84 protein-coding genes, 1 tRNA gene and 1 pseudogene (1 of these 86 cut by a window edge) are annotated in these 98,808 nt (G+C 46.5%); 49 read left to right on the top strand and 37 right to left on the bottom strand.

Annotation, left to right across the window (positions count from 1 at the left end):
• The 3 genes from ACFW2W_RS05460 to menB all read left to right on the top strand — a co-directional run.
• Positions 1-1,263 carry the 3' portion of an isochorismate synthase MenF gene (locus ACFW2W_RS05460; protein WP_378174377.1) on the top strand. Its footprint begins 177 nt before the window's first position, so 1,263 of the gene's 1,440 nt are visible here — the last part of the coding sequence; the start codon falls outside the window, past its left edge; it ends in the stop codon at positions 1,261-1,263.
• Positions 1,264-1,334: 71 nt separating this feature from the next.
• Positions 1,335-3,119 carry a 2-succinyl-5-enolpyruvyl-6-hydroxy-3-cyclohexene-1-carboxylic-acid synthase gene (gene menD, locus ACFW2W_RS05465; protein WP_378174380.1) on the top strand — a complete coding sequence of 595 codons (1,785 nt, stop codon included), beginning with the start codon at positions 1,335-1,337 and terminating at the stop codon, positions 3,117-3,119.
• Between the two features lie 385 nt (positions 3,120-3,504).
• Complete coding sequence (gene menB, locus ACFW2W_RS05470) at positions 3,505-4,338, top strand: 1,4-dihydroxy-2-naphthoyl-CoA synthase (RefSeq protein WP_378174383.1); 834 nt, start codon at positions 3,505-3,507, stop codon at positions 4,336-4,338.
• 208 nt (positions 4,339-4,546) lie between these two features.
• Here the strand turns inward: menB and ACFW2W_RS05475 are convergent, their stop codons facing one another.
• Positions 4,547-4,861, bottom strand: a complete 315-nt coding sequence (locus tag ACFW2W_RS05475; RefSeq protein ID WP_378174386.1) for a hypothetical protein — start codon at positions 4,859-4,861, stop codon at positions 4,547-4,549.
• Positions 4,862-5,642: 781 nt separating this feature from the next.
• A complete protein-coding gene (locus tag ACFW2W_RS05480; protein ID WP_378174389.1) occupies positions 5,643-6,212 on the bottom strand; it encodes a DUF721 domain-containing protein in 570 nt (189 codons plus the stop codon).
• 158 nt (positions 6,213-6,370) lie between these two features.
• On the opposite strand from ACFW2W_RS05480, the gene ACFW2W_RS05485 reads away from it, so the two are divergent.
• From ACFW2W_RS05485 to ACFW2W_RS05535, 11 genes are all read left to right on the top strand, one after another.
• Positions 6,371-7,723 carry a hypothetical protein gene (locus ACFW2W_RS05485; RefSeq protein WP_378174392.1) on the top strand — a complete coding sequence of 451 codons (1,353 nt, stop codon included), beginning with the start codon at positions 6,371-6,373 and terminating at the stop codon, positions 7,721-7,723.
• 164 nt (positions 7,724-7,887) lie between these two features.
• Positions 7,888-8,643, top strand: coding sequence for a PspA/IM30 family protein (locus tag ACFW2W_RS05490; protein ID WP_378174395.1), 756 nt, complete (start codon positions 7,888-7,890; stop codon positions 8,641-8,643).
• Positions 8,644-8,887: 244 nt separating this feature from the next.
• Positions 8,888-9,658, top strand: coding sequence for a PspA/IM30 family protein (locus tag ACFW2W_RS05495; RefSeq protein WP_378174398.1), 771 nt, complete (start codon positions 8,888-8,890; stop codon positions 9,656-9,658).
• 479 nt (positions 9,659-10,137) lie between these two features.
• Positions 10,138-10,461, top strand: a complete 324-nt coding sequence (locus ACFW2W_RS05500; protein WP_378174401.1) for a thioredoxin family protein — start codon at positions 10,138-10,140, stop codon at positions 10,459-10,461.
• 105 nt (positions 10,462-10,566) lie between these two features.
• Positions 10,567-11,736 (top strand): LL-diaminopimelate aminotransferase, encoded by a 1,170-nt coding sequence (locus ACFW2W_RS05505; RefSeq protein WP_378174404.1) that lies wholly within the window; start codon positions 10,567-10,569, stop codon positions 11,734-11,736.
• Between the two features lie 922 nt (positions 11,737-12,658).
• Positions 12,659-13,804, top strand: coding sequence for an NF038130 family PEP-CTERM protein (locus tag ACFW2W_RS05510; RefSeq protein ID WP_378174407.1), 1,146 nt, complete (start codon positions 12,659-12,661; stop codon positions 13,802-13,804).
• A gap of 249 nt (positions 13,805-14,053) precedes the next feature.
• A complete protein-coding gene (locus ACFW2W_RS05515) occupies positions 14,054-14,782 on the top strand; it encodes a PEP-CTERM sorting domain-containing protein (protein WP_378174410.1) in 729 nt (242 codons plus the stop codon).
• Between the two features lie 424 nt (positions 14,783-15,206).
• Positions 15,207-15,674: a response regulator gene (locus ACFW2W_RS05520; RefSeq protein ID WP_378174413.1), complete on the top strand. Its 468-nt coding sequence runs from the start codon at positions 15,207-15,209 to the stop codon at positions 15,672-15,674.
• Positions 15,675-16,347: 673 nt separating this feature from the next.
• Complete coding sequence (uvrC, locus tag ACFW2W_RS05525) at positions 16,348-18,309, top strand: excinuclease ABC subunit UvrC (RefSeq protein WP_378174416.1); 1,962 nt, start codon at positions 16,348-16,350, stop codon at positions 18,307-18,309.
• Positions 18,310-18,487: 178 nt separating this feature from the next.
• Positions 18,488-19,747, top strand: a complete 1,260-nt coding sequence (locus tag ACFW2W_RS05530; RefSeq protein WP_378174419.1) for a hypothetical protein — start codon at positions 18,488-18,490, stop codon at positions 19,745-19,747.
• Complete coding sequence (locus tag ACFW2W_RS05535) at positions 19,744-21,180, top strand: GUN4 domain-containing protein (protein ID WP_378174422.1); 1,437 nt, start codon at positions 19,744-19,746, stop codon at positions 21,178-21,180. Before ACFW2W_RS05530 ends, ACFW2W_RS05535 begins: the two co-directional genes overlap by 4 nt.
• Before the next feature lie 46 nt (positions 21,181-21,226).
• On the opposite strand, the gene sds is transcribed toward ACFW2W_RS05535, so the two are convergent.
• From sds to ACFW2W_RS05565, 6 genes are all read right to left on the bottom strand, one after another.
• Positions 21,227-22,198, bottom strand: coding sequence for a solanesyl diphosphate synthase (sds, locus tag ACFW2W_RS05540; RefSeq protein WP_378174425.1), 972 nt, complete (start codon positions 22,196-22,198; stop codon positions 21,227-21,229).
• A 620-nt stretch (positions 22,199-22,818) separates the two neighbouring features.
• Complete coding sequence (locus ACFW2W_RS05545; protein ID WP_378174428.1) at positions 22,819-22,971, bottom strand: hypothetical protein; 153 nt, start codon at positions 22,969-22,971, stop codon at positions 22,819-22,821.
• Positions 22,972-23,030: 59 nt separating this feature from the next.
• Positions 23,031-23,888 (bottom strand): glutamate racemase, encoded by an 858-nt coding sequence (gene murI, locus ACFW2W_RS05550; protein WP_378174431.1) that lies wholly within the window; start codon positions 23,886-23,888, stop codon positions 23,031-23,033.
• A gap of 31 nt (positions 23,889-23,919) precedes the next feature.
• The gene (locus tag ACFW2W_RS05555) at positions 23,920-25,857 is read right to left on the bottom strand and encodes an N-acetylmuramoyl-L-alanine amidase (protein ID WP_378174434.1); all 1,938 of its coding nucleotides are present in this window, start codon (positions 25,855-25,857) and stop codon (positions 23,920-23,922) included.
• Positions 25,858-26,328: 471 nt separating this feature from the next.
• Positions 26,329-27,738: a cation:proton antiporter gene (locus ACFW2W_RS05560; RefSeq protein WP_378174437.1), complete on the bottom strand. Its 1,410-nt coding sequence runs from the start codon at positions 27,736-27,738 to the stop codon at positions 26,329-26,331.
• A 90-nt stretch (positions 27,739-27,828) separates the two neighbouring features.
• Positions 27,829-27,966, bottom strand: coding sequence for a hypothetical protein (locus ACFW2W_RS05565; protein ID WP_378174440.1), 138 nt, complete (start codon positions 27,964-27,966; stop codon positions 27,829-27,831).
• 115 nt (positions 27,967-28,081) lie between these two features.
• Between ACFW2W_RS05565 and ACFW2W_RS05570 the strand changes: the two genes are divergently transcribed.
• The gene (locus ACFW2W_RS05570) at positions 28,082-28,837 is read left to right on the top strand and encodes an SIMPL domain-containing protein (protein ID WP_378174443.1); all 756 of its coding nucleotides are present in this window, start codon (positions 28,082-28,084) and stop codon (positions 28,835-28,837) included.
• 466 nt (positions 28,838-29,303) lie between these two features.
• Here the strand turns inward: ACFW2W_RS05570 and ACFW2W_RS05575 are convergent, their stop codons facing one another.
• Entirely contained in the window at positions 29,304-30,443 is a 1,140-nt protein-coding gene (locus ACFW2W_RS05575; protein WP_378174446.1) for a hypothetical protein, read from the bottom strand.
• 126 nt (positions 30,444-30,569) lie between these two features.
• Here ACFW2W_RS05575 and ACFW2W_RS05580 point away from each other — a divergent pair, with 126 nt between their 5' ends.
• The gene (locus ACFW2W_RS05580) at positions 30,570-30,770 is read left to right on the top strand and encodes a hypothetical protein (RefSeq protein WP_378174449.1); all 201 of its coding nucleotides are present in this window, start codon (positions 30,570-30,572) and stop codon (positions 30,768-30,770) included.
• A gap of 117 nt (positions 30,771-30,887) precedes the next feature.
• Here ACFW2W_RS05580 and ACFW2W_RS05585 read toward each other — a convergent pair whose 3' ends face one another.
• Positions 30,888-31,475, bottom strand: a complete 588-nt coding sequence (locus ACFW2W_RS05585; protein WP_378174452.1) for a Uma2 family endonuclease — start codon at positions 31,473-31,475, stop codon at positions 30,888-30,890.
• Positions 31,476-31,700: 225 nt separating this feature from the next.
• Positions 31,701-32,882, bottom strand: a complete 1,182-nt coding sequence (locus ACFW2W_RS05590) for an RtcB family protein (protein WP_378174455.1) — start codon at positions 32,880-32,882, stop codon at positions 31,701-31,703.
• Positions 32,883-33,135: 253 nt separating this feature from the next.
• On the opposite strand from ACFW2W_RS05590, the gene ACFW2W_RS05595 reads away from it, so the two are divergent.
• From ACFW2W_RS05595 to ACFW2W_RS05610, 4 genes are all read left to right on the top strand, one after another.
• Positions 33,136-34,041 carry a class I SAM-dependent methyltransferase gene (locus ACFW2W_RS05595; protein WP_378174458.1) on the top strand — a complete coding sequence of 302 codons (906 nt, stop codon included), beginning with the start codon at positions 33,136-33,138 and terminating at the stop codon, positions 34,039-34,041.
• Complete coding sequence (locus ACFW2W_RS05600) at positions 34,038-34,760, top strand: HAD family hydrolase (RefSeq protein WP_378174461.1); 723 nt, start codon at positions 34,038-34,040, stop codon at positions 34,758-34,760. The genes ACFW2W_RS05595 and ACFW2W_RS05600 overlap by 4 nt, the downstream gene beginning before the upstream one ends.
• Before the next feature lie 104 nt (positions 34,761-34,864).
• Positions 34,865-34,937, top strand: a tRNA-Ala gene (locus ACFW2W_RS05605).
• Positions 34,938-35,484: 547 nt separating this feature from the next.
• A complete protein-coding gene (locus tag ACFW2W_RS05610) occupies positions 35,485-35,718 on the top strand; it encodes a hypothetical protein (protein WP_378174639.1) in 234 nt (77 codons plus the stop codon).
• A gap of 66 nt (positions 35,719-35,784) precedes the next feature.
• Here the strand turns inward: ACFW2W_RS05610 and ACFW2W_RS05615 are convergent, their stop codons facing one another.
• Both ACFW2W_RS05615 and ribD read right to left on the bottom strand, forming a co-directional pair.
• Positions 35,785-36,435 (bottom strand): hypothetical protein, encoded by a 651-nt coding sequence (locus tag ACFW2W_RS05615; RefSeq protein ID WP_378174464.1) that lies wholly within the window; start codon positions 36,433-36,435, stop codon positions 35,785-35,787.
• A gap of 46 nt (positions 36,436-36,481) precedes the next feature.
• On the bottom strand, positions 36,482-37,633 hold the full coding sequence (ribD, locus tag ACFW2W_RS05620; protein ID WP_378174467.1) for a bifunctional diaminohydroxyphosphoribosylaminopyrimidine deaminase/5-amino-6-(5-phosphoribosylamino)uracil reductase RibD: 1,152 nt from the start codon (positions 37,631-37,633) through the stop codon (positions 36,482-36,484).
• A 151-nt stretch (positions 37,634-37,784) separates the two neighbouring features.
• On the opposite strand from ribD, the gene ACFW2W_RS05625 reads away from it, so the two are divergent.
• Together ACFW2W_RS05625 and ACFW2W_RS05630 are read left to right on the top strand one after the other, a co-directional pair.
• Positions 37,785-38,999: an RNA-guided endonuclease InsQ/TnpB family protein gene (locus ACFW2W_RS05625; RefSeq protein WP_378174470.1), complete on the top strand. Its 1,215-nt coding sequence runs from the start codon at positions 37,785-37,787 to the stop codon at positions 38,997-38,999.
• A gap of 407 nt (positions 39,000-39,406) precedes the next feature.
• Positions 39,407-40,219 (top strand): HAD family hydrolase, encoded by an 813-nt coding sequence (locus tag ACFW2W_RS05630; RefSeq protein ID WP_378174473.1) that lies wholly within the window; start codon positions 39,407-39,409, stop codon positions 40,217-40,219.
• Positions 40,220-40,266: 47 nt separating this feature from the next.
• Here ACFW2W_RS05630 and mreD read toward each other — a convergent pair whose 3' ends face one another.
• The 3 genes from mreD to ACFW2W_RS05645 form a co-directional block, all read right to left on the bottom strand.
• On the bottom strand, positions 40,267-40,818 hold the full coding sequence (mreD, locus tag ACFW2W_RS05635; protein ID WP_378174476.1) for a rod shape-determining protein MreD: 552 nt from the start codon (positions 40,816-40,818) through the stop codon (positions 40,267-40,269).
• 98 nt (positions 40,819-40,916) lie between these two features.
• Positions 40,917-41,651 carry a rod shape-determining protein MreC gene (gene mreC / locus ACFW2W_RS05640; protein WP_378174479.1) on the bottom strand — a complete coding sequence of 245 codons (735 nt, stop codon included), beginning with the start codon at positions 41,649-41,651 and terminating at the stop codon, positions 40,917-40,919.
• A gap of 119 nt (positions 41,652-41,770) precedes the next feature.
• Positions 41,771-42,778, bottom strand: coding sequence for a rod shape-determining protein (locus tag ACFW2W_RS05645; RefSeq protein ID WP_378174482.1), 1,008 nt, complete (start codon positions 42,776-42,778; stop codon positions 41,771-41,773).
• 296 nt (positions 42,779-43,074) lie between these two features.
• On the opposite strand from ACFW2W_RS05645, the gene ACFW2W_RS05650 reads away from it, so the two are divergent.
• Positions 43,075-43,434, top strand: a complete 360-nt coding sequence (locus ACFW2W_RS05650) for a single-stranded DNA-binding protein (RefSeq protein ID WP_378174485.1) — start codon at positions 43,075-43,077, stop codon at positions 43,432-43,434.
• Between the two features lie 115 nt (positions 43,435-43,549).
• Here the strand turns inward: ACFW2W_RS05650 and ACFW2W_RS05655 are convergent, their stop codons facing one another.
• The 11 genes from ACFW2W_RS05655 to ACFW2W_RS05705 form a co-directional block, all read right to left on the bottom strand.
• Positions 43,550-44,173: a hypothetical protein gene (locus ACFW2W_RS05655; RefSeq protein ID WP_378174488.1), complete on the bottom strand. Its 624-nt coding sequence runs from the start codon at positions 44,171-44,173 to the stop codon at positions 43,550-43,552.
• A gap of 292 nt (positions 44,174-44,465) precedes the next feature.
• Positions 44,466-45,185: a TVP38/TMEM64 family protein gene (locus ACFW2W_RS05660; RefSeq protein ID WP_378174491.1), complete on the bottom strand. Its 720-nt coding sequence runs from the start codon at positions 45,183-45,185 to the stop codon at positions 44,466-44,468.
• A gap of 85 nt (positions 45,186-45,270) precedes the next feature.
• Positions 45,271-46,272: an arsenosugar biosynthesis radical SAM (seleno)protein ArsS gene (gene arsS / locus ACFW2W_RS05665; protein ID WP_378174494.1), complete on the bottom strand. Its 1,002-nt coding sequence runs from the start codon at positions 46,270-46,272 to the stop codon at positions 45,271-45,273.
• Positions 46,273-46,516: 244 nt separating this feature from the next.
• The gene (locus tag ACFW2W_RS05670) at positions 46,517-46,684 is read right to left on the bottom strand and encodes a hypothetical protein (protein WP_378174497.1); all 168 of its coding nucleotides are present in this window, start codon (positions 46,682-46,684) and stop codon (positions 46,517-46,519) included.
• Between the two features lie 348 nt (positions 46,685-47,032).
• Entirely contained in the window at positions 47,033-47,659 is a 627-nt protein-coding gene (arsH, locus tag ACFW2W_RS05675; RefSeq protein ID WP_378174500.1) for an arsenical resistance protein ArsH, read from the bottom strand.
• Between the two features lie 15 nt (positions 47,660-47,674).
• The gene (gene arsC / locus ACFW2W_RS05680; RefSeq protein WP_378174503.1) at positions 47,675-48,070 is read right to left on the bottom strand and encodes an arsenate reductase, glutathione/glutaredoxin type; all 396 of its coding nucleotides are present in this window, start codon (positions 48,068-48,070) and stop codon (positions 47,675-47,677) included.
• Between the two features lie 13 nt (positions 48,071-48,083).
• The gene (locus ACFW2W_RS05685; protein ID WP_378174506.1) at positions 48,084-48,794 is read right to left on the bottom strand and encodes an MIP/aquaporin family protein; all 711 of its coding nucleotides are present in this window, start codon (positions 48,792-48,794) and stop codon (positions 48,084-48,086) included.
• 81 nt (positions 48,795-48,875) lie between these two features.
• Positions 48,876-49,922, bottom strand: a complete 1,047-nt coding sequence (locus ACFW2W_RS05690) for a PstS family phosphate ABC transporter substrate-binding protein (RefSeq protein ID WP_378174509.1) — start codon at positions 49,920-49,922, stop codon at positions 48,876-48,878.
• 117 nt (positions 49,923-50,039) lie between these two features.
• A complete protein-coding gene (locus tag ACFW2W_RS05695) occupies positions 50,040-50,369 on the bottom strand; it encodes an ArsR/SmtB family transcription factor (RefSeq protein WP_378174512.1) in 330 nt (109 codons plus the stop codon).
• 59 nt (positions 50,370-50,428) lie between these two features.
• Positions 50,429-51,397 (bottom strand): arsenosugar biosynthesis arsenite methyltransferase ArsM, encoded by a 969-nt coding sequence (gene arsM / locus ACFW2W_RS05700; RefSeq protein ID WP_378174515.1) that lies wholly within the window; start codon positions 51,395-51,397, stop codon positions 50,429-50,431.
• A gap of 189 nt (positions 51,398-51,586) precedes the next feature.
• Positions 51,587-52,993 (bottom strand): RNA-guided endonuclease InsQ/TnpB family protein, encoded by a 1,407-nt coding sequence (locus tag ACFW2W_RS05705; protein ID WP_378174518.1) that lies wholly within the window; start codon positions 52,991-52,993, stop codon positions 51,587-51,589.
• Positions 52,994-53,060: 67 nt separating this feature from the next.
• On the opposite strand from ACFW2W_RS05705, the pseudogene tnpA reads away from it, so the two are divergent.
• The 4 genes and pseudogenes from tnpA (at position 53,061) to ACFW2W_RS05725 (ending at position 56,619) form a co-directional block, all read left to right on the top strand.
• Positions 53,061-53,475 (top strand): annotated as a pseudogene (tnpA, locus tag ACFW2W_RS05710) (IS200/IS605 family transposase).
• Positions 53,476-53,581: 106 nt separating this feature from the next.
• On the top strand, positions 53,582-53,917 hold the full coding sequence (locus ACFW2W_RS05715; RefSeq protein WP_378174642.1) for a ferredoxin: 336 nt from the start codon (positions 53,582-53,584) through the stop codon (positions 53,915-53,917).
• 210 nt (positions 53,918-54,127) lie between these two features.
• Positions 54,128-55,102, top strand: a complete 975-nt coding sequence (locus ACFW2W_RS05720; protein ID WP_378174645.1) for a M48 family metallopeptidase — start codon at positions 54,128-54,130, stop codon at positions 55,100-55,102.
• Between the two features lie 155 nt (positions 55,103-55,257).
• On the top strand, positions 55,258-56,619 hold the full coding sequence (locus tag ACFW2W_RS05725) for a hypothetical protein (RefSeq protein ID WP_378174521.1): 1,362 nt from the start codon (positions 55,258-55,260) through the stop codon (positions 56,617-56,619).
• A 2-nt stretch (positions 56,620-56,621) separates the two neighbouring features.
• Here the strand turns inward: ACFW2W_RS05725 and ACFW2W_RS05730 are convergent, their stop codons facing one another.
• Together ACFW2W_RS05730 and ACFW2W_RS05735 are read right to left on the bottom strand one after the other, a co-directional pair.
• Complete coding sequence (locus ACFW2W_RS05730) at positions 56,622-57,623, bottom strand: lysylphosphatidylglycerol synthase domain-containing protein (protein WP_378174524.1); 1,002 nt, start codon at positions 57,621-57,623, stop codon at positions 56,622-56,624.
• Positions 57,624-57,806: 183 nt separating this feature from the next.
• Positions 57,807-58,067 (bottom strand): hypothetical protein, encoded by a 261-nt coding sequence (locus ACFW2W_RS05735; protein WP_378174527.1) that lies wholly within the window; start codon positions 58,065-58,067, stop codon positions 57,807-57,809.
• 240 nt (positions 58,068-58,307) lie between these two features.
• On the opposite strand from ACFW2W_RS05735, the gene ACFW2W_RS05740 reads away from it, so the two are divergent.
• The 11 genes from ACFW2W_RS05740 to ACFW2W_RS05790 all read left to right on the top strand — a co-directional run bounded on the left by ACFW2W_RS05740 (position 58,308) and on the right by ACFW2W_RS05790 (position 77,310).
• Entirely contained in the window at positions 58,308-58,865 is a 558-nt protein-coding gene (locus ACFW2W_RS05740) for a DUF6658 family protein (protein WP_378174530.1), read from the top strand.
• 107 nt (positions 58,866-58,972) lie between these two features.
• Positions 58,973-59,605 carry a DUF6658 family protein gene (locus ACFW2W_RS05745; RefSeq protein ID WP_378174533.1) on the top strand — a complete coding sequence of 211 codons (633 nt, stop codon included), beginning with the start codon at positions 58,973-58,975 and terminating at the stop codon, positions 59,603-59,605.
• Positions 59,606-59,928: 323 nt separating this feature from the next.
• A complete protein-coding gene (locus ACFW2W_RS05750) occupies positions 59,929-60,945 on the top strand; it encodes a HetZ-related protein 2 (protein WP_378174536.1) in 1,017 nt (338 codons plus the stop codon).
• Positions 60,946-61,107: 162 nt separating this feature from the next.
• Positions 61,108-62,487: a hypothetical protein gene (locus tag ACFW2W_RS05755; RefSeq protein WP_378174539.1), complete on the top strand. Its 1,380-nt coding sequence runs from the start codon at positions 61,108-61,110 to the stop codon at positions 62,485-62,487.
• The gene (locus ACFW2W_RS05760) at positions 62,484-63,836 is read left to right on the top strand and encodes a DUF1822 family protein (RefSeq protein WP_378174542.1); all 1,353 of its coding nucleotides are present in this window, start codon (positions 62,484-62,486) and stop codon (positions 63,834-63,836) included. Before ACFW2W_RS05755 ends, ACFW2W_RS05760 begins: the two co-directional genes overlap by 4 nt.
• A 71-nt stretch (positions 63,837-63,907) precedes the next feature.
• The gene (locus ACFW2W_RS05765; protein WP_378174545.1) at positions 63,908-66,373 is read left to right on the top strand and encodes a CHASE2 domain-containing protein; all 2,466 of its coding nucleotides are present in this window, start codon (positions 63,908-63,910) and stop codon (positions 66,371-66,373) included.
• Entirely contained in the window at positions 66,366-67,121 is a 756-nt protein-coding gene (locus tag ACFW2W_RS05770) for a hypothetical protein (RefSeq protein ID WP_378174548.1), read from the top strand. Before ACFW2W_RS05765 ends, ACFW2W_RS05770 begins: the two co-directional genes overlap by 8 nt.
• A 102-nt stretch (positions 67,122-67,223) precedes the next feature.
• Positions 67,224-70,643 (top strand): tetratricopeptide repeat protein, encoded by a 3,420-nt coding sequence (locus ACFW2W_RS05775; RefSeq protein WP_378174551.1) that lies wholly within the window; start codon positions 67,224-67,226, stop codon positions 70,641-70,643.
• A gap of 113 nt (positions 70,644-70,756) precedes the next feature.
• Positions 70,757-72,946, top strand: coding sequence for a caspase family protein (locus ACFW2W_RS05780; RefSeq protein WP_378174555.1), 2,190 nt, complete (start codon positions 70,757-70,759; stop codon positions 72,944-72,946).
• Between the two features lie 211 nt (positions 72,947-73,157).
• On the top strand, positions 73,158-75,812 hold the full coding sequence (locus ACFW2W_RS05785) for a tetratricopeptide repeat protein (RefSeq protein WP_378174558.1): 2,655 nt from the start codon (positions 73,158-73,160) through the stop codon (positions 75,810-75,812).
• Between the two features lie 34 nt (positions 75,813-75,846).
• On the top strand, positions 75,847-77,310 hold the full coding sequence (locus ACFW2W_RS05790) for a serine/threonine protein kinase (RefSeq protein WP_378174561.1): 1,464 nt from the start codon (positions 75,847-75,849) through the stop codon (positions 77,308-77,310).
• A 146-nt stretch (positions 77,311-77,456) separates the two neighbouring features.
• On the opposite strand, the gene ACFW2W_RS05795 is transcribed toward ACFW2W_RS05790, so the two are convergent.
• The 5 genes from ACFW2W_RS05795 to ACFW2W_RS05815 form a co-directional block, all read right to left on the bottom strand.
• On the bottom strand, positions 77,457-79,985 hold the full coding sequence (locus ACFW2W_RS05795) for a sigma 54-interacting transcriptional regulator (RefSeq protein ID WP_378174564.1): 2,529 nt from the start codon (positions 79,983-79,985) through the stop codon (positions 77,457-77,459).
• Between the two features lie 191 nt (positions 79,986-80,176).
• Positions 80,177-80,848 (bottom strand): GNAT family N-acetyltransferase, encoded by a 672-nt coding sequence (locus ACFW2W_RS05800; RefSeq protein ID WP_378174567.1) that lies wholly within the window; start codon positions 80,846-80,848, stop codon positions 80,177-80,179.
• A gap of 21 nt (positions 80,849-80,869) precedes the next feature.
• The gene (locus ACFW2W_RS05805; RefSeq protein WP_378174570.1) at positions 80,870-81,694 is read right to left on the bottom strand and encodes a PD-(D/E)XK nuclease family protein; all 825 of its coding nucleotides are present in this window, start codon (positions 81,692-81,694) and stop codon (positions 80,870-80,872) included.
• A gap of 218 nt (positions 81,695-81,912) precedes the next feature.
• A complete protein-coding gene (locus ACFW2W_RS05810; RefSeq protein WP_378174573.1) occupies positions 81,913-82,494 on the bottom strand; it encodes a PAP/fibrillin family protein in 582 nt (193 codons plus the stop codon).
• A 32-nt stretch (positions 82,495-82,526) separates the two neighbouring features.
• Positions 82,527-82,664 carry a hypothetical protein gene (locus tag ACFW2W_RS05815; protein ID WP_378174576.1) on the bottom strand — a complete coding sequence of 46 codons (138 nt, stop codon included), beginning with the start codon at positions 82,662-82,664 and terminating at the stop codon, positions 82,527-82,529.
• A gap of 35 nt (positions 82,665-82,699) precedes the next feature.
• Between ACFW2W_RS05815 and ACFW2W_RS05820 the strand changes: the two genes are divergently transcribed.
• The 5 genes from ACFW2W_RS05820 (at position 82,700) to ACFW2W_RS05840 (ending at position 87,843) form a co-directional block, all read left to right on the top strand.
• Entirely contained in the window at positions 82,700-82,939 is a 240-nt protein-coding gene (locus tag ACFW2W_RS05820; protein WP_378174579.1) for a DUF3134 domain-containing protein, read from the top strand.
• Between the two features lie 90 nt (positions 82,940-83,029).
• A complete protein-coding gene (gene mraY, locus ACFW2W_RS05825) occupies positions 83,030-84,142 on the top strand; it encodes a phospho-N-acetylmuramoyl-pentapeptide-transferase (protein WP_378174648.1) in 1,113 nt (370 codons plus the stop codon).
• Between the two features lie 92 nt (positions 84,143-84,234).
• The gene (locus ACFW2W_RS05830; RefSeq protein WP_378174582.1) at positions 84,235-84,939 is read left to right on the top strand and encodes a murein L,D-transpeptidase family protein; all 705 of its coding nucleotides are present in this window, start codon (positions 84,235-84,237) and stop codon (positions 84,937-84,939) included.
• Between the two features lie 421 nt (positions 84,940-85,360).
• Positions 85,361-86,044 carry a response regulator gene (locus ACFW2W_RS05835; RefSeq protein ID WP_378174585.1) on the top strand — a complete coding sequence of 228 codons (684 nt, stop codon included), beginning with the start codon at positions 85,361-85,363 and terminating at the stop codon, positions 86,042-86,044.
• Positions 86,045-86,859: 815 nt separating this feature from the next.
• Positions 86,860-87,843: an alpha/beta hydrolase gene (locus ACFW2W_RS05840; protein WP_378174588.1), complete on the top strand. Its 984-nt coding sequence runs from the start codon at positions 86,860-86,862 to the stop codon at positions 87,841-87,843.
• 82 nt (positions 87,844-87,925) lie between these two features.
• Here the strand turns inward: ACFW2W_RS05840 and ACFW2W_RS05845 are convergent, their stop codons facing one another.
• Positions 87,926-88,633, bottom strand: a complete 708-nt coding sequence (locus ACFW2W_RS05845; protein ID WP_378174651.1) for a PHP domain-containing protein — start codon at positions 88,631-88,633, stop codon at positions 87,926-87,928.
• Between the two features lie 96 nt (positions 88,634-88,729).
• Here ACFW2W_RS05845 and ACFW2W_RS05850 point away from each other — a divergent pair, with 96 nt between their 5' ends.
• Complete coding sequence (locus ACFW2W_RS05850) at positions 88,730-89,458, top strand: ATP-binding cassette domain-containing protein (protein ID WP_378174591.1); 729 nt, start codon at positions 88,730-88,732, stop codon at positions 89,456-89,458.
• Positions 89,459-89,531: 73 nt separating this feature from the next.
• Here ACFW2W_RS05850 and ACFW2W_RS05855 read toward each other — a convergent pair whose 3' ends face one another.
• Positions 89,532-90,725 (bottom strand): HetZ-related protein, encoded by a 1,194-nt coding sequence (locus tag ACFW2W_RS05855; RefSeq protein WP_378174594.1) that lies wholly within the window; start codon positions 90,723-90,725, stop codon positions 89,532-89,534.
• A 487-nt stretch (positions 90,726-91,212) separates the two neighbouring features.
• The gene (locus tag ACFW2W_RS05860) at positions 91,213-91,866 is read right to left on the bottom strand and encodes an L-threonylcarbamoyladenylate synthase (RefSeq protein ID WP_378174597.1); all 654 of its coding nucleotides are present in this window, start codon (positions 91,864-91,866) and stop codon (positions 91,213-91,215) included.
• A gap of 74 nt (positions 91,867-91,940) precedes the next feature.
• Between ACFW2W_RS05860 and larC the strand changes: the two genes are divergently transcribed.
• The 5 genes from larC to ACFW2W_RS05885 all read left to right on the top strand — a co-directional run bounded on the left by larC (position 91,941) and on the right by ACFW2W_RS05885 (position 98,585).
• Positions 91,941-93,287 carry a nickel pincer cofactor biosynthesis protein LarC gene (larC, locus tag ACFW2W_RS05865; RefSeq protein WP_378174600.1) on the top strand — a complete coding sequence of 449 codons (1,347 nt, stop codon included), beginning with the start codon at positions 91,941-91,943 and terminating at the stop codon, positions 93,285-93,287.
• Between the two features lie 198 nt (positions 93,288-93,485).
• Entirely contained in the window at positions 93,486-94,346 is an 861-nt protein-coding gene (blaOXA, locus tag ACFW2W_RS05870; RefSeq protein WP_378174603.1) for a class D beta-lactamase, read from the top strand.
• Positions 94,347-94,585: 239 nt separating this feature from the next.
• Positions 94,586-95,734, top strand: a complete 1,149-nt coding sequence (locus tag ACFW2W_RS05875; protein ID WP_378174606.1) for an alanine--glyoxylate aminotransferase family protein — start codon at positions 94,586-94,588, stop codon at positions 95,732-95,734.
• 373 nt (positions 95,735-96,107) lie between these two features.
• Complete coding sequence (locus tag ACFW2W_RS05880; RefSeq protein WP_378174609.1) at positions 96,108-96,818, top strand: hypothetical protein; 711 nt, start codon at positions 96,108-96,110, stop codon at positions 96,816-96,818.
• Between the two features lie 9 nt (positions 96,819-96,827).
• Positions 96,828-98,585, top strand: a complete 1,758-nt coding sequence (locus tag ACFW2W_RS05885) for a zinc ribbon domain-containing protein (protein WP_378174612.1) — start codon at positions 96,828-96,830, stop codon at positions 98,583-98,585.
• The last annotated feature ends 223 nt before the right edge of the window (positions 98,586-98,808 follow it).

Consider the following 98,808-nt stretch of genomic DNA (forward strand, 5'->3'; position numbering starts at 1 on the left):
CAATTACACTTTTACTTTGAAAAACCAGCACAAGGAGAAGCGATCGCTGCCATCGACACCGCAGCTGCGCTAAAACTAGAAAGCCCCAATCGGTTTTACAAATCCCAGGAGTTTATTCAATCTTGCCTTGCCAATACCACGAGTATTGGTGAACTTAATTTACCTTTTTCGGGCGCTCATTTTTTCTGCGCTTTTACATTTTTTAATAAAAACCTAGAATCGGATTCTCCTTTTCCATCTGCCACCGTATTCTTACCCCGATGGCAAATCGCTCTAAAAAATCAGACTGCGGTAGTAGTCGCAAATATTCCTATTGATTCGGAGATAAATGTTCAAGATTTAACCGAAAGCTTATGGCGTACATTTCAGGCAATAAGAGTTACTGGTTTGGAAAGGTTTCATAGTGCATCTTTTCTAGATATAGCAATTGATGCCAGAAAACTATTTAAAAAACAAGATGTTGCAGATGTAAACCATTTTAAATCATCCGTGGTCAAGGCTTTATCATCAATTCAGGCAGAAAAAATTCATAAAATTGTTTTGGCTCACGCCCTTGATGTTATTTCCCCGATTCCTTTCCAGTTAATTCCCTCAGTCAATCATTTACGAACTCGCCATCCTGATTGCAATATTTTTTCCACCAGTAACGGCAAGGGACAAAGTTTTATCGGTGCCAGTCCCGAACGTTTAATTAGTATTCATAACCATGAATTAGTAACTGATGCTCTGGCAGGTTCAGCACCCAGAGGGAAAATTTCTAGTGAAGATGGCGAATTAGCGAATCGGTTACTAACAAGTGAAAAAGAAAGACGCGAACATCGAGTAGTTATTGATTTTATTCGCGATCGTCTCTCCCAGCTAGGTTTAAATCCTCAAATATTGTCCCAGCCGCAGCTATTGAAACTCTTAAATATTCAGCATTTATGGACACCCATTCAGGCGAAAGTACCGGCAGGCGTTCAGCCCTTAGAAATTCTGGCTGAACTCCATCCGACACCAGCAGTTGCTGGTGTCCCCAGCGAGAGTGCCCAGAAAGAAATTCGCCGCTATGAAACCTTCAACAGGTCATTATATGCCGCGCCCCTCGGTTGGGTAGATCACCGAGGAAACAGTGAATTTGTTGTGGGAATCCGCTCAGCACTCATAGATGGCTGTCGTGCCAGACTCTATGCTGGTGCCGGTATCGTTGCTGGTTCCGATCCAGACAAAGAATTAGCAGAAATTCAACTTAAACTCCAAGCACTTCTAAAAGCCTTAGTCTAGCCGAAACCTCTCTCTTCTCTCTCTCTTTCTTCCTTTGCGTCCTTAGCGTCTTTGCGGTTCATTATTCTTAAATGCCCGTTGATTTTCGTAACACCAACTCCCTCTGGGCTTCAATCCTAACCGAAACATTAAAACGACTAGGATTAACCACAGCTATTATTTGCCCTGGTTCCCGTTCAACACCCCTTACGGTTGCTTTCGCTCAAACTGATGAGATAGAAGCCATTCCTGTTTTAGATGAACGATCCGCTGCATTTTTCGCTTTAGGTATTGCGAAAAAATCAGGATTGCCAGTGGCGTTAGTTTGCACTTCTGGAACTGCCGGGGCGAATTTTTACCCAGCCGTAATTGAAGCCAGGGAAAGCCGAATCCCGCTTTTATTATTAACAGCCGATCGCCCCCCAGAATTGCGAGATTGTCATTCTGGACAGACGATCGATCAGGTGAAATTATTTGGCAATTATCCCAACTGGCAAGCCGAGTTAGCGTTGCCTTCTCTAGATATGGGAATGCTAGGTTATCTACGGCAAACTGCGATCTATGCGTGGGAGCAATGCGCTGGGAGCGCTACCGCTTCGCTACCACTTTTTCCGACTCCAGGTCCCGTTCATCTTAACATCCCCTTCCGCGACCCTCTCGCCCCAATTCCAGACGGTGCTGTAGAGACGGGAAATAGTGCGTCTCTACTAGAAGAAGATTTCTTTGCAAATTGTCAGCCATCAGTAGCAACTTTCAACCTGCAACCTACCACTTTCAACACCATACACGAGTGGCGGCAATGCGACAAAGGAATTATTATCGCTGGGACTGCACAACCCAAATTACCGGAAGAGTATGCGATCGCGATCGCGCACCTCTCCAAATCTTTAAAATGGCCTGTATTAGCTGAGGCGCTATCTCCATTAAGAAACTATCACCAACTGAACCCTTATTTAATTTCCACCTATGACTTAATCCTGCGTAATCAGCAGTTGGCACAAAAGTTGATACCAAAAATTGCCCTCCAAATAGGTGAATTACCCACCAGTAAAGAACTGCGAAACTGGCTGGAATCAACACAGCCTAGACGATGGGTAATTGACCCCAGCCACCACAATTTAGATCCATTGCACGGCAAGACAACGCACCTGCGAATCTCTGTAGAACAGCTATCTCAAACCTACCCAAATGAACTTGTAGAGACGCAAGCGATCGCGTCTTATCTCAACAGTTGGTGTGAAGCCGAATCAAAGGTGAGGAAAGCCATCGATCAAACAATGGCAAAAATGAACGTACTTTTTGAAGGAAAAGCCGCTTGGTTACTTTCTCAGACACTGCCACCCGGCACCCCACTATTTATTGCCAATAGTATGCCGGTGCGAGATGTAGAGTTTTTCTGGGCACCCAACAATTCTCGAATTCAGCCCTTTTTTAACCGGGGCGCGAATGGCATTGATGGCACCTTATCGACTGCTTTGGGAATCGCCCATCGCCATCAAAGCACTGTGATGCTGACGGGTGACTTAGCTTTATTGCACGATACTAACGGCTTTTTACTGAGAAATAAATTTATAGGGCATTTGACAATAATTTTGATTAACAACAATGGCGGCGGCATCTTTGAAATGTTGCCGATTTCCAAATTTAACCCGCCCTTTGAAGAATTTTTTGCCACACCGCAGGATATAAATTTTGCTCAGCTTTGTGCCACTTACAATGTAGAGCATGAATTGATGACTTCTTGGGAACATCTGAGGCAACGATTAAATCCATTGCCATCTCAGGGAATCCGGGTTTTGGAGTTGCCAACCAATCGCAAGGCAGATGCCAAGTGGCGTCAGGAGAATTTAGGAAAATTGGCAGTCGATATCCTATAAAATCCGTTAATTGTTGCGAATTATAAGCTATATAGCAGTCCTATTTGATTAGTAAAGAATAACGAACCGCAGAGGACGCAGAGAGCGCAGAGAAAGAAAAGAGATTTTAAAATTCACTTAGGATTGCTATATGTTGCAAAGATCGCATATCCTAATCGATCTGCTTTCGGATTGGTTAAAGCGTTATCTGACGATAGCGCATTAAAACTCTCAGATTCGACTTCACAATTACTCTCGGTCTGTGCTATAAGATACCTTTTCTGATTCCTACCGTCATCATGACCCAGCGATCGCTCAAGCCTGCCGTCTTTTGAGGTTCTACCTAGTTACCGTAATTTCAGACACTGCGTTAAAATTCTCAAGCCGAAATACTGCACAACTATCTATGCAAATCAACTGGCAAACCGCCAAAACCTACGAAGACATTCTCTATCACAAAGGCGACGGCATCGCCAAAATCACTATCAATCGTCCGCACAAACGCAACGCTTTCCGTCCCAAAACCGTCTTTGAACTTTACAACGCCTTCTGCGATGCTCGTGAAGATACCAGCATTGGCGTCGTATTATTTACTGGCGCTGGCCCTCACACCGATGGCAAATACGCCTTCTGTTCTGGTGGCGATCAAAGCGTGCGGGGGCAAGCTGGGTATGTAGACGATGACGGTATCCCCCGCCTGAACGTCCTAGATTTACAACGCCTAATTCGTTCCATGCCCAAAGTCGTCATTGCGCTTGTGGCAGGTTACGCCATCGGTGGCGGACACGTCCTGCACCTGATTTGCGACCTCACCATCGCCGCAGATAATGCTATTTTTGGGCAAACTGGCCCTAAAGTCGGCAGCTTCGACGGTGGATTTGGTGCCAGCTATCTCGCCCGGATTGTGGGGCAAAAAAAGGCGCGAGAAATTTGGTTTCTCTGTCGCCAGTACACCGCACAGCAAGCACTAGAAATGGGCTTAGTGAACTGCGTCGTGCCTGTAGAGCAGCTGGAACAAGAAGGCATCGAGTGGGCTAATGAGATTTTAGAAAAAAGCCCGATTGCCATCCGGTGTCTAAAAGCTGCTTTAAACGCCGATTGCGACGGACAAGCTGGTTTGCAAGAACTCGCCGGTAACGCCACCTTGCTTTATTACATGACTGAGGAAGGAGCCGAAGGCAAGCAGGCATTTTTGGAAAAACGTCCACCCGATTTCCGTCAATACCCTTGGCTGCCTTAGTCGTTCGCAAATGGAAAAACCCGGTTTCTGAGAGAAAACGGGTTTGAAGATTCATCTTTTGTAAAAAAATATCTCACAAGGCTCTTAAATCAAAAATCGCACCTTGCCTTAAATAAGGTGCGATTCTAAAGCAAATCTTTATTTTTTTAAAGGTTTAAGCAAGTTGCCTTGATAAACGGCAAGGTAAGCTTCCTACCCTTTATTTTATTCATACGAGCAGTGCTTCTTCTACTGGCTGTTGGGCAGTAGAGAGATTCTCTTCATGGGAGGCAGATTCTTGAGAAGAGTTCAGCGAACATTTGAATGACAGCGCCTCCGGTGTTTTCACCGTTTCATCCTGCCAGCGCATCATTACTTCGAGATGTTCCCAAGAAGGAGCAAATGCTGGAAGTGCTAAAGAACAGGCTCCCCAGCCGCCTCGAACGGGCACGCCGAGTTGCTGACAAAGACCACCACGACGCCCTTCCGGCTTGTAATACCGACAATACCGGCAGGCAGAAGTTACAGTATTTAAGGTCTTCATGGAGTCCTCTTTAGGGGAATTTTTATCTATGCTTTATATTAAAATTCCCGATTAACGGTTGTAGAGTTGGGAATCTTGTAATCTATATTCCCCGTCTATGTTCTAGCGATACCCCAGTAGAAATACTGATTTAGATTTTCTTTAGCTTTTTGTAATAGATAGATACATGAAGCATTAAAAACAGACACATCTATCTATAGTATACAATCTCATGAACAATGCTATTTTTTAACAAAACCCTATGGGGATCAAGATAAATATTACAGGTATCCGTTCCAGAAAAAAATAAATTTAGCTCCTTAATTCAGTTTTTTATCTCTTGATTTAAAGGAAAAACTTTGCATTTCTCGACTAAATCGAGATTTTTGCTCCGAAAATCCTCTGAGTCAGCCTTAGTAGGGCAATCAAAATCATTACATTCTCTGTAAGTATTTCGGAAGTAAGCACGTCAGAGTACGGACGAAGCAATCGGGAAATAGATTGATGCCATAAATCCAGGGCATTGCCACAGAAGCTCCGCCCTAGAAGACTTCCGTACAGAAGGCTACGCAGGAGTCTAAGTTACAAGATGTAACGGAGAGGAAACAGGCATCTGTTACATACGCTACAAAACAACTTTAGATTCCGATTTTGATGAGGAGCTAAGTAGATACACCTAAATAAATTCAAGCGATGCAGATGATTCGTGGGGTTTGAGGGGGTGCCACCACACAAAGCAAGCATTTCTCGCAACCTACTACCAATCCCTGTTTCGGCTTAATTGCACCGAATCTACTCAAAGTTAGCCTTTCCATTGCCTGACAACACACAGGGCACACACAGCCCAGCGCTGGAGTTCTCCTGGAGGGGTGGGACACTGGCACTGGGGACAAAGCGGTGAATGTTGCGATCGCTCCCGCACTCCCTCCGCCCAACGTTGAAAAGCTTGGTGGGGTTCTTTCAGTTCCACCTTCTGGCTCAACGACGGTGAAGATGTCGCCTCAACAACTCGACTGGGATGCTCTTGCCACGCCACAGATTGTTCCTGTGCATACCAGGAACGACTAGAACCAGACTTCTTCTGCCACTGAGCCGTCGAAAAGCGAATATCAACCAAATTGCTACCTAGATGAGCATTCAACTTTTGCAAGATCCGCTGACGCTCAAAAGTCAGAGTTTGTGCCCAAGCAGCGCTAGAGGTGGCAACCGACAAAACGCCCCTCGATATGGAAATCGGTCGCGTCTGAGCTTGCACCGCCACTCCCACCACCGAAGACCAACACTTGAGCAACTGTTGAAATTCTTGGCTAGCCTGCCACGCCGCCTGATTTTCGATAGCCCCTAAGATATGATTAAGAGATTTAAAAGACATCCTACAAATCCCCAGCTAAATGGCAGAACGATCGGTCTTCATGCTCGATCGTACCCAAAACCAAGACAGCAGATTCGGGTTACGGTTGCCTTGAAGCAGAAAACAGCGTGTAATAAAGAGATCCGTCAGCTTCCCAAGATTCGTCAGTAGCTAAAGCTATGAGTCAAGGTCATTCGGTTGAATCTTCTACTCGCTCCTCCCCCGCCCAGCCCATCAACCCAGCCTTGCAGGCGGCTCTGGGCAGCCTCGACGTGCAGCTAGAAGAAGAATTATCACGATACCGACGCGAACGAGGGGGACGTGGGGCGTCGCCTGCCCCCCGCATGAATCACGATCGGGTTCGCCACAAACCCATCGACTTAATTTCCGTGAGTGCTACGGGCGGCAGGAATCAATCAGCCGCCCCAGCGCAGCCGCCCTCCGCCCCACCGCCACCGCCGCCAGCCAGCGTTCCACCACAGGCAGAAAATCTGGAAGGCAAGGGAGTTGAGACAACCATTCAGAATGAAACATGGTATACACCGCCCGCACCCGCGTCATCTTTTGACTTATCGGCTCCCTCGGCGGAACTAGCGACCGTCGCCATGCCGCCCCACGAGCCAGCTTGGCATCCAGAACCAGCCGCAAATCCACCGGAGTTTGTCAATCCAACTTCAACGCACGTCCCTCCAAATGACTATCTGGAATCTTCCGAACAACTTCTGCGAAGTTTGGTAGAAGAAGAGGCGTCAACTCCTCGGCGCTCAGAACGCAGTTTTCTGGATAGCCTGCTGACTCCCCTAGGGGTTGGTTCCTTGTTGTTATTGCTATTTTCAACTGCCACCTTGGGCTATCTGGTGACTAATCCTGGCAGCCTCAGTTATCTGGGTTTAGATCGCTTCGGGGAGTCAGGCACGCCCACCGTTGCTCAAAGTCCAACTCCGGCAACAACTCCAACCACCAATGCCCCAGCAGCCGGATCTGAGCCTAGCGGCCCAAACCTGGCAACTGACGAATTTGTGGACGTAAATTTGGATACCCTGAGTACCTTGCCATCTTCCAGTCCAGCTCCGAGATCCAATGTGGCAGGCTTACCTAAAACCCAAGTAGCGGTGCCAACAATTGCCCCGCTACCCAGTTCATCTACCCCCGGAAACTCCTCGCCTGGGCTGCCCTTAGCAAGGCAATCTGGCTCGGTGCCGCTCCCAGGGCTGCCGCCAGCCGCGACAGTGCCAGTTAAACCCGCTAGTCCTCTGCCAGGATTGCCGCAACGGCTCCCCTCTGTACAACCGAGTTTGAAACCCTCCCCGACGGCAACTCCCGCGCCGAATCCGCAGGGCTTCTATTATGTGTTTGTAAAATACGATGGCGAAAGCTCCTTGCAACAGGCGCGAAAGATTGTTCCCGATGCCTATTTATCACCAGAAGGCACCCAAATTTATCTCGGTGCGTTCAAGAAAGAGTCTCAAGCTCAAACATTGGTGAAAGAGCTTCAGAAACAGGGGATTTCGGCGGCGGTCGATCAGCCTTAAGCTGGAGGTGGTTGAGTTGGAAAGTAACCTAGCATTCTGTTAACGTTGCTACGGGGACTGCGATGCCCGTTGAGGGCGACTGCTTTTCGGGGTTCGTTGCCATCTTCACGATCGAGTGACCCCGCCTTTCCACTAAACCCGTGCGTTGTGAATGGAGAACTGACATGGGATTGATCGACCGCATCTTGCGAGTAATTCGAGCCAACATCAACAGTCTGATTGGACAAGCGGAAGATCCAGAAAAAATCCTGGAAGAAGCGGTCATGGAAATGCAGGAGAATTTGATTCAACTGCGGCAGGCGGTGGCTCAAGCGATCGCTACCCAAAAACGGACTGAGCGACAATGCAGCCAAGCCCAGTCTACCTCCCAAGAATGGTATAATCGCGCCCAACTGGCACTGCAAAAAGGTGACGAAAATTTAGCCCGCCAAGCCCTCACCAAGCGCAAATCCTATCAGGAAACCGCAGAGGCAATGCAGGCGCAGATCGATCAGCACAATCAAGTCGTCGGCAGGCTCAAGCAAGATATGCGATCGCTAGAAAGCAAAATCTCTGAAGCCAAGACGAAAAAAGATATGTACATCGTTCGCGCTCGCTCGGCTCAAGCATCTGCGAAAATTAACGAGATGCTAGGCGGTGTTAATACTGCCAGTTCCCTGACCGCCTTCGAGCGCATGGAAGAGAAAGTCTTGCAACTAGAAGCACAGTCAGAAGCGATCGCTGAACTGGGAAGCGATGACCTGCAAAAGCAATTTCTCTCCCTGGAAGATGCTGGGGATATTGATACCGAATTAGCCACCATGAAAGCTCAGCTGAGCCAAGGCACCGAAGCACCGCAACTGCCGTCTAGTCAGCAGGCACTTGACCCTAGCCAAGATGCCGAATTACAAAAAATCCGATCCCAACTGGAAAGTTCTTGATCTGGAAACTACCGCTTTGGACTAGAAGTTTCTAGACTAGGAAGAAATGTGTTGGGTCTTTAACGATTCCTGAAGGTTGCCCAAGTCACTCTTGCCTAGCGCCCTAGACTAGAAATGGGGTTTGGGACAATTGCCGACTACTGCACCGATGGAAAATCTGACCTCCTAAATTGAACTTGCTCAAGGCTACTCTCAGAGCCTGGAAATACCTACATTAGTACACGCCAAGAGGATAAACAGCGTCATGGGATTATTCGATCGCATTAGCCGAGTCGTCAGAGCCAATCTTAACGATGTGGTCAGCAAGGCTGAAGACCCAGAAAAAATTCTGGAACAGTCCATCATCGATATGCAGGAAGACCTGGTGCAGTTGCGTCAGGCTGTTGCCAGAGCCATTGCCAACCAAAAACGGACTCAGCAACAATACAACCAAGCCCTAACCGAAGCAAACAACTGGCAACAACGCGCCCAGTTGGCTCTGCAAAAAGGCGATGAAAATCTCGCTAAAGAAGCGCTGATACGCAAGAAGACCTACGCTGACACTGCCGCTACCCTAAAACCTAGCTTGGATCAGCAAACCACTCAGGTGGAAACCCTCAAGCGCAACTTGATTGCAGTGGAAAGTAAAATTTCCGAAGCCAAGACCAAGAAAGATATGCTTAAGGCACGGGCACAAAGTGCCAAGGCTCAGGAGCAGCTTCAAGGCGCTGTGGGTCGTTTGAATACCAGCGGCTCAATGGCAGCCTTTGAGCGGATGGAAGAAAAAGTCTTGGAACTAGAAGCTCGTTCTACAGCGGCAGCCGAGCTGACTGGCAATGATTTAGAAAACCAATTTGCCCGATTAGAATCCGGCAACGATGTTGATGACGAATTGGCAGCAATGAAAGCGCAATTAACTGGTTCTTCCACTACGCAAGCCCAACTACCGGCAGCAAACCCAACCACTCCCTCTAAATCTAATTCCGCAGTTGACAGCGAATTAGAAGACCTGAAAAAGCAATTGGATAACCTGTAGGCTCCTGCACTTTTCGATAACTTATCTACGAATCAAAGCTTTGATAGACCGCTCTGCATCCATCTGACACTCGTTGGCGATGAGATTTAGAGGGTCTATCTTGCCATAATTCGCTGACTTAGTTTCAATGACTTTAATTAAGCTAAAAGCCTCAGTTGAAGATTTTATGATAATTTTTCGCTTGCTGGCGTGCGTTTGAGTAATTAAACATAAGCTAATTCAAAAAATAGACTTCAAACTACTTGAAATAAGAAAATACAGATACAACTGTCCGGATTACAGCTCTGAATAAAGCTTTTGTACTCATCAAGTCCGATCGCAAATTTCCTTGATGAACCACCATTCCCAACGAACCGTCTGAGGTACTGTATTACAATCAGAAAGGCGTAAACCTTGGTTGCTTTCCTGCCTACTCGCAACGGTTTTGAATACTGTGTTGAGTGGGTTAAGCAATGATATAAATGTCAATCGGGGGTGACATGAGCAGCACAATCTCAATTAATGATGCAGACTTTGAAACAGAAGTATTGAAAGCGACTCAGCCAGTATTAGTGTACTTCTGGGCGTCTTGGTGCGGCCCTTGCCGTCTCGTAGCGCCAGCCGTGCAAGCCGCTGCGGAAACTTATGGCGATCGCCTCAAGGTCGTGAAGATGGAAGTCGATCCCAATCCCGACACCGTAGCCAAATACAAAGTGGAAGGCGTTCCAGCTCTGAAGCTGTTTAAGGACACTCAGATTATTGAATCTTATGAGGGAGCGATTGGGAAGCAGAAATTAATGAGTATTCTGGAAACTCACCTGTAAACAGTCAGTAGTCATTAGTCATTCGTCATCGATCGGTGAGAGACAAAAAACACCGGACAACAGACTAAGGACTAGCGACTAAGGACTAAGGACTAAAGACTAAATATGCAGTTCGCCAAGCGTTTACAACCCCTGCAAACCAATGTGTTTGCCGATATGGATCGGGCAAAGGCAAAAGCCAGGACAGCGGGACAAAACATCATCGATCTGTCGCTGGGTTCTTCCGATTTACCAACGTCGGATCGGGTTATCGACGCGATCGCCCAATCTTTATCTGACCCCAAAACCCACGGCTACTTGCTGTTTCACGGCACTCAAGCTTTTCGCCAAGCTGCCGCTCGCTGGTACACTCAGAAATACGGGATTCCGGTTGACCCGGAAACCGAGGTGCTGTCCCTGATTGGTTCCCAGGAAGGCACCGCTCATTTACCCTTGGCGGTACTGAATCCAGGGGATTTTGCCTTACTGCTTGACCCTGGTTATCCATCCCATGCTGGGGGAGTTTACCTAGCCAGCGGTCAAATTTACCCGATGCCAATACGGGCAGAAAATGGGTTTTTGCCCGTGTTTGAGGAGATACCATTGCCGGTTTTGGCTCAGTCACGGATGATGATATTGAGCTATCCTCACAACCCCACAACCGCGATCGCGCCCTTATCTTTTTTCCAGACAGCGGTTGATTTTTGCCAGCGTCATCATCTAGTGCTGGTTCACGATTTTCCCTACGCCGATCTGGTATTTGAAGACGTTGCAGTTCCCTCAATTTTACAAGCCGACCCCGAAAAAAGCGTCTCGATTGAGTTTTTTACTTTATCTAAGTCTTACAACATGGGCGGCTTTCGCATCGGCTACGCGATTGGGAATGCAAATCTGATCCGCGCCTTGCGCCAGGTGAAAGCGGCAGTTGATTTCAACCAATACCAAGGAATTTTGAATGGAGCGATCGCTGCCCTGAGTGGCTCTCAAGAGGGCGTTAAGGCGGCAGTTGAAACTTTTCGCCAACGCCGGGATGCCTTTGTCAAAGCGCTTCACAGAATTGGCTGGGAGGTTCCCACCCCATCTGCCACCATGTATGTTTGGGCTAAATTGCCAGAACCGTGGGCACAAAACTCCATCGGCTTTTGCACCCATCTGGTAGAAACCACTGGCGTTGCTGCCTCACCCGGTGCCGGTTTTGGTAAATCTGGAGAAGGATATGTACGGTTTGCGCTGGTACACGATCCAGGTGTATTGGAAATGGCGGTTGAAAAGATATCCCCGGTAATGCATCAGTGAAAATACCGGCGATCGCTGCCTAAAATGGCTCTAAGTCTTAACTTGTACCTGACCAGATTAGGACTTACGCAGAGATCCCCCTTGCATCCCCCGATAAATTGGGGGACTTTTCCGGTTCCCCCCTTTTTAAGGGGGGCTAGGGGGGATCAAGGTTTGAAGGTTTCAGTGCGTAAGTCCTAAAGATATTAACGCCTGCTCCTCAGGGCCAAGTAAATGGTCAAATTAAATGCACAACAGCTGATTAGCTTCGCCTCAAAAAGAGAGCGGAGCTATTTTTTTGAAGCATTCAACATAACCGTAAATCTACAGTCAGTTCATTGAATTCTCCGTAAATTTCTCAAAATAATAAACAACTGGAAGCGCAAAACCCAGTTAGAAGCAGTAAGTATTTAGGAATTTAAGGCAGCCTAGATTCAAATAGATGGTTTGTCGTCAGTCGTCAGCCGGATCAGAAAGCGGTGGCAACTAACGGACAGAGGTAAGCGATCGCCTCTGTAACAACTAAAGACTGGCAATGCCACTAAAGGTTAGGCAGCTTCTAAATGCCGAATAGCTTAGGACTCCTAGAAACTACTCTTGACAGAATTTTTATTTTAGATGTCCTTCCTAAATTTAGGCTTATGTCTGCTATTCCCCTGTATTCTTACGGTCAGTATACGGAAAAATAAAATTGTTTTTTGCATTCAAGCTTTACTCAAATTTTACTAAAAATCATCAAAACTTTACCGATTGAAACTGGTTATTTGACTATATTAAATACAGACAGGTAAATAACCAGACCAAGCTAAAAAGACAGGCTATTTATCATTGCCCCTGCCTATTTAGAACTGTTAAACCCGATCTAAAACTGACCGCGCCCTAGCTACTGTGCGCGTTATCAAGCAAAACTCATCTAGACAGAAAACTTGTGGAGACACACAAAATGACAGGTACTATCAAGAAAATTTTGCTCAGCGCTTCAGTGTTGGCAAGCCTCAGTGCGATCGCTAGCGCCCCAGCATCCGCTGCATCCATCAAAAATGCTACCGTTACTGGAGCTGCACCCTATCTAACCTACGATGCCGACGCTACAAACACGTTCCAGGTAAACAATACCCCCGGCACTTGGGTTAATGAGCAAAAAGTTCTAGGCGGAAATAGCGCTAACCCAACTGGAAACATCGAGCTATTTTCCAATAGTGAAACCCTCAGCAACTCCGCATACGCAAGCTACACTGGCGTCACCAGTTTACAAGGCACCATCGGCGGCAAGAGCATTACCCTCAGCAGTCTCACCTCATCTGACTGGAATACCGATGTTGGTGGCACAACTTTGGCTCAGAAATGGTTGAATGATTTAATCGTTGCCAACAATCTCAGCCCCTTGCTTGGAGCAAATACCCAAACTGAGCTTTTAACTGCTTTTGTAGCCGGTGGGGGACTTCAGAGATTTAGCGACCCGAATCTCTCCTACGTCAACCAGGACAATGATGGTACTATCCGCGTTGGGTTAGCTGGTCACTTGAATGGGGCATCTTTAATTCAACAGTCACTTCAACCTGCTCAAGTTCAGATGCAAAGTGCCTACAATACACTTAAATCAAATCGCACTCAGATGCAATCGGCACTGAGTACGGCGCAAATCAGCCTCAATACACTCAAGAATCAATTCCAGGCTGCCTCCTCCGCTCAAAAGCCAGGGATTTTGGCTAAAATCACCACAGTGACAGGTCAAATCAACGCATTGACAGGTCAAATCGCCTTGGTTGACGGACAAATCACAACCCTCTCAGCTAAATTAGATCCCCTGACCGCCTTTATCGCTAAAACGGATCTAGTCATCCAAGCCAGTGAAATCGTTAAGGTTGCCTATAACGGTAGTCCAGCTCAATACCTTTACAACTTTAATGCCACAAACTCTGGACTGGTGGAAAAAGGCGATGGCAAATCTCACACGGGCAACTATGAAGTCACGCTCAAAGGCGAAGTTCCTCCTTCAGAATCAGTTCCCGAACCCTCAGCCATGCTGGGTCTGCTCGGTGTAGGTAGTTTCTTTGCCGTCAAGCGTAAGATGCTGAAAAAAGCCTAAATTCTGTAGTCACTGCTTCATAAAAAACTAGCAGTGTTAATAGTTTGCTAAAGATTGTAAATTTATCGGCACCGTCCAGAGAAAGAGGCGGGCCGATTTTTTCTTTATATAAACATCACAGTAAATTTACGGTAACTTAACCAAATTTACCGTAAATACCACTAAATTATAACAGTTGCAGTAAAAAATAGACAGACATACTGAGGGTGCCAAGAAGTTCAGTACCACCACAAGCGCGAAACCGAAAATATGCCTGACAGTCCGGTTGCGGTGGCTGTACGAAAGCAAAATCCTAGAACTGATAGAGACACCAAAATGTTAGAAAATGTAAAGTTATCAATCGCTATTGCGGGGGCAGCAGTTGTCACTTTGGGCACAATTGGTATGGCTCCTGTTGAGGCAGCCCAATTGACAAAACTCGATTACGTTGGCGAGGTTAGTGGCACTGTTAATTCCTTTTTCGGCGGAATACCTTTCACCGTGGATGTAGACAAGAGCTACATTATCGATAATCTCAGCGGTAGGCTTCAAGATGAAGGAGATTCAGAACTAACCATCGATCATCCTTTCAGTTATTTAGGAGATTATTTTGGTAGCTACTTCAGTAATTATGGTTTCATCAACTCTTTTAGCGGTTTTGGCTCCATCTTCAAGGGTTTAAGCTATAGTCAAACCGATCTTCTTTCTACCTTTAATTTCTCTTACAACAAGATTACCGATATCTTGACTGTAAAAGACTATGAGTTCGATAAGATTAAAGTGTGCTTGAGTGGTACGTGTAATATCTCTGGTGGAGGTTCTGCATTGGGTACTGTTGCGGGAGTTCTACCTGTACCTGTACCTGTTAACGTATCTGTGAATTTCAAGGTTTCCCAGACGGCAACGCCCCTCGACGTACCCGAACCCTCCGCATTGTTGGGTTTAATTGGTTTGGGTGGTTTCTTTGCCGCTAAGCGCAAGTTGCAAAAAGCAGCATAAATTTTGCACCTTCCACAGTCTTAGCCTAAAACAGTCTTAGCCTAAAAAAGTAGGGAGCTATCTGCTCCCTTTTTTTGTTGTAATTTAAGCGTTGCTTGCAAGTCCGGAATGCCCTGAAAGACTATCCAAATCTCGGATGTGTAGGCTCTCAGTTCACGTTCCCCAGCCCTGGTGCAGTTTGCCCTAGTTACTCTCCCTTGAAGGCTAAAGCCGTACGGCATGAACGCGCCTACGCTTACGCTCTACCATTCCCTACGATTTTTCAAGGGTTTCAGGAGTTTTGGATAGTCTTTCAGATAAGTATCCTGCTAATACCCCAGCACGTCTATTTTTAAGTTCGTCTAAACCTGGACTGCGATCTATTGTTAACCGGATGACTTATTAATAAAGTTATAGCTACACTGAGTGGCAATAGATTCGGTTAATGCTCATATCACTTTTAACTATCTTCCAAGGCGGATCTTACAGGATCGGTGAGACTGAACGCTCAAAATCCAACCCGAATTCAGACTTCCGTGCTGAAGCACCTGCTAAGCGAATTTTGCTCGTTGAGGATAACCAAACGAATAGACAGCTGCTAAGTGACTATCTTGGTTATCTGGGATACCAGGTTCTCTCTCTAGCAGAGGGGTCTGGTTTTTTTCAGGCGATGGCTGACTTTCAGCCTCACTTAGTTTTGCTAGACTTAAAGTTACCAGATATTGATGGCTATACCCTACTCCAGCAAATCCAAGAAGGGTCAGACTGGCTCCACATTCCCGTGATAGTCGTTTCCGCCTATGCTTTTCAAGCTGATGAAGAGCGTGCCCTGAGTTTGGGGGCACGTCGGTTCTTTGTAAAACCTGTAAATCTAGTTTCCTTGGGACAAGCAATTGCAGAAGAAATTCGTTAACGCCTTACTAAACTTCTAGGAATTGAATTAACAGTTATTCACTTTTATTTTCGTTAATATATATTTCCACTGTGTGGCTTAGACGTTGCACAGAAGAACTTATTTCCATAACTTGAGATTCTACTTGTGCCAATAACAAAATCACTGTCTGGAGTTGGTTGAGCGTATCATCCATAGCGTTCCGATATTGATTTTCAAACTCTTCCAAATTCATGATTTTAACCAGGTGGGAGGTGACTTAGAAAAAAGTTTTGCTGTAGCAGCATTTTAAAACCAATTTCAAACTAAAAGCTGAAAAATTAACATAATTCGTTATAACTTCATTTAACCTAGTAATGACTTCAAGAAAGCTTAACTAAAATCCGGAAAAAAGTTCAGGTTTAAAAAGAATAAAATGATCCGAATTTTTACTGATTCGTGAATCGAATAAAAATGTTAACTACGAACTTGCACTGATATTTTGAATTAAAAAAAATGTTTATTACGAGATTTTACGAGCTAGCAACCACGTTACTCAGGACTGACGCAAATATCACCACATAGTAAGGGCAACCACAGGGGGATTGAACCCGAAAAAACGCTATATGTATAAGCTTTGCGTAAGTCCTGTTACTGTTTGTTCAAGGGCGTGACCTAAAAATTAACAACTGCTGCTGTCAAGGAGTGTATTAGGATGACAGATCCGCAAACGCTAAGAAATGGGAACGAGTTATCTCCCGCCACAACTCAAGCTGGTTATATCTCGTCTGAAGGAGCGATCGCATCTACAAAAATCCTGCCGCTCCTCAAAGAGCCAGAACGCCTGGAAAGCCGTCTGAAAGAGATTCCACCAGAACCAGGGGTCTATTTTATGAAGGATGTTAGCGATCGCATCCTCTACATTGGCAAGTCGAAAAAATTGCGATCGCGAGTTCGCTCTTATTTCCGCGACTCCCAGAAATTAAGCGACCGCATTATGATGATGGTGCGGCAAATCGCAGAGATTGAATTCATCGTCACCGACACCGAAGCCGAAGCACTGGCGCTAGAAGCCAATCTAGTTAAGCAGCATCAACCCTACTTCAACGTGCTGCTCAAAGATGATAAGAAGTATCCCTACGTCCTGGTTACTTGGTCGGAAGAATATCCCCGCATTTTCATTACTCGCAACCGGCGTCTGGGGAAAGAGAAAGATAAATATTACGGCCCTTTTGTCGATGCAGGTTTGTTGCGAACCACTTTACGAATCGCAAAACGGCTGTTTCCCATCCGTCAGCGTCCGCAACCTTTATTTAAAGACCGTCCTTGTCTAAACTACGATTTAGGGCGGTGTCCAGGCGTATGTCAAAAGTTGATTTCACCCGAAGAATACCGCAAGACAATCCAAAAGATCGCGATGGTTTTCCAAGGACGAGCCGGGGAACTGATTGATATTTTGACGGCGAATATGGAAAAGGCAGCCGAAGAGCTAAACTTTGAGGCAGCAGCTCGGATGCGCGACCAAATTGCCGGGTTAAAGTCTTTGAGTGCAGATCAAAAAGTGTCTCTGCCAGATGATACCGTTTCGCGGGATGCGATCGCTCTCGCTGCTGACGCCCAACACGCCTGCATTCAATTGTTCCAGATGCGTGCGGGAAAACTGGTTGGTCGTTTAGGCTTTGTTGCGGAAGCGCAATCGGGAACGCCGGGAGCCATTTTGCAGCGGGTATTAGAGGAACATTACGCAAATGCCGACTCCGTAGAAATCCCTACGGAAATTCTAGTGCAGCATGAGTTGCCAGAAGGAGAAATGCTCACAGAATTTTTAACTGAACGGAAAGGACGAAAAGTAACGCTACTTGCTCCCCAGCGGCAAACCAAGGCAGAATTGATTGAGATGGTGGAGCGCAACGCCCAGTATGAACTAGCACGGATGCAACGATTGGGCGATCGCAACGAGCAAGCGATGCAGGATTTAGCCACCATTGTTGACCTACCCGACTTACCCCACCGGATTGAAGGCTACGACATCTCCCACATTCAGGGAGCGAATGCTGTGGCGTCTCAGGTAGTCTTCATCGACGCTATACCGGCAAAGCAGCACTATCGCCACTATAAAATAAAAAATCCCACCGTTACTGCCGGTCACTCGGACGACTTTGCCAGTCTTGCGGAAGTTATCCAGCGACGTTTCCGCAAGTATGCCGAAGATCCCCAATTGCAGCGATTCGGAAATCCCGATTGGCCCGATTTAGTAATGATTGACGGCGGTAAAGGTCAGCTTTCATCGGTTGTCGCCGTCTTGCAAGAGATGAATTTAATGGAAGACTTGCGAGTTGTTAGTCTTGCCAAGCAGCGAGAGGAGATTTTCTTACCGGGTGAGTCTTCACCCTTACAGACAGATGCAGAACAACCAGGAGTGCAGTTGTTGCGACGACTGCGGGATGAGGCGCACCGATTTGCAGTCAGTTTCCACCGTCAGCAGCGCAGCGATAAACTGAGGCGATCGCGTTTAGATGAAATCCCAGGATTGGGCTTTCAGCGACAGAAACAACTCTTAGCCCATTTTCGATCCATTGATTATATCCGCGAAGCGACTCCAAAGCAGCTGGCTGAGGCTCCTGGTGTTGGCCCTAAGTTAGCCCAGGAAATCTACAATTATTTTCATCCAGCTTGACCGAAGCCAAAAGCGATTCACCCTGACTTCTATAGCAATGACTTGTGGAATTATCCACCTCTCCTCCTCTCTTACTTCGCGTCCTTGGCGTCCTTGGCGGTTCGTTAAAAAAACATCTTACAAATCAAACAGGATTCCTATAGACAAAATTTAAACCACAGAGGACACAGACAAAGAGGTGAAAACCCCTATCTTAATCAGTCTGTTGATAGTTCTAACGCCCTTAAAAACGCTAGCTGACGAATCACACCCACGTCTATTTCTGAATCAAAGGCGGATCGAACAAATCCGATCGGCAATTCAGGTGCCGCGATCGCATCATCAGCAAGCGTTCAATGCCCTGAAAGCGCGGGTAAACCAGAACAACTGGCACATTTATGATGGCAACCCAAATGACGGCAACTGGAACTATGCCCGTTCGTATCTGGCACGAGAAGCAGCACTGCTGTACTTATTGACAAATGAAAATAAGTATGCACAAATAGCCTACGAAGCCCTCCACCTCATCCACCAAGATCCAGACCCAGATAACCGCCTGCCGGAAGCGCAATATGGGCTATCTAGGGCGACGGTGGGACAAAATTTGGCGATCGCCTATGATTGGGCGTATCGCGGTTGGACGCCACAGCAGCGAGATTACATTAAAGACAAAATTAACATCGCCCTCGATGCTTGGGAGAATTTCCGCCACCCCAACCTCAGTAATCCAGCGATGGCTTCTAACTGGGTGGCAGTCTGTCGGGGTGGGGAACTGGTGATGATGCTGGCAGTGTACGAGGAAGGCAACCGCGCCAACCGATACACTCAGCTCAAACAGTGGCTGAAAACTCACCTAATCAACGCTTACGGTCAGTTGGGTTTAAGTCAGGAAGGGATTGGCTATGACAGTTATGCAGGGATTTTCCTAGTTCCAGCCGTCTATGCCCTCCAGAGTGTTGGGGATGCTGACCTTGACGCCGATTTTGCGGCGCGACATTTCTGGAAATTGGTCATGTACGCCGGTGCATTTATGATAAATGAATCGGGCGATCGCCGCTTTCTTCAATCCGGCGTATCCGGCGCAGGCATCGGTGACGAAGGATGGGCGAGTCTATTACTCAGTTCAGTACCCCCACGCTACTTACCCTTCTACCGCTACTTTTACGATCGACACATGGGGATAGATGCCCCAGGCATTCCAGCAGAGAAATTTGACAAAAACCAGGGAGCAACGATCTGGTCGCTAATATATTACCCAAAAAGCGCCCCTTCCTTTAACCCAACAAGTGTGTTTGCCTCATCTGTGGGGGATGACAAAATCCAGAGGCGACGTGAGAGAAGTCGGCAAGACATTTCCCAAACAATAGCCAGCCGCCAGTTGTCGCAGCCACTTCCCCTTTGCCACGCTTCTAGGAAGAACTACGATAGACTCAACCTGCTGAATCCTGCCTGGGTATGATCTACTGTCTCAATCCCAATTGCCGCGAAGGTCTGAATCCTGACGATTATAAATTTTGCCAAAGTTGTGGCTCTCATCTACTTCTGAGAAACCGCTACCGTATCCTCAAACCGATTGGCGGTGGCGGCTTTGGCAGAACCTATCAGGCAGCAGATACTGACTGTATGGATGCGCCCTGCGTGGTGAAGCAATTTTTACCATCCTCAGAGATTCAAGCCAATCCGAAGGCACTGGAAAAAGCAACGGCAATGTTTAACCAGGAGGCAGTGCGGTTGCTTCAACTGGGAGAACATCCCCAAATTCCCAGACTGCTTGCTTACTTTGAAGAAGATAAGCGCCTGTATCTGGTACAAGAGTTGATTGCGGGACTAACTTTACGTCAAGAATTGGCAACTCAGGGAGCTTTTAGCGAACAAAAGATTAGACAGTTTTTGGCTGAGTTACTGCCAATTCTCAAATTTATTCACGAACGTGGGGTGATTCACCGGGATATCAAGCTAGAGAATATTATGCGTCGTCACCGAAATGGCAAATTAGTCCTGATTGATTTCGGCGTCTCCAAACTGGTGACAGAAACGACGATGGGGAAAGTGGGGACGACGGTCGGTACGGTAGGATATACGCCGATGGAACAAATGCACGGTCACGCCTACCCCGCTAGCGATCTCTACAGTTTGGGAGTCACTTGCGTTTGTCTGTTGACCCAATCTCTTCCTAAATTAGACGGTTCTGATGGTCTTTATGAACCGCTAGAGTGTCGCTGGATGTGGCGAGAGTGTCTGCCAGAAGGCACAACCATTAGTCAAGAGTTAGGGCAAATCTTGGATAAATTGCTTCAGCCTTTACCGAAGGATCGCTATAAAGCTGCTTCGGAGGTGCTGCAAGCCTTCAACTCTACACTTCCTAGACCTTCTGATGTCAGTGTCACGATACCCACGATGACTTCCTCTCCCGTTCGTCTCAGGACATTGGGGATAAATTACAGCAAACTGCGGGATTTACTTGCCGCCAGGAACTGGAAAGAAGCAGATGAGGAAACAAGAATGCTGCTGCTGCAAATTTCCCATCGAGAACCAGAAGGCTGGCTGAGAGTCGAAGATTTTCAAAAGTTTCCCTGCCAACACCTCGGATCGATCGATCGACTCTGGGTAAAGTACAGCGACGGACGCTTTGGCTTTAGTGTCCAGAAGCGCATTTGGGAAGGGGTTGGCGGAAAACCTGACTTTGACTATGCCACTTGGTGTCGTTTTGGCGACCAAGTTGGTTGGCGTGTCAAAGGCAATTGGTTAAACTACTCGGCTCTCACTTTCTCGGAAAATTCTGCCCCATCGGGTCATCTTCCGGCTGGGGGATTAGAAGATACTGGATTGGGTCGCTGGGATTTGGTGTGTTCTTCTCTGGCGGCGAGACTAGCCAAGTGTAAAATTTGCTAATGGCTAATTGCTTGTTGGCTGTTGATTCATTCTTCAATCTTTCTCCTTAATAAAGACGACTCAACACATAATCAGCCATGTCAATTAGCGCTTGACGGCACTCTGAGGGCGGTAAATCTGCCAATTGTTGAACGGCGAGTTGGGCATGATGTGCGGCTAATTCGCGCGATCGCTCAATGCCCTGACTTTCTTCAATCAAGGCGATCGCTGCTTCTAAATCCCCCGCCTCTGTAAACTCCCGCTCAATCAGCGCCTCTAGGTAAGGTTTTTCTTCTAAGGCAAATAACACCGGTGCCGTCAGATTGCCACTTTTTAGATCCGATCCCGCTGGCTTACCCAAAGCTTCTGTCGAACCCGTGAAGTCAAAAATATCATCCACAATCTGGAAAGCCAAGCCGAGATGACGTCCGTAGCGATATAAATTTTCTGCCGCCTCCTCCGAGACATCACTGAGTAATCCAGCCGCCTTAGCACTGTTAGCAATTAAGGAGGCAGTTTTGTAGTAACTCTTCTCTAAGTAAGCTTCGAGGGACAAACTGGCATCAAAGCGATTCAACCCTTGCTGAATTTCTCCTTCTGCCATATCCATAATCACTTCTGAGAGCAGTTTCACTACCTCTAAATTATCCAAATTTGCCAAATACCAAGAAGATTGGGCAAATAAGAAGTCTCCCGCCAACACAGCGATGCGATTGCCAAACCGGCTATGAACCGTTGCAATGCCGCGTCTTACCTCGGATTCATCCACCACATCGTCGTGTACCAGACTAGCGGTGTGAATCATTTCCGTAATTTCTGCGAGACGTCGGTGACGTGGGGTAATGTCTTGATCCAGCATGGTTGCCCGCGATATCAGCAGGACGATAGCGGGTCTAACGCGCTTTCCTCCTGCCCCAAATAAGTGTTCTGCCGCCGCATACAGGATGGGGTGACGGGCACCAACCAGCTTTTTCAAATTCTCCGTCAGAACACGTAGGTCTGATTCAACAGGGGCAAAGAGGGAGGTCACTGAGGTCATGGATCAGCCGACTCCGGCTTAATAGTTACGAAATTTTACATTCCTGTCATTTATTTTAAGCTAATGCTCCCCCACAGGGAAGTTTTGTTCCTTAGAAGATGCCCCCGCAGCCTTTTTTTGAAATTGTATCGACTTGTAAAGTATCTAAAAAAATCGCCCCTAACCCCAAGGGATCTTGTGTTACTCTAATATGTAAGGATTTGAAAAGCTTAATAGACTCACTGAGCCAAAAAATTACAGAAAACACTTACGTGTTGGTAATAAATTGGTAAAGGATGGCAGATTTTTGGTAGGCGGTAGCATTTCCGGCTTCCTGCATCTTTTTCTAGCGCTAGTGCCCTAGGAAAAATAGCCATCTGAAAATAAAGGACTTTCAACAGGCACTGTAGATTAGCTTGCTATCTACGGGATTGCTGAGAAAAGCCCCAGATTATTTTTATCAATTTTCTGGGGTTTCAGTTAAATCAAGAATTTTGGGGGCGATCGCGACCTCCAGAATTCCTATGGGCAGCCATATTCTCAAGCCTTGACTTGGGGGCGTTGTCTTAGGATCGTATAAAAATTTACATTCCGCTACTTGTGCTTGTGCGACACTATGACGTATAATGAAATGCCTCTGATTATTCCAATTTTAGCCACTGGTTATTTGTTAACCGTTTACCTGCTGTTGATTCTGGCGCAGCGAACTGTGAAAGGTGCGGGTAGGACGAAGTCCGTACCCTAGCGATCGCGACAGAATTATTAGCAGTTTGCGGCACGCTCACCTCATCCATTCGCGATTAGCAGCCAAATTTGAGATTTTGGATTGAAGATCCCATTCTTCAATTGACTGCTACTCGCTTAGCTCAAGCGGTATTTGCCGATGTAGCACTGTCGGTAAATAAACCTTTTCTACAGCAGGCGTACACCCCAGCCATTGTACTGACAGTTGTGCAAACTGTTCGGGACAACCGCTGACGGCAAATCGAGTGGCTAGAGGTGGGCGGGTGTTTCTCAGTCCTAGTAAATCCAGCTCTTGAGCAGCCGCAGCCGCTACATGAACTGCCGGATCGCATAGATTCACCGACCGGGGCAGAATTGTCCTGAGGACGGGTGCTAAGTGGGGATAGTGGGTACAGCCGTAAACAAGCGTGTCAATGCGATGGTGCAGCAACGGTGCCAGGTACTCCCGCGCCACTTCCTGGGTGTAAGGGTCATGGATGCGGTTTTGCTCAATCATCGGCACAAACTCTGGGCAGCCCACTTGCCAAACTTGGGCAGTGGCGTCAACTTCTAAAATCGCGCGACGATAAGCGTTGCTAGCGGCAGTGGCTGGGGTGGCGATGACCCCAATCCGGTTGCCTAGCTCAACAGCAGCACGGGCACCGGGCAAGATAACTCCTAAAATCGGCAGAGGAAACTCAGACCGCACTGCCTCCAAAGCCAGGGCAGAACTGGTGTTGCAAGCCATGATTACCATTTTGACGCCCTGCTGCATCATCCAGATGAGAATTTCGCGCACAAAGTGCAAAATTTCTGCCTGAGAGCGAGTGCCGTAGGGCAGTCGAGCCGTATCGCCAAAGTAAAGAATCGATTCGGATGGCAGCTGCCGGTAGAGTTCCCTCAAGACCGTCAGCCCGCCGACTCCGCTATCAAAAATCCCAATTCTGGCTCGTTGAAGAGCCTCATTTATTTTTTGTTCCTGATTCATGATTAATCAACCACTCCCCACAAACCGACATTTAGAGACTTTGTTGAATGTACTGTAGAATCCCGCGAGCGATCGCTCTTGCCATCTGGCTCTGGTAATCCGGCGAAGCCAACTTAACAGACTCTTGTGGGCTGGTAAGAAAACCAACTTCCACTAAAACAGAGGGCATCGAACTCTTCCTCAGTACATAAAATCTCGCCTGCCGCACTTTTCGATCTCGGATATCAACGTTCTGCAAAATACTACTGTGAATTGTTTGAGCTAAACGCCCCCCACTAGAGTAATAGTAAGTCTCCAGCCCTTGCACATCGGGACGCCCATCAATTGCATTGGCATGGATACTGACAAATAAATCAGCGTTGGCTCGCTCAGCCATTGTGACTCGCGGTTGCAGGTCTACGAAATAGTCATCATTTCGCGTCAATACCGCCTGGATGCCCTGTTGCTCTAGCAATGCCGCTACCTGCCGTGCAATCGGCAAGATCACATCTACCTCCCGCAGACCCCTATAACCGATGGCTCCAGGGTCTTTACCACCATGTCCGGGGTCTACAACCACAACCAATCGTCCAACACGGGGGCGGGGGGATGGCGAAGGCGGATTATTATTCTCAGGCAACGGCACGCGAACAGAACCCGTGGGGGGAACAACCGATCCAAAGCGACTTCGTTGCAGTTGCAGCGCTAAAAGTTGGTCGCTCACCTGATTGAGTTCCCCAACCTGCACCCCTGAGGCTGGTTGCACCAGAATTACGACAGTACGCGAATCTTGCTGCTGCAAACGCACCCGCCGCACCGAAGTGGTGGCATCCAGTTGGGGTCCCCTAACTCGGTCAGCCAACTGAGCGGAAGGAATGGTAATGCGATAAACTCCCTCTTTTGCATCCCATCTGCCGGTGTACTTTACAGACGCATCCGCCCGAATTAATAACTGGGTTCCGGAAGAAGCGAGTTCCACCGATTGAATCGTTGCTAACTGATTATTAGGACGGTTGGTGGGGACGGGTCGGCTGGGTGGAGTCAAAGGCGGTGTGGACTCCCCCGTAACGGGAGAGGGTTGATTTCCAGCCAGTGGCGGACTTTCAATGTCGCCAGCACTCGTACCCTTCGGCAAGAGTACAATGCCACCAAAATCGCTGACACTTGCCAGCCAGTCCGGACCTTCTCTCCTCACGTTCATGGTGACGCGAACGATTGAGGGTGAAGTATCGACTTGGGACAATAAGATGCGACTGACGCCATAGCGATTCACCGTCGAAGAAGGCGATGCAAGACTGCGTGAAAGGGTAGCGCCTTGCAGGTCAAAAGTAATGTTTTTGCGATCGCTACTCCGCTTCACCTTAATAATCTGCAGGCGACCCCCATTCGTCCGCAGGAAAAACCCATCCCGCGTTACCTGCACATCTTCGATTTGAGCAAGCGACCCAACCGCTACGTTTGGGGGTGTCTGACGAATCGGCGGGCGACTCAGCACTCTTGGCGGCGAAGGATTCCTAGGAGCCTCATTGGGAAGAGGCTGCAAAGGGGGCGGCGAATTTCCCAAATCTGGATCTCTGGGGGAAGAATTTGGCACCCGCGCTACTCGTTCGGGCTTTGGTAATTGCACCGACCACTGGCTGGGGGAAGCTCCTCGAACTAGCACTTGCTCTGGATCGAGGGTGTAACCAGGGTCTAATTCAATTACCATCCGAGTAATATTGCCCTCAAACTGTCCTACTCGCAGAGAACGCAGCGCTCCAGCCAATTGCTGAGTCACCGTTGGGCGTCCCAAGCTGGTACCGGGCAGATCGATTACCAGACGTGTCGGGTTGGCAAGCAGTTGCGCTCGCGGTTGAACTCCATCATCCGTCCTAAAGTCCAGTCGGTTCTGATTGGCATCAAAACGCCAATACACCAGTCTCGCCGCATTAGCGGGAAGTGAAACGAGAAAAATGCTCAAAAAACTGGGTAATAGCCAGTAAAATCTCACTATCGTTGCTCCTGAAAAAGGCAAAGACCGTAATCGTCGGTCTGTACGCTGTAGACCTGTTTCGGATGTTTTCGGTTCACATCCGGTGCATTGGGGTAAACAAAGTAAACGATTTTAGACTGGGTTGAACAATATCACGACTTTGGTAGCAATGCAGAATAATCGACTAGGCATGACTTTTTTCGCTGGAAAAAGCCAATTGCCATCGGGAAGATGCCTGGTGTGTGGAGTCTCTCAAAGCGAGATTTTTGCTTGCCAGGGTTGGGCAATGATGACGTTTTGATGCTGCCTATCCCCAAGTCGCGCAAGTCAACACTTTTCTCAAAGCGAGAGAAACCTTTTGAATCCTATAACCAACCCCAAGGGACGTAGATAAAGTAACTTAAGTTTCACAAAAACCGTTCGCTGTTAGTTTTTTGTCAGTAGGTAGTCGGTGTTGATTGTATACCACTACCCACTACCCACTAATGACTAATCGCTTTCCTTAGCAGGAACCGATGCAGGTTCCTGAAACACAAACCGTAATAACGGAGGTGCTAAAAAAGTTGTCAAGATGACCATCATAATAATCGCGGCTTCTGTGGCTTCAGACAAAGCACCGCTGGCAGAACCAACACCGGCAAAAACCAGCCCAACTTCGCCTCGTGGAATCATCCCGACGCCAATCGCTAATCGGTTGAGCTGAGGTTGACCAAATACTGCTAGACCAGTAACAACCTTTCCGACAATTGCCACGACAATCAGGAAAATAGCCATGAGCAACCCTTCCCGGTTACTGGGAACCGCTGGATTGAGAACTCCCAGGTCGGTTTTAGCACCAACCGTCACAAAGAAAATCGGCACCAACAGATCGGCAATGGGCACCACCTGCTTTTGCAGTTCTTTACGCTTATCCGTCTCGTCTAAGACTAAGCCAGCGGCAAAAGCTCCCAAAATAGCTTCTAGGTGGATGGCGGCTCCCACATAGGCCATCAAGAATGCGAAGATGAAAGCGGGTATTACTAGCCCGCCGCGTGTCTTGAGCAGATCGGCGATCGCTACAAAGGATTGGTTAAAAACCTTACCCAGCAGAATTGCACCTAATAGAAAACTACTGGCGCTAACGATCAGATAAATGACGTTGCTGACATCCACTTCACCTGTTTTTGCCAAACTTGCCACCACTGCCAAGACGATGATACCCAGAACATCGTCTATGACAGCAGCGCCCAGAATAATCTGACCTTCTTTAGAAGTGAGACGCCCCAGTTCTGAGAGAACCTTGGAAGTAATCCCAATACTGGTTGCAGTCAAAGCAGCCCCCGCAAAAATCGCTGGAATCGCTGGCACGCCAAACAAGAGCATCAGCCCCGCAGTGCCAGCTACAAAGGGCACCACTACCCCCACTACGGCGACAACGACTGCCTGGATACCGACTGCCATCAGTTCCTTTAAATTCGATTCCAGACCAATTTCAAATAGCAGTACGATCACACCCAGTTCCGCCAAAACGGACATAACTTCGCTCTGGGTTTGAAACACCTCACCAATTGTGTCGAGACTTAAGCCAGAGGTGCCTTGCAGGAAGGTCATCAGTACAGAATCAGAAGCCGAGGAGCCGCTTTCTGGAAATACCAGCAGATGCAGGGCAGAAATACCCACCACCACACCGCCGACCAGTTCGCCTAATACAGGCGGGAAGCCCATCCAGTTTGATAACTCCGCCCCGATTTTGCTGGCGAAGTAAATGATGACTAAACTCAGCAATACCGCTGCTAAGACCAGTGGGCCTTTTTCTGCTTCTGGTGTTGCTGCTGCTAGCACAGGAATGGTTTTGCTCCAAAGTGAGAACGAGAAAGTTGGACTTAGTAAACTAAGCCAGTGAGTTGCATCTATCGCCATGAGTTCTGCACAAAATCATTCTTTTCAATGTACAAGCTTCTTTACAAAAGCAAGCTTTTATCTGGATATTCAACGAGAGTGAAAGACCTGTCAAGATGATGACTTGAGAGGGATGCGGTCAATTTCTAACTCGCGATCGCGCAGTTGAATCCAGTCGCTTCCACTCAAGTATAAATACTTACCATACCCTAGAGGGCTGGCGATCGGGCGATAGCACTTGCATTGCAACTAGCACTATCGCCTAAGTTGCCAAAACGGTAACTGCTGAGATTTTTTAGCTGCGGTAGTGGCAGATTAGGAACATTCCACCGGCAAAATTAAAAGCAGCTGGTGCAGTTCTAGTATGAAAACACACGAGCCAATGAATCGAACTCCATCTTTCGCAAGTTCCTGGTATCAGCGTCAGGCAATATCTTTCGCCGTGGGTCTTTTAAGTTTAATCATGACTAATCCAGCGATCGCCCAAGAGAAAATGCTGCGAACTATTACTGTGACTGGCAGGGGAGAAGAATCGATTGCGACAACGTTAACGCTGGTGCGGCTGGGGGTTGAGGTTCAGGGTAAAGTGGCTGCGGATGTGCAACAGGAAGCAGCACGCCGATCGACCGCAGTGGTGGAGTTGCTAAAATCTCGCAATGTGGAAAAATTACAAACCACTGGCATTAGCCTCAACCCGGTTTACAGCTATGAAAATAACGTCCAACGCCTGACTGGGTATACTGCCACCAACGTCGTTAGCTTTCGGATTGATACCCAAAAAGTCGGAACGCTTCTGGATGAAGCGGTGAAAGCTGGGGCGACACGGATTGACGGCATTAGTTTTATTGCTGCTGATAGTGCGATCGCTACCGCTCAAAAGCAAGCCCTGCGCGAAGCGACTCAAGATGCCCAAGAGCAAGCTGATGCTGTTTTGGGTGCCCTAAATCTCACCCGCCGGGAAGTTGTGAACATTCAAGTCAATGGTGCTTCTGCGCCGCCGCCACCCCCAATGCCCTTAGCTGACATGGCTTTGCGATCTGGGAAGGTAGAGGCGTCTACACCCGTGATTGGTGGCGAACAACAGGTAGAGGCATCGGTGACTCTACAAATTAGCTATTAGGAATGTTGGGTGGGCTTTTGCCCACCTGATGTCATTGTTTTTCATAAGAGGGACTAATCCCTCTGAGGAATTTGAGAACAGATTTTATAACAACTTGCGATCGCGCATGAACGACAACGCCTTGATGCTGGTGGCGTCCCGCAAACCTCTGAGTATTTAAGGGAGTAAGTATCACTTTGTCTATGCTTGTTTTTCAACCTGGTTCACGTTCTCAAGCTGGGCGAACTGAACCCTTATTAGCCACGAGCGCCCCACAGACAAGCTTGCTAATTTAAAGGCGATCGCTCCTCACCGACAACCTCCCAACTGCGTCCTCACAGAAGGACTGAGGTCTAACGACACACTTGAGTCGATGCAGATAGCCTCTCAACTCTAACCAATAACTCTTGTTCGTTCGGCTGCAACGCCTTGTTAGGCTGCTGGCTGCATAATTGCACAATTGGTTATGAAACTGAATAGCTTCGCCTCATGTAATCGTGCGCTCAAACATCGCTTGAAGCACGTCCTTTCGCTCAAGAGTTTTCCCGTTGAGGACTACAACACTGAACGTATCGTCAACAATGCGTTTTGATCCATCGTTGACATGAACATGAATCCCTTTTTCCTGCGGGCGATCTGCTGACCACACGATTGCTGAAGTAGATGCCCAGATTTCATAATCACAACCTGAGTATTTATCTAGATCCAGCTTCAGCGTTCTGTCTGGCTCCTTATACTGCGTGTTCTTTGCAAATTGGTCATACAAAGGTTTAAGAGGCGTTGACACAATATGCCCCTTACTCCAAGTGCTATCACAACCGCAATTGCCACAGAAATGTTTCCGATGAGGCTTCCGTGCAAAATCACCTAGATCCAGGTGAGGGTATCCACACTGGGAGCAGTTGATGCAAGTCATCTCTCGATCTTCTTCTACGGCACACACGAACTCAAAAGCAGCCGGCGGCGTGATATTGACGCGGGTAATCTCAGCATTGGCAAACAGTCCTAAATCTTCATGGTAAAGCAACGAAATAGCATCAAAGTCATCGTCTATCGACTTCTTTCCTTGCGCCTTGGGACGTAAATGAACATGAATTTTTGGAGCGCGCGACTCTATCGGCTGGGTAGACAGGGCTGTTGGAAGTGAACACCATATTCCCACCTCAGCATAGTCAGTTACATTGATTTCCAGTGGAGACAGAGTGTAGTTCATTGGCTGGGAGTGATTTGCACAAAGCATTACTCCTGACTTGTCAGATGATTCGTGGTCGGCTTTTGTCCCCCAGTGCGTTTGATGAGTCCTACACCACCATCGGTCAGCACCATGCCGAAATTTTCCAGCAGGGACAAAATCGCAAGGTAAGAAGGCATCGTCTCCCGCCTGTGCGGGGAAACTCCCAAGAATAGATTTAGAAAAAACAGCAATATTTCCGAGGGTGCGACCGGATGCCCAACAAATCGCGTTAGCCTGGTTCCAAGCGTTCTGACCTTCCGGCTTTAAGGGCTGTTCTTCCCCAACCTTGCTGATATAGCGTTTTTTAGCTGAAGCGCCATCAGGATATTCCCATTCACATTTCCATAGCTCAACTGTATTAGTAGAGTGATTGACTTTGCGCTCAATGAACATAGGATCGGTAGTGTGCAAAATTGATACTCAATCTATTTTGACACTCCCACAAGGGTAACTCTAATCAAGGGAGACACCAGTACCGCAAAAGCTACTGCACGGGATGTTGAGACGGTTATTCCCACTGTGCTGGAGCGAGGCGGGGAGTATTTTTGGGGATTGTGGAGAAGTTTGAAAGATAGCGATCGCTACTTTCTGTGGTGTCTAATTTCTAGGGAAACTCCCACAGACCAAAATCCCAAGATTGTCCGAAAACTGGTAAAAAAAGAAGTGTTGCATCAACTCTTGCGATCGCATCCTCTTGCCTTTAGTGCAAAAATTTATTGAACAGGTGGTAGAAGAAGAATAGGTGAGCGTTTCAGCAAGTTCTTCAGGATACTTTTATAGATGAAAAGTACCATTAGCGATCGCTTCCTTTTTCTGCCATCAAACCTTACATATACTTCAAGATGCCTCTGTCTCAGTAGATTCAAATCTAACTTGTCGATATACAGCATCTACGCTTAGAGAAAGTCCCACACTAGAGAGAGTGAATGTATCTCCAGACTCGTAGGGATAAAGCACCCACAAACCCTCCTCATTGCGCCTAAAGCACTCCACCCCTATCTGTTCTGACTGAATCAGCACATACTCCTGTAAAGTTTCCATCTGACGGTATCGAGCAAATTTACCCCCCCGATCAAAAGCCTCTGTAGAAGGCGAAAGGACTTCTACAATTAGGCAAGGATACTGAACAAACTGATTAGAGTTTTGATCTCTAGAGTCGCAAGTCACCACCACATCAGGGTAATGATAGGGGCCATTTGCAGAGGCTTGCACCTTGACATCTGCAATATAGACTTCGCAGCCTCCCTCTTGTAAATGACTATCTAGAGACGTGTAGATGTTGCCAGCGATGCGGTTGTGGGGTTTCGTCCCCCCCGTCATGGCAAAGACTTCCCCATCAATGTACTCGTAGCGGATTTCTTGAGTAGGTTCCCATTCCAGATACTCTTGGGGGGTCATCTGGTTAAATTGTCGAATAGCAATCATAGTTTCTATCACTTCCCCATAAAAGCTTGGTTGATGAGGCGAGAAGCATTAACTCAATCTTTATCAAATTATATTTTAGAATATATCAATAAAAAATATCATCTTTATTAATCTGTTCAAAATCATTAAACTAAATTTTAATTTAATTAACTCTGCGTACCTCTGCGTTAACATGGCACGTACCTTTGCGTTAAAAAAAGGTGGGCATTGCCCACCCCACATAAATTAGCCCTTAATACAGACAACCTGCTTCAGCGTCGCCACAACTTCAACCAAATCCGCTTGATTAGCCATGACTTGCTCGATCGGTTTATAAGCGCCAGGAATTTCATCCAAAACGCCCTCATCCTTGCGGCACTCTACACCATTTGTTTGCTGAATCAAATCGTCCAACGTGTAGACATTTTTTGCCTTATTTCGAGACATCAAACGTCCAGCACCGTGACTGCAAGAACAGTAACTTTCAGCATTCCCTTTCCCTTTTACAATGAATGATTTTGCTCCCATTGAACCGGGAATAATGCCATAATCTTCTTGACGCGCCCGCACTGCACCTTTACGAGTGACATACACATTTTCGCCAAAATGCACTTCTTTTTCGGCGTAGTTGTGGTGACAGTTGACTGACAGCAGCGGCTTAGTCTGCTTACCACCAGCGAGATGCTTTTCCACAATCCGCTTAAAACGCGCCATCATCACGTCGCGGTTGAAACGGGCGTAGTCTTGCGCCCACTGTAAATCGTGCCAGTAGGCGGTAAATTCTGACGTACCAGCGACAAAGTAAGCTAAGTCTGGATCGGGTAAGCGATCGCTTGCTAGTTTCGCGAGTTCTTTAGCCGTGCCAATATGGTTTTGTGCCAGCATATTGCCAATGTTGCGCGAACCAGAGTGCAGCATTAACCAGACAGCGTTCTCGGTATCCAGACAAACTTCAATAAAATGATTCCCGCCACCCAGAGAACCCATCTGTTTCATGGCTTTACTTTCCAGGTGCTTCACCCCTGAATGCAATTCCTTGAAATCTCGCCAACCCTGCCAGTTAAGAACGGCTGTTTCAACATCTTTGTTTTCATTGAAACCAACCGGAATCGCTGCTTCTAAATCCAGACGAATTTGCTTTAGCTTGCCCTCCAATTTTTCGGCGGTAAATGGTGTTTTAATCGCCATCATCCCGCAACCAATATCCACACCGACAGCAGCTGGCATAATTGCTTCTTTAGTCGCCACTACAGAACCCACCAAGGCACCTTTGCCAAGGTGAACGTCTGGCATCAGCGCTACGTGTTTGAATACAAATGGCAGGGAGGCAACATTCTTTGCCATCTTGGTTTCAGCGGAACCGAGGGCATGATTTGCCCAAGATAGCACCGGCACTGAGGTTGAAATTTCTAGCTTTTCGTATGGCATAAACGTTTGCCGCTGATATTTGATATTAAAGATCCGTGACGCTGCAAGCCTACTCCCGGTCGCGATCGCAATCTGCGCTGAGGTAGTCCTGCTGATAATACTTTTGTATTACTTTTATAATACATGAGGGAAGGCGGGTTTGTCATCTCCCAAAGACACCCGCAGGAAGAGTTTCTGAGTTATAAATAGCATTAAGATTCGTAAAGAGGAGAATGCCTCCTCAGGTAATCTACAACAACGCAGATAAAATCCTATGGCGGTTGGCAAGAACTCAATCTACGAGCGCTTCTTAGCACCTGTGGTTCGGCTGTTGATTGATGAAGAGAAGCTGCGGAGTTTCTATGAGAGTGTGGATTGGGAGCAAGAAGGCGATCGCTTCCGTAACCCCAATCTTTCCTATCCCTCCTACTACAGTAGCCAAAACTTCCACGGCATTGAGCGCGGTTATCTCAACTCCGGTGCGGCGGTTTCCTACGACCCGATTACCCAATACGCTTTACCTCCCAACGAAACTTGGGTACGCCAAAGCTTGATTGATGCTATTCAAGGGCAACCGCGACGGATTTTAGACTTAGGCTGCGGTACCGGCTCGACAACGCTGATGTTAAAGCAAGCTTTCCCACAGGCGGAAGTCATTGGTCTAGACTTGTCGCCTTATATGCTAGTGATGGCTGACTACAAAGCCAAAAAAGCACCGCTAAACATCCAATTTTTGCACGGAAATGCCGAAGAAACTGGGTTTCCCGATGCGTCCTTTGACCTGGTAACAGCTTCTCTGTTGTTTCACGAGACACCACCCGCAGTATCTCGCGCCATTTTGCGGGAAAGCTTCCGCCTGCTGACATCTGGGGGAGAGGTGTTGATTCTCGATGGCAATCAGAAAACGATTCGCCAAGTAGATTGGCTAAGTGATATTTTTGAGGAGCCGTACATCAGAGCTTACGCCGGTGATAGCGTAGATGCCTGGATGGGAACGGCAGGATTTGAAGCGGTGCAAACTCAGGATGTGTTGTGGATACACCAAGTCACTAGAGGCATCAAACCCATCCCAGTTCAAAACTCTGACTCGGTATCAGCATCCCGTACAGCGACCAGTAGCACGGCAGATGATGAGGATTTGGAGGGCTTTGGTGCCCCAGCTTTTGGCACAACGGCATGACTTTGAAGGCAGTTCTGTTTGATTTTAACGGTGTGATTATTAACGATGAGGCAATTCACCGGGAACTAATTGATGAAGTTCTAATTTCAGAGAATCTGCGGTCTAAACCAGCAGATTACCGACAATTTTGTTTAGGCAGGAGCGATCGCGCTTGTCTGAATCAGCTGCTAAAAAATCGCGGCAGATTTGTCACCGAAAACTATTTAACTGAATTGGTAAACCGCAAGGCGCAAGCCTACCAGCAGCGCTTGGAGGCACTGGAAAAGTTGCCTGTTTATCCAGGCTTGGAAGACTTAATTAACCGATTGCGGATGCGAGAGCTAAAACTAGCTGTAGTCAGTGGCTCGATCCGTTCTGAGGTAGAACTGGTATTAACTCGCGCCGGAGTGGCTGAGTTCTTTAGCGTCATTGTTGCCGATGACGACATCACCGCCAGTAAGCCAGAACCGGATCGATATCTTCTGGCGGTGGAACGCCTCAATCAGCAATATCTCCATCTCAATCTACAGCCATCGGAGTGTCTGGCGATTGAAGATACCCCAGCAGGAATTCAAGCCGCAAAGTTTGCCGGGGTGCCAGTAATGGGAGTGGCGCATACTTACCCGTTTCATATGCTGCAACGCTGGGCTAACTGGGCTGTCGATGAGCTTTGCGACTTAGAATTAGAGCGGGTGGAACAAGTTTATTCTCGAAGTACACCCCAGCCCATGATGGGATAAACAACTGACTCTGTAGGGATAACAGGATAGTCAGTTGTTTCTGGCTGGATGCTAGAATATTGAAGTTGAACAGCTCATAGCTTATGGCTATTAGCTCGCAGCTTGGGGAATTAGCTCAGTTGGTAGAGCGCTGCGATCGCACCGCAGAGGTCAGGGATTCGAGTTCCCTATTCTCCATTAGAAAGAGTTTATAAAACCTTTTAGCCTCTACAAGGCAATTTAATCAGACTTCATCAGGACTTACGCAAAGCTTATACATATAGCGTTTTTTCGGGTTCAATCTCCCTGTGGTTGCCCACACTATGTGGTGATATTTGCGTAAGTCCTGTTCATGTTATGCACTAGCTTAATGATGTTTGTCGTGCTTTACAGCAGATTCTGATAGGAGCGCCTATTGAGCCTAAATTTTTTTATGAAGGTTAGGGTGGGGTTCCAGAGGTTTTTACAAGGCTTGAGAGGCTCCCACCCATCGCTAACAGGGAACCGGATTTAACTTTCTACCTTAGTCCCTGTCAAGTTATTGTTCGCTTTGTTAAGTATTTGGTAACTCTTATTGCAACTTGTGCGATCGCAATTTTGGTATTACCAGATCAGTTATCGTGGAAAACTAAAGGAATAATTAAATAGAGGCCGTGTGCCGTACCCACTTGCTCCCACCACCCGCACAACACTTGTTCCCAGCCAATTCGGCACTCAGAACAGCTATCCGCTAATAGGAGGTTTTATGACTCCCACAATGCTGCGTCAGCTTTGGTCTTTAATTGAAACTACTCAGGCGAATCTGTTATTGAAGTTAGATGATGCCAGCTTAGTACAGTGGCTGCTGAAGCAACTGAAACAACAGCGATCGCTCAATTCCGATGAAACAAATATTATGACTGACTATCTGCACTCAAAGCTATCCCTGATCCGGGATCTCGCTCAGGAGCGTCAGTCTGTCTGGCAAGAAACCCATTAACAGTAAAGACGCGATGTAGATCGCGTCTTTACTTGCTAAAATGCCGATCGCGCACGCAGCCAAGAGCTACTTGGGTGCCAAAGGACGCTCTGGGAAAGACTGCGGCTCCGGTGGAGGTGCCGCCGGTGTATTAGCCTGTGAAGAATTTGCCAGCGTCGCCGACACTAGGGCATAGCCCAAATAAGCCGGTAAACTTATCGCTATTACTGCGGCGATCGCTGCCACCCAGGTACGCCGCGTCAACACAGGACCGTAATGGCAGCGATAGGGGTCATAAGCCAGAGATTCTGATGGAATCATGTCCCGCATGGCAGTAGGTCGCTTGAACCGCACCCGCCGGTCATCCATTTTTTCTAACAAAATCCAGCCGGATTGTGCCTCTTCTTCACACAGCTTTTGAAAAACCGTGGGATTGCGAAATAAATCGCCTTTAGCTCGCACAATTTTAAATTCCCAGCCCATCAGTCGCGGATCTTTGAACGTCTGTGCAGAGGAACCATTAGAAGGCGGCTCTGCTAGTGCTAGGTCTTGTTTAGATTCATAACGAGTCAAAGTTTCTTCCTCTTCCTCATATTGCTGACCTGTACTCACCTGCTGCCAGCGCATCCATCCGCTTACCATCACTGCCTCCAAACCAAAACTTCCAACCAACAGGCTCCACACAATCACTTCGAGCATATTTTGATAGCTATCAGCTTTGCGAATGACGAATGGCAATTGACAATTAGCTATTCGCCATTAACCAATGACCAATAACCACTGACTATTGACTACTGACCGCTAAGGGTAAATAACCTTCAACCAGGCAATCTGAGCCGACAGTTCGCCAACGGACGCGCTCTAGAGTGAGTGCCTCTGTCATGCTTGCGAACCCCAAATCCCCCACGGGCGAAGGAGCCGACCTGCCGCCGACAATTTTGGGAGCAATGAAGGCCAGAATTTTTTGTACTGTCCCTTCGGCGATCGCGCTTGCTGCTAACGTGCCGCCACATTCCCACAGCACGCCCGATAATCCCCGCTCATATAAGTACGCCATTGCCTTCGTCGGTGTCAGTGGAGTCAGCTCCACTACCATCACACCCTTTTTCAGCAACATCTGCTGAAAATCCGGATTAGCCCCCACCTCTGTTAACACTAAAGTCGGAGCCTCCGCCGTCTCCCACACATGAGCCTCTACGGGCAAATGTAGCGTGCGACTCATGACTACGCGCAAGGGATTGTGTACCTCTGTCTGATGGCTGGTCAAGTGGGGGTTATCCAGACGCACGGTGTTGCCGCCCACGATCACAGCATCGCACGCCACCCGCATTCGATGTACCTCATTGCGGGCGTCGGTGCTGGTAATCCAGGCGCTGTGTCCTGTCGTTGTGGCAATTTTGCCATCCAAAGTCATGGCGTATTTTAAAATGCCAAACGGACGCCGGTAGAGAACGCGATGGATAAAAGCCTCATTCAGCTGCCGACAGGCGTCTTCTTCCACACCCACCACAACTTCTATCCCCGCTGCTCGTAACCGCTCAATCCCTCCCCCCGACACGCGCGGATCGGGGTCTACCATGCCCACCACCACCTTGCTCACGCCTGCTGCTACCAATGCTTCCGAACAGGGAGGCGTCCGTCCGTAGTGGTTACAAGGTTCCAGATTTACATAAATTGTGGCTCCTTTGGCTCGTTCACCGGCGTCCCGCAGCGCAAAGACTTCTGCATGGGGATGACCGGCACCGGGATGAAACCCTTCCCCCACAATCTGCCCATCCTGGACAATGACAGAACCCACTAGGGGATTGGGAGCGGTTTGTCCCAAGGCGTGACGGGCTAGTTCTATACACCGCTGCATCATCGCGCGGTCGAAGGAGGTAAAAGGGGACTCCGGTTGGGGTGCATCCGATTGGGTGTCTACGGAAAAGTTGTCCATGAGTTTGCTGTCCTGGCTACCAAATTCTTCGCCCCAGTACCCCTAAATTTTATTGATGGGGGTGTAGCGGCAGGCAATTTCAATCGCCATCTATAAAACGTCCTTGCCAAAGGTATGCCTGAGTATAGAATGCCTTCAGGAGGGAGCAAGTGTGTTTAATCTGACTTACGAATTTAAGCTAAAGCCAACACGCGAACAAGTTTCATTATTTGACGAATGGCTAGAAATTAACCGCCGCGTCTACAATTATGCACTTGGTGAAAGGAAGGATTGGTACAAATCCCGTAGTTGTCAGATTAACGCTTGTTCCCTTCGCCATGAGTACATGATCAGGGCCAATACACCGCGCCCAACTTACGCAAGTCAATGCAAGTCCTTGACGGCTGCGAAGAATGAGCATCCAAACCTCAAGGTTGTTAACGCTCAAGTATTGCAGCAAACTCTTAAGAGAGTCGAGAATGCATTTGTGGCAATGTGGGAGCAGAACCACGGTTTTCCACGGTTTAAAAAACCGGGAAGAATGCGTTCGTTCGTGTTTCCCCAACTGAACAAGGAACCACTCAAACAAGGGCAAATTAACCTGCCTAAGATTGGGTGGGTTAAATTTCGGCAGTCGCAAAGCATTCCTGATGGCGGGGCAGTAAAGCAAGCCCGGATTGTTAAGCGCGTATCTGGTTGGTACGTCATGCTAACAGTACAGTGGAATGTGTCTGTAGCGCCGATACTGCCTCATGGAGAAGCATTAGGGATTGATGTAGGCTTAACGAGTTTCGTAGCTACTTCCAACGGTCTTTTAGTCAAACGATCCAGGTTTTTTGTAGATGCCGAATGCCAGCTTAAATTCCTGCAACAGCGCGTCTCTAGGAAACGTATTGGCTCAAACAATTGGCGAAAAGCACTTCAGAAAGTAGCTAAAGTGCATGAATACGTTTCCAATTGCCGCAAGGATTTCCATCGAAAACTATCCCATCAACTATGTGATGGCGCTGGAATGGTTTTCGTTGAAGATTTGAATTTGATTGGACTGTCTCGCGGAATGTTGGGCAAACACTGTCTTGATGCAGGGTTTGGTCAGTTTTTTAACATCCTTGAGCAGACTTGCTTGAAAAGGGGTGTGTACTTTCAAAAAGTAGATGCTCGTAAAACAAGTCAGATTTGTCCTAATTGTGGGACACAGACAGGCAAAAAAGAGCTATCGGAGCGTACTCATGTATGTGAGAGTTGCGGCTATAAGACTGATAGAGATGTCGCAGCCGCTCAAGTAGTCGCAATACGTGGACTTGCAGCCGTGGGGCACACGGTGAAGATGCTTTCTGAGGGTAAATTCATTGGAATCCCTGAGATGAAAGAATCCCCCGGCTTTTAGCCGTGGGGAGTGTCAAACCTGAGTGTAATGAATTAGGGCACAGCCTAGCCTACTTTAGCAGGAGCAGGCTTAGGGAGGGATGTTAGGGGGATTTCCCAGCACAAAAGAAAGAGTATAGAATGTTTACCCGTGAAGAGCGGAATATTGTGGCATCAGCTTAGCCAATAGGCACCCTTAAATGGCACTTAGCTTTGAGGAGTAATTAGTAAAGGGAACCAATCACCAATCACCAATTCGCGATTACCCGCCTTCAAAAGTTATCCTGATTTTCACGACTATACTTACGCGATCGCTACATATCCCTATAAATAGGTCTAATATATTTTGACGGCTAAATCCCATGACAACTTATGTTACACCTGTTAATGTAAATAAACGTATCAAAAAGCCCGGATTCGTAACTTCCTATGAACTGCTGCCCCGCCGCCTCAACTTTGCAACCACCTCAGCCCTACTGGCGTCAAGCCGCTGCCCCGCATTCCCAAAAACTGACAGTGTTTTGCGACTTTGACGGCCCGCTTGTGGACGTTTCCCACCGCTACTACTGTACCTATCAGCTTGGACTCGCTGATACTCAGGAGATATACCAGGAGCGAGGAGAAATCCTGCATCTTCAGGTATTGACTAAAGAGCAGTTCTGGCAAATGAAGCAAGATCGCGTCCCGGATGTGGAAATTGCTATGCGATCGGGCTTGCAGGGGGAGCAAATTAATGTGTTTTTGCAGCGCGTAGTCAGCATCGTCAATCAACCGGCGCTGTTACAAAAAGACAAGATGCAGCCGGGAGTCAACTGGGCGCTGGCATTGCTACATTCTCAGGGCATCAAGCTGGTGTTAGTGACGTTGCGATGTCAATCCCAAGCTGTGCAAATCTTGCAAAATCACGGTTTGGCTCGTTTATTTAGTGGCATTTACGGAACTCAAGACAGCGATGCCGCCTATCAAAACTACGCTGAAGTGAAAACGCAACTTCTCACCAAAGCGATCGCCGAACATTGTTCGCCTAGTTGGCAAGCCGATGATTGTTGGATGGTTGGCGATACCGAAGCAGACATCTTAGCAGGACAAGCGCTTTCGATTCCTACCATCGCGCTGACTTGTGGCATTCGCAGCAGCCAAAGATTGCGACAGTTCCAACCAACACGCATTCATAGCGATTTACTTTCTGTTGCTCATTACCTGCTGGGAGTGAGTCAGCAGTCATGGGTCAATCATCAATAGTCTTTACTCAATTGTCAGAAGAATGAGTATTGACAATTGAGTAAACACTAATTGGAAGACTGCCCTAACAGGTTTATCCGCTGCCACCAGCGATTTAGAGGATAGTAAACAATGGGTGCCCAAAGGCTGCTCAGGATGGCACTGGAGAGGGCAATACGCTGGTGATATGTCCAAATTGCTGCCAGATTGCGATCGCCCTGTAGCGTGAACTGAATTGCACTCACCGTCTCCGCCACAACCGCCATTCCAAAAACAATTAACGCCACCGAAATAAAATCTTCCTCAATATACCGCTGCTTTTGAATCCGAGCAGTCAAAATTCCTACCAATGCTAAGCTGAGGGTATGACTGGGATCGGGGGATGTCATCCCATCTTGGATTAGTCCCAACACCAACCCGGCGATCGCACCCTGCAAGACTGTTCGCTTCAAACTCCAGGCGACCACCCAAATTAACAACCAGTTGGGGCCAATTCCCAACAATTCCATTCCCGGTAAGCGCGTCGGCAAAACCAATAAGCATAGCAGGACAGAACCAATGGTTACTGCCCAGTTAAGCATTTGACGAGGCCAAGGTGACAAGTCAGATACATTGATCATGGGTCATGGCTCATGGGTCATCAGTGATTAGTTTTTAGTCCATCGTCTGTTGCTAATGACTAATCGCCATTTACTAATAACAGCTAACCGTTCATTCCTCATTTCGGGTACGCAACCACCCATTCCAAGGAACTCATCGGTGCTGTCAACTCAATCACAGCTTCAGGAGCTGGGGTTTTGTCCAAATTTACAGATTCTATTCGTCCTAACGGCAATCCTGACGGAAAAAGTTTACTGACAGATGATGTTGCCACGACATCGCCCCGACGGACATCAGGAACTTTATCAAAAAACTGCATCACCGCTCGGTTAGAACCTTGTCCGCGAAGATAGCCCATATAACGGCTGCGGCTAATTGCAACCCCCACTCGGCTGCTGGGATCGCTGATCAGCAAGACCCGGCTGCTATGGGGCGTCACACTGGTGACGCGACCTACCAAGCCACCCGTACCCATCACGATGAAGTCTACCTGGATACCATCTTGACTTCCTCGACCGAGGATTATCTGTTGCCACCAATGATCGGCGCTACGTCCCACAATTGGAGCGACTATCCCTGGCTGTTTTTTCTGTTTAACATAACCCAACAGCTCTTGTAACTTCTGATTTTGGCTTTCGAGTTCAACTAACCGCTCCTGTAGTTCCAGGACGCGGGCATTCTCGATACGCTCTTGTGACGTGGGTTCCATTTGAAAAGGACGGGTGAGCAACTGGTAAGTCTCATAAAGAGCAGCTCCCTGAGTCTCCCGGATCGCCCAGGCACTTCCAATTGTTAGCCCAGCCAATATAACTTGTATTCCGTGCCGAACCCACCAGCGACGCAGTGTAAACATTTAGCTATCAGCGATTCGTCTTTAGTCCTTTAGTTTTTAGTTTTTAGCCCCTAGCCTTAGCCTTTAGTTCATCGTCTACTGCCAATGACTAACGACTAATGACTAACGACTAATGACTGCTACATATGGCGCGATCGCCCGCTGAACACCCGCTCTAGCTGTTTGAAATTCTCCAGCACACGACCTGTTCCTAGCACCACGCACGAGAGCGGATCTGCCGCTACGTGGGTGACAATCCCGGTTTCGTGGCTGATGAGCGTGTCCAGCCCCTTTAACAAAGCCCCACCGCCAGCCAGCATGATACCTCTATCAATAATATCGGCTGCGAGTTCGGGAGGGGTGCGCTCTAAGGTTCGCTTCACCGCATCCACAATCACCGAAAGGGGTTCAGACATACTTTCACGAATTTCCGGCCCCTTGATGGTGACAGTTCGCGGCAAGCCAGAGAGCAGGTGTAAGCCCCGCACTTCCATGATGGCTTCTTCATCAAAACTGGTGGGGTAGGCAGAACCAATCTGAATCTTGATTTCTTCAGAGGTGCGTTCCCCAATCACCAAGTTATGGACTTTTTTCATGTACTGCATGATGGCTTCCGAAAGCTCGTCGCCAGCCACGCGCACCGATTCACTTAAAACCGTTCCTTGTAAAGAAAGCACGGCAACTTCTGTGGTGCCGCCACCAATATCAATGATCATGTTGCCCGTAGGCTCAGCCACTGGTAGCCCAGCCCCAATGGCGGCAGCGACCGGTTCATCTATCAAGTACACATCCCTGGCACCTGCCTGAGATGCTGCTTCCATAACGGCTCGTCGTTCTACGCCAGTGACACCCGAAGGAATGCCAATGACAACACGAGGTGAAACCAAAGCTCTTCCCTCGTGTACTCGCCGAATAAAATGCTTAAGCATCAGCTCAGCGACATCGAAGTCTGCAATGACACCATCGCGCAGGGGGCGCAGTGCCACCACATTGCCGGGAGTTCTCCCCAACATTTTTTTGGCATCTTCGCCCACGGCTAGCGGGGTTCTTGTGTCCATATCCATAGCAACCACAGAGGGTTCTTGGAGAACAATGCCTTTGCCGGATACATAAACCAGGGTGTTAGCAGTGCCCAGGTCGATACCCATGTCCCGGGATAAGGAAAAGCGACTGAAAAGACCCACTCGTTTCTACGCCCCCAAAATGAAATGCTGTTGTGTGTGATGGAATTCTAACGGAAATGGAACCGAGGTGGATTCTATTACGTTTTCTATCCAGAGTCTAGTCAGGTAGACGAATTTATCCGGTGAAAGCGCCTAGATCCCATTTCCAAGCATCATTCTGGTAGTTGAAGAGCAAATCAGGATAAAGTTAACTTGAGCCTACCATCTAAATTCGCTAAAGTATAGTCACTGTAATCAGTACATTTGTACTAATCAATTTTATGAGCCTGAATGTTGTGAACTTGGTAGGTCGTGTGGGTACAGAGCCTGATGTCAAGTATTTCGAGTCAGGTAAAATTAAGTGCAATCTGACGCTGGCAGTGGATCGTCGAACTCGCAATAGCGACCAGCCTGACTGGTTTAATCTGGAACTGTGGGGGAAGACAGCGGAAGTGGCTGCGAACTATGTGAGAAAGGGCAGTTTGATAGGGGTACAAGGCTCCTTGAAAATAGAGACTTGGAGCGATAATAAGGCATCCAACCGATCTAAACCCGTTATTAAGGTGGATCGCCTGGATTTACTGGGTTCCAAACAGGATACAGACCCCAATGCAGTGAATGGCTACAACGACAGCGAGTGATTTTTAAGTAGTTGTTAGCGCTAAGCCATCAGCCATCAGCTTTCCCCATAAAACTGATGGCTAATTATTGTATTTTGGCGGAAAAAACGAAGAATCCCAAATCTTTAAATACAGTCTACCTTTTGGTGATTTGCATTGAGCCGCTGCTAGACGAGTTCAGATCGCCAAAGCCAGGGATATTAGCAATCAGATTTTTGCCGTCCATCGTGACGCTACCCGATACGTCCGCAGTCCGATAAGAGCCAACATAGCGAGAGTGCGACATACCGCCCATCCACTGATAGTGGGAACTGCTGTGACCCCGGAATGTTTCGCCTGTCCCCGTCCAATTTAGCGCCACATCAACAGTTTTCGCAGTCGTTGAGTCGGGATTCTCTGATGAATATTCGTCAACTTTGAAGGTGCCTTTCAAACTAGCTGAGCTGAGCTGGTTATTGGCGGTAAAGGTGACATTTGGAGCGTAACCGTAACCATAGGAATACTTGCCGGTACACCAATTCGAGTTCCAATAAGAGACGTTGGCTCCCTTCTCGGAAGTCGGCGCTCCTGGTGCGCTGCGGCTGACGCTATCGGCAGCCCAAACACTCACTCCGCTTGAGCTACAGTCATCAGATTGGTAAAAAGAGGCAGAAGCGTTTTGCCCTTTGACCTGGAATTTCTCTGTAGTGGCAGCCATTGCTGGAAGACTAAAGCTCAAAATAGTTAATAAAGCGCCAGAAATAGAAATTGCCCGTTTCATGAGTTTACCTTCTCCGTACTGCTATTTACGTAATCTTGCTAACTCTTTAGAACTGATTGGAGCTAATTAGGTTCCCAGCTAAGCAATTTTCCTAAGTTGTGCAAGAAGTTATCAGTTGATCTCATACGGAATCAGTTACCAAAGTTTTACATGGGCCTTATCCGTGCAGCGTCCGGCAGCAGTGACGCTGCGATCGCTTCGTTCTTGGCATCAGCGGACTGCGAGTATCCCGCACAGCCGGTGAAAACAAAAATTAGGGGAAATAAAACCAAGAATTTGTTGAATTTATTCATCAGTTAATTTGTTGTGTCTTTTTACAAGCCAAAATAGGCAATATAGAGAGGAGGGTTAAAAAACTGAGCGCTAGTAGCAAGGGCAAGCGATCGCCTCCCTGCAAAGCTTGCTCACCCGTAACCCCCAGCCAGGTGTAAGCTAGCGTCCCCGGAATAATTCCGATGAACGTGCCAACTGAATAAGGCACCCAGCTGATAGGCGTGAGTCCTAATAAGAAATTCACCACCGTGAAGGGGGAGATTGGCGCAAAGCGGATTGCCAGCACAAAAGTCAGAGGCTGACGGGTCACGGCTTGATTAAACCGCATCAACGCTTGATGTTTACCAAATCGGCGTTCCGTCCAGTCGCGCAGCAGGTAGCGAGACGCCAAAAATGCGCCAATTGCCCCCAGCGTTGCGCCGATGACCGACCAAAGGCTTCCCCAGACCAAACCGAAAACGGCACCAGCCGCAACGGGAAACATGATTCCAGGGACGCCGATGGCGCTGGACAGGGCAAAAACCAGGATAAACAGGCAGACTGCCCAGCCGCCGAATCTTTCCAACTGGCTAATCAGGAAAGATTTATCCAACAAAAGTTTCAATGGGCCAAAGATACAGAGCAGGATACAGATCGAGAGGGCGATCGCTATCCAAAAGCGCGGACTTTTGAGCGCTCTGACCCACTGACTGTAACGTTTCGGCATCAGGCAAGCACTTTGGCTGGTCTTACTTCTCATGTGATTAAATCCGGGCAAAATAAAGCTCTTTTGGTAACAAACTTTGTCTTTGCTGAGAACGGGGAAAATCCCATTTTTCCTGATTTCAAATCAGGGCACCCCCACAACTAGAACCACATCCAGCAGTGCAACCATAGCAGTAAGATGCAGTTTGTACCTCTTCAATCATGTCTAAGCTGCCAGCTTCCAAAATCTTGGTAACTGTCAGCTTTTCACCATTGCGGGCTTTAGCGGATAAATTTTCCATCTGGTTAAAGTCGCAATCATAGACATTGCCCAGATAGTCAATTGAAAGTTCATCCCGGCACATTAAATGTTCAAGGGTGCTGCCATTAAAATTTGACTCTAAGAAGTGTAAATAAGGCTTGATTAATTTCTTGTGTTCTAAATGAAACTTAGTCCGCCCAATTGGTAAATTTGTAATTGTGAATAAACTGTTGAAAACAATGCCAAAATGCTCTTTTAGATAAGCTTTGTAATCTTGTTCTAGATTGACCTGATTGGGGGTTAAGGAAAACTTTTCTGTTGACGGAACTGGAGGGTTGTATACCAGATCGAGTATTAAGTTAGGGTCAAAACCATAACCTTGCTGATTCAAAAATTGCAGCGCCCGAATTGAGTCGTTATAGACCCCAGAACCGCGCATTTTATCAACATTGTCTTCCAAATAGCATGGCAAGGAAGCAACAATTCTCGTTTGGTGTTTGGCACAGTATTCTGGAAGATACTCAAACCCCTTTTCAAAATAGATGGTGAGGTTAGACCGCACAATTACTTGTTTACCTGCATCCCGTGCCGCCTCTACTAGGGGTTTAAAACCATAGTTCATTTCCGGGGCACCCCCAGTCAGGTCAACAATCTTGATTTGGGGAAATCTATAGATTAGTTCAATCAGCTGATTACAAACTTCTGGGGTCAGTTCTTCAGTTCGTTTTGGCCCCGCTTCTACATGGCAGTGAGTACAGGTAAGGTTGCAGCGCTTCCCCAAATTGATTTGTAAAACGCTAATTTTACTTTTAGTTAAAGGAACACCAATTTTTTCTTTAAAGGGTGTTACGGTTGAACGAGTTGATTCAAGATTAATCATGGGGTAGTCCTAAACAGGGAAATATGGTTATCAAAGGTCGCGTTGGTCATAACAATGTCAGCAGTAAAAAATTCCCTGCCTAAACGGTTGTTTACCTCATCTTGTAGAACACGGAGAAAGCATAAACGGCACGCGAAAAATTAGGTACTGTAACGGCGGCAGACATTTTATGGAGAACCTTCTAATAAATTAGTACGCAGACAATTCAAAATTGGATTGAGCGAGTCCAATTGCCGCTAATCTCCTAAAAGGAAGTGACAAAAAGACTGTTTTGTGGTAATAAATTTTCAAGTACAACTTCAAGCGTCGTTGCTGTCGCAGTAGATGCTAGCATGAGTGCCAAGCCTAGCGCGATCGCGATCGCAATAATTTTTTTGTTCTGAAGTACAGCAATACTCTGATAACTCATCATCCTATCTTAATCATTGGCTGTAGCTCAGTACATTGACCCTCGGCAAGATGCGTCGGCTCTTAGCGTTGCCCAAAAGATAGAAGTATGTAACTTGATATTCTTGCTTTACTAAAATCACAACGTTCAGGTATCGAGCTTAGATATTATTAAAGCTTGGAAATCTGAGTATCAGTTGAGAACAAGCTGAGAAGTAGTATAAGCTGTTGTGTATTGCAATTGAAAATTTCCAAAAAACCCCCTCATTCCTTTGCTTCATCGTGGAATGAGGGGGTTCTCCTTCCCGGTGAATGGGGAGGGATCGGGTGCAGGTTCAGACTGTAATTGATGTTTTTAAAAAGCCAGATGTCGTTATAACCCCGGCTGAGTAGCTGCTTTTTCCTTGCGTTCGCTGTAGCGATCTGTCAGGTAGTCTACTTGATCTCGGAGTAGCAGCGTAAACTTGTAAAGTTCTTCCATTACGTCGATAACGCGATCGCGGTAAGCGGAATCCTTCATCGTCCCGTCTTCGTTAAACTCATTGTACGCTTTAGCAACCGACGACTGATTGGGGATGGTAAACATCCGCATCCAGCGTCCCAAGATTCGCATGGTATTGACGGCGTTAAAAGACTGAGAACCGCCGCTGACCTGCATGACTGCCAAAGTTCTGCCTTGAGTCGGTCTCACTGCCCCTAATGTTAAAGGAATCCAGTCAATTTGGTTTTTCAGAATGCCAGTAATATTCCCGTGCATCTCTGGACTAGACCAAGCTTGACCCTCAGACCATAAGCTTAAATTCCGCAATTCTTGAACCTTCGGATGGTCAGCTTCTACGCTACCGTGAATCGGCAATTCACGCGGGTCAAAAAATTTGGTTTCTGCACCAAAACCTTCGATGATTCTGGCGGATTCTTCTGCTAATAAACGGCTGTAAGAACGCTCTCTTAAAGAGCCATACAAAAACAAAATTCTGGGCGGATGATCGAAAGTTGTCATAGAAATCAGCAACATCTAGCTAAGGGATGAAATTAGCTTTTCCACCCGTTCTTTGACTTGATCTCGAACGCGGCGAAAGGTGTCTATAGATTCTCCTTCTGGATCGTCGAGTTGCCAATCTTGAAAAATTTCTCGCAGCACCCATTCTTGTGGCAAGTTAACTCCACAGCCGCACAGAGAAATTACCGCATCGTAGTCTTCGGGATTAAAATTGCTTAAAGCCTTAGAGTTTTGATCGCTAATATCAATACCAATTTCATCCATGACTTGAATCGTGATGGGATCTATTTGACTCGCCTCTAATCCGGAACTGGTGACAGAAATTTTACCTTTTCCAAGTGTTTTCGCAAATCCCTCTGCCATGTGCGATCGCCGGGAATTTTTCTTGCACACAAACATCACTTGTTTCATCAGGTTTTCTCCCTTACTTGATATCCCGAAATCCGTTGGAAAGTTGGCTGTAGATCAACACGGCTAATTGCGCTCCTAAAATTGGTGCAATCCAATAAACCCAGTGGTGCTGCCAAATGCCGCCCACTAAAGCGGGGCCAAATGACCTTACGGGATTCATACTGGCTCCAGTAATTGGCCCCATAAACGCCGCCTCTAGCCCCACTGTCAAGCCAATCGCTAACCCCGCAAAGCCAATCGGGGCGCGGCGATCGAGACCGGAACCAAAAATCACAAACATTAAAATAAAGGTGAGAACCGTTTCTAGCACCAGGGATTGCAGCCAATTCCCTTCTAGTGGCACAGTTGCACCCAAATTGGCAACGCGCCCTAAAGCCATCAAGAGTAAAGCTGAGGCGGCAATTGCCCCCATAGACTGCGCCAAAATGTAGGGCAATACTTGGCGTTTCGGAAAAAAGCCGCTTGTCCAAAAAGCCAGCGTTACTGCTGGGTTAAAGTGAGCGCCGCTAATGTGTCCCAAGGAGTAAATTAAAGCGGCGACGACTGCGCCAAACACAAAGCTGATGCCGAGATGAGTCACCGCGCCATCGCTAATTTGGTTGACCATCACGGCACCCGTACCGGCAAACACCAGGATGAATGTACCCACTCCCTCAGCGATCGCTTGTTGCTTGCACGATTGGAAAACTGAGTCCCAACGCGCCATCCGCAAAACTGATTTCATGCCCATCCTCAGCACTCAATAAAGCGATTGTTTGCCAAAAAATTCCTCGTTCAAACAGTTTCTCAGGGTGGGCATTGAACGCTAAAAGGTCGCCTGTTTGCGTAACAACTCGCCAATCGTCAGATTTAACTGAGCCTCCCCACCAAAGACGGTTCCGACCTTGCCTCGATTGAAGTGAACCCAAGCTAGGTGATAACCTTCCCCTGGTAAAGGTACATAGCCCACCTTACTGACTAAGGTCGGTGCATTCTTCAGGTAAAACTCTACAAAGTCATGAACTGCTTGGTTGTTTTGGGCAGACTTGGCGTTCACGTAAATGAAGAGAGGTCGGGAAAGCGGTTGATAATCAGCATTTTCCACAGTCTGGCGCGAAGGCAAGACGGGTTGTTTGCCGTTGTCAACGGCTAGAGCTTTCAACTGACCTGGGTTGGCTTCGTAATAAGCAAGACCAAAGTAACCCAAAGCATTCGGGTCTTTGCTCACTCCCTGAACCAGGACGTTATCATCCTCACTGGCTGTATAGTCGCTGCGGCTAGCCTTGACGGTACCTACCGTTGCTTCGGTGAAGTAGTCAAAGGTGCCAGATTCTTTATCTGCACCATAAAGGTTTAGCGGTCGGTCGGGCCACTCAGCACGAATTTGGTTCCAGCGGGTGATTTTCCCTTGGGCACCTGGTTCCCACATCTTTTTCAATTCCGCCACGGTGATGTCTTTTGCCCAATTATTTTGGGTATTCACGACGACGGTAAGGGCATCAAAGGCGACGGGAAGTTCGATATATCTGACGCCTGCTTTGTTGCAGGCTTCCATCTCATCGGTCAGGATCGGTCGAGAGGCGTTGCTAATATCTGTTTCTCCAGTACAGAACTTTTTAAATCCACCGCCAGTTCCGGAGATGCTAACCGTGATATCGGCGTTTTTGTTTTTGTTGTTGTTTTTGTTGGCTTGGTTTGCTTGAAATTCCGCAGCGATCGCATTCGTAATCGGATAAACGGTACTAGAACCATCCACCTTAACTTGCGGCGGCGGTTGCTGCGCTTGACTAGACGAGTTGAGGGGCGCTGTGCAACTGGTCGTCAACGCGAGAACACCCAGCGCGATCGCCCACCGAAAAGTTATTGCCTTCATCAAACTCACCCCCAATGACATTGCGGAAGGAGTACAATTCCATCATTTCAAAAAAACTTGATTTGTCAAGTAGCGATGGAATAGGATAAGTAGATGAAAGATCAAAAAATTGATAGTTTAAGGCACGTCTTTGCAGGGAAGCGCTGATAAGAGCGGACTGAAGCGACGGTACTCTGCCAAATACTGCTCCAAAACAACAAATTGGGGCAGATTCAGGCTGTAGTAAATCCAGCGTCCTTCCTGTCGGGAGCAAACTAAGGCGGCTTCTTTGAGGGTTTTTAGGTGAAAGGAAAGTTTAGACTGAGTGACCCCCAACTGTTCGCAGAGTTCGCAGACGCATTGCTCTTGTTCGCGGAGCAGTTCCAATACTTGAATCCGCAGGGGGTCAGACAGGGCATGAAAACCAGAAGAAACGGAAGGAGGTGCGATCGCGGGTAGTTTAGCCATCAAGTTTTATGGAAAAATCTCTTCAGCTATCCTATCCAAGCACCAAGCAAATCCGTCAATTAACAGCAACCGCCGCCCGTATAGTACCAGCTTGAATCAGTAATCAGGATGTCTTTTGGCATGAATGCACCAAGCTTAAGCGCCGTCTTATCGCACACTGCTGCTGGTAAACCCCGCTGGAGGATATGCCCATTCGAGTCATCAAAAAACTCTTCGGTGCCGCTGTAAATCGCCGTTTTGCCAGTAAAAATACAGGCACCATCTTCAGGAATTTGCACTTTAAAAGAAACAGAATCCAAACTTTCTAATAGCAAAGGTTCCTGCAACCCGTAGCTAGCGCAATCTAGCAGTCGGTAAGGACGCCGCGCTCGAATTTCTACCTGCCCAAATCCAGCATCAATGAGGTGCTGAGTATATTGCTCGTAAGTTAAAGCACCCGACAGACACATCGCCCGTAACCGTTCATCCTGCCGCAGATGGGGTGGGATGGGACGAGTGGCAATCGGGTCGCTCATCAGTAGGCGACCCCCTGGTTTTAATACCCGGAAGGCTTCTTGAAGCGCCCTATGCAGGTCGGCGGGTTCAAAGATATTAAATAGACAATTCTGCGCCACCACATCTACAGAGGCATCTGGCACCGGCAGGGCGAAGGCATCGCCTTCCCGAATCTCCACGAAACTGGGGTCAAACCAGGAATTTTCTTGGGCAGCGATCGCTAAGTTACGAGTTGCTGCCTCGCGCATCGCCGCCACTGGATCGACAGCAATCACCCCACTCGGACGGCGAGAAAAATAAGCAAATTGCAGCGCTTCTAAACCACCGCCAACACCGACATACAGCACCGTCGGGTCATTAGCAAGTTCAGCGGCATGGACGGTGGTACCGCAACCGTAGTTCATCTCCTGCATCTGAGGCGAAATTTTCAGTCCTGGCAGTTGCAGGGGACTGCTTTGGACACAACAAAGTCCGACTTGTGGCGTCTGTGCCACTTCACTATAAAACTCAGCAGCGGTTTCGAGATAGCTCACTCAAATATTCTCCTAGGTTGGCGTTGCGACTTTCTAGCAAATTGCTAAAAATACTCTGATTCCAATCTATAAGGCTATCAAATCCCCGATAGATGAGTATTGCCTGAGAAAGGACTCTCCCCGGCACTGCCAACTTTTCCCCTGGTCTGCTGAGGCGAAGTTAACATAGAGCATTGACATCTCCCCCTTTTAGAAAAAGGGGGATTCTAAACTGATGTTGCGAAGTGCGGCTAGAAGCCGCACTTCGCAACGTTTACGATATGATTTATTAACCCTTGTAAACAAATCATATCGTTGTGGCACTGTCAAAGATGCCCTACCCACCTCGGCTAAGTTTAACTTTAGCTGTGTGGCTACTTTTCTCATGATGTTGGCGCTACCATTGCAATCTGCATTGATAATGAAGCCATCACGACTTTTGTACATTCCGCGCTTTACCCTTCTTCCTGACGGTTTCCATCCGTTGGGTTTTTCACCATGTTTGTGGAGGCTGTCGCCATCAAGGTAAGATGCTTTTGAAGTATACGCCTCCTCTGTAATCGTCAAAACAATTCCGTACTCTCTTGCAAGTTGTTTTAATCTCTCAATCAGACGACCCGTAGGGATTACAACAAAATTCTGGTTCCCGCGTTTGCCCATATTGGAACCATTCTTCTGCCCATCGTTCCAACCAATAACAATATTTCCAATGCCATCATTAAGACATCGATTAACAATGAATCGTGCTGCTTTATTAATGGCATCACGCATTTGGTTATTGCGCTTAAGCTGCACTCGGTCAAGATTGGAATCCCAGTAGAACTCTGATTTTCCTTGCTTGTACTTAGCAATCAAGCGACAATAACCTTGGTTCATTGCCTTTAGCTTACGACCATCAATAATCAAACTTTTACCACAAGTTGAAACTCCTGTTAACCAATTTGTTCCACCGTGGTCAAAGCTCCAAGCTTGGGTGTAATCCAGGTTTGGATTACACCCAATTGGTTGTTTGCCGTCATCAATAACCCAATCAACCCAGAATTCTCCGTAATTAGGTCGTATCGTGACTTCTTTTACCCAATCAGGATTAATAAAATCAGGTAATTGCAAGGTTATTTCAGTCAGCAGGTGTGGTTTAGTTTCCTTGCTAATTGATGGATAAAAACAATCGTTTTTATAGGTCAAAGCTTGTCTTGGAAATGTGACAGCAGCAAGTCCACCACGTTTTCTGTACTTGGGTAACGATGGTCTATCAACGTCACCACGGTAATAAGCTTTGACCAAACCGTTGTAACTAGATATCGCCTCTCCTACTGATTTCAACGTTTGCTGTGCAGACTGGGCTGCCATTGCTTTGTAATGAGGATTGTCCTTGAGAATTTTGTCTAATTCCGGGTAAGTACTATTACACCGATAAGTTTTCCATCCGTAGTGCAGTTCATCTCCACGCCAATAAGTAGAAAAAGCGTCATTAGACTCTTGCAACATCTCGTAATGGCTTTGTTTAGCTGCGTAAATCGCGCAATTAATTAAGCTGTTAGCTTGTTCACACTGGTCAACCCAAAACAACTTCTCTTCGTCTGTAAACCTTGCTTTAACTGGTACTGTTCTGTACAACTTGCATCACCTTTTGTTGTTTATTATAATTGCTACTACATATAAAAAAAAGAAAATCTGTAAAAATATGGCTAAAATTTCAGGAAAAGATTATGAGTACAGGCGTACCGAGAATTCCGTATCTTCCATTAATTATCATTTTGTGTTTGTACCTAAGCGTCGTAGACCTGTGTTGGTCAAAGACGTGGCAAAACGTCTCCAAGAAATTATTTTTGATTTGGTAACAGAGCATAACTGGAAGTTAATCGCCTTAGAGATAATGCCAGACCATGTACATTTATTTTTGAACACTCCCACCGATGAAGCGCCATCTCAAATTGCTAAATGGGTCAAAGGTCGAGCATCGCATCATTTAAGAAAAGAATTTCCAGAATTAAAAAAACTACCCGATGAAGTGGACACCGACCTATTTTGTAGCGTCAACAGGTCAAGTCAGTACTGAGGTAGTTAAAAAGTACATCGAAAATCAACGAGGGAAATAAGAGATACTACGGGTTAAAACCCGCTTCCGTCGCGTTTCATCCCCTCGATAAATCGTAGGGGTTCTCACGCTCCCGTATTATTATGATAGGAATTTATACTGTTGTGCTGGACTCAAAAGTGGAAACTGGTTCGCAAGAAAAGTGTTTGGAGCAAGATCGGCGTTGCGTCATAGTTTGCCAGTACCGTTCCTGTCTGGCAAATGGAAGCGCAGACGTACTTGCCGCTTTTGAGAGTGCTGAAATTCCCGGAGTAATGGTAACGGGTAGCGGTTGCCAGGGACAGTGCAGCTGTGGTCCTACGGTGCGAATTGTCCCCGAAGAAACTTGGTACTGCCGAGTTCAACCCAGCGATGTCCAGATGATCGTTGAACAACATTTACAAGGGGGGCAACCGATAGAAGCAAAGCTCAATCCCAGAATTCACATGAGAATCAGTTTTTGAAGTTATTTTGACTCCTATAACTGCCGCCGTGTCAAGTTTTCTCAGACGTAGGTTGGTTACTTGCTTAAATCAAGCAGTTTCTGTGGCAGTTTGACGACACGGGCGATCGCGCATCCATCTAATGTATGTAGATTGTATGTAGATCAAAAGCCGATCGTTGTATTTCTAGGCTTTAATAGTTCAGTAGAACGCTGTATAAGGCTCATCAATATGCCTACTTATACCGGAATTTCCAGTGAAGCTTTTAGACATCCCCTCGACCGACAAGCCGAGCAAGCCTTACGCAGCGTGCCTGGATTTGATATGGCTGCCCGTAAATTTGTGGAATTTGTCTCCGAGCGTCCCCAGTTTGTCTACCACATGGGCAATAGCATTCAGGTCGGGCCGCGTCAGTATGCTAGCATCTATGGAATCTTCCGGGAATGCTTGCGCGATCTGGACGTTTACCCAGAGCCAACGCTTTTCGTTTCCCAAGCTCCTTGGGTGAATGCCAGCGCCCTCGGACAAGAACGCCCTTATGTAATCCTGAACTCTGGACTTTTAGACCTGCTCAACGAAGCGGAACTTCGGGCAGTCATTGCACATGAATTAGGACATATTAAATGCGGTCACACGACCTTACGTCAGATGGCGATTTGGGCTTTGCAAGCCGTCAATTTTATCGGGAATGCGACCTTTGGCTTCAGCACTTTGATCGGTACCGGGTTGATTTTGGCGTTTATTGAATGGAGCCGTAAAGCGGAATTCTCAGCAGATCGAGCCGCTTTCCTGGTGACAGACGACCTGAATCCGGTGATGCACTTAATGATGAAATTTGCTGGCGGCAGTGCCCGTTATGCCAATGAAGTGAATTTAGATGAATTTATTCGTCAATCGCAAAAATATCAGGAATTGGACGAAGACGGGTTGAATCAAGTCTACAAGTTCTTACTTTACAATAACTTTACTCAAGGTTTGTTTACGACCCATCCCTTTACGGTCGATCGCCTTCACCACTTGCAGGAGTGGGCAAACTCAGAGGAATATCGTCAGATTCGTCGGGGCAATTACCAACGTTCCTCTGCACAGGGCGCGGTGAATGTCCCATCAGAAACAGCCGTTAATGAGGTGGAGGCGCTACAGCGTCAAATTGAGGAATTGCAAGAACAAATTAACCGTCTCCGGTCTGAATCAGAAGATCCCTAGCGGTTGAGAGCAAGTTCCCTAAGCGGATGTATTTTCAAGGATTGCTATGGGCAGTCAAGTCAAGTACGATACACTGCAATTAGCATTGACGCTGGGTGCCATCTACTTTCTCTTTTCGCACTCTAAGGAAGGACTCAATAGTCCTAATTACTGGAATGGTCAGGGACATTCTATCAGATGGATATCAGACTGAGGCTCGCGTCATCTCAAACCAGCCAGATCGAGATATGATCTATCGTTTTTTGGTGGACATTGTTCAGCAATCGCCTCCAGAAGCCGTTCTGCAAGAATTTAAGCAGTTATTTATTTATTACAGTCCTAACGCTGTTAATACCAACGCGGTAAAAGTGCTTTCTGACATTATCTTTGCGAATAACGAAGAAGAATTTAAAAACACTCTAAAGCGCTCTTGTTATATTCTGATCAATAATTGGGAAACGACCCGAAGCTATAACGCAATTAAAGAATTAGTTCTAGTATTTGGCGATTTAAATATTAGCAAGTCAACTCTGTCTCCAAGTTTAAGTAAGCTGAGACTTTGGCTGGTAAATTTTATTAAAAGTCAAGATTATCAAGATTTAAAAATATTTGCCGCTAGATACGAAGAACATGAAACAATTCATTGGAGTCATCGTTATAATTCTTATCTGTTAGTTCCTCAATATGCGAATCTCAAAAACCCCGTCGAACAGCGGGAAGCTGCCAGAGCATTGTCGCAAGAACTGAAAGATCGCTTCAAGTTTGACCTGGCAATGTATACCGCGCGATCGCAATCGGCGATGCCTAGAGAAATTTTGCCTAAAAACCCGACTGGTTTGGGGGACGAGGTGCTGCGTCTGATCAAGACGATTGTTGCGAAACGGGGGCCGTTTAGTTATACAAATCTGGCAAATATTTTTCTCCAACAAACTCAGGAACTTCCCTACAAAAATTTTAAGCACAGTCTACAAAAATATTTAATTTTTTCAGTAGAAAATATAAAATTTGTAGAGGTATTGAAAACAAAATTAGCGGAAAAGCTAGATAATGTATATGAAAATCATCATGAAGAAACTCTAGATGATGCCCTGTTGTTAAGAACCTGTAATCGGACGATAGAATATTTAACGACGGAAAATCATCGGGAACCTTCGCCTCTATTTATTTTATTGATGTCGCAAGGGCATCCGTTGACTTTAGTAATCGTACTGCTGAAAATTCTATTAATTTGTAAAAATGTTCGCACCCATTTAGAAACTTGCATTGCTGAGTTAATCAAATACTATATGCACTGTTCGGAAGAGGATTGCAAGTGGGTAGTGAATTTCTTTGAAATCTTTCATATAACCTTTGCTATCTATGCTGAAAACGTTCAATACAATTTGATCAAGATGAACGAAAATGGAACGAAGAAGCTGCCTCACGGGACGACACAGATGTATCGGGTTTTTTCTCAACTGAAGTTGGATAGCGATATAAAAGCTGCAACCTCTGCGATCGCAGAGGTGATGTCGGAGCCAGGACTCGCAGAGGATTAGTTTTATTTATCCTTCAGTTCGCTCAAAGTTGCCAATCCAGCAGCGGCGGCTTCCGCTAAAATACTCACCAACCGGAATAGGGCGACGACGCCCAGGAGAATGGCGGCAGAAAAATGTTGACCGAATAGGGCGATCGCTGTGGCTTCAAATACCCCGATTCCCCCTGGTGCGCCGGGAACAATCAAACCCAACAGCCATGACAAACTAAACCCACTCAGCAGCATCGGTATCTGATTCGGATGCACTGGCGTCAGCGCCAGCATGGCAAACAAAAATCCCGCGCCACGCAGTAACAAAAAGCCAATTTCTCCCAATAAAGGTAATAGGGGATAGCGCTCAAGTCGAAAAGAAGCTTCTGTAGCTTCTGTGAGGGGTTGAGAAGCAGAAGCAGTAGCATTTTCTTCTCTCCCGCGCCCCTGCGCCCCTGCGCCTCTTGCCTTCTTTCCCTTCAACTTACTCGCCAACTGGATCAGCGGGTTCAAAATTCGGGGATGAACGCTCAACAAAACCACACCCAAACCAAGAAGTTGTAAGGTTCTCGTCTGGGTATTCTGCGGGGCACCTGCCCAACCCAACTGGCTACCTGCCAAGGCAACTAATAAAGCTGCTGCTGCCATCAGCAGGGGTTCGAGTAACACGCTGAGAGTCGCGGCACCGAAAGAACCCCCGTGCGATGTCACCGCCACGATGCGCCCATAGTAGTGCCAGACATTCCCTGGTAAATATTTGGCAAGGTTGGTTTTGAGGTAAACCTGGAGCGCCCATCGAGGCTGAACGGGTTGCCGGAATGATTGCAAAATCCAGCTCCAGACGAATCCAGACCAAGTATGAGCCAGTAAAGTAATCAAAAAGGCGATCGCGAGAAAAGTCCATCCCGCACCAGTCATTCGGATGGCTGCGACTTCCCGCCAGTTGTCTTTGAGAGCTTTTGCCAAAAAAAATAGCGTCCCGCCGAGAATAACCCAGCGCAAGTACGGCTTCAGGGATGACCAAATTTTTTTCATGACCTTTCACACTGGGAAGCTAGTTGAGGCAAATACCTCATCCTAGAGTATGAGAATACCGGAGCGAGAACGGTAGCGAGTCTGTAACTTTTGCCAGAGGGAGCGATCGCTCTTCTATTTCTACACTTTGCAGGCATTAGCGAACAATTTCCCAAGTCAAACTTTGAAGCTTAGTTGGTCTAATCACATCTTGCTCCGGGCGGTTGAAACCGCAGCTTGACAAACTCGCACCTGCCCCCTACGCAGGTTACAAAAACCTTGATTGGCGGTGAGCCAAGGTAGGCGGACTGGGAATGCAATCGCCCCAGAATTCCATTGTGAGGGCTTAGTGCAAGATGTGAGTAGGCAAAACTTGGCACGTCTGGGATACGGATAACGATCCGCTACCTGATGGTGAGGCAAGTTTGATGTGGGCGATCGCGCTTGGACCCGATCGATGCCCATACTCATCAGATGCTGAAAGATCGAGAAAAATCAGTCAAGTTCTAGGCTGAGCGCTGTTTTTAACTGGCATGGTCATGAACAAACCGATATAACCGTAGTTTCGCTGATTTTTTGTGAATCTCTCTACGGTTAGAGAGAGGTGGCTTTTAGTTGCAACCAGAATGTGACCTGCGCTAGAGGATCGAACACCGTAGCTTTTGTATTGTTTATAACAGTTCGGAAAAATCTTGGGAGTAGTGTGTGAAACACTTAACTGCTTTCTTTAAAAAACTACGGTTAGGTCAAATATTGACCGTTTTTTTGGCAGGCGTGTTGCTAATTGTTACCACCGCTTGTAATAATGGCGATTCTTTAGGGGCGCGTCCACAAAACCCCCCCGTGCAAATGGGAGGTAACAACAATCCCCACAAGAATGGTGGAGATGGCTACACGAATTACAAAATGTCCACCGATCCTAACATCAGCAAAACAGCGAATCCACGCGATCGCGCTGACTTGCAGATCCTCTCCAATCAGTTAATTGCTACCAGTAATTCTGAAATCCTTTACCCAGGTGCTGAGACACCACAGGGGCGATTGGAAAAAGAGAGAGAACTACCAATCAAAACCTCCGATGACTTCACCCAGCCTAAACCAGGTGGACTCAATCAGCGCAATTCCGATATTGGAGAGCGAGTCGGAAATCGACTGGAGAAGGTCGGCGAAGAGTTCAAAGATGCTTCCAGCTTCATCAAAGATAAATCAGATGAAGCCGGTCAGAGACCCGAACTGCAAAGCAATCCCACTTTGCACAAGTAAGCAAATAATTGAGGTTTGAGATTTTCGATTGATTGCCAGTCGAAAATATCAGATGGCAATACTAACAAAAACAACCATTGACTCGTACAGAAAAAGGAGTTTTTTCGATGAACAGCGTCATTACTTGGTTTAAAAAAATCAACTTGGGCAAAATCATCACCGTATTTTTGTCCGCCACGATCATATTTGTTACCACCGCTTGTAATGGTGGGGCGCAAGCGAAGACCGCCGACCAAGTCAGGGAGGACGTTCCTAAAGGTGCCTTAACCAATGAGTATAAAGGCGGGATGAACGACTATAGCGATACCGATCCCAGAAGAGACACCTCAGGCGTATCAGCTAAGGCAAAAGGTCTGATAGATAATGCTGAGCGCAACGTGATTGACCAGACCGACGACTTAGGAACCAACACCAAGCGGATACTGGATAAGAAGGGCGAAAACGCCAGAGATTTCGGTCAGAACGTGAAGGGAAATACCGAAGCGATTGGCGACAAAGCGCAAAGATCGGCTAGCGATTTTGCTAAAGGAGCAAAGCAGGGAGTTGAAAATCTCAAGGGCAATACTCAGGATGCAACCAAAGACCTGGGTAAAGGAACGCAGCGGGCAGCTGATAATGTCCAGGAAAATACTAAAGATGCAGGCAGAAATGTAGTTGAGAGTGCCAAGCGCACAGCGGATAAAGCTGTGAGTGGTGCCCAGCGGGCTGTTGACAAGGCTAGTGATGCTATGGATTATTAGCAGCTTCTGGAATTAAATAAACTCCAGACTCAATCAATGATTCTAGGGGCGGGACAATCCTGCCCCTATTTGCTTTTGGAATGGCACTGACTTAAGACTTGTAGTTGGGTTGAGTGACCTCAACCCAACGATTTCCTTGTTTTGGTTGGGTTGAGTGACCTCAACCCAACCAAAGAATAGAATTGAATTCTCGTTCAGTCAGTGTCATTCCTGTCAGGGTTGATCGGAAGGGTTTATGCTCCCGGATAAACCGGATCAAAAATACATAACCTCAGCCTGACTGAAGATATAGCCCAGTAGAACACACATTCTCGGCTATTGAAATGAAAAGATTTCTAACCGTTGTGCTGTCTCCAACTGAGGTGGCGAAGCAGCTGGCATCTGATTGTCCTGGCTATAGCGCCGCAACCCATGAAAGTATTGCTCGCTGGCTGGTGGGAGAGGACGTAGAGCGTTTTAAAACGTTTAACGCCCCTCAGAGGGCAATTGCCTTGCAAGCGATGGATTATCGCTATCGCATTTTACGGCAACGCTACTTAGGCGTGGGAACAGAGCGTGCTTATTGCAACTTGACGACTCGGTTGGGGAGTTTAGTATTGCTGAGGAATAAAATTCGGATCTGGGTGGCGCTGTCGCGCGATCGCTCTTCAGCGGTTGTCGATGTGTTGCAAGAAGTCATTCAGGAATTATTGCATCGCGATCGCTACATTCAACAGCAAATTGCCTGGATCGGCAAATGTACTTCAGATACTCGCTTGGGTAACTCCCTGTTGATGAGCAGCATCGAAGAATACTGTCTCAGACCGATTCGCAACCAGCCACTTTTAGTTTATAGATTTTTTAACTATCTACGTCGTTCCCAGCGGGGAGGGATGACTCAGATCCCAGATGGTGAACTGGTGCGACTGGTTTCTGAGGAAGTGGCTCCGAATGAGACAAACATTCCGGTAAGTTTACTCGATATCCACGCAGTTGCCCAGTATCAAGAAAATCAAGCAATTGAAGAACAAATGTTCCTGCGGACAACCGTAAAGCAGGAGTTTTACAACTATTTAGCCGAAAATGTCAGTCGAGAAGCCGCTGTTTGGCTGGAGCTTTACCTTGCTGGCAATTCTCAAGAAGCGATCGCCAGCGCCTTGAATTTGCAGATTAGGGAAGTCTATCGTCTGCGGGAAAAAGTCAGTTACCATGCGATTCGCGTTTTTGCCAGAAAAACGCAGCCAGAACTAATCGCCAGCTGGCTAAAAACCACCGCAGCGGGTAGAACATCTGAGCAACTTGTGCCGATGGGGATGAAAAGGCAGCCGAGTCAAGTTCGGGTAAAAGCGGGAATTTCTTGAAGATGTGAGTGGCTTTGTTTAAAGTTATCCTTATTCGTTTTTTAGCCGTTCAATCAGCTCACCCGGACTCGCCTCAATTGACTTTTATCAGCATCCCTATTCTACGCGAGGCAAGTATGAGAAAAATTTCAGAGTCGCTTTGCATAGTTGGGTGAAATAACGATGGGTACGGCATCGAGATACTGGCTGTTGATGAGAATTGATAGTTTCGGCAAGTGCCGAACTGAAGAAGTTGAGTCGGCAAAAGCCTTTTTCTTGACTCAATTTTCCGGACTCGCTGACCGAGAGGATATGCCAGACTGGGAAATTCAACGCCAACTCATGCAGTGGTTCCAGAACGATGACACTCGCCGCCAGATGGCTGAGATGTGTCTGCGCTGCTTTATCTCTAACCAAATTCAAGAATTTTGCTTAGAACTAGAGCAGAAGTTTGGCAAAAACCATGACTTCACCAGTATCGATCTGTTGCCGTTGGTACTCGATAGCACTTTTCGTTCTCCGCGTCAGGAGACGGATGAAAGTCGGACAAACTATCTATCTGTAACCGCTCGAATTTTGCAAACCTTTGACCCGGATAAGAGTAAATTATCGACTTGGACGGTCAGGATGGTAAAGAGCGATCGCTTCCTCAAACGATTCTTACTCGAACACAGAATTGAGCAAGTTACTGACTGGATGATTCTTAGTTACATGAACCCCGGACGGTTGCAGCGAGTTTTATTAGAGTTTGATCGGACACCAGCAGAAATCAACCAAGCGCTTCAGCTACTTGATAGCTACCACCAGATTTATCGCACCCAACTTTTGCAGCACCGCAAAGCTGGAGAGAAAAGCCGATATCCAGACCCAACCGCCTTACAATTGCGTCAAATGGCTGAACAATTGTCAGCTACTCGGACAATATTTCCCGAACAAATCTTAAGAGAATTGCAAGAACTCGCTCAGTTACTTAGAGCCGGACGCCTTCGTACTCGGAAAGGTTTAACGTCTTTGGATACCGGAAATCCTGCGGAAAGAAATAGAGCATTTAGTGAGGATGATTCTAATGAGCAATCAGAGTTCTTAGCAGGCTATCACCAACAATTTAATACCTGTTTAGCTCAGTCTGTTAAGCAGGTAATTCAAGCTCGCTTTACCTATTTGCAATCCCAGAAAAATCAGAAAGCGCCAAACTTCCTCAAGGCACTTCATTTATTTCACTGTCAGGGAGTTCCCATGAAAGAAATTGCTCCCCAACTCGGTTTGAAAGACCAGCCTCAAGTGAGCCGCCTGCTGGAACTCAAAAACTTACGCAGCGATATCGGACGCCGAACGTTATTGTGCTTGCGAACTTGCGTTTTAAAGTTAGCTCAATGTTACATTGATCCCGTGCAACTCCAAGATTTGGAGTCAAAAGTCCAATTTATTTTAGATAAAGAGATTTCTACGGAGATTGAGAAGGCGAAAAAAGAATCTCACATCGGACACAACCGAGTTATGAACAGTCAACTAGCTGCAACTATTTGTAAATATCTTAATAGCAAGAAAGAAGAACGAGCATGAATTACTTAACATTGACGGATGATTGGGTCGAATTTGAAGAATTGACAGAAACAATTTCCTTAGAACCAGAGCAGCTTGACCAAGCTGTAGAATTGAGTAGGCAAGTAGGTAATGAAGATCGAAAATGGCAAATTTATCTTCAAGCTTTAAGTTTATTGAGTTTTGAGGAATGGCTCCGGAAACGAGAACCGGAAATTTCCCTAGATAGAGAATACTCTTCAGTTTTGCAACCCCAGTATGCCAATGCGATTGATGCAGTTTTTAATTTGAGAGTCGGAGAATTTAAAGTTTGTCTAATTCCTACTATCACCTTAACCGATAAAGAAGTGACTATCCCCAGAGCGGCAGTAGATTTACCAGAATTTATGGCTCATTTTTATGTAGTTATTGGCATTGAGGAAGAGTTGGAAGTTGCAGCAATTAGAGGTTTTTTGCGTCACGATCAACTGATGAATTATCAACCGCAATTACAACCGGAAGCTGATTGGACTTATCAGCTCCCACTCGCTTGGTTTAATCGCGAACCTAATGAACTGTTGCTTTATTTGCAATGTTTAGATCCATCAGCAATTCCTTTACCTGAAATCCCAACCAATCGTCAGGCTACCCTAGCTCGAATGCAGGGGACACTATTAACATTATTACCCCAACTGCGTAACCGTCCTTTGTGGCAAGTCTTGACGTGGGAGCAGGGAGCAGCAGTACTGACGACGCCAGATTTACTCAAATGGCTCTACCAGTCTCTAACGGAGAATACAGCAACCGTTACCAACCATCTATCAGAGTTGCTCCAAATTTTGACTCAGCAGGCGGTAAATGTCAGGAACTGGTTCCACAATCAAGTGGATGAAGTAAGGCAAGAAATGTCCTGGGAAGCCTTGCCAGCACCGTCCCCCTGGCGCGTAACTGAGCCAATGAGAGAGTTGCCAGCAGCATTCTCCCTCCGCAGAACCGAACAAAGCCCATCTCAAGAATTAGAAGAGATTCTCAGAGAAATTAGTCGCAATAATCAGTTAGAGATTCCAGCAAATGCGGGTTGTGCTTACCGAGACTTAACTCTAGGAAATCGGTTGCGGCTGTATGCTGTTACCTGGTCTCTCCCGGATGATAATGAATGGACGTTATTGCTGATATTAAGGGCGATTCCTGGTAATGAACCTCACGATAACATGACGTTGCGAGTGAGCGACCTGGTGGAGGTTTTGGCGGAAGATACACTGCAATCAGATGGGAATGATGACTATACTTTTACCCAGGTGGCGGGTACTTATCAGGATAAATTTCTAGCGACCATTACTTTAGCAACTGGAGAAGCCCAAACATTGCCACCGTTTGAATTTATTTTATGACTAACGACTCATCCAAAATCATCGGAAGCGGAGCAACTCCGACCTCCATAAAATCCAAAATCTAAAATTCAATGAGCGATAGAACAGTTTTTAAGCTTAGGGTTAAGCAAGTTGGTACCGTTTGCGACTTTGAGTTGTCTTGGGGTAAAGGACAGATACTCTCTGTAGAGCTGAATTATCCCCTCTCGTTGACCAGGAGTTACGAACAGTGGCAAAGCGCCTATCTCAACTACTATAGGCGGCTGCGAGGGCACAAGGTCATCAGCGGTAAAGGCACTCTGCCAGTTGACCGACATCAGGAACTGGTGAATGCAGAAGTTCAGCTATGGGATGAATTTCAGCACTGGTTGCTAAGTCCTGAATTAGTCAGTATTCGCCGCGAGATTGTCAAGGCGGCTCATAAACCGGAACATCAAACTGTTGAGGTGTTCCTGACTTGCACTCCTCTAGAACTGGCGCGATTACCGTGGGAAATTTGGGAAATTGGTACGGATTTGGGTGCTAGTCAACAAATACGCATTGCGCGCACTCCAGCCAATATTCTTAATGAACCCGTTTGTCCGATTCGGCGTAAAGCTAGGGTTTTAGCGATTTTAGGGGATGACACTGGCTTGAATTTGGAAGCTGACCGAGAAGCACTGCGATCGCTTCGTCATGTTGCAGATATCAAGTTGATTGGTTGGAAACGGAACCAGGGAAAAGCTGAACTGAATATCCCATATAGTATAGAGGCTCGCTTTTTTGATGCTGATGCACTCAAGATGGAGATCCAGAAAGCGATCGCATCTGAGCCAGGTTGGGATATATTATTTTTTGCCGGACACAGTAATGAAACTGTCCTGACGGGTGGAGAATTAGGCATTGCACCTCACACTTCAATCTCGATTCGGGAAATTGAAGAGTCACTCAAACAGGCGAAAAAACGGGGACTTCAATTTGCCATCTTCAACTCTTGTAGTGGCATGAATATTGCCGAATCTTTGATTAACTTGGGATTAAGCCAGGTAGTAGTGATGCGGGAGCCGATTCACAATCAGGTAGCGCAAGAATTTTTGGTGCAGTTTCTCGCCAGCTTGACCCAATACAAGGATGTTCATTCAGCTTTGCTGGAGGCAAGTCTATTTCTTAAACAACAGCAAAAGCATCTTTCCTACCCTTCTGCCTACCTAGTTCCCTCCCTATTTCGGCATCCAGAAGCCGAGCTATTTTGCATTAAACCTTTTGGTTTCTCTGACACTCTAAAACGCTGGTTGCCAACGACAAAAGAAGCTTGGTGGCTAGCCGCAATCCTGTTTTTGAGTTTATTACCACCCGTACAAAGCTTATTATTAGAACCGCGCATTTTACTTCAGGCTGCCTATCGCCAAGTCACCTTCCAAGTGCCAGCCAAAGGAAGTTCACCCGTGCGACTTATTCAAATTGATGAAGAATCACTGAAAGCTGATGCCGATAAAATTAAACAAATTCATCCTATCGATTATAGCTATTTAGCCGCACTACTGAATCGGCTTTCTGAATTAGAAGCTAAAACCGTTGGCATCGATTATATTTTAGATGATAAAAAACAACCGAATAACAGTCAAAAACTCAAGCAATCTGTACGTAATGCTGTTAGTCGAAATACTTGGTTTATCTTTAGTTCTGGAGAGGGAGAATTCACTCCTAGCTCAGGGGTGACTAAAGATATTGCCAACCTCAATTGGAGTTTGGAAGGGGATATCATGTTCTTCCCTTGGTATCTTGAACTTTTGCCAGCAAAACCCGAAAGTTCACAGATGTATCCTTTTGCTTACCTCTTAGCTATAGCGTATGCGTTGAATCAAGAATTACCTCCTAATTTACCGCAACCAAATTTGCAAAATCGCACAAATTTTAATTCCTCAGTTATTAACTTTTTAAATCAAATAAGCCAACCCAACCAGAAAATAGCTTTTTTGCAACGAGTTCGCCTTCATTCGCTTACCCGCTTTTCTCAAAATTTTAGTCAAGTATGGTTACATCCAATTATTGACTTTTCTATTCCCCCTGAATCTGCCTACCAACGCATTTCTGCCTGTAAGTTACTGGGAGATTGCCTAGGAAAAGGGGAGGTACCGGACACCTTTAAGAATGAAGTGGTATTGATTACTCCAGGTGGGTATAAAGGAGCAGGGTTGGAAGGGAAAAATGAAGATAATTATGTGATTCCTTTAGCTGTCGGTTTCTGGCGCGGTTGGGAGGAGGAAAATTTTCCCGGTGGTGAAGCTCATGCTTATATGCTCGATCATTTATTAACGCGGCGGTTGGTGATACCTATCCCCGATTTATGGGTGATTTTACTTTCTGGATTACTGGGTAAAAGTGTAACGCTGATGTTACAGGATAATCTTCATCAGCGGCAACGCTGGGTGATAAAGTTAGGAGCAGTTACAAGCGTTTATATCATTGCTTCATTGCAAATATATATATCGGTAGCGATGTTATTACCTTGGTTTTTACCAACAGTTTTGTTTTGGAATTATATTCGTTTATCATTCAGGAGAAAGTCTCATGGCTAATTTTAAACGAGTCAAGTCTATTTTGTTAATATCTGCCTTAATTACAACTTTTTTCTCAGTCCCGATACAAGCGGCAAATAGACAACAGCCGCATCCTTTACTAACCCAAAGTAATGATACATATCTAGCTTTATCGTGGGGTGATATCTGGAAGAAATTACGTCGCAAAAAGAAAGGAGGGGGTAGTCGAGGAGGAGCGATTTGCGCGATCGCTCCTGGGAAACTGGTAGACTCAGATTCGCTTTATTCAAAGCAAGGGGAAATCCTAGAGATTTGGAGCGATCGCCCTATGTTTCTCTGGAATATCCCAGAAGGAACGGTAAAGCGAATTGAGCTATCTCTTCAGGGAAATCAGGGAATATTGTGGGATCGACCAATTGAAGGAGAGACGAGGGCGGTCTATGATGGGAAACCATTGCAACCTGGACAATCTTATGTATGGAAGTTGTCTGCTTCAGCGCCGTACCCAATTGAAAGCAGCGTTGTGTTTCAAGTGATGGAACCGGAAAGACGCGATCGCATTTCAGCCGAATTGATTGCACTGGAGGAGCGATTCAAAGGAGCATCAGGGGAGACAATTGCGCTGGAGAAAGCGAACTACTTCACCGAACGCGAACTCTGGTCAGATGCGATCTTGGAACTCTATTCGGTGCCAAATCCCTCGGCGGAATTAATGGATGCGATCGCGCTTCTTCAAGCTCATAATTTCTGTGCAGAAGATGAGCCAAAAGATTCTGCATCTCGATAGGCTACGGTTTCTGTTTTTGCATAAGTTCCTCTTGCTCAAAGATATATGCGATATATGCAAGCGGGTAATCGTCTTATATGCTGCGGTTGGACTCTTAAGGCTATGCGATTGAAAAGATTTTTCTGGATTACACCTACCACTGTACTCCTCATTGGCTCGCAGACTTTTCGGGTTAATTTCCCTGTGCCATTAGCGGCATATCCTGTAGTGGCTCAAACTTCAGATGCCCGTAAAGCGGAAGCTAAGCGACTGTTTCTGCAAGGTGGTCAGCAAATTGGGAACAGTCAATTTCAAGCTGCCATACAATCTTTGCAACAAGCATTGAGTATCTATCGGGAAATTAAAGACCGTTTAGGCGAGGGATGGACGCTGCGCCAGATCGGTTATGCCTACAAGTCTCTAAAAGATTACCCTAAAGCAATTGATTACTACCAGCAGTCTTTGGTAGTTGCGCTGGAAATTGAAGACTTTGGGCTAGAAGCGATGGTGCGCTCCAGCATAGAAGTGGCGCAAAGTGAGAGTAATCCTCGCATAGCAGAAGCAGACCGCCTTCGGAACCAAGGTCGGCAGCAGTATCAGACCAATCAATTTGAAGCTGCTTTACAATCTTGGCAACAAGCACTGAATATTTACCGGGAGACAAAAGAACGTCAAGGCGAAGGATTGATGTTGCGCGATCTCGGTAATGCTTACGATTCTCTGGAAGACTACCCGAAAGCGATTGAGTATCACCAGCAGTATTTGGCAGTTGCCAGGGAAATAAAAGACCGTCTAAGCGAGGGATTTGCGCTGTTGTATCTCAATAATAGTTACGCTAACCAAGGCATTCAGCAATTTGAGAACAGCCAATTTGAAGCAGCTATACAGTCTTGGCAACAGGCACTGAGTATCGACCAGGAGATAGAAAATGGTCAAGACAAGGGATGCATACCACAAAATCTCGGTCTTGCTGCCGCCCTTATTGGGAAAGGTGAGGGATGGATACTAGGAAATATTGGTGCTGCCTACCTTAAGTTGGGAGACTCCGCTAAAGCGATTGAGTACTTCCAGCAGACCTTGCCAATTGCACGCGCCAACGGAGACCCTCAAAGCGAGGGTCAGGTACTAGGAAATCTTGGTAGTGCCTACCTGAATTTGGGGGACTATCCGAAAGTAATTGAGTACTCCCAACAGAGCTTGGCAATTGCACGCCAAATTAAAGACCCCCAAATTGAGGGAAGGGCACTGTTAAATCTTGGTGCTGCCTACATTAGTTTGGGAGATTACCCAAAAGGGATTGAGTACTCCCAGCATAGCTTGCCAATTGCACGCCAAATCCAAGACCCTCAAAGCGAGGGTCAGGTATTAGGAAATCTTGGTTTTGCCTATCTTAACCAGGGAGACTACCCGAAAGCGATTGAGTACTTCCAGCAGCACTTGGTAATTGCACGCCAAATTCAAGACCCTCAAGGCGAGGGGAGGGCACTGTTAAATCTTGGTGATGCCTACCGTAATTTGGGAGACTACACTAAAGCAATTGAGTACTCCCAACAGAGCTTGGCAATTGCACGCCAAATTCAAGACCCTCAAATTGAGGGAAGGGCACTCGGAGGTATTGGTCTTGCCTACCTGAACCTAGGAGACTACCCGAAAGCAATTGAGTACTCTCAGCAGCACTTGGCAATTGCACGCTCAATTCAAGAGCGTAAAAGTGAGGGTGTAGCACTGGGAAATCTCGGTGCTGCTTACCTAAACTTAGGAGACTACCCAAAAGCAATTGATTACTTCCAGCAGCACTTGGCAATTGCACGCGCCATTCTAGACCGTCAAGGTGAGGGTGTAGCACTGGGAAATCTCGGCGCTGCTTACAGCAAGCTGCAAGACTACCCGAAAGCGATTGAGTACCAACAGCAGGTTTTGGCAATTGCACGCTCAATTCAAGACCGTCAAGGTGAGGGTATAGCACTGGGAAATATCGGTGTTGCTTACAGTGAGCTGGGAGACTACCCCAAAGCGACTGAGTACTTTCAGCAGATTGTGGCAATTGCACGCTCAATTCAAGACCGTCAAACCGAGGGTGTAGCACTGAACAATTTAGGCTATGCTCTCTACAAACAGGGCAATCTCGCTTTAGCAGAAAGTAACCTCATTGAGGGAATAAAAGTTCTGGAATCTCTACGAAGTGGATTAAAAGATAACGAGAAAATATCTATTTTTGAGACGCAGCGTAACATTTATGTAAATTTACAAGAAGTCCTCATTACTCAAAATAAAACTAATGCAGCGCTAGAAATTGCTGAAAGAGGACGTGCTAGGGCGTTTGTGGAGTTGTTAGCTTCTCGCATCAGCAGCGAGACTGAAACTAAAAGCGAAACCCTCACCATTAACCAACTTAAACAAATCGCCAAAAAACAAAAAGCAACTCTTGTTGAATATTCAATAATTAATGAAAAATTCAAAATCCAAGGCAAGCAGGAATTGCGTAATTCAAAACTCTATATCTGGGTCATAAAACCCACAGGTGAAGTAACTTTCCGCAAAGCAGACCTAAAGCCACTGTGGCAGCAACAAAATACTTCTCTGGAAAAACTTGTTACCACAACCCGCGACTCCATTGGAGTAGACGACCGTAGCATTTTTGTCGCCGAAGTTCAGCATCCTGTTAATGAAGAGGAACAAACCAAAAGCTTACAGCAGCTCCATCAACTGCTAATCGTACCTATTGCCGACCTTCTCCCCACTGACCCGAATCAGCGTGTAATTTTTGTCCCGCAAGAAGAACTATTCTTAGTACCTTTCCCCGCACTGCAAGAGCAAGATGGCAAATACTTGATTGAAAAACACACGATTTTGACCGCACCTTCAATTCAAGTACTAGAACTAACCCGCCAGCAAAGGGAAAAGGTGAAGCAATCTGCTGTCAAAGATGCCATAGTCGTAGGTAATCCCACCATGCCCAGCGTACCGCCTAAAATAGGGGAGAAACCGCAACAACTAGCTTCCTTAAAAGGAGCAAAACGAGAAGCTGAAACTATTGCTCCTTTGCTGAACACCAAAGCGCTCACGGGTAATGAAGCCACCAAAGCCGCCGTTTTAGCACGAATATCCGGGGCTAAAATTGTACATTTCGCCACTCACGGCTTATTCGATGACTTCCAGGGTTTGCAAAGTGCGGTAGCACTCGCACCCACCAGCAGTGATCGCGGCTTACTCACCGCCGAAGAAATCCTCAACCTGAAACTAAATGCAGATTTGGTTGTCCTGAGTGCTTGTAACACAGGTAGAGGACGCATCACAGGTGATGGTGTAATTGGATTATCCCGCTCTTTGTTTATAGCAGGTACTCCTAGCGTCCTTGTCTCCCTGTGGTCTGTCCCCGATGCTCCTACGGCTGAATTAATGACCGAGTTTTATACTAATCTTTACCAAAAGAAACTTGATAAAGCCCAATCCTTGCGCCAAGCGATGCTCAAAATGATGGAAACACACCGCGACAATCCTAGAGCATGGGCAGCTTTTACCTTAATTGGAGAAACTGAGTAGGAGCATCCGTTGAGTAATCAGAATTTACGTGTAGGGAGAAGCATACCCTTTGGGAAGGGTATACTTCTCCCCTACTTAAATATTCCCAAATAGGATACTAGGAGAAATTAGTAATGTCCCATATTTCTCGCCGTCATTTTTTACAATTCGCTGGCTCAACTATAACCACCTTGGCATTGAGCCAGTTAGATATTATCAACAAGGGAAATCGCTACGCTCAAGTTCTGGCGCAAAATACCCCGCGCAAGCTCGCTCTTTTAGTGGGAATTAATGATTATCCAACCAACGATCGCTTTCTCGGAAACCTGGAAGGATGCGTTACAGATGTCGCTTTGCAAGAAGAACTCTTAGTTCATCGTTTTGGTTTTAATCCCAGTGATATTGTCAAGTTGACGAGCAATCAATCGCCTGACAAACAGCCGACTCGCAACAATATTTTGACAGCGTTTGAAGAACACTTAATTAAACAAGCTAAACCTGGAGATGTGGTGGTTTTCCATTTTTCCGGTCACGGTTCTCGATTGCGCGACCCGAATCCCATCCAAGGTTGTGCCAATCGGGTATTCAATGATGAATTTAATAGCACTTTAGTTGTTGCCGATCAAGGGCAAAAAGATTTCGCACCAGACATCATGGGGCGCACTTTGTTTCTGTTGATGTCGGCTTTAAACACAGAAAATGTTACGGTCGTGCTAGATAGTTGTTACTCTGGCGGCGGTACTCGTGGTAACTTTCGAGTGCGTTCCGTACCCGGTGATAAACTCAATCCTAGTCCTGAAGAAATCGCTTATCAAAAACGCTGGATGGAACGGCTACAAATGTCCGAAGCCGAACTCGCTCGTCGGCGCTGTGCAGGTGTCGCTAAAGGGGTTATTTTGGCTTCCGCTCAACGAGAGGAAGAAGCCTTAGATGCCGAGTTCGATGGCTTTTCTGCTGGTGCGTTTACTTATCTGATGACGCAGTATCTCTGGCAAAAAACCGATACGGTGGGAAGCGCGATCGCTCAAATCACTACTGGCATAAAATCGCTTTCTAGTCAAGTACCTTTAGCAGATGGCGACCCGAAAAAACCAGTTTATTTCATCAATAAACAAGTCCCTCCGACTGATGCCGTAATTACCAAAGTAGAAGGCGACAAGGCAACTTTGTGGTTGGGAGGAGTAGATTCTAAAAGTCTAGAAGCTTTCCAACCCGGTGCCACATTCGCAATTGTCGATGACAAAGGGCAAACATCAGGAAAATTAGAATTGGTATCTCCCCGTAGCGGCTTAAGGGGAGAAGCGAAGCTGGTAGAGAGAGCCAATGCGTCTTTAAAACCAGGGATGCTGCTGCAAGAATCAAGTCGGGTTGTGCCAGCGAATTTGAAGTTAAGCATTGGTCTCGATCCGTCTTTAGGAGGAGAGACGAACGCGGCTAAACAGGAACTCTCCGCGATTAATCGCATTGAAGCGGTGCCTGCACAACCGGGAAACGTCCCCTATCCGGGAGGGGTGCAGTACATCTTCAGTCGGATGACGGCAGATTATCAGCAAAAACTGCAAAAGCAAGTGGCAAATCTTCCATCTATCGACAGTATTGGTTTATTTACCCAAGGACTGGAACTGGTGCCGAAATCTTTTGGCGAACCGGGGGAAACGGTAACGACAGCGGTTAAGCGTCTGGAAGCTAAACTCAAATCTCTGCTAGCAGTTCGGATTATTAAAAAGACTTTGAATGCCGATTCCTCGGAGCTTTCTGTAGAAGTTTCGATGAACTTGGTAGAACAACCCAATCAAACCCTTGCTAGAACTTTCACAGGTCGAGGTAGGAATACTCGTCGGGAGTCGGAACAAACTTATGCTAATAAGTTACCAGTGAACCAACTATTTCAGTTTCGAGTTACCAATCACGAGTCTAGCGACCTCTATCTGACGACTCTACTGATTGACTCTAGTGGGGGATTAGTGGTGGTGTTTCCCTATCAGTGGCCTGCGTCAAATGAGACGATGAAATTACGACCCAATCAAACGCAACTGATTGGCGACCCGCAACAACTGAAATTGAGAGCGATCGCAACAGGAACAGGGGAAGCGCTGGTAATTGTCAGCCGTGAGCCTCTAGAAAGAGCTGTCAAGACATTAGTATCCCTTGCAGGGGAACAAGATGTCAGATCGGGGCCGGTGGAGCTGAAAGAACCTGTTGAGGTGATGGGCGATTTACTTAACGATCTGAGTGGCGAACGGGGTGGCATTGTTGCAGAAGCCATACCCATGAACACTTCAGAGATGGCTACTTTGTCAATCTCCTTTGAGGTAAGCGCTTAGCGACTCACGGATTTAAAGGGAAAGAAAAAAGCATCTGAAGCGGCTGTTGAGCAATTTCATCCTCAACTGAGCCAAGGAAATTGTCAAAATATTTACGAACAGCGCACTCTTCGGAATCTTCGGGAAGAAGTTGAGTGAATTTTTACATAACCTCCCCAACATGGGAGATATATATAAGCAGTTCGCTAACCCATTGATAGAGAATTCTGCTATGTATCCTCATCTGCGTCGCCTTAGCGTTGTTACTGCAACCTTGCTCATCTCGTTGAGTTGTCCGTTACAAGTGGTGGGGCTTACTTCGGGAAGCAATGCGGTTTTGGCGCAGGCGCAGACAACAGAACAACGCGATGATGAGGCGTTACGGCTGTATCAATTAGGTATTCAGCAGTTAAATAAAGGACTGTTTCGAGAGGCGTTAGAGACGTTTGAGCAGATTTTAATCACTTTTAAAGCAATTGGCGATCGCCAGGGAGAAGGGACAATCCTCCACAATATTGGGTTCGCTTACGCCAACTTGGGACAGTACCCACAAGCGTTGAAGTATCTTCAACAAGCTTTAGCAATTGCTCAAGAAATTAGTGACAAGGTAACAGAAGGTAAGACACTCAATGGTATTGGGCAAGTTTACAACTCCCTGGGAGAGTACCGACAAGCATTGGAGTCTTATCAAAAAGCCTTAGCGATTACTAAAAAAATTGGTGACAAGACAACAGAAGGTATGACGCTCACCAATATGGGGGTAGTTTATGACAACCTAGGGCAGTACCCACAAGCCTTGGAGTCTTATCAGCAAGCCTTAGCGATTGTCCAAGAAATTGGTAACAGGATAGTAGTGTATGACAGCCTGCGACAGTACCCACAAGCCTTGGAGCCTTATCAACAAGCCTTAGCGATTGCTCAAGAAATTGTTAACAAGGTAACAGCAGGGACAATCCTCAACAATATGGGGGTGGTTTATGGTCGCCTAGGACAGGACTCTCAAGCCTTGAAGTCTTATCAACAAGCCTTAGCGATTGTCCAAGAAATTGGTAACAAGGTGGGAGAAGGGACAACCCTCAACAATATTGGAGAAGTTTACCGCAACCAGGGACAGTACCCGCAAGCGTTGAAGTATTTTCAACAAGCTTTAGCCATTCGCACTGAAATTGGTAATCAGGCACAAGAAGGGACGACGCTCAACAATATGGGGGTCGTTAACCACAACCTGGGACAGTACCCACAAGCCTTGAAGTATTTTCAACAAGCTTTAGCAATTGCTCAAGAAATGAGTGACAAGGCAGCAGAAGGGACGGCACTCCACAATATTGGGGCAGCTTATGACAAGCTGGGACAGTACCCGCAAGCGTTGGATAATTATCAACAAGCTTTAGCCATTCGCGCTGAAATTGGTGATAAAGCCGGGGAAGGTGCGACGCTCAACAATATTGGGGGAGTTTACAATACTCAAGGTAAATATTCTCAAGCCGAAACTACTTTATTCGCAGCTATTGAGATTCTGGAATCTCTACGAGCGCGACAATTAAAAGATGACCAAAAAATCTCTTTTTTTGAACAACAATCTGGTTCTTATAGCTTTCTGCAACAAGCCTTGGTTGCTCAAAATAAATTTGACAAAGCACTCTTAATTGCCGAGCGCAGTCGCGGTCGTGCTTTGGTAGAGTTATTAGATTCCAAATTAGCAGAAAACCCTAGCAATCTACCTGATATAAAACCTCCAACGATTCAAGAAATTAAGCAAGTGGCTTCTAAACAAAACGCAACACTCGTTCAGTATTCGATTGTTTATGAAGCCTTCAAAATAAAAGATCATAGAGAATGGCAACAAAAACTCTACATTTGGATAATTAAACCCACAGGTAAAATTGCTTTTAAGAAAGTAGACCTTAAATCTCTGAATCAATCCTTATTAGTTCTCGTTACCAACAGTCGTGATGATATCGGTGTTAGAGGTCGCAATATCTTTGACGTAACTGTTGTTAACTCCCAACCCGAAAACTCAACCAAAAAGTTACAACAACTTTATAAACTACTCATCGAACCGATTGCAGACTTGCTACCCACTGACCCGAATGAGCGAGTCATCTTTATCCCGCAAGCATCGCTGTTTCTCGTCCCCTTCCCCGCACTGCAAGATGAGCAAGGCAAATACTTAATTGAAAAGCATACCATTCTCACTGCGCCTGCCATTCAAGTTTTAGACTTAACCCATAAGCAGAAGCACAAGGGTCAAAGAGCAGCCAAGGATGTGCTGGTAGTAGGCAATCCTACCATGCCTAAAATTAAAATTGGGAAATTGGAGGCAAACTTAGAGCCTCTTCCTGGTGCGGAAAAAGAAGCGATGCAAATTGCTAAATTATTCAACACTGAAGCGCTGATAGGTAGTAGAGCAACCAAAACAATAGTGATGCAGAAAATGCAGAAAGCTCGCATCATTCATCTGGCTACCCACGGCTTACTTCATGATTTTAAAGGCTTCGGTGTACCGGGAGCGATCGCGCTTGCTCCTTCTGGTACACCTGACAACGTAGTTGATGGTTTACTTACCGCAGGCGAAATCTTCGACATGAAACTAAGCGCCGATTTAGTGGTTCTCAGCGCTTGCGACACGGGACGCGGAGACATTACAGGCGATGGTGTGGTTGGCTTATCTCGCTCTTTAATTTCTGCGGGAGTCCCCAGCGTCATGGTATCGCTGTGGGCAGTTAATGATAATTCTACTGCCTTTTTGATGACTGAATTTTACCGCAATTTGCACCAAAATCCTGACAAAGCTGTTGCTTTACGTCAAGCGATGTTGACAGCAATGAAACAATATCCCAATCCTAAACAATGGGCGGCTTTTACCCTCATTGGTGAGGCTGAGTAAGTTTTTACATACATTGCAGGAGCAATAATTCCCTATGCTAGGAGAAGAACAGATACTGCGCGATCGCTATCACATTCAATGCCAATTGGGGCACAATGCTGGACGGCGTACCCTACTCGCTCAGGATTTACAAACCCAGGAACTTGTTGTACTTAAGATTCTCACTTTTAACAGTGACTTCCGTTGGGAAGATTTGAAACTGTTTGAACGAGAAGCCGAAACACTCAAATCTTTATCGCATCCGGCAATTCCTCGCTATCTCGATTCCTTTGAATTGCACTTACCCGATCGTCAGGGATTTGTACTCGTGCAAACTTACATTCCTGCAACTTCCTTGGAGGAATGGATTAAACGGGGACGGACATTTAGCGAAGAAGAGGTAACACAAATCGCAAAAGCATTACTGAATGTATTGAGCTACTTGCACTCTAGCAATCCTCCGGTGATTCATCGGGATATTAAGCCAAGCAATATTTTATTAACTAGCGATCGCTCTGCTCATCAGGTTGGAGATATCTACTTGGTTGATTTTGGTTCTGTGCAAACGGCTGTCCGAGAAATCGGGACGATGACGATTGTTGGAACCTATGGTTATATGCCTCCCGAACAATTTAGCGGACGTGCTTTTCCAGCTTCCGATCTCTATAGTTTGGGAGCAACATTAATCTATTTGGTGACAGGAACACAACCCGCTGATTTGCTACAAGAAGATTTGCTTCTCCAGTTTGAACCCGTGACGCATTTGGCTCCCAGCTTTGTGCAATGGCTCAAGCAAATGACGCATCCCAACCGCAAGCAGCGATTTAGTTCAGCTCAAGCAGCTCTCGCTACATTGGAGCAGCCTTCTCTTCTGCAACTCCAATCTGTTGATTCATCGACTACATCAACTCCTCTAACCCTGCAAAAACCTCATGACAGTAAAGTTTCTCTTCGCAAGAATGCAGAAACTCTAGAGATATACCTACCTCCAGAAAATACTACAGGAGCGATAGGTTGTTCATCTCTCTTTAGCTGCTGTTTGACTATCTTTTCGCTAATTCTGTTATATTCCTCTTTGCTAAATGCTGGCGGGTTCTTCATCGTGATGAGCTTAGTGTTTTTGGGGTGCGGTATTTCCAGTCTGTGGCAAACTTTTTTCGCCATCAAGGTAAACACGTACATCTATATTGATCAAAAGTCGATAACTGTAACTCAAATAGCGTGGGGAATACGGCGACTGGTTTTTCGGGCAAGTCGCCGTAACCTCTATAAATTGACTTACCTTAAGCGCCTCTATCGTCGAGATACTGAAGCGGGCATTATGGAGGTACCACCAGAGTTAAAAATTTGGGCTACAGATGAGGTCAATTACACAGACGCCAGCTCTAGCTATCGCATCGGGCAATCATTGAGTACGGACAGCGAAACTCGCTTCTATGGCTATCTGACAACACAAGAACTTGATTGGTTGGCGCAAGAATTAAGTAATTGGTTGGAGATACCGATTACAAGAGAATAAGGGCAAAAAGTTTTTTAAAATCCTGCAAGTTACATAGTTTGTGCCAGCTTTCATATATAGCAATTCTAAATGATTCGCTAAAGTGAGATTCCCGACAACTCTTACGAAGTCGGGAATCTGATTATAAGAGTAATTTACTACGCTGACTACCTGACAATAATTGCCCAAAGACTAACGAAAAGAGCGATCGCGCCCAGATGTTGAGGCAACAGCACCCGGAAAGATTGACGAGCAATTTTTTGGGTTATTAGCATCGTCAACAGTAGTGAGAAAATTAGCGTTGTGCCTTGCAAAAACTCAATCACAGCGGGGTGTGCGACCAACACGGGCAACCCTTCACCGCTAAAACTGAAAGTCGCCATTGTTAGCGGCAAAATGCGTCCCGCTTCCCCTAAACCCAGCCGCAAATAGTGAGCTAAATTTGCCCCCAACACGAGCGGCAAATATCCATAAGCCAACTCTACAAACGAACGAGGCTTTAGGGAACCCTTAAATAGTTTGATGGCGCTATAAGCTAAAAACGGCACAGCAGCAGGGACGATTAAAGCTGCCAGGGAAAATCCGAAATGTTGCCAAAATTGGGTTAAATCTAAGTTCAAGCCCAAAGTTGATTGCAATTCCGGCAATCGATGGAGATAGACACCGTTCAATAGCAACAGTAACAGCGCCACTTCATAATCGTGGGGAACATGAGTTGTCCACAATTCAATCCCAGGGGGACGCAAATTTAGCTCAACCGAACGGTGCGGACAAGCTTTGAGACAAGTCATGCACAAAACGCAGTCTTTGTTATCTTCCAACTGAGCAGGATGAGAGTACAACGGACAGCCGCCGGTTTCTAAGCCTTCCCCTTTTTGAGGGCCACCTTTGTAGCATTGATAGGTGGTGCATTCCGCCGAACAAGTACCCTGTTGCGCTCTGAGTTCAGTCATTGACAGCTTGGCAAAAAGTCCATTCATCCCCCCAATTGGACATAAATACCGACACCAAAACCGCCGTTCAAAAATTGCGGAGAAAATCATCGCCCCAGCAGTAATTAATAACAGCAAACAAGCGGAGAGATAGGCAGTATCTTCTAAATCCCAGAGTTCTTCCCACAGATAAATGAGGACAAATAGCCCGAACAAAAACCATCCGCCCCACTTCTCCGCAGATTGCCTAGGCCAACGCTTCAGCGATCGCCCTGGAAAGAGCCACTGAGAAAGTTTTTGGGTGACTTCCCCATAAATCATAAAGGGACAAACAGCGCACCACAGGCGTCCGACAAAGGGAAAACCGATCAATATCAAAGGCCACCACCACGCCCAAAATAGGTTTAGAGCTACATTTTCGGAGCGACGCTGGGGACCCAAAAATAATAGTGCGACGACAATCGCAAAAGCACCCAAAGTAAAGCCGTAGTTAATCCGGTCGGGCCACCAGGGACTGCGGAGAAATCGCCGCAAGTCGGGATAGGCATTTAAAAGATTGACGCGAAATCGCTTTTTATGAGTCTCGACAGACCAGAATACTTCTTCGGTGAGCAGATTCACACCGGCACATTGAACGAGTGCCCGTTCTACGAGACTTTGCAATTCTTTCAGGTTGCCGGGGAAATCATACGCTTGTAAGCGGCGTATAGCTTCTGGAGCGACTTTGGGTTTGCGAGTCCCCTTGGCTCGACAGAACAGGCGAATGTAGTATTCTACCTGGTCTTCGATGTCCGCTTTTCGCACCCGCAGCGGCGGCACTTTAATTAAATGACCGACTTGGCGCTCAATAGTGGGCAGGTGTTTTTCCGCAATCATCATAATGCGGGCTTGACACGAGCGGCTTGGCGCTTGTCGATCTTCCGGACGGCTGAGGGGGGTGTAGGTGTTGGTTTCTAACAATTGAGCCAGCTTAGGCGTTAACTCTGGGGGGAGTTCTTGGATGTTGTTGAAGACTAAGGTGCCTGTCCCTAGGGATTCAATTAGCCCTGGTTTGCCACTGACACGACCAAATAGTTCTGCACCACTTGCTTGCAGCGTACTACAGTCTACTTTAACGATCGGTTCGTGCCGATAGGAAGATCCGAAGTGAATCAGAGCGGCGGTATTGTCTTTTTCTAGTCCCGGTTCCCCGAAAATCAAGACTGGACGCCGATCCTCAGCCGCCTCTTTGATTTGCTGCCGCAGCCGCACTGCATAGCGGCTTTTTCCCACTACCCCGCGTTTTGCCTTTGCTACCAGATAAGGGCGCAAGGCGGTTTGACGCTCTTGTTGGTAGTTCAGTTGAGAAGATAGTTGAGCGAGTTCTTGAGCCAACTGCTGGGAGAACGCTTGGGTAATTTCGGGATATTGGGCGACTATTTGCCGAAATTGCGCTGCGGGAATAAACCACAGCGTGCATTCGCTGAGTGTCTTGATAGTTCTTTGAGCCTGCTGGTCTAACAGTAGCTCTTGTAAGTGAATGGTGGCTCCGGGAAGAAAACTAATCACCCAGGCTAAACCTGTTTGGTTGGTGCGGTCGCCTTCTAGTTGCCCTTGTTTGAGAATATAGAGTCCTTCGGGGGGCGTTTCCTCCACCACTAAGGTTGTTTGCACTGGTACGACTTTTTCTTCGACGACTTGCGCGATCGCTTCTAATACTTCTGCCGATAGTACACCCAGTGCTGTTCTCTCTTGTAGCCATGTCACCGCGTCTTTTGATGTCATGGTTGCCTTAAAAATAAATTTCGCTTTACATTTTAGCCATTTTTCATAAAAAATATTAATTAATTAAGTTGATTGCCAAGATTAAAAAAACCGAGATGATCGAGCTTGTCAATCTGTGGGTTCCCTTAGCCTTATTGGGTTTGATAATCTTAGCGGCAATTTTCTTTAGCCGCAGCAGTAGCTAATGAAAATCATTCGGGATCGGAGAAGTTCGGAGGTTCTACAGGGGTTGATGGAGTGTCAGTCACCATAACCTTCGTAGCTGCTTCACCAGCAATTCCTTGGGTTTGTGTGGAAGGACGGCGGCGGGTTCGCTTATAAGCAGCCCTCTCAGCTTTTTCACGCTCGTAGGCAATCAACCTGCCATAATACTCGTGCTTGCTCAAATTCATCGACAAGAAAATGTGCTGGCGAGTATTGCCAAAACCTTTGCGGCTAAAAAACTTCACGGCTGGGATATTTACGGGATCGGTATCCACCAGCATGAACCGCACCCCGTCTTCAATCATCCGTTCTACCAGCTTGTCAACTAGCTTGTCCCCGACGCCTCGACGCTGAAAATTAGGATTAACACCCAGCCAAATAATGTATCCATAAGTCCAGGATGCCTTGCTGATAACGGTTCCCAAAATGAACCCTGCCAGTTGTTCGTCGATTTCAGCAACCAGACAGTATTCTGGATCGGTGTTGTAAAGCCCAATCACCTCCCATTCATCCCAGGTTCGATATAAATAAGGGTACAAATTGCTAGTAAATACAGCTTCTCCCAAGTGGTAAACTGGGGCAAGATCGTCAATTTCTAGGTCGCGGATATAGATAGAAGAGTAGTTGGATGCAGGATCGTTTTTATCAGGATTTGTCATAACTTTTAATTTTTTATTTCTTTACAGAGAAACTTCCTGAATATTAGCTAAGTTGGGTAGCCAATCTTGATGAGAGAAATTTTCTTCACTGGTGCGATGCGAAGCATTTGCTAAGTGGCGATCGCGCTGACACCGAACCGCAAAGTTACAGTCAGGGCAACGATTAGCGGTTTCTGGAACTTGAGGAAAATCTTCTCCTTGTTGATAACGTTGCAAATAATCGGTTAGCTGCGTCAACAATCCCGTTAAATCCCTTTTTGTTTGCTCGTGTTGAGCAACATTGTAAGTAAAATTGAGGCTTTGTGGTTGAGGTTGAGACTGGACAAACCAGTAAGTCATAGAAATTTGGTCTGGCAAATAATCGCTAGTTTCCGCCAAAACATAAAGATATAAACGAGTCTGCCAATCTTTTTCTAACCAACGCCGATTTTTTGGTTGAGGATAAGTTTTCCAATCCAAAATTTGAGCAGATTGCGTGTCTTCAATTAACAAATCATAGATAACAGTCAGTAAATATCCCTGAAAATTCAGCGTGCGACAATGTTCGCTTTGGCGGAATGTTTTCGGGTTGGACATCAAAATTTCTGGTGCGACATTCACCAAAGCCGTTACCCAACGATGCAGTTGGGCATCCTCCTGCACCAGAGATTCTACCGGCAATCCCAGTTCTCGCTGCTGCATCAATAAGTGAAAGCGGCTGCCCCAATTTTGCCGTTCTAGTTGTTCTGGATTAGTGGGTGAACTCAGTTTATCTAAGTAGATTTGTTGAAACTTTCGGGGACAATTTTGTAACAGATTCAGTTGTCCTTGCGACAAGCGGAACAAAATTTCTTGTGTTGGTTCCATTTGATTAATTTTTAATGTCTAAAAACTTTCACTTGGGCGACTATTCTTTATTCATAGCAATCCTAAGTAACTATTAAAATTCTCTTTCTTCCTCTCTCTTTCTTGGCGTCCTCTGCGTTCTTGGCGGTTCGTAAAAAAAGGATTGCTATATCCCTCTTTTGCAGGTATTTCTCTGACTAATAGCTAAGGATAATTACCCTTAGCTATTAGCCATTACCCTAAGCTTTTGTTAACACAAACACACTACCTTCATTGCCTCGCCCTATTCGCAAATCCTCATCTAGATAGGTAGTATCCAGCCAACCTTGCTGGTTGCTGCTGTCGATACCAAAATCCAAAGCTGGAAATCGTTGACCGCTTTCAATTTGCCGAATAAATTCGGAAGGCGACTGATAGTTAATCAGGCGCTGTAAACCGGAAATGGATCGCTCAAATTTTACCAAGACGCGGCGTTCGGAAATTGGTTCAAACCGGGCAGCAACGCTGACAAATCCTTCCAGATAGGGTAAGCCATAAACTTCAGCAATATTGTAAACTTTGGCGTCTTTGGCTCGAATGCATTGATAGATTTGACCAAGTTTGAGCAATGGCAGTTGGTCAATGGTTAATAAACCGCGACTGGTAGTGTAAAGTAGTCGCCAATTGCCATCTAGTAGGTCAGTTGCCTCAACCGGACGGGGAGTGGGGTTGAGGTCTTCCAATCGGGAAACCGCTGAGAGAATCGCTATTTTGTCAGTTTCGGTTGCTAGCAGTCCGCGATTAGAGCAAGCGATCGCTTCCAACAGTGCTGCTTTCCTCATTTCCTCCTAGACCTCTCTTCTGGGTGACTTCTCTACCAACAGCTTAGCTTTTGTCCAACACCAGCTGGCATCAGCGATCGCTCGCCCAGTTGATAAGTTTGATAACAACTCCCTTGACACAGAATATTATCCACGTCAGCGATCGCGTTTGGTGGGAGTGGTAAACTCAATATGTCTAGTTAGCTCCCAAACAGAATCCTCAAATATGTACAATCCGTCTCTGCGTGAAGAACCTCGTCACCAGCTGGCTGCTCTGATTCCGTTACAACAAGAACCTTCCATTCTCGACTGGCTAGAATCCACAGGACGCCTGTTGCCGCGAGATGTTCAAGCTGAAGATAGTTTCCGCGATGGTGATGCAGAAATCTCCGATCTGATGGCACCGGATGATGTTTACGATGACCTCGAAGACGATGATGAAATCGCCGATGTAGACGAAGATTAGTCAGACGAGAAGAATTCAGCACTCAGGCGTCAGAGTAAATTCTGGATTCTGAAATTCTGAATTCTGGTGTGAGAAGTGAACGAAAAATTTGTGGACGCTAAATTATTTTCTGGTCGGTCGTTCAACCCCTCAGGAACTAGCCTGCTAGCGTTACTGGCAGTTGGGCTTTCCCTAGGGACGATATTATTCGATCTGCAAGCAGGTGTCTTCCCAGCCGTGGGCATCTCTATGACCTTGCCCCTGTGGCTTTGCGCCCTGGTGACAGCTCTTTTAGGATATTGGGCAGTCCCCTTCCTGCAAGCCCTAAAAGCGGGTCAATTTATTCGGGAGGATGGCCCCCAAGCGCATTTACAAAAAGCAGGCACTCCGACAATGGGCGGGGTGTTTTTTGTGCCAGTCGGGGTAGTCGCCGCCTTGGTGTGGTCTGGATTGACTGTAGGGATACAAGGACTGTTTCCCGTAATTGCCGTATCAATCGTAACTTTAGCCTACGGTGCGATTGGCTGGGTTGACGATTGGCAAGTCATTAGACGCCGGTCTAATAAAGGCATCTCGCCCCGGATGAAACTCATTTTGCAGATTGGGGTGGGGGTTCTGTTTTCTCTATGGCTTGTCTGGAATCAACCAGCAAGTATCACCACGATTGCCTTGCCTTTTGGTTTAGCTATTCCTTTGGGGTTGCTGTTCTGGCCTTTGGCAGTATTTGTGCTAGTGGCGGAAAGTAATGCGACAAACCTCACGGATGGAGTGGATGGACTGGCGGCGGGAACAGGCGCTTTAGCTCTTTTGGGACTCGGTGCCATTGTTGCTCCCGCGTCGCCAAGTTTGATGATTTTTTGTGCCTGCATGAGTGGCAGCTACCTGGGCTTTTTGGTTCACAACCGTAACAAAGCCCGCGTCTTTATGGGCGATACGGGTTCTATGGCACTGGGAGGCGCACTGACAGCAGTAGGGCTTCTGACTAACAATCTCTGGGCGCTGTTTATCCTCAGCGGTATTTTCTTCGTGGAATCGCTCTCAGTAATGGCGCAGATAGGCTACTATAAAGCCACCAAAGGTCCAGATGGCATCGGCAAGCGTTTATTTAAAATGGCACCGATTCACCACCATCTAGAACTGAGTGGCTGGAGTGAAACCCAAGTAGTTGCCGCCTTTTATCTGATTAACGGGATCTTGGCTTTGTTGTGTCTTGTACTTCGTTAGTTAAAATAGCCGTTGTCAATCCTCCTTTGGTGTCAAAAACCGCACAAGCTGGGCGTCCACCAAAGGTTTGAATTGCTCCAACTACATCCACAATGGGCAGCAGCAGAAAACAGGGGAATAGAAGAAGACAGTTTTTAATTTTTTCTGTTTTCCTATCCGGGATTTTTTGCCTATACATCCAACTCATTCGTCTGGGTTATGCTGTACCGCTGCCCTATCTTCTGCACGTCTTTTGCTGGAATAATTGTTCTGATAATCGTTCTGCAAATCATTTACATCCTAAAGTTGCAGGAAAGGGGCTTTTAAACTATACGCATCAGCTTACACAGCTAGTAGATTCTCCAGAAATAGACAAGAATAAAGTCTCTATACTCATTGAGAAATCTAGGTACAGACTGACAGTTTATTACGATAAAAAGCCCCTAAAGTCTTATCCAGTGGTTTTGGGCTTCAACTCAGTGGATGATAAGCTCAAAGAAGGGGATGGCAGGACTCCAGAAGGCATATTCAAGATAAAAGACCTCTATACGCATCCTACGTGGTCAAAGTTTCTCTGGCTGGATTACCCAACCAAAGATTCTTGGAGAAAACATATCAAAGCCAAGGGAAACGGGAAAATAAATTGGCTTGATTCAATCGGGGGACAGGTAGGAATTCACGGCGTCCCCGATCGGCAAGATTTTTTGATAGAAAAGCGCTCAAACTGGACATTAGGCTGTATTTCTCTAAAAAATCGAGATGTTGAAGAGTTATATCAAGTTGTGAAAAAAGGAACGGAAGTCGAAATTATTCAATAAAATGCCAACTTTTAGTTTTTAATCAATCAGGACTCGCCGCACATCACCGCATCTGCCACCGGCAACCACAGGGGGATTGAACCCGAAAAAACTCTATATGTATAAGCTTTGCATAAGTCCTGTCAATAAAGGTCTGCGATCGCTTGCTTTACCGAACAGACTGAGTCGGTAGCGATCGCAGCGCCTTTTCCCTTCTCGTAACCTAGTGGGCAAGGGGAAGCACAGCTGTCAAATAGAAATAGACAATTTGAGCGCGTTAAATTATATTATTGATGGTTGCATTTGAATAGTCCAGAAGTCCCAACAAAGAGAGGTTAAAAAAGTTCGCTACATTAAAAAAAACCAGCAGCAAGGGAACACAGATGCCAACACAGCTGTTAAGAAAACACTGTTAAAAAAACGTAGCGGCAAGGAAAGATAAATGACAGGAAAATTGTTACTGGTAGACGACGAACCGGGACTGCGCGAAGCAGTCAAAGAATATCTGCAAGACAGTGGTTTTACCGTTCAGGTTGCCAGTAACGCTGGTGACGCATGGCAGATGTTGCAGAAGAACCAGCCGGACTTAGTGATTTCAGATGTGATGATGCCCAAGGTGGATGGGTATCAGTTCCTCAAGCAGCTGCGGGAAGATCCTCGCTTCAAAAATTTACCAGTGGTATTTTTAACTGCTAGAGGCATGACAAGCGATCGCATCCAAGGCTATCAAGCGGGTTGCGATGCTTATCTCCCGAAGCCCTTCGATCCGGAGGAATTGGAGGCAATTGTCAAAAACTTACTGGAACGTCGCACCACCACAACTAACACCACCGGCGGTAACGATATTGAGGACATCAAGCAACAGATTGCTGCCATCCGGGGGATGTTAGAAGATACCAATCGAATCCCCCAGTCGCCTTCCCATATCCGCATAGACTTAACGCCACGAGAGCAAAGTGTCTTAGACTTGGTAGCGCAAGGATTGATGAATAAAGAAATTGCCCGACGCCTGGAAACCAGTGTCCGCAACGTTGAGAAGTACGTCAGCCGCTTATTTAGCAAGACAGGGACAAATAGCCGCACCGAGTTAGTGCGCTATGCCCTTGAACACGGTTTGACTCGGTAATCCTCACTCTCACAGCTTTTAGGGCATGGGCTTAGCGCGTGCCCTTACATCTTTTGCTATCTGGATCTGTGCTTGTCTTTATGAGCGATCGCCCTGACGATTCTTAAGAAATATTGCGTTTATTAAAGAAACTCGTCTTTTTTACATTGATCCCTTGAGGTTGCTGGTATCTTCATTAAATACAATTCATAAATTCAAAGAAAAAAGATGAAAGTTTCACAAACGCCTCATTTGGGTCAATCAATTTCTCTGGGAATTCTTTTAGTATTAATGAGCGTTAGTGTCACCGTTCTGATGGTCATTCAAAGTGGAATATTACCATAAAAGTTGCCAATTTTTGCTGATTCTCACCCATAAAAGCCGCTCCGCAATGAGCGGCTTTTGTTTAGCTGCCAGTAACATTATATTCCTTTAGATAGAAGCGAAAAGCGATTAATTAAGTGTGCAATTGTAAAATCAAAAATTGCAGCTGCGGGTGCCACCCATTCGTTTGAGAAAATCAGCCTAAGTAGGTGGGATTAATTATTTGTAGTAGTGGTTAGCGATAGCGTAACCCATGCAGATGTTGGGTTTCAAGAGCGTTTTCCATTCCCTACGAACTGTTTTTGTAACTGAAGGATTCACAGAGTCCTTGTGACTGTTAATCTAAATAGATGTATAGCAATCCTATTTTATTTGTGAGATGCCAGCGCCTCAGATCCCCGACAACTCTTACGAAGTCGGGGATCGCGCCTTCACGAATCATTTAGGACTGCTATAGATGTGCTGCGCCGCATTGAATTCGGGCTTCCCATCCAAAAACGATTCAGATAAAAATGTTCAACTATTCCACCTTTACCGCAGCATTGGTGCGAGAGACAAAAGCCCGTGAAGATGCGCTACCGCTGATGGATGAAACTCGCGGCTCTCGGTTTTTTCTTTACTCTAATCCTACGGACAAAGTGTGTCTATTCTTTCATGGGTTTACTGCCACTCCAGAACAGTTTGTGCCGATAGGAGAAGCTTTCTTTAAAGCAGGTTACAACGTCTTGATTCCTTTGCTGCCGGGGCATGGCATCGCAGGCAATTGGGATGGAGATAACCCCCCTCCGCTTCCCGAAGAACAGGAAGTTTATCAACAGTTTGGGCTTTACTGGCTACAACAAGCTCAAGCTTTGGGAAGAAAAGTGGTAGTGGGAGGGCTTTCTGGTGGCAGCACTTTGGCAGCTTGGCTATCCCTAGAACGCGCCGTACAAATTTATCGGGCTTTGCTGTTTGCCCCTTATTTGAGTGGCAGCAATAAGGTAGTGGATCTGTTTGTGCGGATATTTAATATTTACTTTGAGTGGAAGACTGAACCGGGAGTCGCACATTTTGGCTATGACGGCTTTCTCATGCCAACGTTGCGAGTATTTTTAGACATGGGAAGAGATATCTTCGATCGGGCGGAAATGAGTTACGCCGCGCCCATGTTAATTGTGTCGAGTGAAAGCGATCGCGCAGTTGGTAACGAAGAACATAAAGCTTTGTTTGAAGCCTTACTCCCGCATCAACCCAAGTGCTGGTATCACCGCTTTGACCAAACTCTGAATATTCAGCACAATATGATGACCAAAGCTGAGGGCAATGAATACTCAGACTTAGTGATTGCAGTAGCTAAAGCCTATGTCGAAAGCGATTTAACCTGGGGTGAAGTGGAGGAGATGCGCGATCGCTTGCAGCAGGGCGACTCCTTCAACACAGTAGTGAATCAACTAAATCTGAGTCAGCGGGTTTCTCCCGAACTGTCTACAATCATCTCATTGCTAGCCGTCGATTAAAAAAAGTCATATCACCGCCGCGCGATCGCCTTGCCAGCGGCTCCAGCTTCCCTCTGGAGCTTGCCCAGAGGGGTTGGGGGTGTTACAGGCGTTGGAGCAAATTTAAGCCGTGGGTATCGGTGCCGCAGGTGCTGAACAAACCATAGGTGGCAGCTAGCTGTTCCACCTCCATCGTTTCCCTAGGACTGGGTTGCCAAGGGCTAGGGTTGTTGTAGGCGTAGTAGGTTTCAACGCCGTCAATGCCTAACTCAGCGGCGGCAGGGATAAGTTTGGCAGCGGGAAGGCGGTAGCGGGCTGGATGAGCCAAGACTGCCAAACCACCCGCCTGATGGACGACGGCAATCACATTGGCGGCGTCAGCATCGCTTCCTTGGGGTGCAGAGCCTTTCAGATATAGCTTCATCGCCGAGTGTTCTGGATCGAAAGCATAGCAAAGGATGTGGACTTCTGTGTTCAGCAAGCTAGAGGTGATTTCGGTGCCGATCCACAGGTGGGGTAGGTGGGCGGAATGGGGATTTTTGTAGGTGTGTTGCAGCCAGTATTGAGCTTCTTTGAAACCGTCAATCGTATGGTGGTCAGCGATCGCCAGCCCTTTAAGACCAATAGCGATCGCCTGTTCCATCAACGCCCTCGGTGCCAAACGACCATCCGAGTAGACGGTGTGCATATGAAAGTTGTAGGAGTGCGGACAACTATCAGCCCGAATCGTCTCAAAAACGTGCTTGAGCGCTGTTGTATTCTGGGCTGGTGGCTGGGGTGAAGCAGAAGATTGAGCAAGATTGATCGCCATAACCGCCGAGTAGCCGTGCGCGTTCGTTGACAATTGTTAACATATACCCTAGCAAAACTAAACAGGAATTGCGTTGGGGTATTCTATGTGCATTCCATGCTGAAAGTCGCGTTTGGCAAAAATTTTCTGCCCAAGTCGGCGACCATTGGCGGGCAGTTTCACCTAAATATTCAGTTTGAAGTTTCTGGCGGCTTAACCGTTCTATTTGGGCCGTCTGGCTGTGGCAAGAGTTCGACATTACAAGCGATCGCAGGGTTGTTGCATCCGGACTGGGGTCGGATTGAAGTGGCGGGAACAATCTTCCTGGATACTAAAGAGCGTCTGAACTTGCCAGCGCACCGGCGAAATGTCGGTTATGTCTTCCAAAACTGCGCCTTATTTGGGCATTTGAACGTAGCGGAAAATATTGGCTTTGCTCTCAACCGCTGGCAACGGCACCGGCGGCAGCAGCGCGTTAATGAATTGGTAAAGTTGTTAGAACTTGAGGATCTGGTACATCAACCCGTGCAGCAGATTTCTGGCGGACAAGCTCAACGGGTAGCGATCGCCCGTGCTTTAGCTCCCTACCCTAAAATTCTGCTTCTCGATGAACCCTTCAGCGCCCTCGATGATGATTTGAGAGCAACTCTCCGAACCGAGTTGAAAACCATTCAACGTCAATTTAACTTGCCGGTTGTACTGGTGACTCATTCACGAGCCGATGCCCTGGAACTCGCCGATCGTTTAGTAATATTAGCAGCGGGACGAGTCGTTGCAGTTGGTCAGGCAGAGCATTTGCTCGATTCCCGTTCCTATTCCATTCCTGGGAAATTCCAGTGGGGGTAGAAAATAATTAAAAATTAAAAATTATTGCATTAAAGATGAAACAAGAAATGATTCATTTTTAATGCAAGCATTTTTAATTGTCTAAATTGCGGATTTTCCAAGCCATTTCCAGCACTTGAGTCCAGCGCTTTTGTAACTGTTTGGGCGTGCAGGTGAGTGTTTGAGCAATCTCCCGATCGCTGAGGAGAGCTTGTTTTAACTGCAACAGCTGCTGCTGTTCCGCAGAAAGTTGATTCCAAAACGCTTCCCACTGCTGGGAAGAGAGTCCCAGTTTTTGGTCGAGATCGGCTCCTAACCATTGATGTACCAGCTTCCAGTTGTTTGAATGTGAGAATTTTTCCACATGGTACTTAAAGCGCTGTTGTAGGTAGTCGCGCTGACGTGCTGTTAAACCCAGGATTTCGTCAATCTCTGGTGCTGGGAGGTCTTGCAGTTTTAAAACCAGGTAATTTACACAGTCTTCTTGACCTTGGACTTGCAGGTATTCCATCAGTTCAGCGACGACGCGATCGCGCAACACCGCTTCCGCCGGGTCAATCGTATCGGCAACCAATTGCGATCGCAGCTGGTGCATCGCCGCTGACCGACTTTGGGTGTCCGCATCCTCACCCCTAGGAAACTCAATCGCCTTCTCAATATCCATGCTCGTCTCAGCAGGCTGGCGGCGAGCAAACCCCTGTGCCCTCAACACAACCAGCTGCTGGCTGGTGCCATTCGGTAAATTGATGCGACGCTTGGCATACTGTTCGCTGAACGCCATATACTCCGCCAGTTCCAGTTGAGTGCGGGGAGTGTAGTCTACCGTCAGATCGTTTTCCCGCCGGAAAGCTTTGATAGACTCCACGTAAAACTCTTGCAAGAAGTCCTCAATCAGGTTGTAGCGGGCTTGAAAACCTAATTGAGATTGTGGCGACACCACATAACGATAAACCATCGCGCTTAGGTTGCTGTGCAGTTCCACCCGACCCCGCTTAGAACCCAGCCGGTAATATGACAGACACTTTTGCAACCGATGCCGTCCCAGATTTAACTGCCAAGAGCGAACCTCACCAGAAGTTTGGATGCGCGGACTCTTGCGGCAAATTCGCTCCACCTCTAGCGCGATTCGGTTGGCGACTGCCTGAACGTGCCAAGACATCCCTTTGATTTCAGTCCGCAACTCCTCCAACAACAGCTCGGTCATCGTTTGCACGTCGATTCCCAACAGTTGCTCGGTCGAGTGACATAGGTTTTCAGAAGATTGACTGGGAGAATTGATAGTTGTCATGGTGAAAGCCCCTGGTAGCGAAAGTATTCAAAGTCAACAAGAGCCACTGAAAACGGTTCAAAAGTTTTGTCTCCCGTCAGGCAGCGCCTGCGATTGACCGTCTCAACTCTCTATATTTAGACTGTAGGGGCTTATTGTTGGACACCGGACAGCGGATGTGTTACTACTCTTAGCTCACTATGGGTCATCTCGACGCTCTCCCATCATTCCCTCTCACCTAAAGAAGCGCTAACCCTTGCTGTACCTGGGCTTGCGCCCCCGCAAACTATCGACGCAAAGTGTTGTCGCAAAGCGGTAGGAGCTGGTGTTGAGTGGACAATCCAAGAACTGGATTGCTGGTAGGGTTATCGTCCGAAGTCCCTAGTGCGGAGGCTGTAGTTAATAGTCTTTAGTTCACAAAGGGATTGAAGAATTGGCGATTTGGGATTTTGTATTTAACAGCTTTAACTCAATCTTTAATCTTTAATCTTTAATCTTTAATCTTTAATCAACTGACCGATGTCGCCCAAGCCGTTGCAGCCTCCCATCCCAGACCCCGCCGGACGATGACAGGTTCCTCATCTGTCAAATCCAAAATTGTTGATACCCCATCTCCGCCGGACGAGCCAGTGTCCACAATCATGTCTACTAGCTTGTCTAGCTGGTCAAACAATTTTGCCTTCTCCAGCCCTAGAGTTGGGGCGTTGCCATTCTCATCCGCTAGGTGAGCTGAGGTGGAAATAATCGGATTGCCTAATGCCTGCAACAGCGACTGGCACACCGTATGCTCTGGAACCCGAATGCCGGTAGTTTTGCGCTTGGGACTCATCACCAGCTTGGGCACTAATTTGGTGGCTGGCAGCAGAAACGTGTAGGTCCCAGGAATTAAATTCTTCATAATCCGATAAGCGACATCACTGACGATGGCATATTGGGCAATGTTCGACAGAGACGGACACAGGAACGTCAGGGGCTTATCATTAGATAGCTGCTTAATCTGCCTCACACGCTCTACTGCTGACTTGACGTTTAGGTTACAGCCAATCGCGTAGACAGTATCAGTGGGATATAGCATCACAGCGCCATCTCTTAGGGCACCTACTATTTGTTCTATTCCACGAGTTTGTGGTGTATCAGGATGGATGTTGTAGATTGTCGCCATAATGCAGAATCCAGAACTGAGATTACAGAATTCAGAATCCAGAATTTTTCCAGACTCCTGACTCTTATCTCCTTATGAACAAGCTAGCGTATCTAGAATGTCCAACAGGAATTGCCGGTGATATGTGCCTGGGGGCACTCGTAGATGCGGGGGTTCCCCTAGATTACTTGAGAGAAAAGCTCCATAAGCTGGGAATTTCCCAAGAATACCAGTTACGAGCCGAACAGGTTCACCGGAACGGTCAGCAAGCCACTAAATTTCACGTAGATTTGAGCGATCGCAATGACACTGATTTAAATCACCGCCACGAACATCACCGTCAAAATGGGGGGCATCAGCATCACGATGGCGAGATATCATGGGGTCATCCTCATTCCCCGACGCGGCATTTGCCAGAAATTGTGCAGTTGATTGCAGCAGCTGAGTTTCCGTTACGGGTACAAGCGTCCAGTTTGGCAGTGTTTCGACGGCTGGCAGACGCAGAAGGAGCGGTTCACGGCATTGCCCCAGAGGAAGTTCATTTTCATGAAGTCGGGGCTACTGATGCCATTGTAGATATTGTGGGCACTTGTCTGGGCTTGGATTGGTTGGGGATTGACGAATTATATTGTTCGGCACTCCCGACTGGGGGCGGTATGGTAAGAGCGGCTCACGGTCAGCTAGCGGTGCCAGTACCAGCTGTATTGAAGTTGTGGGAATCGCGCCAGGTGCCAGTTTATAGTAATGGGATCGAGCGGGAACTGGTGACGCCGACTGGGGCAGCGATCGCTTGTACGCTTGCTACCGGCTTTGGATCTCCACCACCCATGACTATCCAGCGGGTTGGGAATGGTGCTGGTTCCCGTCAGTTACCGATTCCCAATATTCTGCGCCTCTGGATTGGCGAGGGTGTAGAGACGCGATTTGCCTCTCAACAGGAGTCGGAATTCATTCAGCCTTCCGAAAGCCCCTGTTTAGAAATGATTTCGGTGCTGGAAACCCAAATCGATGACTTGAGTCCCCAAGCCATTGGCTATGTGTTTGAGGCACTGTTTGCCGCCGGTGCGCTAGATGTCTTCACTCAACCGATTGGGATGAAAAAGTCTCGTCCTGGCATTTTGCTGACGGTTATTTGCCATCCAGAACAGATATCCGCTTGCGAAACCATCTTATTCCGAGAAACGACGACACTCGGCATCCGGCGTCTGATACAGCAACGCTCAATTTTGCAGCGAGAAATTCAGCAGGTGCAAACAGAATATGGCTGCGTTCGCGTCAAGGTTGCCTGGACTGGGCATTCTGACCAGAGAGCGATCGCTAATGTGCAGCCAGAATACGAAGATTGTGCCGAATTAGCCAAGGCAAACAACCTTCCCTGGCGCGAGGTGCATCAACTGGCGCTCAATATCTGGTATCTCCAGCACAGTCACAACTTCACTTGAATTTGCGGCAAGCGAAGTCCCAGATGCCTGACTAAATTTCTGGAACTGCCAAACCGATTGCTGTATTACTACTGGTTTGAAAATCACAGGGCTTACGCAAAGCTTATACATATAGCGTTTTGTAGGGGCAATCCCCCTGTGGTTGCCCTCAGATGTGGTGCTATTTGCGTAAGTCCTGAATCAGTAAGGAAAATCCTGATGTATCGAATCAAGCAAGTGTTGCTAGCGATCGCTCTTGCCATTGTTAGCCTCGTGGCGCTGTTGACCATTAGCGCTTTCCTCGGCACTGCGGCGAACTCTCAGCCACCTCAACCAACTTCGGAGATAACCACAGCTCAAAGGATAGACCTGGGGCGTTCTTTCAGAGAACTGGGCATTGAAGGGTCAATTTTAGTTTACGACCGCAACAAAAACCAATTCTACGAACATAACGCGCCTCGAAACTCAACGGCATTCTTCCCCGCTTCAACCTTCAAGATTTTCAACGCGCTTGTGGCATTGGAAACGGGGGTGATTCGAGATGAGGTTACTGTATTAACCTGGGACGGCATTCAACGGGAAGTGGCAGCTTGGAACCGAGACACCAACCTGCGCCAAGGTTTCAAAGACTCAACGGTTTGGTTCTACCAAGTTTTGGCTCGGAAAATTGGGCATGAACGGATGCAGAAGTTTATCAATCAAGTCGGCTATGGAAACCGCCAAATTGGTACATCTGAGCAGATCGATCGATTTTGGTTAGAAGGTCCTTTACAAATTACGCCCAAACAAGAGATTGAGTTCCTGCAACGTCTCTATCGCAGCGACTTACCCTTTTCTCAACGCAGCTTAAATTTGGTCAAAGATATTATGGTGCGCGAACAAACCCCAGACTATGTGCTGCGCGGAAAGACGGGCTGGACTAACACTACGACTCCTGAGACTGGCTGGTTTGTGGGATATCTGGAACAGAACAATAATGTTTATTTCTTTGCCACAAATATCGATATGCGAAATGATAATGATGCCGTCAATCGCATTGAAATCACCAGGCGCAGTCTTAAAGCGTTAGGACTGCTTTAAAAACACCCGCAAACCCCTAACTTTCTGCTTTCAGATTTTCCTTACAAACAGGACTTACGCAAAGCTTATACATATAGCGTTTTTTCGGGTTCAATCCCTTGTGGTTGCCCTTACTATGTGGTGATGTGCGGCGAGTCCTAACAAACAGTCTCTTAACCGATTTATCAGTAGCGTTACTTGCACTCAGCTAACCTTTAGACTCTAAATTAGTCCCCGCTTGATCAAGCCTAGAACCAATCATGACCCTAACCTTCTCAATTAACAACACGACTCGGCTGCAACTCGCCCCTTTAGAAATCCCAACTCGTCTGCTGCTGGGTCCAGGTCCATCCAATGCCCATCCCGCCGTCCTTCAGGCGATGAATACCCCTCCGGTGGGGCACCTCGATCCAGCATTTCTGGCACTGATGGACGAAATCCAGATGTTGCTGCGCTATGTTTGGCAGACAGAAAACCCTCTCACTATTGCAGTCAGCGGTACGGGAACGGCAGCAATGGAAGCAACCCTTGCCAACGTCACCGAACCCGGTGATGTGGTTCTGGTGGGCGTTAACGGGTACTTCGGCAACCGTCTCGTGGATATGGCAGGACGATATGGTGCGGATGTGCGAACGATTACCAAACCTTGGGGGCAAGTGTTCCCCATAGACGAACTCCGAACCGCCTTAGAAACTCATCGCCCCGCTATTCTGGCTTTAGTCCATGCCGAGACATCCACGGGGGCACGCCAACCGTTGGAAGCAGTCGGCGACATCTGTCGTGAATTTGACTGTCTGCTATTGGTGGATAGTGTTACCAGTCTGGGGGGTGTGCCCTTGTTTCTGGATGAGTGGAAGGTTGACTTAGCTTATAGCTGTAGCCAGAAAGGGTTAGGTTGTCCCCCCGGTGCTTCGCCGTTTACGATGAGTCCGCGTGCAGTTGAAAAATTGCAACAACGTGGCACTAAGGTGGCTAATTGGTATTTAGATATGACGTTGTTGAGTAAGTATTGGGGCAAGGAACGCATCTATCACCACACTGCCCCCATTAACTTGTACTATGCTCTGCGGGAAGCGTTGCGTTTGATTGCAGAAGAAGGAATAGAAAATAGCTGGACGCGCCATCAAAAGAACGTCGAGTATCTCTGGGAAAGCTTAGAAAACTTAGGACTTACTATGCACGTTAAACGAGAGTTTCGCCTGCCAACCCTGACAACCGTTTGCATTCCAGAGGGTGTGGATGGCAAAGCGATCGCGCGTCAGCTACTCAACGAACACAATATAGAAATTGGGGGCGGACTGGGCGAACTCGCGGGTAAAGTCTGGCGTGTGGGTCTTATGGGCTTCAACAGCCGTCCAGAGAGTGTGGATCGCCTTTTGGAGGCATTGGGGCAGGTTTTACCTCATTAAATGAGAATTTAGGGTGCTAAGAGAAACGCACCCTCCAAAAAGGCGATCGCGCGATCGCCTTTTTGGCCTGTCTCTGGGTAATTATCGTCCGTTAGTTGTCTTTCATCCCTAACTGCTGCTCATTAGTTAGCAGTTGAGGTGCTTGAATGGAAGTTGCGACCGCCCAAATCCTCTACAACTTGACAACCTATTATCAAGTTCCATCAACTAGAAGTCTTTGGTTTGTGCTAACTGTATCCCAGGGATAAGCCTACGGCTACAATATTAGCGTCAGACTTTCGCTCTTAACCAGTTGTAGGAGTTGTAGTGGTTGTATGTCTGCAAACAACTTTACTGAAAAAATGTATAAATCTAATAATAGAAAGGTAAAATTATGGACTTGAGTGAGGAGCAAAGTCCGGGAGCAACCCAAATTTTCATAGAACTTCAAGAGAAACTAAGGCAAAATCTAAAAGTTTCTCTTTTAGAAAATATAGAAAAATTATCTCAAGTAGAAATAAAAGCGCGTGCCTTTGCTATTCTCGGTCAAGTTATACGCGAAAAGCCCTATTTATCTCAATCTCAGAAAGAAATTACAACCATATTTGATGAAGTGTTTGCAGATGTCGTAACTTCAGTATATCTAGCTGGATGCTCCCTGGATAAACCTGCTCAAACTCTTCTTCGTAGAGTATTAGAGCTTGGTGTTGCTATCATATACTTATGGGATATGCCTCATCAGTTCTGGGGATGGAAGTGCCACGATAAGGATCTTAACTTTAATGAAATGATTGATTACCTCAATAGTCCCAGTTATAAATCATTTATTTTAAATGAAAATTATAAAAAATCTACTGGCTTTCTATTTGAGGTGGAAGAATGCAAAAAAATATATAGAATTCTTAGCAATACAATACATGGAAAAATTTCCACCTTTGAGTCTGTTTTACCCGACCGTTTTAATCATAATTCTGTAGATTGGCAAAAGCATCTCGATTTAGTAATGCAAGTTCAAAATATACTGTTACACCTGTGGGAAAATCGATTTAGCGACAGTTTTTTTGAATTAGAAAAAAAATTACCGTCCCTTTCCCGATTGCAATAAATTATAAGAATGTCTGAAAATTCACAAGTTTTAGAGTTACTACAGGCTGCTAGATGTGAGGATCTAGTCTATACGCAAATTCCGCAGTTAACAGTTTTAGGTGACTTTGAACGCAAAGTTGTAGACACTGTAAAAGGTGGTGGCGCTCATCTTTTGGAAGGTTCTCGTGGCGTTGGAAAGTCTATGCTACTTAGGCAAGCGGAATTCGAGATGGACAGAGACTTTACGATACATCGAAAGTTAGCTGTATATGTTACGTTTCAAACCAGTACCTTACTAGAGGGAATTAAAGTAGGTGAACGGGATGCTTTTCAATCTTGGGTAGGTGCAAAAATCCTTGAAAAATTACATGAAAAGCTTCTTTTTCTTGATTTGATTAGTCATCAAAGTGTTATCGATCCATACGAGGCAATGTTTGGTATAAAATCTCCTAAAGAGACAAAAATATATTTGCAAGAAAAAGCCCATCAGTTGCAAAACCTAGCGATGGCAGTAAATAAGGAAGAAATAATAGCTAAAATCGGAAATGATTTTTTTGATAAAGTTAACGACTTAGGCTATGTAATGGAAACTCTTAAGGAAATAATTGCAAAATTCGATCTACAAAAGATAGTCTTTTTATTTGATGAGGCCGCTCACACTTTTATTCCTAGACAACAAGAAATTTTCTTTGAAATATTTAAACGTATTCATGGCGGTTCAATAGCCGTTAAGGCAGCTGTTTATCCAAGCATAACTTCTTATGGAAAGAACTTTGAACCTGAGCAAGATGCGATAGCTATACCAATGGATAGATTTGATCATACTATTGAAGGACGTCAGGCAATCAGAGAAAATTTTAGAGATATGTTGAAAAAGCGAATAGATTCTGATAATTCTTTATGTAAAAAGATTTTTAGTAAAGGTCAGACACTAGATATCTGTATTTATCTTTCTACAGGAAATCCTCGGGCATTTTTACATATTTTGAATCGCACTCTTGAAAAAGCTCAACAATTAAAAGAAGGGTTTTCTGAGAGGGCAGTTAGGTTAGCAGTACAGGATTTTATTGATAAAGAACTTATTCCTTATCATCAAAACTTATCCAAAAGAATCCCTAAGTTTTCTCACCATGTTGGTGTTGGGATGGATTTATTACGGAGTTATATTATTCCAGAACTTAGAAGTAAAAACCATCGTCAAAAGCAAAATAACTACCAGTCAGCTTTTTTCACAGTTCGACGTGATATGTCGCCTAATCTTAAACTAGCATTAAATATTTTATGCTACTCAGGCGTACTAACAAACAAGGGAACAATCGCTGTTTCTGATAAAAAAACTGGTTTTAGATATATGGTGCATCTTGCACTTCTTGTTACAGAAAAAGCATTTTTAATGCCTGATTTGGCAGAGGCGATCAAGGTTTTAAGTATTAGATATTCTAAAGAGTTTGCAGGTGACGATCCGCAGTTTGAAAGTTATTTAAGGGCTTTAAAAGAGGCATCAGACCAATGTGCTAATTGTTCGGCGGACTTACCACCCAATGCAAAGTTTTGCCCTGAGTGTGGGCAAAAAGTTCAAGCAACATCCATTATAAGTGGCTTACTAGAAGAATCAATTGATGCTTTATCTATTAGTGGAAAGCTTAAAGATAGAATTAGGCAGCAGTTCCCTAAGATTGGTGATATTGTTCAGGCGAAACGTACACAATTAATGGGTATAAGATTGATAGGGGAAGTTCGTTCGAGGATTATCAAAAACGCGGCAGATGAATTCATCTCTGGGTAACTATTGCTGTTGATGGCGTTCTTGTATCCGTTTGACAATAATCTTATTGCAAGTATTTCTATCAAATAAATTGCCAAAGCCATCAGTAAATGTTGACAGGGCTATTTCATTCTAAAGATTGACTTCAAGTGGTTCAAGCTGAACCCACAACGACGCTGAGCTTGAGCCATGTTGTCAAAGCCTAAATCACGATACAGGTTGAGAGCTAGATTGCGGGCGACTG

Origin of the sequence: Coleofasciculus sp. H7-2 (assembly GCF_042747725.1) — a bacterium.
GTDB lineage: Bacteria > Cyanobacteriota > Cyanobacteriia > Cyanobacteriales > FACHB-T130 > FACHB-T130.

Bases quoted from the DNA above. Each gene is read 5' to 3' on its own strand.
- menD (WP_378174380.1), top strand. From the start codon at position 1,335: ATGCCCGTTGATTTTCGTAACACCAACTCCCTCTGGGCTTCAATCCTA.
- menB (WP_378174383.1), top strand. From the start codon at position 3,505: ATGCAAATCAACTGGCAAACCGCCAAAACCTACGAAGACATTCTCTAT.
- ACFW2W_RS05475 (WP_378174386.1), bottom strand. From the start codon at position 4,861: ATGAAGACCTTAAATACTGTAACTTCTGCCTGCCGGTATTGTCGGTAT.
- ACFW2W_RS05480 (WP_378174389.1), bottom strand. From the start codon at position 6,212: ATGTCTTTTAAATCTCTTAATCATATCTTAGGGGCTATCGAAAATCAG.
- ACFW2W_RS05485 (WP_378174392.1), top strand. From the start codon at position 6,371: ATGAGTCAAGGTCATTCGGTTGAATCTTCTACTCGCTCCTCCCCCGCC.
- ACFW2W_RS05490 (WP_378174395.1), top strand. From the start codon at position 7,888: ATGGGATTGATCGACCGCATCTTGCGAGTAATTCGAGCCAACATCAAC.
- ACFW2W_RS05495 (WP_378174398.1), top strand. From the start codon at position 8,888: ATGGGATTATTCGATCGCATTAGCCGAGTCGTCAGAGCCAATCTTAAC.
- ACFW2W_RS05500 (WP_378174401.1), top strand. From the start codon at position 10,138: ATGAGCAGCACAATCTCAATTAATGATGCAGACTTTGAAACAGAAGTA.
- ACFW2W_RS05505 (WP_378174404.1), top strand. From the start codon at position 10,567: ATGCAGTTCGCCAAGCGTTTACAACCCCTGCAAACCAATGTGTTTGCC.
- ACFW2W_RS05510 (WP_378174407.1), top strand. From the start codon at position 12,659: ATGACAGGTACTATCAAGAAAATTTTGCTCAGCGCTTCAGTGTTGGCA.
- ACFW2W_RS05515 (WP_378174410.1), top strand. From the start codon at position 14,054: ATGCCTGACAGTCCGGTTGCGGTGGCTGTACGAAAGCAAAATCCTAGA.
- ACFW2W_RS05520 (WP_378174413.1), top strand. From the start codon at position 15,207: ATGCTCATATCACTTTTAACTATCTTCCAAGGCGGATCTTACAGGATC.
- uvrC (WP_378174416.1), top strand. From the start codon at position 16,348: ATGACAGATCCGCAAACGCTAAGAAATGGGAACGAGTTATCTCCCGCC.
- ACFW2W_RS05535 (WP_378174422.1), top strand. From the start codon at position 19,744: ATGATCTACTGTCTCAATCCCAATTGCCGCGAAGGTCTGAATCCTGAC.
- sds (WP_378174425.1), bottom strand. From the start codon at position 22,198: ATGACCTCAGTGACCTCCCTCTTTGCCCCTGTTGAATCAGACCTACGT.
- ACFW2W_RS05545 (WP_378174428.1), bottom strand. From the start codon at position 22,971: ATGGATGAGGTGAGCGTGCCGCAAACTGCTAATAATTCTGTCGCGATC.
- murI (WP_378174431.1), bottom strand. From the start codon at position 23,888: ATGAATCAGGAACAAAAAATAAATGAGGCTCTTCAACGAGCCAGAATT.
- ACFW2W_RS05560 (WP_378174437.1), bottom strand. From the start codon at position 27,738: ATGGCGATAGATGCAACTCACTGGCTTAGTTTACTAAGTCCAACTTTC.
- ACFW2W_RS05570 (WP_378174443.1), top strand. From the start codon at position 28,082: ATGAAAACACACGAGCCAATGAATCGAACTCCATCTTTCGCAAGTTCC.
- ACFW2W_RS05575 (WP_378174446.1), bottom strand. From the start codon at position 30,443: ATGTTCATTGAGCGCAAAGTCAATCACTCTACTAATACAGTTGAGCTA.
- ACFW2W_RS05585 (WP_378174452.1), bottom strand. From the start codon at position 31,475: ATGATTGCTATTCGACAATTTAACCAGATGACCCCCCAAGAGTATCTG.
- ACFW2W_RS05590 (WP_378174455.1), bottom strand. From the start codon at position 32,882: ATGCCATACGAAAAGCTAGAAATTTCAACCTCAGTGCCGGTGCTATCT.
- ACFW2W_RS05595 (WP_378174458.1), top strand. From the start codon at position 33,136: ATGGCGGTTGGCAAGAACTCAATCTACGAGCGCTTCTTAGCACCTGTG.
- ACFW2W_RS05600 (WP_378174461.1), top strand. From the start codon at position 34,038: ATGACTTTGAAGGCAGTTCTGTTTGATTTTAACGGTGTGATTATTAAC.
- ACFW2W_RS05610 (WP_378174639.1), top strand. From the start codon at position 35,485: ATGACTCCCACAATGCTGCGTCAGCTTTGGTCTTTAATTGAAACTACT.
- ribD (WP_378174467.1), bottom strand. From the start codon at position 37,633: ATGGACAACTTTTCCGTAGACACCCAATCGGATGCACCCCAACCGGAG.
- ACFW2W_RS05630 (WP_378174473.1), top strand. From the start codon at position 39,407: ATGAACTGCTGCCCCGCCGCCTCAACTTTGCAACCACCTCAGCCCTAC.
- mreD (WP_378174476.1), bottom strand. From the start codon at position 40,818: ATGATCAATGTATCTGACTTGTCACCTTGGCCTCGTCAAATGCTTAAC.
- mreC (WP_378174479.1), bottom strand. From the start codon at position 41,651: ATGTTTACACTGCGTCGCTGGTGGGTTCGGCACGGAATACAAGTTATA.
- ACFW2W_RS05645 (WP_378174482.1), bottom strand. From the start codon at position 42,778: ATGGGTATCGACCTGGGCACTGCTAACACCCTGGTTTATGTATCCGGC.
- ACFW2W_RS05650 (WP_378174485.1), top strand. From the start codon at position 43,075: ATGAGCCTGAATGTTGTGAACTTGGTAGGTCGTGTGGGTACAGAGCCT.
- ACFW2W_RS05655 (WP_378174488.1), bottom strand. From the start codon at position 44,173: ATGAAACGGGCAATTTCTATTTCTGGCGCTTTATTAACTATTTTGAGC.
- ACFW2W_RS05660 (WP_378174491.1), bottom strand. From the start codon at position 45,185: ATGAGAAGTAAGACCAGCCAAAGTGCTTGCCTGATGCCGAAACGTTAC.
- arsS (WP_378174494.1), bottom strand. From the start codon at position 46,272: ATGATTAATCTTGAATCAACTCGTTCAACCGTAACACCCTTTAAAGAA.
- ACFW2W_RS05670 (WP_378174497.1), bottom strand. From the start codon at position 46,684: ATGATGAGTTATCAGAGTATTGCTGTACTTCAGAACAAAAAAATTATT.
- arsH (WP_378174500.1), bottom strand. From the start codon at position 47,659: ATGACAACTTTCGATCATCCGCCCAGAATTTTGTTTTTGTATGGCTCT.
- arsC (WP_378174503.1), bottom strand. From the start codon at position 48,070: ATGAAACAAGTGATGTTTGTGTGCAAGAAAAATTCCCGGCGATCGCAC.
- ACFW2W_RS05685 (WP_378174506.1), bottom strand. From the start codon at position 48,794: ATGAAATCAGTTTTGCGGATGGCGCGTTGGGACTCAGTTTTCCAATCG.
- ACFW2W_RS05690 (WP_378174509.1), bottom strand. From the start codon at position 49,922: ATGAAGGCAATAACTTTTCGGTGGGCGATCGCGCTGGGTGTTCTCGCG.
- ACFW2W_RS05695 (WP_378174512.1), bottom strand. From the start codon at position 50,369: ATGGCTAAACTACCCGCGATCGCACCTCCTTCCGTTTCTTCTGGTTTT.
- ACFW2W_RS05720 (WP_378174645.1), top strand. From the start codon at position 54,128: ATGCCTACTTATACCGGAATTTCCAGTGAAGCTTTTAGACATCCCCTC.
- ACFW2W_RS05725 (WP_378174521.1), top strand. From the start codon at position 55,258: ATGGTCAGGGACATTCTATCAGATGGATATCAGACTGAGGCTCGCGTC.
- ACFW2W_RS05730 (WP_378174524.1), bottom strand. From the start codon at position 57,623: ATGAAAAAAATTTGGTCATCCCTGAAGCCGTACTTGCGCTGGGTTATT.
- ACFW2W_RS05735 (WP_378174527.1), bottom strand. From the start codon at position 58,067: ATGGGCATCGATCGGGTCCAAGCGCGATCGCCCACATCAAACTTGCCT.
- ACFW2W_RS05745 (WP_378174533.1), top strand. From the start codon at position 58,973: ATGAACAGCGTCATTACTTGGTTTAAAAAAATCAACTTGGGCAAAATC.
- ACFW2W_RS05750 (WP_378174536.1), top strand. From the start codon at position 59,929: ATGAAAAGATTTCTAACCGTTGTGCTGTCTCCAACTGAGGTGGCGAAG.
- ACFW2W_RS05755 (WP_378174539.1), top strand. From the start codon at position 61,108: ATGGGTACGGCATCGAGATACTGGCTGTTGATGAGAATTGATAGTTTC.
- ACFW2W_RS05760 (WP_378174542.1), top strand. From the start codon at position 62,484: ATGAATTACTTAACATTGACGGATGATTGGGTCGAATTTGAAGAATTG.
- ACFW2W_RS05765 (WP_378174545.1), top strand. From the start codon at position 63,908: ATGAGCGATAGAACAGTTTTTAAGCTTAGGGTTAAGCAAGTTGGTACC.
- ACFW2W_RS05770 (WP_378174548.1), top strand. From the start codon at position 66,366: ATGGCTAATTTTAAACGAGTCAAGTCTATTTTGTTAATATCTGCCTTA.
- ACFW2W_RS05775 (WP_378174551.1), top strand. From the start codon at position 67,224: ATGCGATTGAAAAGATTTTTCTGGATTACACCTACCACTGTACTCCTC.
- ACFW2W_RS05780 (WP_378174555.1), top strand. From the start codon at position 70,757: ATGTCCCATATTTCTCGCCGTCATTTTTTACAATTCGCTGGCTCAACT.
- ACFW2W_RS05785 (WP_378174558.1), top strand. From the start codon at position 73,158: ATGTATCCTCATCTGCGTCGCCTTAGCGTTGTTACTGCAACCTTGCTC.
- ACFW2W_RS05790 (WP_378174561.1), top strand. From the start codon at position 75,847: ATGCTAGGAGAAGAACAGATACTGCGCGATCGCTATCACATTCAATGC.
- ACFW2W_RS05795 (WP_378174564.1), bottom strand. From the start codon at position 79,985: ATGACATCAAAAGACGCGGTGACATGGCTACAAGAGAGAACAGCACTG.
- ACFW2W_RS05800 (WP_378174567.1), bottom strand. From the start codon at position 80,848: ATGACAAATCCTGATAAAAACGATCCTGCATCCAACTACTCTTCTATC.
- ACFW2W_RS05805 (WP_378174570.1), bottom strand. From the start codon at position 81,694: ATGGAACCAACACAAGAAATTTTGTTCCGCTTGTCGCAAGGACAACTG.
- ACFW2W_RS05810 (WP_378174573.1), bottom strand. From the start codon at position 82,494: ATGAGGAAAGCAGCACTGTTGGAAGCGATCGCTTGCTCTAATCGCGGA.
- ACFW2W_RS05820 (WP_378174579.1), top strand. From the start codon at position 82,700: ATGTACAATCCGTCTCTGCGTGAAGAACCTCGTCACCAGCTGGCTGCT.
- ACFW2W_RS05830 (WP_378174582.1), top strand. From the start codon at position 84,235: ATGGGCAGCAGCAGAAAACAGGGGAATAGAAGAAGACAGTTTTTAATT.
- ACFW2W_RS05835 (WP_378174585.1), top strand. From the start codon at position 85,361: ATGACAGGAAAATTGTTACTGGTAGACGACGAACCGGGACTGCGCGAA.
- ACFW2W_RS05840 (WP_378174588.1), top strand. From the start codon at position 86,860: ATGTTCAACTATTCCACCTTTACCGCAGCATTGGTGCGAGAGACAAAA.
- ACFW2W_RS05845 (WP_378174651.1), bottom strand. From the start codon at position 88,633: ATGGCGATCAATCTTGCTCAATCTTCTGCTTCACCCCAGCCACCAGCC.
- ACFW2W_RS05850 (WP_378174591.1), top strand. From the start codon at position 88,730: ATGCTGAAAGTCGCGTTTGGCAAAAATTTTCTGCCCAAGTCGGCGACC.
- ACFW2W_RS05855 (WP_378174594.1), bottom strand. From the start codon at position 90,725: ATGACAACTATCAATTCTCCCAGTCAATCTTCTGAAAACCTATGTCAC.
- ACFW2W_RS05860 (WP_378174597.1), bottom strand. From the start codon at position 91,866: ATGGCGACAATCTACAACATCCATCCTGATACACCACAAACTCGTGGA.
- larC (WP_378174600.1), top strand. From the start codon at position 91,941: ATGAACAAGCTAGCGTATCTAGAATGTCCAACAGGAATTGCCGGTGAT.
- blaOXA (WP_378174603.1), top strand. From the start codon at position 93,486: ATGTATCGAATCAAGCAAGTGTTGCTAGCGATCGCTCTTGCCATTGTT.
- ACFW2W_RS05875 (WP_378174606.1), top strand. From the start codon at position 94,586: ATGACCCTAACCTTCTCAATTAACAACACGACTCGGCTGCAACTCGCC.
- ACFW2W_RS05880 (WP_378174609.1), top strand. From the start codon at position 96,108: ATGGACTTGAGTGAGGAGCAAAGTCCGGGAGCAACCCAAATTTTCATA.
- ACFW2W_RS05885 (WP_378174612.1), top strand. From the start codon at position 96,828: ATGTCTGAAAATTCACAAGTTTTAGAGTTACTACAGGCTGCTAGATGT.